Annotated in this window: 75 protein-coding genes, 3 tRNA genes and 1 riboswitch (1 of these 79 cut by a window edge); of the genes, 40 read left to right on the forward strand and 38 right to left on the reverse strand. The window is 70.4% G+C overall.

Translation table 11 applies throughout. The annotated features are described in order from the left end of the window. Together NFT33_RS07505 and NFT33_RS07510 are read right to left on the reverse strand one after the other, a co-directional pair. A protein-coding gene (locus NFT33_RS07505; protein WP_251674270.1) for an ATP-binding protein crosses the window boundary here: on the reverse strand, positions 1-481 show its beginning. The gene continues 1,115 nt to the left of window position 1, outside the view; 481 of the gene's 1,596 nt are visible here — the first part of the coding sequence; it begins with the start codon at positions 479-481; its stop codon lies beyond the left edge, outside the window. A 9-nt stretch (positions 482-490) separates the two neighbouring features. Continuing rightward, positions 491-1,405, reverse strand: coding sequence for a LysR family transcriptional regulator (locus NFT33_RS07510; RefSeq protein ID WP_251674272.1), 915 nt, complete (start codon positions 1,403-1,405; stop codon positions 491-493). Between the two features lie 131 nt (positions 1,406-1,536). Here NFT33_RS07510 and NFT33_RS07515 point away from each other — a divergent pair, with 131 nt between their 5' ends. Beyond that, complete coding sequence (locus NFT33_RS07515) at positions 1,537-2,562, forward strand: tripartite tricarboxylate transporter substrate binding protein (RefSeq protein ID WP_251674274.1); 1,026 nt, start codon at positions 1,537-1,539, stop codon at positions 2,560-2,562. A gap of 27 nt (positions 2,563-2,589) precedes the next feature. Continuing rightward, entirely contained in the window at positions 2,590-3,783 is a 1,194-nt protein-coding gene (locus NFT33_RS07520) for a M20 aminoacylase family protein (protein WP_251674276.1), read from the forward strand. Positions 3,784-3,949: 166 nt separating this feature from the next. On the opposite strand, the gene NFT33_RS07525 is transcribed toward NFT33_RS07520, so the two are convergent. The 5 genes from NFT33_RS07525 to NFT33_RS07545 form a co-directional block, all read right to left on the reverse strand. After that, positions 3,950-4,276 carry an RNA polymerase sigma factor sigma-70 region 4 domain-containing protein gene (locus NFT33_RS07525; protein ID WP_251674278.1) on the reverse strand — a complete coding sequence of 109 codons (327 nt, stop codon included), beginning with the start codon at positions 4,274-4,276 and terminating at the stop codon, positions 3,950-3,952. Then, a complete protein-coding gene (locus tag NFT33_RS07530; RefSeq protein WP_251674298.1) occupies positions 4,234-4,827 on the reverse strand; it encodes an REP-associated tyrosine transposase in 594 nt (197 codons plus the stop codon). The genes NFT33_RS07525 and NFT33_RS07530 overlap by 43 nt, the downstream gene beginning before the upstream one ends. 84 nt (positions 4,828-4,911) lie before the next feature. Continuing rightward, positions 4,912-5,997 carry a calcium/sodium antiporter gene (locus tag NFT33_RS07535; protein WP_251674301.1) on the reverse strand — a complete coding sequence of 362 codons (1,086 nt, stop codon included), beginning with the start codon at positions 5,995-5,997 and terminating at the stop codon, positions 4,912-4,914. A gap of 156 nt (positions 5,998-6,153) precedes the next feature. Beyond that, positions 6,154-7,056 (reverse strand): intradiol ring-cleavage dioxygenase, encoded by a 903-nt coding sequence (locus tag NFT33_RS07540; RefSeq protein ID WP_251674303.1) that lies wholly within the window; start codon positions 7,054-7,056, stop codon positions 6,154-6,156. A 132-nt stretch (positions 7,057-7,188) separates the two neighbouring features. Then, positions 7,189-8,562, reverse strand: a complete 1,374-nt coding sequence (locus NFT33_RS07545) for an MATE family efflux transporter (protein ID WP_251674305.1) — start codon at positions 8,560-8,562, stop codon at positions 7,189-7,191. 254 nt (positions 8,563-8,816) lie between these two features. Between NFT33_RS07545 and NFT33_RS07550 the strand changes: the two genes are divergently transcribed. From NFT33_RS07550 to NFT33_RS07575, 6 genes are all read left to right on the forward strand, one after another. Beyond that, the gene (locus tag NFT33_RS07550; protein WP_251674307.1) at positions 8,817-9,374 is read left to right on the forward strand and encodes a ferritin-like domain-containing protein; all 558 of its coding nucleotides are present in this window, start codon (positions 8,817-8,819) and stop codon (positions 9,372-9,374) included. 153 nt (positions 9,375-9,527) lie between these two features. Then, positions 9,528-9,902: a response regulator transcription factor gene (locus NFT33_RS07555; protein WP_149502109.1), complete on the forward strand. Its 375-nt coding sequence runs from the start codon at positions 9,528-9,530 to the stop codon at positions 9,900-9,902. Positions 9,903-9,917: 15 nt separating this feature from the next. Further along, the gene (locus tag NFT33_RS07560) at positions 9,918-11,309 is read left to right on the forward strand and encodes a CHASE3 domain-containing protein (RefSeq protein ID WP_251674310.1); all 1,392 of its coding nucleotides are present in this window, start codon (positions 9,918-9,920) and stop codon (positions 11,307-11,309) included. A gap of 72 nt (positions 11,310-11,381) precedes the next feature. Beyond that, positions 11,382-11,765, forward strand: a complete 384-nt coding sequence (locus NFT33_RS07565) for a hypothetical protein (RefSeq protein WP_220786831.1) — start codon at positions 11,382-11,384, stop codon at positions 11,763-11,765. Positions 11,766-11,779: 14 nt separating this feature from the next. Then, entirely contained in the window at positions 11,780-12,403 is a 624-nt protein-coding gene (locus NFT33_RS07570) for a hypothetical protein (protein WP_251674313.1), read from the forward strand. Positions 12,404-12,494: 91 nt separating this feature from the next. Continuing rightward, the gene (locus tag NFT33_RS07575; RefSeq protein WP_473964564.1) at positions 12,495-13,145 is read left to right on the forward strand and encodes a YiaD family glycine zipper/OmpA-like lipoprotein; all 651 of its coding nucleotides are present in this window, start codon (positions 12,495-12,497) and stop codon (positions 13,143-13,145) included. A gap of 137 nt (positions 13,146-13,282) precedes the next feature. On the opposite strand, the gene NFT33_RS07580 is transcribed toward NFT33_RS07575, so the two are convergent. The 3 genes from NFT33_RS07580 to NFT33_RS07590 all read right to left on the reverse strand — a co-directional run bounded on the left by NFT33_RS07580 (position 13,283) and on the right by NFT33_RS07590 (position 16,024). Then, positions 13,283-14,995 carry an IS200/IS605 family accessory protein TnpB-related protein gene (locus tag NFT33_RS07580; protein ID WP_251674316.1) on the reverse strand — a complete coding sequence of 571 codons (1,713 nt, stop codon included), beginning with the start codon at positions 14,993-14,995 and terminating at the stop codon, positions 13,283-13,285. After that, a complete protein-coding gene (locus NFT33_RS07585; protein ID WP_251674319.1) occupies positions 14,982-15,608 on the reverse strand; it encodes an IS607 family transposase in 627 nt (208 codons plus the stop codon). Before NFT33_RS07585 ends, NFT33_RS07580 begins: the two co-directional genes overlap by 14 nt. Positions 15,609-15,778: 170 nt before the next feature. After that, the gene (locus tag NFT33_RS07590; protein ID WP_251674322.1) at positions 15,779-16,024 is read right to left on the reverse strand and encodes a DUF2789 family protein; all 246 of its coding nucleotides are present in this window, start codon (positions 16,022-16,024) and stop codon (positions 15,779-15,781) included. Between the two features lie 213 nt (positions 16,025-16,237). Here NFT33_RS07590 and NFT33_RS07595 point away from each other — a divergent pair, with 213 nt between their 5' ends. After that, complete coding sequence (locus tag NFT33_RS07595) at positions 16,238-16,441, forward strand: hypothetical protein (RefSeq protein WP_149502120.1); 204 nt, start codon at positions 16,238-16,240, stop codon at positions 16,439-16,441. 127 nt (positions 16,442-16,568) lie between these two features. Here NFT33_RS07595 and NFT33_RS07600 read toward each other — a convergent pair whose 3' ends face one another. Further along, a complete protein-coding gene (locus NFT33_RS07600) occupies positions 16,569-17,852 on the reverse strand; it encodes a DUF4397 domain-containing protein (RefSeq protein WP_251674325.1) in 1,284 nt (427 codons plus the stop codon). 112 nt (positions 17,853-17,964) lie between these two features. Further along, complete coding sequence (locus tag NFT33_RS07605) at positions 17,965-20,022, reverse strand: methyl-accepting chemotaxis protein (protein WP_309296130.1); 2,058 nt, start codon at positions 20,020-20,022, stop codon at positions 17,965-17,967. On the opposite strand from NFT33_RS07605, the gene NFT33_RS07610 reads away from it, so the two are divergent. Next, positions 19,912-21,645 carry an FMN-binding glutamate synthase family protein gene (locus NFT33_RS07610; RefSeq protein WP_251674331.1) on the forward strand — a complete coding sequence of 578 codons (1,734 nt, stop codon included), beginning with the start codon at positions 19,912-19,914 and terminating at the stop codon, positions 21,643-21,645. The genes NFT33_RS07605 and NFT33_RS07610 overlap by 111 nt on opposite strands. Positions 21,646-21,664: 19 nt before the next feature. Here NFT33_RS07610 and yfiB read toward each other — a convergent pair whose 3' ends face one another. The 3 genes from yfiB to yfiR are packed head-to-tail and all read right to left on the reverse strand — an operon-like array spanning position 21,665 to position 23,993. After that, positions 21,665-22,195, reverse strand: a complete 531-nt coding sequence (yfiB, locus tag NFT33_RS07615; protein WP_251674333.1) for an outer membrane lipoprotein YfiB — start codon at positions 22,193-22,195, stop codon at positions 21,665-21,667. A 23-nt stretch (positions 22,196-22,218) separates the two neighbouring features. Beyond that, the gene (gene dgcN / locus NFT33_RS07620) at positions 22,219-23,463 is read right to left on the reverse strand and encodes a diguanylate cyclase DgcN/YfiN (protein WP_251674335.1); all 1,245 of its coding nucleotides are present in this window, start codon (positions 23,461-23,463) and stop codon (positions 22,219-22,221) included. Beyond that, a complete protein-coding gene (gene yfiR, locus NFT33_RS07625; RefSeq protein ID WP_220786841.1) occupies positions 23,460-23,993 on the reverse strand; it encodes a regulatory sequestration protein YfiR in 534 nt (177 codons plus the stop codon). Before yfiR ends, dgcN begins: the two co-directional genes overlap by 4 nt. A gap of 264 nt (positions 23,994-24,257) precedes the next feature. Here yfiR and NFT33_RS07630 point away from each other — a divergent pair, with 264 nt between their 5' ends. Then, positions 24,258-24,539: a SlyX family protein gene (locus tag NFT33_RS07630; RefSeq protein WP_251674337.1), complete on the forward strand. Its 282-nt coding sequence runs from the start codon at positions 24,258-24,260 to the stop codon at positions 24,537-24,539. Positions 24,540-24,574: 35 nt separating this feature from the next. Here NFT33_RS07630 and queE read toward each other — a convergent pair whose 3' ends face one another. Next, positions 24,575-25,219: a 7-carboxy-7-deazaguanine synthase gene (queE, locus tag NFT33_RS07635; RefSeq protein WP_251674339.1), complete on the reverse strand. Its 645-nt coding sequence runs from the start codon at positions 25,217-25,219 to the stop codon at positions 24,575-24,577. Continuing rightward, entirely contained in the window at positions 25,219-26,334 is a 1,116-nt protein-coding gene (locus NFT33_RS07640; RefSeq protein ID WP_251674342.1) for a 6-carboxytetrahydropterin synthase, read from the reverse strand. The genes queE and NFT33_RS07640 overlap by 1 nt, the downstream gene beginning before the upstream one ends. 152 nt (positions 26,335-26,486) lie before the next feature. Further along, positions 26,487-26,664: riboswitch (FMN riboswitch) on the forward strand. 95 nt (positions 26,665-26,759) lie between these two features. Between NFT33_RS07640 and NFT33_RS07645 the strand changes: the two genes are divergently transcribed. Further along, positions 26,760-27,263 carry a 6,7-dimethyl-8-ribityllumazine synthase gene (locus tag NFT33_RS07645; RefSeq protein WP_251674344.1) on the forward strand — a complete coding sequence of 168 codons (504 nt, stop codon included), beginning with the start codon at positions 26,760-26,762 and terminating at the stop codon, positions 27,261-27,263. Between the two features lie 4 nt (positions 27,264-27,267). Here NFT33_RS07645 and NFT33_RS07650 read toward each other — a convergent pair whose 3' ends face one another. Then, on the reverse strand, positions 27,268-30,807 hold the full coding sequence (locus tag NFT33_RS07650; protein WP_251674346.1) for an indolepyruvate ferredoxin oxidoreductase family protein: 3,540 nt from the start codon (positions 30,805-30,807) through the stop codon (positions 27,268-27,270). Positions 30,808-30,958: 151 nt separating this feature from the next. Between NFT33_RS07650 and NFT33_RS07655 the strand changes: the two genes are divergently transcribed. Next, a complete protein-coding gene (locus NFT33_RS07655; protein ID WP_220786847.1) occupies positions 30,959-31,516 on the forward strand; it encodes an Lrp/AsnC family transcriptional regulator in 558 nt (185 codons plus the stop codon). 65 nt (positions 31,517-31,581) lie between these two features. Continuing rightward, entirely contained in the window at positions 31,582-32,709 is a 1,128-nt protein-coding gene (locus NFT33_RS07660) for a GGDEF domain-containing protein (protein WP_251674348.1), read from the forward strand. 1 nt (position 32,710) lies between these two features. On the opposite strand, the gene mltA is transcribed toward NFT33_RS07660, so the two are convergent. Beyond that, positions 32,711-34,033 (reverse strand): murein transglycosylase A, encoded by a 1,323-nt coding sequence (gene mltA, locus NFT33_RS07665; RefSeq protein WP_251674350.1) that lies wholly within the window; start codon positions 34,031-34,033, stop codon positions 32,711-32,713. Between mltA and NFT33_RS19160 the strand changes: the two genes are divergently transcribed. Then, on the forward strand, positions 34,032-34,157 hold the full coding sequence (locus NFT33_RS19160) for a hypothetical protein (protein ID WP_259373325.1): 126 nt from the start codon (positions 34,032-34,034) through the stop codon (positions 34,155-34,157). The two genes, mltA and NFT33_RS19160, sit on opposite strands and share 2 nt — an antisense overlap. Positions 34,158-34,237: 80 nt before the next feature. Here NFT33_RS19160 and NFT33_RS07670 read toward each other — a convergent pair whose 3' ends face one another. Both NFT33_RS07670 and apaG read right to left on the reverse strand, forming a co-directional pair. Then, positions 34,238-36,307, reverse strand: a complete 2,070-nt coding sequence (locus NFT33_RS07670) for a site-specific recombinase (protein ID WP_251674352.1) — start codon at positions 36,305-36,307, stop codon at positions 34,238-34,240. Continuing rightward, positions 36,304-36,678, reverse strand: coding sequence for a Co2+/Mg2+ efflux protein ApaG (gene apaG, locus NFT33_RS07675; RefSeq protein WP_149502153.1), 375 nt, complete (start codon positions 36,676-36,678; stop codon positions 36,304-36,306). The genes NFT33_RS07670 and apaG overlap by 4 nt, the downstream gene beginning before the upstream one ends. A 141-nt stretch (positions 36,679-36,819) precedes the next feature. Here apaG and NFT33_RS07680 point away from each other — a divergent pair, with 141 nt between their 5' ends. From NFT33_RS07680 to rpe, 4 genes are all read left to right on the forward strand, one after another. Beyond that, positions 36,820-37,038: a heavy-metal-associated domain-containing protein gene (locus tag NFT33_RS07680; protein WP_149502154.1), complete on the forward strand. Its 219-nt coding sequence runs from the start codon at positions 36,820-36,822 to the stop codon at positions 37,036-37,038. A 59-nt stretch (positions 37,039-37,097) separates the two neighbouring features. After that, positions 37,098-37,520: a dihydroneopterin aldolase gene (locus NFT33_RS07685; RefSeq protein ID WP_251674354.1), complete on the forward strand. Its 423-nt coding sequence runs from the start codon at positions 37,098-37,100 to the stop codon at positions 37,518-37,520. Beyond that, entirely contained in the window at positions 37,517-38,272 is a 756-nt protein-coding gene (locus tag NFT33_RS07690; RefSeq protein WP_251674356.1) for an SDR family oxidoreductase, read from the forward strand. Before NFT33_RS07685 ends, NFT33_RS07690 begins: the two co-directional genes overlap by 4 nt. A 67-nt stretch (positions 38,273-38,339) precedes the next feature. Further along, positions 38,340-39,032 carry a ribulose-phosphate 3-epimerase gene (rpe, locus tag NFT33_RS07695; protein WP_149502160.1) on the forward strand — a complete coding sequence of 231 codons (693 nt, stop codon included), beginning with the start codon at positions 38,340-38,342 and terminating at the stop codon, positions 39,030-39,032. Between the two features lie 15 nt (positions 39,033-39,047). On the opposite strand, the gene NFT33_RS07700 is transcribed toward rpe, so the two are convergent. Next, complete coding sequence (locus NFT33_RS07700; RefSeq protein ID WP_220786851.1) at positions 39,048-39,314, reverse strand: hypothetical protein; 267 nt, start codon at positions 39,312-39,314, stop codon at positions 39,048-39,050. A 263-nt stretch (positions 39,315-39,577) separates the two neighbouring features. On the opposite strand from NFT33_RS07700, the gene NFT33_RS07705 reads away from it, so the two are divergent. Next, positions 39,578-40,666 carry a CaiB/BaiF CoA transferase family protein gene (locus tag NFT33_RS07705; RefSeq protein ID WP_251674358.1) on the forward strand — a complete coding sequence of 363 codons (1,089 nt, stop codon included), beginning with the start codon at positions 39,578-39,580 and terminating at the stop codon, positions 40,664-40,666. 24 nt (positions 40,667-40,690) lie between these two features. On the opposite strand, the gene NFT33_RS07710 is transcribed toward NFT33_RS07705, so the two are convergent. Further along, complete coding sequence (locus tag NFT33_RS07710; RefSeq protein ID WP_220786853.1) at positions 40,691-41,098, reverse strand: type II toxin-antitoxin system VapC family toxin; 408 nt, start codon at positions 41,096-41,098, stop codon at positions 40,691-40,693. A gap of 9 nt (positions 41,099-41,107) precedes the next feature. Then, on the reverse strand, positions 41,108-41,338 hold the full coding sequence (locus NFT33_RS07715) for a ribbon-helix-helix domain-containing protein (protein WP_220786854.1): 231 nt from the start codon (positions 41,336-41,338) through the stop codon (positions 41,108-41,110). A gap of 30 nt (positions 41,339-41,368) precedes the next feature. Between NFT33_RS07715 and NFT33_RS07720 the strand changes: the two genes are divergently transcribed. Then, positions 41,369-41,701: a CoA transferase gene (locus NFT33_RS07720; protein WP_251674360.1), complete on the forward strand. Its 333-nt coding sequence runs from the start codon at positions 41,369-41,371 to the stop codon at positions 41,699-41,701. A gap of 53 nt (positions 41,702-41,754) precedes the next feature. Here NFT33_RS07720 and NFT33_RS07725 read toward each other — a convergent pair whose 3' ends face one another. Next, complete coding sequence (locus tag NFT33_RS07725; protein ID WP_251674362.1) at positions 41,755-42,546, reverse strand: hypothetical protein; 792 nt, start codon at positions 42,544-42,546, stop codon at positions 41,755-41,757. Positions 42,547-42,945: 399 nt separating this feature from the next. On the opposite strand from NFT33_RS07725, the gene NFT33_RS07730 reads away from it, so the two are divergent. The 5 genes from NFT33_RS07730 to NFT33_RS07750 all read left to right on the forward strand — a co-directional run bounded on the left by NFT33_RS07730 (position 42,946) and on the right by NFT33_RS07750 (position 50,733). Continuing rightward, positions 42,946-44,325 (forward strand): SWIM zinc finger family protein, encoded by a 1,380-nt coding sequence (locus tag NFT33_RS07730; protein ID WP_251674364.1) that lies wholly within the window; start codon positions 42,946-42,948, stop codon positions 44,323-44,325. Continuing rightward, positions 44,322-46,010: a DUF5691 domain-containing protein gene (locus NFT33_RS07735; protein ID WP_251674365.1), complete on the forward strand. Its 1,689-nt coding sequence runs from the start codon at positions 44,322-44,324 to the stop codon at positions 46,008-46,010. The genes NFT33_RS07730 and NFT33_RS07735 overlap by 4 nt, the downstream gene beginning before the upstream one ends. Before the next feature lie 64 nt (positions 46,011-46,074). Next, complete coding sequence (locus NFT33_RS07740; RefSeq protein ID WP_251674367.1) at positions 46,075-47,199, forward strand: ATP-binding protein; 1,125 nt, start codon at positions 46,075-46,077, stop codon at positions 47,197-47,199. Between the two features lie 2 nt (positions 47,200-47,201). Next, positions 47,202-49,541, forward strand: coding sequence for a DUF5682 family protein (locus tag NFT33_RS07745; protein ID WP_251674369.1), 2,340 nt, complete (start codon positions 47,202-47,204; stop codon positions 49,539-49,541). After that, complete coding sequence (locus NFT33_RS07750) at positions 49,531-50,733, forward strand: VWA domain-containing protein (protein WP_251674371.1); 1,203 nt, start codon at positions 49,531-49,533, stop codon at positions 50,731-50,733. The genes NFT33_RS07745 and NFT33_RS07750 overlap by 11 nt, the downstream gene beginning before the upstream one ends. 25 nt (positions 50,734-50,758) lie before the next feature. Here the strand turns inward: NFT33_RS07750 and NFT33_RS07755 are convergent, their stop codons facing one another. Next, entirely contained in the window at positions 50,759-51,469 is a 711-nt protein-coding gene (locus NFT33_RS07755) for an NUDIX hydrolase (RefSeq protein ID WP_251674373.1), read from the reverse strand. A gap of 65 nt (positions 51,470-51,534) precedes the next feature. Between NFT33_RS07755 and NFT33_RS07760 the strand changes: the two genes are divergently transcribed. Beyond that, the gene (locus tag NFT33_RS07760; protein ID WP_251674375.1) at positions 51,535-52,386 is read left to right on the forward strand and encodes a cysteine hydrolase family protein; all 852 of its coding nucleotides are present in this window, start codon (positions 51,535-51,537) and stop codon (positions 52,384-52,386) included. Further along, a complete protein-coding gene (pncB, locus tag NFT33_RS07765) occupies positions 52,383-53,594 on the forward strand; it encodes a nicotinate phosphoribosyltransferase (protein WP_251674377.1) in 1,212 nt (403 codons plus the stop codon). Before NFT33_RS07760 ends, pncB begins: the two co-directional genes overlap by 4 nt. Here the strand turns inward: pncB and NFT33_RS07770 are convergent. The 11 genes from NFT33_RS07770 to NFT33_RS07820 form a co-directional block, all read right to left on the reverse strand. After that, the gene (locus NFT33_RS07770; RefSeq protein ID WP_251674381.1) at positions 53,578-54,408 is read right to left on the reverse strand and encodes a DUF481 domain-containing protein; all 831 of its coding nucleotides are present in this window, start codon (positions 54,406-54,408) and stop codon (positions 53,578-53,580) included. The two genes, pncB and NFT33_RS07770, sit on opposite strands and share 17 nt — an antisense overlap. 124 nt (positions 54,409-54,532) lie before the next feature. Next, entirely contained in the window at positions 54,533-55,879 is a 1,347-nt protein-coding gene (locus NFT33_RS07775; RefSeq protein WP_251674382.1) for a type I glutamate--ammonia ligase, read from the reverse strand. Further along, entirely contained in the window at positions 55,876-57,564 is a 1,689-nt protein-coding gene (locus tag NFT33_RS07780; RefSeq protein WP_251674384.1) for an NAD(P)/FAD-dependent oxidoreductase, read from the reverse strand. Before NFT33_RS07780 ends, NFT33_RS07775 begins: the two co-directional genes overlap by 4 nt. A 45-nt stretch (positions 57,565-57,609) precedes the next feature. Next, positions 57,610-58,437: a hypothetical protein gene (locus NFT33_RS07785; protein ID WP_251674386.1), complete on the reverse strand. Its 828-nt coding sequence runs from the start codon at positions 58,435-58,437 to the stop codon at positions 57,610-57,612. Between the two features lie 395 nt (positions 58,438-58,832). Next, entirely contained in the window at positions 58,833-60,794 is a 1,962-nt protein-coding gene (locus tag NFT33_RS07790; protein ID WP_251674388.1) for a class I SAM-dependent DNA methyltransferase, read from the reverse strand. 36 nt (positions 60,795-60,830) lie between these two features. Beyond that, positions 60,831-61,112 carry a nucleotidyltransferase family protein gene (locus tag NFT33_RS07795; protein ID WP_251674390.1) on the reverse strand — a complete coding sequence of 94 codons (282 nt, stop codon included), beginning with the start codon at positions 61,110-61,112 and terminating at the stop codon, positions 60,831-60,833. Between the two features lie 5 nt (positions 61,113-61,117). Continuing rightward, complete coding sequence (locus NFT33_RS07800; protein WP_251674392.1) at positions 61,118-61,456, reverse strand: addiction module antidote protein; 339 nt, start codon at positions 61,454-61,456, stop codon at positions 61,118-61,120. Beyond that, positions 61,453-61,785: a type II toxin-antitoxin system RelE/ParE family toxin gene (locus NFT33_RS07805; protein ID WP_251674394.1), complete on the reverse strand. Its 333-nt coding sequence runs from the start codon at positions 61,783-61,785 to the stop codon at positions 61,453-61,455. Before NFT33_RS07805 ends, NFT33_RS07800 begins: the two co-directional genes overlap by 4 nt. Before the next feature lie 107 nt (positions 61,786-61,892). Beyond that, entirely contained in the window at positions 61,893-62,816 is a 924-nt protein-coding gene (locus NFT33_RS07810; protein WP_251674396.1) for a hypothetical protein, read from the reverse strand. Next, positions 62,791-63,390, reverse strand: a complete 600-nt coding sequence (locus tag NFT33_RS07815) for a restriction endonuclease subunit S (protein ID WP_251674399.1) — start codon at positions 63,388-63,390, stop codon at positions 62,791-62,793. The genes NFT33_RS07810 and NFT33_RS07815 overlap by 26 nt, the downstream gene beginning before the upstream one ends. Then, positions 63,387-65,909, reverse strand: coding sequence for a DEAD/DEAH box helicase family protein (locus NFT33_RS07820; RefSeq protein WP_251674402.1), 2,523 nt, complete (start codon positions 65,907-65,909; stop codon positions 63,387-63,389). The genes NFT33_RS07815 and NFT33_RS07820 overlap by 4 nt, the downstream gene beginning before the upstream one ends. Positions 65,910-66,145: 236 nt before the next feature. Here NFT33_RS07820 and gph point away from each other — a divergent pair, with 236 nt between their 5' ends. Continuing rightward, entirely contained in the window at positions 66,146-66,826 is a 681-nt protein-coding gene (gene gph, locus NFT33_RS07825; RefSeq protein ID WP_251674404.1) for a phosphoglycolate phosphatase, read from the forward strand. Positions 66,827-66,837: 11 nt separating this feature from the next. Here gph and aptA read toward each other — a convergent pair whose 3' ends face one another. After that, the gene (gene aptA / locus NFT33_RS07830) at positions 66,838-68,181 is read right to left on the reverse strand and encodes an omega-aminotransferase AptA (RefSeq protein ID WP_149502206.1); all 1,344 of its coding nucleotides are present in this window, start codon (positions 68,179-68,181) and stop codon (positions 66,838-66,840) included. Positions 68,182-68,316: 135 nt separating this feature from the next. Here aptA and NFT33_RS07835 point away from each other — a divergent pair, with 135 nt between their 5' ends. The 11 genes from NFT33_RS07835 to NFT33_RS07885 form a co-directional block, all read left to right on the forward strand. Further along, on the forward strand, positions 68,317-69,228 hold the full coding sequence (locus NFT33_RS07835) for a LysR family transcriptional regulator (protein WP_149502207.1): 912 nt from the start codon (positions 68,317-68,319) through the stop codon (positions 69,226-69,228). A 318-nt stretch (positions 69,229-69,546) separates the two neighbouring features. Then, complete coding sequence (gene trpE, locus NFT33_RS07840; RefSeq protein ID WP_251674407.1) at positions 69,547-71,034, forward strand: anthranilate synthase component I; 1,488 nt, start codon at positions 69,547-69,549, stop codon at positions 71,032-71,034. A gap of 152 nt (positions 71,035-71,186) precedes the next feature. Continuing rightward, positions 71,187-77,777 (forward strand): DUF3320 domain-containing protein, encoded by a 6,591-nt coding sequence (locus NFT33_RS07845; protein WP_251674409.1) that lies wholly within the window; start codon positions 71,187-71,189, stop codon positions 77,775-77,777. Between the two features lie 185 nt (positions 77,778-77,962). Continuing rightward, positions 77,963-78,535: an anthranilate synthase component II gene (locus tag NFT33_RS07850; RefSeq protein WP_149502211.1), complete on the forward strand. Its 573-nt coding sequence runs from the start codon at positions 77,963-77,965 to the stop codon at positions 78,533-78,535. 24 nt (positions 78,536-78,559) lie between these two features. Continuing rightward, the gene (gene trpD, locus NFT33_RS07855; protein WP_251674411.1) at positions 78,560-79,591 is read left to right on the forward strand and encodes an anthranilate phosphoribosyltransferase; all 1,032 of its coding nucleotides are present in this window, start codon (positions 78,560-78,562) and stop codon (positions 79,589-79,591) included. A 3-nt stretch (positions 79,592-79,594) separates the two neighbouring features. Next, positions 79,595-80,407, forward strand: a complete 813-nt coding sequence (gene trpC, locus NFT33_RS07860) for an indole-3-glycerol phosphate synthase TrpC (RefSeq protein ID WP_251674413.1) — start codon at positions 79,595-79,597, stop codon at positions 80,405-80,407. Further along, positions 80,404-81,186: a uracil-DNA glycosylase gene (locus NFT33_RS07865; RefSeq protein WP_251674415.1), complete on the forward strand. Its 783-nt coding sequence runs from the start codon at positions 80,404-80,406 to the stop codon at positions 81,184-81,186. Before trpC ends, NFT33_RS07865 begins: the two co-directional genes overlap by 4 nt. A 17-nt stretch (positions 81,187-81,203) precedes the next feature. Then, positions 81,204-81,289, forward strand: a tRNA-Tyr gene (locus NFT33_RS07870). A 50-nt stretch (positions 81,290-81,339) separates the two neighbouring features. Further along, positions 81,340-81,413 (forward strand) — tRNA-Gly (locus NFT33_RS07875). Between the two features lie 60 nt (positions 81,414-81,473). Then, positions 81,474-81,548: transfer RNA gene (locus NFT33_RS07880), tRNA-Thr, on the forward strand. 54 nt (positions 81,549-81,602) lie between these two features. Next, the coding region (locus tag NFT33_RS07885; RefSeq protein WP_251674180.1) for a GTP-binding protein at positions 81,603-81,820 on the forward strand (218 nt) is incomplete at its 3' end.

The following is an 81,820-nucleotide window of genomic DNA, read 5'->3' on the forward strand; positions in this document are numbered from 1 at the left end:
CGACCCGCTCGCCGAACTTCGCGTGCGCCTGCTCGATCAGGTCGGCCAGATCACCTGCCAGATCCTCCGGCGGCAGATCGGCTGGCGGTGGCAGGCCCAGCGCCACGCGGTTGACGCGCAGGTTGCGCCGGATGCGGTGATCCAACCCCATGGCGGCCTGCGCCACGCCGTCCGCAAAACTGATGCGGATCACTGGATGCCGCCGTGTCCAGTCCCAGCGCGTCTCGGCCGCCAGCCCCTCGAACAGCGCCCGCTCGCCCTCGAACAGCGCCTTGAGCGTGTCCAGCAGCAGGCTCTTGCCGAAACGGCGCGGGCGGCTCAGGAAGTAGTGCTTGCCCGCCTCGATCAGGTCGACGGCCATGCCCGACTTGTCCACGTAGTAGTGGTTGTTCTCGCGGATCTCGCGGAAGGTCTGGATGCCGATCGGCAGCTTGCGCCGAGTCGGGCGGGTGTCGGTGCCGGTGGCGAGGGGCGTGTCCATCCGGCGAGTTTAGGACGGGGCACGGGATGACGCCGCGTCCCCATCCCGCAGCGCCTCGCGCATCAGCGCGCGCACCGCCTCCAGCCCCGGCACCGGCTCGCGCCCGGCCAGCGTCACCAGGCCGAAGCGCGCGGTGGCGTCCAGCGGCGGCTCCATCGGCAGCTCGACCAGCGTCGGGCCGGCGGCGTGGATCGCGATCAGCACCGCGTCGCTGCGCGCGGTGACCTCGACCAGGCTCGGGATCTCCTCGCAGCGCAGCGTGACGCAGCGCTGCGGGTGCGCCTCGGGGCCGTAGCGCGCCATCAGCACGCGCGCGACCTCGTCGCTGAGCGGGATCGAGGCGATGGGAAAGCGCTGCACCTCGTCGAAGCGCACGCCGGTGCCCGCCGCCAGCAGCGGGTGGCCGGGGCGCACCATGAAGGCGCCGCGCATCTCGCACGGCGTGTCGACGCACAGATCGGCCGAGGGCGCCAGCGAGCGCACATCCACCACCAGCGCGTCGAGCGCGCGCGCCTGCAGCGCCTGCACCAGCCGCGCGGTGGTGGCGCGCGACACCTCGATGCGCCAGCCGGGATGGCGCGCTGCCGCGCTCATCAGCAGCGGCGTCATCAGCATCGCGCCCGGCCCCGAGCCCAGGCCCAGGCGCAGCTCGGCCGCCTCGCCGCGCGCCAGCCGCCGGCCGTGGTCGCGCAGCGCATCGGCGTCGTCCAGCACCTGGCGCGCGCGCACGGCCATCGCGCGGCCGAAGGGCGTCAGCTCGCTGTGCCGGCCCAGGCGGTCGAACAGCGGCTGGCCCAGCTCGTCCTCGAGCGTCTGGATGCTGCGGCTGAGCGCGGGCTGGGTCAGATGCACCGCCTCGGCGGCGCGGCTGAACGAACCGCTGTCGGCCAGCGCAAGCAGGTGGCGGAGCTGGACCAGGGTCATGACAGAACCTCCATGCATTCATCCGACTCATCAAACCCGAGAGAACAATGCATTGGACGTCGATTCTGGCGCTGCCTAGCATGGGCTTCATCAGGATCACCCCGCAATCTCGCTGGCCGGAGGACATGACGATGAACCGCAAGACCTTTTCCGTTCGTGCGCTTGCCCTGCTGGGCGCGTTCGGCCTGTCGGCGCTGACGCTGGGCAGTGCGCCGGCGCAGGCACAGGCGCAGGCCTTTCCGACGAAGCCGGTCAGCCTGATGGTGCCGTACCCGGCCGGCGGCCTGTCGGACGCGATCGCGCGGGTGGTGGAGAAGCCGCTGAGCAAGGCGCTCGGGCAGATGGTGATGGTGGAGAACCTGGGCGGCGTCAGCGGTGCGCTGGGTGCGCAGAAGGTGCTGGGCGCGCCGGCCGACGGGCATTTTCTCTACCAGGGCTCGCCCAACGAGCTGATCCTGGCGCCGATGGCGCTGCAGGCGGTCAAGTACCGGTCCGAAGACTTCCGCATGGTGCAGATCATCGGCGTCTTCCCGATGGCGGTGCTGGCGCGCAAGGACCTGCCGGCGAGCAACCTCGACGAGCTGGCCGCGCTGGCGAAGAAGGCGGCTGCCGAGGGCAAGCCGCTGACCTACGGCAGCGTCGGCATCGGCTCCTTCTACCATGTGCTGGGCGAGCATTTCTCGCACCTGGCCGGCGCGGCGATGACCCATGTGCCCTACAAGGGCATGGCGCCGCTGTCGACCGACCTGGCCGGCGGGCAGGTGGATGTGTCCTTCATCGTCGTCGGCGCCAAGGACGTGGCGCTGGTCGACCAGGGGCGGATGAAGATCCTGGGCACGCTGGCGCCGGCCGGCAAGGTCGAGGTGCCGCTGCTCAAGGCCTATCCGAGCGTCAACGACGGCAAGTTCGTCAAGGACTTCGCCTACAACGCCTGGACCGGCTACTTCGCCCGCAAGGACACGCCCGAGCCGGTGGTGCAGGCGCTGAACAAGGCGCTGGCGACGACGATGGCCGACCCGGAGGTGCGTGCGCAGCTGGAAAAGATCGGCGGCATGATCCCGGCACCGATGAGCCCGGCCGAGGCGACGAAGGAATACGAGGCGCAGACGGCGCGCTTTCGCACCATCGCCCGCGCGATCAGGCTGCAGGCGCAGTGAGCGCGACGACCCGCCCGGGCTGACACCATGAGCTACCTGCTCGACGCGCTGCAGGCGTGCATCGGCGAGTTCGTCTCGCTGCGCCGCGACATCCACCGGCATCCCGAGCTGGCCTTCGAGGAGCACCGCACCGCCGCGCTGGTGGCCGACAAGCTCGAGGGCTGGGGCTACGAGGTCACGCGTGGCCTGGGCGGCACCGGCGTGGTCGGGCGGCTGAGGCGCGGCACGGGGCCGCGCCGGCTCGGCCTGCGCGCCGACATGGACGCGCTGCCGATCGAGGAGCGCTCCGGCGCGGCCTGGGCCAGCGCCCACCCCGGGCGGATGCACGCCTGCGGTCACGACGGCCACACCGCGATGCTGCTGGCCGCGGCGCGCCATCTGGCCGACAGCGGCCGCTTCGACGGCACGCTGCAGCTGATCTTCCAGCCGGCCGAGGAGGGCGGGGGCGGCGCGCTGCGCATGATGGCCGACGGCCTGTTCGAGCGCTTTCCCTGCGATGCGGTCTTCGCAATGCACAACATGCCCGGCATCGCCCAGGGCCACCTGGTGCTGCGCGAGGGCGCGGCGATGGCCTCGTCGGACTACGCGACGATCACGATCGAGGGCACCGGCGGCCACGGCGCGATGCCGCAGCACGCGGCCGACCCGGTGGTCGCGGCCGCCAGCCTGGTGATGGCGCTGCAGACGGTGGTCTCGCGCAATGTCGACCCGCTGCAGGCGGCGGTGGTGACGGTCGGTGCGCTGCAGGCCGGCCAGGCCAACAACGTCATCCCGGCCAGCGCGCGGCTGGAGCTGAGCGTGCGCGCGCTCGACCGCGAGGTGCGCGCGCTGCTGGAGCGGCGCATCCGCGCGCTGGCCGTCGCGCAGGCCGAGGGCTTCGGCTGCCGTGCGCAGATCGACTGGCGCCCCGGCTACGCGGTGCTGGTCAACACGCCGGCCGAGACCGCCTTCGCCCGCGAGGTGGCGCTGGAGCTGCTCGGCCCGGAGCGGGTCACGCCGCAGGGGCCGCCGCTGACCGGCAGCGAGGACTTCGCCTTCATGCTCGAGCGCGTGCCCGGCAGCTATCTGCTGATCGGCAACGGCCAGGGCGCGGACGACGGCAGCCCGGCCTCGGCCGCCTGCATGGTCCACCACCCCGGCTACGACTTCAACGATGCCAACCTGCCGGTCGGTGCCGCCTACTGGGTGCGGCTGGCCGAGCGCTTCCTGGTGGCGGCATGACCTTCTCGTCCGCCCCCGCCGCCGGCGCGGCTGCTCAGCGGGCTGGCGCCGGAGCTGGACTTCGCGTTCACACGCCCACCGTCAGCGTCGCGGCAAAGCCGTTCGTCGCATCGCCCGTCACCGTCGCCATCTGCGTCGAGCGAACCATGGGGTCAGGTCTCAATTATCAAGCCTCAGTCCCCAAACGCTGTTCCGCACGCGCGATCAACTGGCTGACCCGCGCCAAGGTCAGGCCGACCTCGGCGGCCAGCGCCGTCATGGTCTGCCCGCTTTCGGTGTAGGCCCGATACAGCGCCTCTTCGCGGGTGCTGCACAAGCCCAGCCAGTCGCTCAAGCTCCGAGTGGAGCTGCGCTGAAGTTTCGGCACGCTGACGCTGTGGAGCGCCTGGGGTGAGGCCTGGTCGAGCATGCGGGCGACGAAGTTGTCGTCGCCCAGGTAGATCTGGCGGTTCAGTGCACCGGCCCACAGCGAGACGCCTTGACCTGCGGCCACCAGCTCGGCCCAGGCGCGTTGCGCCCGTGTCTGCTGTGCGCGGGTGTGGGCATCTCTCCCGAGCAGTGGCTCCAGATTTCGGCGCTGCCGAGCCAGTCTGGCGCCGTGCACCGCCCTGTGTGGGCCAGGTAGCTCGACCAGGGCCAGTCACCAGGCTCGATCACCATTCCGGCTCGCACAGGGTTGAGCTCGACATAACGACAGACCGCCAGCAGGTAGGCCTCGCGGTCCACCAGGATGGCCTTGAAGCGTCCCTGAAAGAGGTGCCCCACCTTGCCATGCCGACGGTTGCAGGCCTGGGTGTAGACGCCGTTGATGTGTCGCATCAACGCCGACAGGTTGCCCTGCCGGGTGTGCAGCACGAAGTGGTAATGATTGCTCATCAGGCAGTAGGCCAGCATCTGCGCATCAAAGCGAGCCATGCCCTGCGCCACGATGGCCAGCAGCCGCGCCCGGTCCATGTCGTCCAGGAAAATGTCCTCGCGCCGGTCACCTCGGGAGGTGACGTGGTACAGCGCGCCTGGGAACTCGATGCGCAGAGGGCGGGACATGGCGGCAATCCAGCGGTTGTGGAGGGCGACCGGATACTTTCTTGATTGGAGACCTGACCCGGGTTGTCGGGTTCTTGGTTCTGCTCAGAACGACGGGGGCGTCTCCGATCGGCGGATCGTCATGACCACCAGCGTGATGACGGTCAGCGGCACGACGAAGCTCATCATCACGCCCGAGAAGGTCGGCAGCGCGTCGTGCTGCTGCGCCGCCAGGATCAGGTAGGTGACATAGGCGACGTAGTAGCCGAGGAAGACCGCGCCCTCCCAGCGGGCGATCTCGCGGCCGGTCAGGAAGACCGGCAGGCAGGCCAGCGACACGGCCAGCATGACCCAGATGTCGAAGGCCAGCACCGACGGCGGGACCATCAGGCCGAGGTCGCCCGACACCAGCCCCGACAGGCCGACGCAGCCCAGCAGGTTGAAGGTGTTGCTGCCGACCACGTTGCCCACCGCGATGTCGCGCTCACCCTTCAGCGCAGCCGCCAGGCTTGTGGCCACCTCGGGCATGCTGGTGCCGGCGGCGACGATGGTCAGGCCGATGACGAGGTCGCTCACGCCGAGCGCCTTGGCGAAGTTCACCGAGGCCTGCACCAGGAAGTCCGAGCCGAACACCAGCGCGGCCAGGCCGGCGCCGATCAGCGCGAGCTGCACGACGAGCCGGTCGTCCCAGGCGCCGGCCTCGGCGGGCCTGACCTCCGCGGCGTACTCGTCCTGCGCGGCCTGCGTCTCGCGCCGCGACTGGACGACCAGGAACACGGTGTAGCCCAGCAGCAGGGTGAACAGCAGGCCGCCGTCGAGCATCGACAGCTTGCCGTCCAGCCCGAGCGCCAGCAGCAGCAGGCTGGCGCCCACCATGATGGGCACCTCCTGGCGGATGAGCTGGATGTTCACCACCAGCGGCGCGATCAGCGCGCTCAGGCCCAGGATGAACAGCACGTTGAAGATGTTGCTGCCCACCACGTTGCCGATGGCGATGTCGGTGCGGCCGTCCATGACGGCGCCGGCGCTCACCGCCATCTCGGGCGCGCTGGTGCCGAAGGCGACGATGGTCAGGCCCACCACCAGCGGGCTGATGCCGAATGACAGGGCCAGCTTGGAGGCGCCGCGCACCAGGGTGTTGGCCCCGAAGATCAGCAGCGCCAGGCCGGCGACGAACAGGAGGGCGTTCATGGGGGATTCGCCTCTTGCAGGCTGTGAAGGCAATGGGGCTGCAAGGTTAAGGGGCCAGGTCTCAACTATCAAGTCCTAGGAGGAGTGTGGGTAGCAAAGGGCTGTGGGCCCGTGTGGAGTGGAGGGCGGCATGAATCTGCATCGTCGGGTCCGGCGTCAGACCCCTATCGTCAGCGTCGCGGCAAAGCCGTTCGTCGCATCGCCCGTCACCGTCGCCATCTGCGTCGAGTAGCCGTCGCTGAAGATGTTGTCGCTGGCCAGCGTGATCGCGTTCAGGTTGGTCAGGCTGCCGGTGTAGCCGCTGGCGCTGCCGTAGACGCTGCGGCAGACCGACTCGGGCAGCGCCAGCTGCGAGGTGCGCACGTCGCTGTTGCCGCTGGTGGCGGTGGCCAGGCTCGAGAAGACCTCGAAGTGGATGTGCGGCCAGCGCCCGCTGTAGCAGCCGGGAAAGATCGTGGTGAAGGTGAGCTCGCCGCTGGCGTTGCTGACCTGCACGCCGCGCAGGTAGTTCTGCGCCGTCACGCCCGAGGAATACAGCGAGTAGCCGCCGTCGCGGGTGCAGTGCCACAGGTAGACCGCGTAGCCCTCGAGGTTGGCGCAGGCGGCCGAGACGCTGACCAGCTTCAGCGTGACGGTCAGCGGCACGCCGGCGGCGGTGCCGCTCATCGTGCCGAAGCTCGAGCGGATGTCGCTGCGCACGATGCCGCTCTGCGTCAGCACGTTGACCACGCCGCTGCTGTTGGAGTTGGTGCCGTCGCCCGGATAGGGGCCGGCCGTCTCGGACGGAATGCTCGAGCACGAACTCACCGTGCTGCCCGAGCCGGAGGAGGTCGATGCCGAGGAGGATGACGAGGAGAACGAGGACGAGCCGCTGCTGCTGCCCGAGGTGCCGGCGTCCTCGCTGGCACCGCCGCAGCCCGCGAGGCCCAGCAGCGGCAGCGATCCGGCCGCCAGACCGCCGAACAGGCGCAGCGCGCGGCGTCGGTCCGGGGCCTGCAGCCGAGCCAGATGTTCCAGGTCATGGCGCAGGCCGTGCGCGTGGGGCGGGTGATCGTTCATGGCGGTGGCTCGAGGGTCAGGACGAGTGTGGATTGTTCGCGAGCGGTGTTGCTGCTCCGTCAAGCCCGGGTGAGGCTTGATCTCTGTCCATTTCCGTCGGAAACAGCCGCAGCGCCGGCTTCAAGGGCCGCCTCAGAATCGGGTCTCGGCGCCGGGGGTGCGCATGCGCACCAGGATCTCGCGGGCATGGCGCACCCAGCCGTGCGTTTCCCAGCGGTGCAGCATGATCAGGCTGCGGATGCATTCGTCGGCGGCATAGGCGGCGAAGATGCCCGGCAGGCCGAACATCCGTCCCAGCACCACCGAGCCGACGCCCAGCACCAGCACCAGCGAGGCCATGCTGGCCAGCGTCGGATAGATCGCGTCGCCGGTGGCGCGCAGCGCGCCCAGCACCACCATGTTGGCGACCCGGCCGGTCTCCAGCGCGCAGGCGATCCACAGCAGCGTCTGCGCCGAGGCGATCACCGCCGGATCGCGGGTGAAGGCGCGCATCAGCCACGGCGCGGTCGCTGCGGCCAGCAGCGCCAGCGAGCCCGAGGCGAGCACGCCGTTGCGCAGCCCCTTGCGCACCAGCTGGTGCGCGGTGCGGAACTCGCCCGCGCCGACGAGGTGGCCGACCATGATCTCGCAGGCCCAGCCGATCGACATGCTGATCAGCAGCACGTACTTCAGCACCTGCAGCACATAGGCCTGGGTGGCCAGCTCGGCCACGCCCAGCCGCGCGGCGGCGGCCAGCGACATCATGAAGGCCAGGCGGTAGACCATCTCCAGCGAGGCGCCGGGCCCGCCGATGCGCAGCACCGGCCACAGCGCCCGTGGCGGGCAGACCCACCAGTCGCGCTGGCGCGGCACCAGCTGCAGGCGCTGGCGCCAGAAGTGCAGGTGCATCGCCAGCCCGACCGCGCGGCTGACGGTCAGGCCGATCGCGTAGCCGGTCAGGCCCAGGCCGTCCCAGCTTCCGACGCCGCGCATCAGCACGAAGGCCAGCAGCAGATGCACGCCGTGCATCACCAGCATGACGACCAGCGTCTCGCGGGCATGCAGGTGCGCGCGCAGCGTCGCGGCCATCGTCAGGTTGAAGGCCTCGAGCAGCAGCGCCAGCGCCAGCAGCTGCAGATAGGGCCCGGCGAGCTGCGCCACCGCCGCCGGCGCGTTGAGCAGGTCCAGCACCGCGTCGCTGCCGAACAGCACCACGCCGGCAGCGATCAGTCCGGCCCAGGTGCTCGCGCCCAGGCCGACCAGCGCGGTGCTGCCGGCCGCCTGCGGCCGCTGCGCGCCCAGCGCCTGCGTGACCCCGGCGCCCACGCCGATCGCCAGCACCCGGAACAGCACGAACAGCGTCTCGAGCACCTGCTGCGACAGCCCGAAGGCGCCGGCGGCCGCATCCGACTCGTTCGAGGCCAGCCACAGGCCGGCCATCGCCACCGTCATGCCGATCAGGAACTCGCCCAGGATCGGGCCGGCGATGCGGTTGAGCCGCGGGCGGGAGGAGGAGAGCGACGACATCGGGAGGCAGCTCGTGGACGTGCAGGATGGGAACGATTTCGGAATCGGTTCCAGATTCTGGACTTCCGGGGCCCGGATCGGCCAGCCCGGGCATTCCCGCGACGGGCCTTTCCGGGCTTTCCGACCGTTCCGTCGACCGGCCTGTCGTCCTACAGCGGCCACCGGCCGAGGCCGATGCCGCCCCCGGTGTCGCCGACCTACAGTGAGCCCATCCCGGACCGTGTCCGACCGCCCGAACCCCGAAGGAAGCCGCCATGCCTGCCAAGACCTCGTCCGCCCCCGCCCCCGCCGCCGACACCCTGCGCCTCGACGAGGGCGCGATCGACCGGGCCCGCTCGTCGCTCGACGACGGTGCGGTCACGCCCAGCCTGGGACCGTGGAGCGAGCAGATCGTCGCGCTGCTGAACGACGCGCTGGCCACCGAACTGGTCTGCGTGCTGCGCTACAAGCGCCACCACTTCACCGCCCACGGCCTGGCCTCGCCGAAGATCGCCGAGGAGTTCATGGTGCATGCGCAGGAAGAGGCCGGCCACGCCGACCGCCTGGCCGAGCGCATCGTGCAGCTCGGCGGCAAGCCGGACTTCCATCCTGCCCACCTGCTCGAGCGCAGCCACGCCGACTATGACGAGTCCGACGACCTGAAGGCGATGGTGCGCGCCAACCTGGTGGCCGAGCGGGTCGCGGTCGAGAGCTACCGCCAGATGATCGCGCTGGTCGCCGACAAGGATCCGACGACGCGCCGCCTGCTCGAGGACATTCTCGGCGACGAGGAGGAGCATGCCGACGAGCTGGCCGACATGCTCGAGGGCTGATCCCGGAATGGCACACACGGTTTTCGCAGCCGCTGTAGGTGTGCTCCTACAGCCAGCGCCAGGGGCAGGCGCTATGCTGTGGCGAACCGTGACAGTGCGCAGCCGCTGGAGCGGACCATGATTGCATCTTCGACATCACCAAGACACTTCGACATGAGGACCCTGTCCTGCTTCATCGTCGAGGACAGCCCCGTGATCCGCGACAACCTGATCGAGACTCTCGAGGAGATGGTGCCGGTTCGTGTGTGCGGCACGGCCGAGAGCGAAAGCGATGCGCTCGACGCCCTGCGCCGGCAGTCCCCGCAGCCCGATCTGGTCATCATCGACATCTTCCTGAAGGCCGGCTCCGGCCTGGGCGTGCTGCAGCAGGCGCGCCAGCACCGCTACGGCCGTCATCTGGTCGTGCTGAGCAACTACGCCACGCCCGAGATGCGCCGGCGCTGTGCCGAGCTCGGGGCCGACCGCGTCTTCGACAAGTCCAGCGAACTCGAGGAGCTGATCGGCTACTGCGAGACGCTCGGGGCCTGATCGGCGGGTTCGTCCATGCGTCTGCGCGATCGGCCTGTTGCGGTGCTGACCTGGCTGCGGGACCGCGGCCTGGTGATGCCGCTGGCGGTGCTGGTCGCGGCGCTGATGCTGTTCGTCAGCGAGGGCGGCTACCAGCGCACCCGTGGCTCGCTCGATGCCGCCATCGAGGCGGCGCAGGCGCGGCTGACCCTGCACCGGCTGCTCGGCCTGGTGACGCAGGCGGAGTCGGCCAAGCGCGGCTATCTGCTGTCGAGCCGGCGCGAGTATCTGCAGCCCTACGTCGAGGCGGTGCGCGACATCGAGAGCCAGATCGCCGTGCTGCAGCAGCGCATGGGCTCGTCCGGCATGCATGGCGATCCCGCGCTGTCGGCCATCGAGCAGGAGCTGATCGAGCGCCTGCGCATGAAGATGGACGAGATGAGCGAGGTGCTGCTGCGCTTCGACCGCCAGGACGTGCGCGGTGCGATGGACCTGGTGCTGACCGACATCGGCCTGCGCAACATGGAGCAGATCCGCGCGCTGGCCGATCAGCTGATCGAGCACAGCAACCAGCGCATCGCAGCCCGGACCGCCGAGATGTACGACGCGATGCTGTTCCTGCGCCTGGGCATCCTGGCGCTGGTGATTGCCAGCCTGCTGGCGCTGGGCCTGTATGTGCGCCAGAGCCGCGCGATGGCGGCGCAGCGCGCCGAGCAGCAGCGCATGGTGCAGGCCGAGCGCGATCTGCTCGAGATCGAGGTGCGTCGGCGCACCGCAGACCTGCTCGATCTGTCCTGGCATCTGCAGCATGCGCGCGAGGACGAGCGCAGCCGGCTCGCGCGCGAGCTGCATGACGAGCTCGGCGCGCTGCTGACCGCCGCCAAGCTGGATGCCGCCCGCATCCGCCCGAAGCTGGCCGACGCGCCGCCGGAGGTGCACGAGCGCCTGAAGCATCTGACGCAGACGCTCAACAGCGGCATCGCGCTCAAGCGCCGCATCATCGAGGACCTGCGGCCGTCCTCGCTGTCCAATCTCGGGCTGCTGCCGGCGCTGGAGATTCTCGGCAGCGAGTTCGCCGAACGCTCGGGTCTGGCGGTGCACATGAAGCTGACGCCGGGCATCGGCCTGGATGCCGGCGCGCAGCTCACCGCCTACCGCATGGTGCAGGAGGCGCTGACCAACATCGCCAAGTACGCGCAGGCCGGCACGGTCGAGATCAGCCTGGTGCTGGACGGACCGATGGCGCTGCTGACCGTGCAGGATGACGGCATCGGCTTCGATGCGGCCCAGGCCAGCGGTCGCAGCGCCCACGGCCTGACCGGCATGCGCTACCGCGTCGAGAGCGAGGGCGGCATGTTCGAGATCGACGCGGCGCCCGGGCGCGGCACCCGCCTGTCGGCCTGGCTGCCGCGGCGCGATCCGGCGTAGTTCCCGTCCTACAGCGGCGCGGCGGCTGTGCCGCTGGCGGCACCTGCGGGCGCGTCCTACGCTGGACGCACCATGTTCCATCCCCTGCTCAAGCTGCTGGCGCGGCGGCCCGACCTGCTCGCCGATCACCTCGACGCCTACGCGGACCTGGCCTCCGCACAGGTGCGTGCGACCCGACGTGCGCTGGCCACCCGCGCGCTGCTGGTGGCGCTGGCCGGCCTGGGTGCGCTGCTGGCGCTGCTGCTGGCCGGCATGGCGCTGCTGCTGTGGGCGGCGCTGTCGCCCGAGCTGCTGGCGCGACCCTGGATGCTGCTGCTGATTCCGGCGCTGCCGGCGCTGCTGGCGCTGGGCGCGGCCTGGGCGCTGCGCTCGAGCGCACCGCTGGCCGGCTTCGGCCCGCTGCGCGAGCAGTTCTCGCGTGACGCGCAGATGCTGCACGACGCCTCGCGACCCTGAAAGGACACCGCAAGATGCTGGATCCGGACCTGAGCCGAGCGCGCGAGCGCCTGGAGGCTTCCCGCGAGCGCCTGCTTGCGCACATGCGTGGCGAGGCCGATCCCGCCGATGCCGAGGCCCGGCCGGCGGTGGCCACGGGCGAGCGGCGGGCGCCCGCGGCGCCGGTCGACGCCGCGGGCCAGCTCAGCCTGCTGGCGGCGCTGCGCCAGCGCGTCGAGGCTCATCCGGTCGGCGCGGTGCTGCTCGACACCGGGCAGCTGTGGTGGGAGCGCCATCCGGCGCGTGCGGTGCTGCTGCGGGCCCAGGGCCGCCTCGATCGCACGACCGCACCCTTCGTGCGCCGCCATCCCGTCGTCGCGGTGGCGCTGGCGGCAGCCGCCGGCGGCGCGCTGGCGGCGCTGCGGCCGTGGCAGGACGCCCGGGTGCTCAGGCTCTGGCGGCCGGTGCAGAGCCACCTGGGCGGCTGGCTGCGCGCGCAGTTCCCGATGCAGACGCTGATCCACGCCGCGGTCACCGCGCTGGCCACGCGGGCGATGAGCCCGTCGGCGCAGGACACGGCCGAGGCCGCTGTCGGCGTCGTCCGACAGGAACAGTCGGCGCAGGCCGATGCCGTGCAGGAATCCTTCGCGCGACCATGAGGCCATGAAAAACCTTCTCCTGCCTTCCTCGCCGTCGTCGCCGGCCGTGCTGTCCGGTGCCTGTCCTGTCTTGTCTCGCCCGCTGTCGCGCCTGCGTGCCGGCTCCGGCCTGGTGGCGCTGTCGCTGGCCATGCTGGCTGCCGGCTGCTCCACGCCGATGAGCGAGCGCCAGCGCGGCACCGCGGTCGGCGCCGGGGTCGGTGCGGGCGTCGGCGCGGTGATCGGCTCGGTCACCGGCGGCAAGGCCGGGCAGAGTGCGGTCATCGGCGGCGTGGTCGGCGCGGTGGCCGGCAATCTGTGGTCCAAGCGCATGGAAGAGCGCCAGAAGGCGCTCGAGCAGGCCACGCAGGGCACCGCGGTGCAGGTCGCGCGCACGGCGGACAACCGCATCCGCGTCAACATTCCCAGCGATTTCTCCTTCGACGTCGGCCGCTCGGCGGTCAAGCCGCAGATGCGCCCGGTGCTCGACGAGCTGGCGCGCAACACCGATGCCGCGCTGCGCATGAACGTCATCGGCTACACCGACTCGACCGGCAGCGACGCGGTGAACCGCCCGCTGTCGCTGGACCGGGCCGAATCGGTGCGCGACTACCTGGTCGGCCGCGGCGTCACCGCCTCGCGCATCGTCGTCGACGGACGCGGCGCCAGCGATCCGGTCGCCAGCAACGACAGCGAGTCCGGCCGCGCGATGAACCGCCGCGTCGAGATCTATCTCTCCGAACCCGCCCAGGCCGGCGGCTGATCGCGCCGCGACGCATCGTCTTTCGCCTTCTCCTGCCCGCTGGCCCGCCTCGTGCGGGCCTTCCGTCGTTTGCCGTCGTTCGTCATTCACTGTTCCTATAAACCTATCCAGACGTACCCAAGCCTGAGCAAAGCTGCTCAGAACGGCACATCGTCGAAGACAGGCACGCCAGCCGAACAGTGCTGCTGACGATTCGCGCCAAGGGATCGCACCTTGGTCTTCCGGGTTGCGCTCACTGCCTGAATTGCTTGAGACAGAGGCGCCGGGGCCGCTTTCGCAGCACCAGACCGGAAGTGCCCTGCATGGGCCGCTGACTGGCTTGAACGAACGGCCGCCCATTGCGTCCACACATGCTTCGCGCGATTCCTTGCAGGTAGCGCGAAGGTGACGTGGCCGCCGTTGCGGGCCGGCACTGCCACGATGCCGTGCTGGCAGTCGGGGGCAGTGCTGCGGTAGGCCGCGAACGGGCGTTCTTTCAAGCCAAGTCCACGACGCGCGATGGCGAAGGCCGCTGCGGCGTGGACGCTGATGCCGAGTCGGGCCGCGTGGTTCACGGCGCCGATGACGGAGGTGTACGCGGGATTCACCGCGATCACGTCGATGCCGGCGCGGAAGGCCGCCGCACGCAACATCGAGTCGAAGTCTCTGTAGGCCAGCGCACTGAGCATGCGCGCACGCCACGGGTCCGCGCCTTCCAGTCGGGCCTTTTTCTCGCGGAAGTCCAGCCGCTCGATAACGATGGGCTTGGAGGATGCGCGGGCGCGCTCGACCACCTGCTTCACGGCGTCACCCATGGCGGCACGGCGCTGGTCGGAGTTCATCCCGCGGGGGTCGAGGTCGATGCGCTGGTGGGCGATGAGGTTGCCGTGCCGGTCGGTTTCGGCCACGGCGAGGTGGTCGGCGTTGAAGTCCGCACCCACCGCGCCGGCCTGCGCCGTGCTGATCGTGGGCACCGGATCGACCGACACGGACACGAACACGCGCCAGCCCTTGCCGTCGCGCACAAAACGATAGGTCAGCGCCTTGCCGTGGCGGGTCTTGGTCGGTTTGCCGGTGGCGCTCACGCGCTCGACCACCCGGCCGCACTCAAGGGCGGCGCGGATCTGGTCCATGCCGTAGGCAAAGCGGATGCCGTGAAGTTCGACGTACTTGCTGGCCTTGACCAGCGAATCGGGCACGCGCAGCCGCAGCGACACCGTGCCATCGTCGGCCAGCGTTGCTACACAGCCTTGACACCCGCCCGTCTCGTCCTTGCTGCCCAGCACAGAGAACTGCTCGGACCGGGCGCGGTACCACGCATCCCGCCATGCCGCGTGATCTGCGAAGCCGTTGGCCGACAGGTCGAACTGCGCACGGAACAACCGGCGCGACCCGAAGGCGATGCGGACCCTGCCCGCCTTGTGGTCGGCCTGCATGCTTTCCAGCCGGGCCGCCATGGTGATCGCGCTGCGCGTCTTCTGGTGCAGCTTGCCCAGCCGCTTCACGCGGGCCTCGGGCGTCTCGGACTTGGGCGCCGTGCCCAGCTTCTTCAGCGTGGCCTGCGCCTTCTTCAGCCGTGTCTTCGCCTCGTCGATCAGGCCGGTGCGGCGCTCCTTCACCGAGTCGGTCTTTCCGTCCAGACTGACTCGGATGGCGTTGAACTGCCGGCCCGTGATCCCGAACCGCTTCAGGTACTCGTTCTTCAGCTTCTCGGGCTTCACGCCCTGCGCCGTGGACTGCGCGAACAGCGTGCGCTCGACCCGGCCGAAGAGTTCGGCGTAGGCATCCAGCGCCGCCGCTGCGCCCGCATCGACCGGCACTCGGGCTTGGTAGGTGAAGGTCTTGCCTTCCGGCTCGTCAGCCTTGCGCATCCTCGGCCGCCTTCTTCACCGCGTCGATGAGCTTCTGATTCTTGCGGGACCGTGACCCGTACAGGCGAGCCGAGAACACCGTGATGATCTCAAGCACGTCCTTCGCCAGATCCTCCTCAAAGCTGGTGTCATCGCCACGGTTGAGGATGACCACCTCGACGCCCTTGGCCTCGCAGATGGCGAACACCAGTTCAGCGCCGAACCGCAGCAGCCGATCCTTGTGCGTCAGGACAAGGCGCCCCACCTTGCCTTCGATGATCTGGTTCAGCAGACGCCGAAGCCCCTTCTTCTGGTAATTCATGCCGGAACCAAGGTCGGCGATCACCTCGAATGTCCATCCCTGCGCGGCGCAGTACAGCTCAAGCACCTGCTTCTGGCGCTCCAGATCGGCTTTCTGGTCATGGCTTGAGACTCTGGCGTAAGCCACGGTCAGCAGGCTCGCCACCGGGCGCGACGCGGCGGCGGCCGGGTCGATCTGCGACAGCAGGTAGCGACGCTGGCCGCCCTCAGTCCGGGTCGGCACAAGACTGCCGTCAGCCTCCCAGCGCCGAAGCGTCGTGATGCTCACGCCTTTCAGTTTTGCGGCCTCGCCGATTGAAAGATACCTATCCATTCCGCATAGGTTAGCACAGGTATGACCAGGTATCAATCACACTGATTTCAACCTTCATGGCAGGCGGCGAGCGGCAAAAAAAGAGCCACCGCGAAGGTGGCTCGAAGAGGCTGTGACAGCACCCGTGACAGACAGGAACAGACCGGAGAGAGCAAACAGGAGAGCGGAACTCAGTGCATCGGCAGATCCGGCGCATCGCGCAGCCGCGCGTCGAGGCGGTCGATCAGGATCGCCCAGTCGGCGTCACGCGCCAGCTCGGTGGCGAGAAAGGACTTCTGGGCATCGTTCCAGAACGGCGCCTCCTCGAGCGCGACGTCCGGGGCCAGTGGCGCATGGCGGCGCACGAACTCTTCGGGCGTCTCGTCCAGACCGAGCTGGGCAAACAGCTCGGGCAGCGTGCGGAGATGGTTCTGCATCATGGGCGGGAACTCCTGGGCGTCGGGTTGGACTGGAGGGACGAATCCAGTGTGCGCCTTGCTCCGGGGGGGCTGAATCGGCGCGCGCCGCGCCGCGCCGTCAGGGCAGTCCTACGCTGTCGGATCTGTCCTACATCCGTCCGGCATGCGCGCCGATGGGGCCGGCCGGGGCGGCTCGACACAATGGCCCCAGGACAGAAAGGAGCCCCAGCGATGAATGCCCATGCCGAAGCCCGTACCGAATTTCTGCTGAAGGCGGATGCCGCGCACCAGGCTCCTTCGTTCTCGGACATGCGCCGCGCCCCGAGCAGCGAGCTCGGCTACGAGGCTGCGCTGCCTTTCTTGCCGTTCCTGTCCTGTGGCGATGCGCCTGGGCTGCCCTCGGCGCCGCTGCTCGACGGCTGGTTCACGGCCTGAGTCCGAAGCCTGTCCTCCGGGGAGACTGTTCTCCCGACCGATTTCCGTTGACCTCCTCGAATCCCATTCACCCAGGGAGTCGGCCGGCATGACCCCCCTCATGCCGGCCTTTTTTCGCCTGACGGGCTCAGCGCTCCTTGCGCAGCGCGCCGGTCACGCTGCTGCCGCTGCCGAGCATGAAGACGGTGTAGACGCCCCGGGCCGACAGCGTCACGTCGCTGACGCTGTACAGCGCGGTCGACAGCGTGGTGTCGCTCACCTCGATCGTGGTGCTGGATCCGGCGGTCACGCTGGTCGGGGGCGAGGCGGCGCCCAAGGCGATGTTCTCGGCCACCGCCGAGTAGTTGGCGGTCAGCGTCAGCGGGTTGCTGTTGATCGAGGCGCCGTGGATCAGGCGGATCTTCGCGCTGGTGCTGCTGGCGGGCAGGCGGTTGTCGTCGCCGATGACGCTCAGGCTGGCGCTGGCGGCCGGGCCCCAGACCAGCAGCGTCGAGTCGCTGCCGGCGGCCAGCGTGATCGCCGCGGTCGACAGGCTGGCGCCGTTGACGCTGATCGTCGGGGTGGCGCTGCCGGCCTTGACCAGCGCGTAGCTGCCGATGGCGGGCGAGGCGACCGAGGTGGCCAGCGTGCTGCCGTTGAAGGCCGCGCCGACCGTGCCGCTGCTGGCGACCGCCGAGACCAGGCGCACCCGCGCCAGATCGGTGTCGAGCTGGGTGATCGCGCCGCCCTGGCGCACCAGCAGGCTGTTGACCAGCACGCCGCCGCTGGTCGGCGTGACCACCAGCGCGTAGACGCCCTGGCTGTCGAGCGTCATGCTGGCGGCGTCCAGCCTCAGGTCGGTGGTGCTGCCGGCCGCGGCGATGCGCAGCCGGTAGGTGCCGCTGCCGACGGTGGTGTAGCTGCCGCTGCTGCTGCCGGCGCTGACCGAGGAGGCCACCAGCGTGGCGTTGTCCAGCGTGTCGCTGCTGCCGCTGAGGTAGACATCGACGCTGCCGGCATCCGGCGAGGCGTTGAACACCAGCAGCTTGGCGCGGCCGGACGACGGCGCGCTCTCGCTGTCGCTGAGCTGCGCGGTCTTCAGGCTGCCGTCGGCCTGGTAGGCGATGACGGTGGTGCCGTGGTCGCTGCTGAGCGTGCGCGACACGCTGCTGAGCGCGGTGGTCGAGCCGGTGCGCGTCAGCGTGGTGGTGTGGCTGCCTGCCTCGAAGCCGATGTAGCCGCTGGTCTGCCCATAGGCGATGGCCGAGCTGCGCAGCGTGTCGTCCACATGCAGGTCGAGTGCGCCGTAGTTCGTGCTGGCGTTGATCACCCGCACGGTGGCGTCGTCGTCATCGGAGGCGCCGCCGCAGCCGCCGATCAGGGCGACAGTGGCGGACAGCAGCAGGGCAGGGAGCCAGCGCAGGGGATTCATGAAGCGGTGTGTCGGTCAGCCGGTAGGAAGGACCGAGTGGACCCGCACCGCTTCAAGCGCTGATTGCCGAGCATGTCGGCCAGGTAAATCGGCGGGGGTGCCCCCCGCGCCATCAGAAGCTTTCCCAGTTCTCCACTGCGTTGCCACTGGTGGCGGCCACCGGCGCCGGGGCCGGTGCAGGCGTGGGGGCCGTGGCACGCGGGGCGGGTGCCGGCCGGGGCGCCGCCGAACGGGTACTGGCCGGGCGCGGCGCGCTGGCCGGCGCCGGGCTGCTCGGGCGGGCGGCGGCGACCGGTGCTGCCGTCTGGCTCATGTCGATGCGGAAGCGCTGCACCGCGGCATCCAGCCGGGCCGCTTCCTCGCGCAGGCCGTCGGCAGCGGCCGCGCTCTCCTCGACCAGCGCCGCGTTGCGCTGCGTCATCTCGTCGAGATGGCTGATCGCGTGGTTGACATGCTGGATGCCGCTGTTCTGCTCGGCCGCCGAGGTGGTGATGCGGCCGATCATCTCGGAGACGCGCTGCACCGAGCCGACCAGCTCGTCCATCGCCTGGCCGGCCTCCTCGACCAGACGCGCGCCCTGGTCGACGGTGCCGGTCGAGGCCTGGATCAGCGTCTTGATCTCGCGTGCGGCCGCGGCCGAACGCTGCGCCAGGTTGCGCACCTCGCTGGCGACGACCGCGAAGCCGCGGCCCTGCTCGCCGGCGCGTGCGGCCTCCACCGCGGCGTTCAGCGCCAGGATGTTGGTCTGGAAGGCGATGCCGTCGATCACGCCGATGATGTCGCCGATGCGCCGGCTCGACGAGGAGATCTCCTGCATGTTGCTGACCACCTGGCTGACCACCTGACCGCCGCGCTCGGCGGCCGCCGCGGCCGAGCTGGCCAGGCGGTTGGCCTCCTCGGCGGCTTCGGCGCTCTGGTGCACCGTCTGCGTCAGCTCGCCCATCGATCCGGCGGTGTCCTGCAGGTTGCTGGCGGTCTGCTCGGTGCGCTGCGACAGGTCGAGGTTGCCGGCGGCGATCTCGGTGCTGGCGGTCTTCAGGGTGCCGGCACTGCCGCGCACCTCGCCGACGAGCTGGCGCAGCGAGGCGGTCATGCGCTCGAGGCCGCGCATCAGGTCGCCGAGCTCGTCGCTGCGGCGGGTATCGATCTGTGCGGTCAGGTCTCCGCCGGCGATGCGCTCGGTGGTGTCGATGGCCTCGCGGATCGGCTGCAGGATCGAGCGCGACATGCGCCAGGTCGACACCAGCAGCAGCGCGACCAGGCCGAGCATCATGCCGGCGACGATCTGCACCGTGGTCATGCGCGAGCGGGCGATCTCGCCCGAGAACTGCTCGACCTGGGCCTTCTGCGTCTGCACGAAGGCCTGCTGCGCGTTCATGTAGTCCTGGAGCCGGTCGCGCAGGCCGCGCATGCGGGTCTCGTCGATCGCCTCGCCGCCGGCCTGGGCCGCGGCGAGCTGCTTGCGCAGGTCGACATAGACCTTGCGGGTCTCGGCCACCTTGTCCAGCGCGGCCTTCTCGTCCGGGCGCTGCGCGCTCTCCTCGATGCCCTTCTGGATCTCGGTGATGCGCGCCGAGGTGGCCTCCATCTCGGCCTTGATCCTGCCGCCCAGCGCGGTGTCGGTGCTGGCCAGCACCGTCAGCGCGCGTGCGGCGTTGGCCTCGGTCAGCGCGGCCCATTGCGCGGCGCGGTCGAGGTGCGAGGCCATCTGCTGCTCGACCTGCCGGCCCCGCTCGATCTGGTCCCGGGTGCGCACGCTGGCCGAGACGGCGACGATGCCGATGACCACGGCGGCCAGGACGGTGGGCAGCCACAGGCGCCGGTTCAGGGAGTTCTTCTTTTCAGGTGGATAGAGCCGCAGTGGGGGCGCGATCGCGGCCGTGTCCGGGCCGTTCGCTGTTTTTCGCCTACGGAGCAGGTCGGCCGAAGTGGGCTCCGACTGGAGGGGGCGAAGGAGCACAACAGCCGGGTCGCTGCGGCGCAATTCCGCCTTTCCTCCCTTCGGGGGGAGGTCGAGCATCGCCAGTCTGTGCAAGACCCGGAACAAGGAGTCGCTGCCATGCTGTCCTGGCTGATGAAGATCGATCGTCTGGTCCCCGTGCGCTATCTGACGCTGGTGGGACTCATGTTCGCGGCCCTGCTGGGCGCGCTGGGCTGGTGGCAGGGGCATGGCGCCGGACCGTGGCTGCTGCTGGTCGGCAGCGCCGGCACGCTGCTGGGGGTGCGCGACCTGCGCCAGACCCAGCGCTCGGTGCTGCGCAACTACCCGGTGCTGGGCCACATGCGCTACTGGCTCGAGTTCATCCGGCCCGAGATCCGCCAGTACTTCATCGAGAGCGACAACGAGGCCGCGCCCTTCTCGCGCCAGCAGCGCTCGCTGGTCTACCAGCGCGCCAAGGGCGATCCGGACAAGCGCCCCTTCGGCACGCAGGTCGACGTGCATGCCGAGGGCCACGAGTGGATCAACCACTCGCTGGCGCCGACGACGCTGGACTCGCACGACTTCCGGGTGCTGATCGGCGGCCCGAACTGCCTGCAGCCCTACAGCGCCAGCGTCTTCAACATCTCGGCGATGAGCTTCGGCGCGCTCAGCGCCAACGCCATCCTCGCGCTCAACGGTGGCGCGAGGAAGGGCGGCTTCATGCACGACACCGGCGAGGGCTCGATCAGCGCCTACCACCGCAGCCACGGCGGCGACCTGGTCTGGGAGATCGGCTCGGGCTATTTCGGCTGCCGCGACGCGCAGGGCCGCTTCAGCGAGGAGAAGTTCGTCGCCAACGCCACCTCCCCACAGGTCAGGCTCATCGAGATCAAGCTGTCGCAGGGCGCCAAGCCGGGCCACGGCGGCGTGCTGCCCGGCCCGAAGGTCACGCCGGAGATCGCCGAGGCCCGCGGCGTGGCGGTGGGTGAGGACTGCGTGTCGCCGGCGGCGCACACCGAGTTCGGCACGCCGGTCGAGCTGCTGCTCTTCCTGTCGCGGCTGCGCCGGCTCTCGGGCGGCAAGCCGGTCGGCTTCAAGCTCTGCATCGGCCATCCCTGGGAATGGTTCGCGATCTGCAAGGCGATGCTGGAGACGGGCCTGACGCCCGACTTCATCGTCGTCGACGGCGCCGAGGGCGGCACCGGCGCGGCACCGCTGGAGTTTTCCGACCATGTCGGCGCGCCGCTGCAGGAGGGGCTGCTGCTGGTGCACAACACGCTGGTCGGCCTGAACCTGCGCGACCGCATCCGGCTGGGCGCCTCGGGCAAGATCGTCAGCGCCTTCGACATCGCCCGCGCGATGGCGCTGGGCGCGGACTGGTGCAACTCGGCGCGCGGCTTCATGTTCGCGCTGGGCTGCATCCAGGCCCAGCACTGCCACACCGGCGCCTGCCCGACCGGCGTGGCGACCCAGGATCCGCAGCGCCAGCAGGCGCTGGTGGTGCCCGACAAGATCGAGCGGGTGGCGCGCTACCACCGCAACACGCTGCACGCGCTGCAGGAGCTGGTGCAGGCGGCGGGCCTGCATCATCCGGGCGAGATCACGGCCGCGCACATCGTGCGCCGCGTCGCCAACGACCAGGTGCGGCTGCTGCGCAACCAGCTCTGCTTCCTCGAGCCGGGCGAGCTGCTGGCCGCCGCCCGCGGCGAGGGCGACTGGCCGCACAACGTCTACCGGGTCTACTGGCCGATCGCGCGCGCCGACAGCTTCCAGCCGGCCGAGACCGGAGAGGTGGTGTCGCACCGGCCGGTCGGCGCGCTGCCGCGCCGGGTCGTGCCGCTGCACCCGGTCGCGGAGAGTGCCGGCCGCTGAGCCGCGCTGCGGCCGGCCTTCAGTCGCTCAGCACGATCACCGCGACGCGGCGGTTCTGCGTCCGGCCGGCCTCGGTGGCGTTGTCGGCGATCGGGCGGGTCGCGCCCAGGCCGCGCGCCTGCAGGCCGGCGGCCGGGAAGCCGCGGGTCTCCATCTCGCGCGCCACCACCTCGGCGCGGCGCAGCGACAGGCGCTGGTTGACCGCGGCGTCGCCGATGCTGTCGGTGTGCCCCTCGACCCTCACCCGCGTCAGGCCGACCTTGATCAGCGAGTCGGTCAGCCGGGCCACCGTCTCGACCTCGTCCGGACCGAGCCGGTCGGCGCCGAAGCCGAACAGCACCCGGCTGCCCATGCTCAGCGTCCAGCCTTCGTCGGTCTCGACGAAGCCGAGGTCGCGCATCGTGCGCACCTGCTCAAGGGTGAACTTCGGCGCGGGCGCAGGCGGCGGGGGCGGCGGCGTCGCGCAGCCGCTGGCCAGCGCAGCCAGCGTCAGGCCCAGGGCCATCATCCGCCGTCGCGAGGTCCGGGCGGGCAGGGGGAGCGAGGACATCTTCTTTTCTCCTGGAGAGCAGGTCAGGTCGCGGCGCCTTCGGGGCGGCCGCTCAGGGGCCGGCGATGCTGCCGTCCGGCCTGCTTGGCGCGATACATCGCGCGGTCGGCGGTGTCGAGCAACGCCGGAATCGTGTCGCCGTCCTGCGGGAAGGTCGCGATGCCCGCGCTCAGTCCGCAGCGGAAGCAGCCCGACGCGCCGAGGTCGAAGGGCTGCTGCATGGCCCGGCCGATCTCGCGCGCGATGCGGCGTGCATCGTCGACCTGGCGCAGCGGCTGCAGCAGCACCGCGAACTCGTCGCCGCCGAGCCGGGCGACCAGATCGCCCTCGCGCACCACCGCGCGCAGCCGCTCGCCCATCTGCACCAGCAGCCGGTCGCCGGCGGCATGGCCGGCGGTGTCGTTGACCGCCTTGAAGCCGTCGGCATCCAGATAGAGCACGCCGAAGGTCTGGCCCTGCTGCAGCGACACCTGAAGCGCCTGCTCCAGGCGCTGCTCGAAGTGCGCCCGGTTGGCCAGGCCGGTCAGCGGGTCGTGCCAGGCGCGCTGCGACAGGCTGTCGCGGTCCTGCTGCAGATGGCGATGGTGGGCGTCGATCTCGGCCAGCATCGCGTTGAAGTCCTCGCCCAAGGCGTTCAGCTCGGCGATCGGTGCGGCCGGTGCGCGCCGGTCGAAGGCGCGCTCGCAGCGGATCGAGCGGGTCAGCGCCGCCAGCCGGTCGATCGGCTCGACGATCGTGCGTTCGAGCCGGCGTGTCATCAGCGAGGCCACGCCCAGCGTCAGCAGCACGCACAGCAGGCCGGCGCCGCTGCCCCACAGCAGCAGCTGGATGAAGTCGCTGCCCTCGCTGTCGAGCTCGACCCGGGCGATGACGCGGCCGCTGCCGTCGAGCACCGGCGCCTCGGCCCGGCCGGGCATCAGCCAGCGGCCGATCCGGGCCTGCAGCGCGGCCAGTCCGGCCGGCTCCGGTCGCTGCAGCTCGGTCAGCAGCTGGCCGTCGGGCAGCCGCACCTGCAGCCGGCCGAGCCGCTCGCGCTGCACGATCGGCCGCAGCACCTCATGAATGGTGTCGAGGTCGCGGAAGACCACCGCCGCCTCGATCGAGTAGCCGGTGGTGCGCGCCAGCAGCTCCAGATGGCGCGCCTGCATCGAGCCCAGCACCGCATGGCCGATCACGCCCAGCAGCAGCCCGAACAGCAGCAGCGTGACCGAGGCCACCTGCCAGTGGCCGCGTCGCAGCATGCCCGCCAGCGTCGGACGCGCTGTCATGAGCCGCTCCCCTCTGCACGGGGCTGGCCCAGGCGCAGCACCTGCGGATGCACCTTCAGGCCGCTGCGCGCGACGATGTCCAGATTGAGCTCGAGCCGCACGCCGGGCGTGCTGCCGCGTGGCACCAGACAGAACATGCCGCCGCGCGAGCAGAAGGCCGCACCCTCGCCGATGGTCACCACCGGCAGCCCGGCCAGCCGGGGCAGCGCCGCCTCGGCACCGGGACCGCTGCCCAGATAGATCGCGTCGCAGCCCCCGGGCAGCTCGGCCCCGGCGGGCAGCGTGCGCACCGGCAGCAGCCGGCCCGGCGGTACCTCCTCATGCAGCCGGCCCAGATCGGCCGCATGCAGGCTGGTGTTGCTGACGCACAGCTGCACCGCCCGCGCACCGCCCGGCCAGCGCACATGGCCGACGATGCCCGCCACCGCGTCGGCCACGCCGAGCACCGGCTGGCCCGGCGCGTGCAGCGGCCAGACCACGCCGATCAGCGCGGCAAGCAGGGAGATCGGCGGGGTCGTCAGGCGACGCAAGACAAGTTCCTCGAGACGTTTCCCGGTCAGGGCGGGCGCGGCGGATTCTCGATCTGCAAGAACGCCGGCACATCCGCCGCAAGCCGGTAGCGGAGCCGAAAGCGCGATTTGTTCCGTGAATTATTCACGCGGTACCGTTTTGATCCTAGTGGCTTCGGATGAGCGGTGGAAATCGAAAAGTTGTGTCAAGCGGTTCTGACGCTGACCTTCGCGAGTGCGCTGCGGTCGTGCAGAAGGTTGTGGCGAATCGGGTCCAATCGCGGGATGACGATCGATTCCTCCCGCGCCGAATCCGCCTCCGCCGCCCAGGCCTGCGGCCTGTCCGTCCCGGACACCGACACCCGCCTGACCGAGCTGGAGATCAAGGCCAGCTATGCCGACGACCTGCTCGACCACCTCAACGAGGTGGTGGCGCGCCAGCAGCAGCAGATCGACCTGCTGGTGCGCGAGGTGGCGCGGCTGAACCGCCAGCTGGGCGAGAATGCCGCCGCCTCGGGCGGAGCCGGCGCGCGTGACCCGCGCGACGAGATCCCGCCGCACTGGTGAGGGTGAGCCGCGGCCCGCGCCTCACGCCCCGCGCTTCATTCGATGCCGACGATCTTGTGCATCTGCACGCCCAGGCGCCACTGCGGGTGGGCCATGCAGTAGTCGGTCGCGGCACGGGTGTGGGCCAGCCGCTCGGGGCCGTCCATCGGCTGCAGGAAGAAATGGTCGAAGGCCAGGCCGGCGAAGCGCTCGGGTCGGGCCAGCGGCTGCGGGTAGACGAGCTTGAGCTCGTCGCCGGCGGTCAGCAGCAGCGGCGCGTCGGCCTTGGGGCTGACGCAGATCCAGTCCAGGCCGGCGGGCGCGGGCTGCGTGCCGTTGGTCTCGACCGCGACCTCGAAGCCGCGCGCGTGAAAGGCCTCGACCAGCGCGTCGTCGAGCTGCAGCAGCGGCTCGCCGCCGGTGCACACCACATAGGGTCGCCCGGCCGCGCCCGCGACCCCGCCCGGCCAGCGCGCCGCCACCGCGTCGGCCAGCGCGTCGGCGCTGGCGAACTTGCCGCCGTTCTGGCCGTCGGTGCCGACGAAGTCGGTGTCGCAGAAGGTGCAGACCGCCGTGGCGCGGTCGCTCTCGCGTCCGCTCCAGAGGTTGCAGCCGGCGAAGCGGCAGAACACCGCCGCGCGGCCGGCCTGCGCGCCCTCGCCCTGCAGCGTGTAGAAGATTTCCTTGACCGCGTAGCTCATCAGACGGGCACCAGTTCGTCGGCGCGCGCGCTGGCCAGCACGATGGCGCCATTGCCGCGGGTCTCGTAGACATCGATGCGGTCGAGCTGCGGCAGCACCGCGCGCCCCTCGGCCAGCACCCAGCGCGCCAGCGAGAGCGCGTCGCCGTCGTCGATCGCGTCGTTCTCGAACAGCGGGCGGTGGTCGATGGCCTTGAAGACCGGATCAAAGAGCGCCTTGACGTCGCCGAAGTCGACCGTCCAGCCCATCACCGCGTCCAGCGGCGCGTTCAGGTGCAGCCGCAGCGCCCAGGTGTGGCCGTGAATGCCGCGCAGCGGGCTGCCCTCGGGCGCGTTCTTCAGCCGGATCGCGCTGTCGAAGGTCATCTCCTTCCAGATGCGGTAGTTCTGGCCGTCGAAGTTGGCGCCGCACGATCCCGTCTCGTAGACGGTGACCCAGGACAGCTCGGGCAGCAGGGGCTTGAGCCGGTGCCACAGCCAGGCCGAGATCACCTCGCTGGTCGGGTTCTCCAGGCCCTCGATCTCGTTGAGGCACTGGTAGTTCAGCTCGAAGTGCAGCGGCGCCCAGATGTCGTCGATGCGGTCGTAGTCGAGGCCGTAGTCGCTCTCGCCGATGTCCTGGTCGGCATGCAGGATCACCTCGAAGCCGTGGCCGTGCATGCGGCCGCACTTGTGGCCGGCCGGCACGTTGGGCAGGCGGTGCGCGGCCTGGAAGCGGTAGCGCCGCCACAGGTGGGCGTGGCCGGCGCGGTCGAGGTCGACGCCGGTGTGCGCGGTGCTCTGCACGCCGACCTGCTCGATGCCGGGCACGCCGAACTCGCCCTCGAGGCGGCGGCGGATCCAGCGCGCGATGTTCTCGTCGGTCGGCGCGCCCAGGCCCTCGACCTGGTTGAGCAGCGCGTAGTCGAGCGGCGCGCAGCAGGCCTCCATGCGGCGCTGCAGTTCGGCGACCTCGCCGCCGGCGAAGGGCGCCCAGCCCGCGGGCAGCTCGGCGCGCACCGCGGCGAAGAAGCTGTGGCCGTGCAGCCGGCGCGAGCGGTGGTCCTCGGGCAGCAGATCGACATGCAGCGCGGCCTCGAAGCCGGCCGAGGCGGAATGGAATGAGCGTGGGGACATGGGGCGGGACGGCAATGCAGGACGTGATTGTCGCCGTCCGCGCCGACCTTGGCGACAGCCGGGACGCCTGGGCGCGGCTACACTCGCCTCCCGGTGCCGTTCCGTGATCTGAATCTGCAAGAAGCCTGCAGAAGCCGACACGAGTGCGGCACCTGCGTTCTCAGGGCGGGGTGGAAGTCCCCACCGGCGGTCAGCCGGCAGGCGCGGTCCTTCGGGGTCGGGCCGGCCGTCAAGCCCGCGAGCGCCCGGCAGCCGTCCTGGTTGCCGGGGTCAGCAGATCCGGTGCGACTCCGGAGCCGACGGTCACAGTCCGGATGAAAGAGAACCGCGCTCGGCGCCGCTGCCTTGACCGCAGCGGCGCCGGCGCGTTCCTGCGCCCTGATTCTGGCCTCCGTGTCCCGGGCCCCGAGCCCGTTTCGCTCACCATGAATCAGTCCACTGCTTCCCTTGCTTCTTCCTCCTCTGCCGCCGGCGTGCGCCGCGTCGCGGCCATCAGCGCCTCCTGGCACACCGACATCGTCCATCAGGCGCGTGACGCCTTCGTCGCCGAGCTGGGCCGCAGCGGCGTCGCCGCCGAGGCGGTCGAGCATTTCGACGTGCCCGGTGCCTTCGAGATCCCGCTGCTGGCGCGCCGCCTGGCCGAGTCCGGTCATTACGACGCCATCGTCGCCTTCGGCCTGGTGGTCGACGGCGGCGTCTACCGCCATGACTTCGTCGCCACCGCGGTGATCGACGGCCTGATGCGCGTGCAGCTCGACAGCGGCGTGCCGGTGCTCTCGGCGGTGCTGACCCCGCACCAGTTCCACGAGCACGCCACCCACCGCGAGTGGTTCACCGCGCATTTCGTCATCAAGGGCCAGGAGGCCGCGCGCGCCGCGCTGCAGACCGTCGCGCTGCACCAGCGCGTGTCGACGCTGACGGCGCGCTGAGGCTTCAGTCGCGCCAGGCGCCCATCAGCGCCAGCCACTTCGCCCGCACCTTCTCCAGATTCGCCGCCTTCACATGCCCGAAGCCGCGGATCTCCAGCGGCAGCCGGGCGATCTCGACCGCGGTGTCCAGCCGCTCCTTCGAGAGCCGCGCCAGCAGCGCCTCGACGCTGGCACGGTACTGCTGGATCAGCGCGCGCTCGGTGCGGCGTTCCTCTGTGCGGCCGAACGGATCGAACGCCGTGCCGCGCAGGAACTTCAGCTTCGCCAGCCACGGCAGCGCCTTGTGCATCCACGGCCCGAAGGCCTGCTTGACCGGCCGGCCTTGTGCGTCGGTTTTGCCCAGGATCGGCGGCGCGAAGTGGTGCACCAGCTTCACCTCGCCCTCGAACATCTCGCCGATCTTCGCGGCGAAGGCGGCATCGGCGTGCAGCCGCGCGACCTCGTACTCGTCCTTGTAGGCCATCAGCTTGAAGAGGCCCTGCGCGACGGCCTCGGTCAGCCGGGTGCTGGAGAGCGGCGCCTCGGCCTCGCGCACCCGGGCGACGAAGGCGCGGTACTGCTCGGCATAGGCGGCGTCCTGGTAGGCCGAGAGGAACTCGGCGCGGCGGGCGATCGTCTCGTCGAGCGAGGGACGGCGCACGATCTGGATCACCTTCTGCGCCGCGAACAGGCTGCGCACGCCCGACGGATCATGGGCACAGCGCCGGCCCCATTCGAAGGCGGCCTGGTTGGCGGCGACCTGCACGCCGTTGAGTTCCATCGCGCGCAGGATCGCGGCGCGGCCCAGCGGGATGCGGCCGTGCTGCCAGGCGTAGCCGAGCAGCAGCGGGTTGGCGTAGATCGAGTCGCCGAGCAGCTCGGTGGCGGCCTGCTCGGCGTCGAAGGCGCCCAGGCCTTGTGCGCCGACCGCCCGCTCCAGCGCGCCGTCGCAGCCGGCCTCGGGGAACTGCCAGTCGGGATTGCGCACCAGGCTGGCGGTCGGCGCGCCGTGGCGGTTCAGCGCCACCCAGGTGCGCCCGGGCTGCATCGTCGCCAGCGTCGGGCGCTGCGCCGCCACCAGCGGATCGCAGGCGATGACCAGATCGGCCTGCGCGGTGTCGACCTTGGTGGTGAAGATGGCCTCGGGTCGGTTGGCGATCTGGATGTGGCTCCAGGTCGCGCCGCCCTTCTGCGCCAGGCCGGCGGCGTCCTGCGTCACCACGCCCTTGCCCTCCAGGTGCGCGGCCATGCCCAGGATCTGGCCGATGGTGATGACGCCGGTGCCGCCGACGCCGGCCACGACGATGCCCCAGGCGCTCTCGGCCACCGGCAGCGCCGGCTCGGGCAGCGGCGGCAGCGCGGCCAGGTCGCCCTTCTTCTGGCGCTGCGGCTTCCTGAGCTGCCCGCCCTCGACGGTGACGAAGCTCGGGCAGAAGCCCTTCACGCAGGAAAAGTCCTTGTTGCAGGAGTTCTGGTTGATGCGCCGCTTGCGGCCGAACTCGGTCTCGACCGGCTCGACGCTCAGGCAGTTGCTCTGCACCGAGCAGTCGCCGCAGCCCTCGCAGACCGCCTCGTTGATGACGACGCGCTTGGCGGGGTCGGCCATCAGGCCGCGCTTGCGGCGCCGGCGCTTCTCGGTCGCGCAGGTCTGGTCGTAGATGATCGCGGTCGTGCCTTTCAGCGCGCGGAACTGGCGCTGGATCGCGTCGAGCTCGTCGCGGTGGTGGACCGTCACGCCGGGCGCCAGTGCCACGCCGGCGTATTTGGCCGGATCGTCCGTGACGATGACCAGCTTCGCGACGCCCTCGGCCACCAGCGTCTGCATGATCTGCGGCACCGAGTGGCCTTCCGGGCGCTCGCCGACGCGCTGGCCGCCGGTCATCGCCACCGCGTCGTTGTAGAGGATCTTGTAGGTGATGTTCACGCCCGCGGCGATCGACTGGCGGATCGCCAGCAGGCCGCTGTGGAAGTAGGTGCCGTCGCCGAGGTTGGCGAAGACATGCGCGTCGGTGGTGAAGGGCGCCTGGCCGACCCAGGCCACGCCCTCGCCGCCCATCTGGCTGAAGGTGACGGTGTCGCGGTCCATCCAGGTCGCCATGTAGTGGCAGCCGATGCCCGCCAGCGCGCGCGAGCCCTCCGGCACCCGGGTGCTGGTGTTGTGCGGGCAGCCCGAGCAGAACCACGGCGTGCGCTCGCCCACCGGCGTCTTCGCCTGGGCGGCCAGCGCCTGCTCGCGGGCGTCGATGACGCGCAGCCGCTCGTCCATGCGCGCGGCCACGTCGGCCGGCACGCCCAGGCGCTTCAGGCGCCGGGCCACCGCGCGCGCGATGATCGACGGCGTCAGGTCGGCCTTGGCGCGCAGCAGCCAGTTCTGGCTCGGGTTGGGCATCGACCACTCGCCGCCGCTCTGGTCGCCGTCGGGCTCGTCGAACTTGCCCAGCACGTTCGGGCGCACGTCGGCGCGCCAGTTGTACAGCTCTTCCTTCAGCTGGTACTCGATCATCTGGCGCTTTTCCTCGACGACCAGGATCTCCTGCAGGCCCTGGGCGAACCGGCGGGTGATGCTCGCCTCCAGCGGCCAGACCACGCCGACCTTGTGCACCCGCACGCCCAGCGCGCGGCAGGTGTCGTCGTCCAGGCCCAGGTCGTGCAGCGCCTGGCGCAGGTCGTTGTAGGCCTTGCCGCTGGCGATCAGGCCGAAGCGGTCGTTCGGGCCCTCGACGACATTGTGGTTGAGCCGGTTGGCGCGGATGTAGGCCAGCGCGGCATACCACTTGTGGTCCATCAGCCGCGCCTCCTGCTCCAGCGGCGCATCCGGCCAGCGGATGTGCAGGCCGCCGGGCGGCATCTGGAAGTCCTCGGGCAGCAGGATGTCCACCCGGTCCGGATCGACGCTGACCGACGACGACGACTCCACCACCTCCTGGATCGTCTTCATGCCCGACCAGACGCCGGCGTAGCGGCTCAGCGCGATCGCGTGCAGGCCGTGGTCGAGGATCTCCTGCACCGTGCTCGGGAAGAACACCGGCATGCCGCAGGCCTTGAACACATGGTCGCTCTGGTGCGCGGCGGTGCTGCTCTTGGCGATGTGGTCGTCGCCGGCGATGGCCAGCACGCCGCCGTGGCGCGCGGTGCCGGCCATGTTGGCGTGCTTGAAGACATCGATGCAGCGGTCCACGCCCGGGCCCTTGCCGTACCAGATGCCGAAGACGCCATCGTGCCTTTTCGTCTGCGGGAACAGGTCGAGCTGCTGCGTGCCCCAGACGGCGGTGGCGGCCAGCTCCTCGTTGACGCCGGGCTGGAAGACGATCCGGTGCTCGGCCAGATGCTTCTTTGCCGCCCACAGCGACTGGTCGTAGGTGCCCAGCGGGCTGCCGCGGTAGCCGCTGATGAAGCCGGCGGTGTCCAGGCCGGCGGCGCGGTCGCGCTGCCGCTGCAGCATCGGTAGCCGCACCAGCGCCTGCACGCCGCTCATGAAGGCGCGGCCACGGTCCAGGGTGTACTTGTCGTCGAGCGTGATGTGCTCGAGGGCGCGGCGCACGGCGTCGGGCAGCGGGGCGTTCATCAGGCGGTCTCCATCTCGTGAATGGGGGCGCGCGCGGCAGGGTGGCCGGTCGGCGCCGATGCCGCCAGTCTAGGAGGGGCGTGCCGAGAGGTGTTTTCTTTCGATGGCGTCCATCCGCTAATCTGGGCAACAGTCATTCCCGGAAAAGATCATGAGCGAAAGAGAATTTCAGGAAAACGCGATTTCAGGGATAACCCGCACACCGGCGGGCATCGATCTGGACCGCTACGACATCGCGATCCTGGGCGAACTGCAGCGCGACGGCCGGCTCTCGAACGCCGAGCTGGCCACCCGCATCGGCCTGTCGGCCGCACCCACCTGGCGGCGGGTGAAGCGGCTCGAGGAGGAGGGCTACATCACCGGCTACCGTGCGGAAATCGACAGAAGGCGAATCGGCCTGGGCGTCTTTGCATTCGTTCGCATCGACGCAGAACGAAACAACGCCGCAGCAACACAGGCCCTGGAGGATGGCATCCGCGCGCTGCCCGAGGTGGTGGCGTGCCACTACATCAGCGGCACCGGCACCTTCGAGCTGCAGGTGGTCACCACCGATCTGGATGCGTACTCGCGATGGGCCCGGGACACACTCTTCAAGCTGCCGAACGTCAAGGACATGCACACCAGCTTCTCGCTCGGCGAGGTCAAGTCGGCCGGCTCGGTCTGGCCGCTCACGCATCTGCCACTCACGCACTTGCGTGGCCGGACCTGAGGGATGGGCAGCCGGGCAGGAATCGTTCAATATTCACGCTGGTAACACAATGTTTCCATTTTTTCGTGAATTCCTTTTCCTCCCGCGCTGTCGCCGTGCTGCTGGGCCCGCCAGGCCAGCAGCGCTGGCGCATCACCCAGAGCCTGATCGGCCTGGGTGGCTATCTGGCGCTGGTGCTGCTGCTGTGGCTGGGCAGCCAGGGTGAGGCCGCGCTGCTGGATCGGGCCCGGGTGCTGCCGCCGATGCTGGCGATGGGCCTGGTCGGCCTGCTGGGCTACGGGCTGATGCGCAGCGGCCTCAACCGCCGGCTGGCGCTGCGCTGTGGCTGCGAGCCCTCGCTGACGCTGCCGCAGACGCTGCTGGGCGTGCTGCTGACCACCTGGGTCTACACGGTGACCGGCCAGGCGCGCGGGGCGGTGCTGGCGCTGCTGGCGGTGGTGGTGATGTTCTCGATGTTCGCGCTGCAGCGCCGTCAGGCGCTGGTGCTGGCCGGCGTCGCGCTGCTGATGCTGGCCACGGTGATGCGGGCGATGACGCTGGCCGACCCGTTCCGCTACCGCGTCGAGGTCGAGGCGGTCCACCTGGGCGTGACCGCGCTGGTGCTGATCGGCGTGACGCTGCTGTCGCTGCGCATGGCACGGCTGCGCCAGCGCCTGCGCGATCAGCGCACCGCGCTGGCGCGTGCGCTCGAGAAGCTCAGCGAGATCGCCACCCGCGACGAGCTGACCGGCCTGCCCAACCGCCGCGCGATGGGCGAGCTGCTGCTGACCGAGACCGCGCGCCATGCGCGGCTGAAGGCGCCGCTGTCGCTGGCGCTGCTCGACATCGACCATTTCAAGCAGATCAACGACCGCCTCGGCCATGCGGCCGGCGACGAGGTGCTGCGCGGCTTTGCGCAGCGCATCGAGGCCGAACTGCGCGGCGCCGACGTGATGGCGCGCTGGGGCGGCGAGGAGTTCCTGCTGCTGCTGCCCGGCACCGCGGCCGAACCGGCGCTGCAGGCGGTCGAGCGCCTGCGCGAGAGCCTGCGCCAGCAGCCCTTCGACCAGGTCGAGCCGGGCCTGCGCATCACCTTCTCGGCCGGGGTCGGCAGCTGCCTGGGCCAGGGCGACATCGACAGCGCGATCGAGCGCGCCGACCGGGCGCTCTACCGCGCCAAGGCCGCCGGGCGCGACCGCTCCGAGCAGGCCTGATTCATTTCGGCCACAGCGCCCACAGGCGCAGCGGCTGCTTGGTGCGGCCGGCGCGGTCCTCGGCGCCGTCACCCCAGCCCCAGAAGTAGTCGGCCCGCACCGCGCCGATGATGGCGCTGCCGGTGTCCTGCGCGACCACCAGGCGCTGCAGCGGGCGCGGCGCCGGCGGCGTGGCGCTCCAGGGCTGCGGCTCGGTGCTGGCCAGCCAGACCGGGGTGCCGTAGGGAATGCTGTCCTTGTCGACCGCGATCGAGCGGCCCGGCGTCAGCGGCACGCCCTGCGCGCCGACCGCGCCGACCGACGGATCGGGCAGCGGCTCCTCGCGGAAGAAGACATAGCGGGTGTTGACCGCCAGCATCTCCTTGACGCGCTGCGGGTTCTGGCGCGCCCACTGGCGGATCGCCGGCCAGCTGGCCTGCTCCAGCGTGAAGGCGCCCTGTTCGACCAGCCAGCGGCCGACCGACTGGTAGGGCTGGTCGTTGTGACCGGCGAAGGCCAGGCGGGTGATGCTGCGCTGTCCGTCCGGCGCGGTGAAGGCCAGCCGGCCCGAGCCCTGGATCTGCACCAGCAGCAGATCCATCGGATCGGCCAGCCAGGCGATCTCGCGCCCCTTGAGCGCGGCCTGCGCCGCCGGCAGGCTGTCGATCTCGCCGCGGGTGTACCAGGGCTTGCGGCTGGCCAGATCGGCCGGCATCGCATGGATCGGCACGGTGTGGCGGGCGGTGCGGGTGCGGCTGGCCTCGAGCAGCGGCTCGAAGTAGCCGGTCAGCAGGCCGTCGGTCCGGCCCTCGGCGCTCTCGATGCGCCAGGGCTGCAGGCGCTGCTGCAGCAGCTGGCGCACCTGGGCCTCGGTGGGCGTCGGGCCCAGGCGGCGCACCTCGCGGCAGGTGGCATTCCAGGCCGAGGCGACCGCAAACGGGCTCAGGCCGACGGTGCCGGTGGCCACCGCGGCGGCGGCCAGGCCGCGGCCGCTGGTGTTGCCGCCGTTGGCGGCGGTCAGCGCCTTGTCGCAGCTCTTCGTCAGCGCCGGCCAGGCCAGGGTCAGCGTGTCCTGATCCCAGCCGGGCAGATCGCGCCATTCGGCCTTCACCCAGCGCCCGCGCGGGGTGGTGCGCACCTCGGCGTCGCTGGCCAGCGGCGGCGGCGTCTGCACCGAGGGCGGAATCTCCAGCGGCGGCGGCGCGCTGTCGGTCGGGCGCGGCGGGGTGCCGCAGCCGGCCAGCGTGCCTAGAATCAGCGCGGCGGCCAGGGACAGCCCGCTGCGGGGCCGGAGGGTCGCGCGGCACAGGCCGACGGAACGGGATCGGAAGGACGAGGACGACATGACGCTGCTGATTCTCGAAGCACTGGGGGCCGGGCTGCTGCTGGTCGGCATCGTCTGGTGGACGATGTTCTCGGGCCGCCGCGGCGGCGAGCGTCGCCGCGACGAGCCGCCGTCGCAGGACTGAGCCTCGAGCCCGCCCGCCCGGCAGCGCGCCGCGACTGTAGCGCGATCGCCCGGTCCGGGGCGGCCGGAAATGCGCCGGGCTCAGCGGTCTGACGCGCGCCCGGCCGCGGCCTGCTCGACCTGCGCGGTCGGCCACAGGAAGCTGGCCGGCGCCTGGCGCAGCCGCCGGCGCAGCGCCGCATGAATGCGGCTGCGATCGCGCACCTTCAGCCCGCGCGAGCGCAGCGCCAGCCGGAAGGCCAGCAGGAAGCTCACCAGCACATTGAGCATGCCGGTCAGCGGGATCGCCGCCACGCACCACCAGAAGCCCGGCTCCTGCAGCACCTGCACGCCCAGCGTGCCCAGCGCCGCGGCGATCTGTCCGGCCGACAGCGTCACATGGCGCACCTCGATCGGCAGGCCGAAGAAGGCCGCCAGCACCGGCACGATGCCCAGCATCAGCCCGAGCGAGACATTCGCGGCGATGCCGGAAATGTTCGCGCGCCACCAGCGCGACCAGCGCTGCGCCCGCTCGGGCCCCAGCCAGCGCACGAAGCCGGGGTTCCAGGCGATCGCGCTGTCGATGCGGTGAAAGACGAAGGCGTTCTCCACCCAGCCGGCGATCAGGCTGGAGGCGAACAGCAGCACGCCGGTGAAGGCGGCGAAGCCCAGCGTCGGCCCCAGCAGCGTCAGGTTGTGCAGCGCGTAGTGCGCCGTCCTGTCGGCGATCAGCGGCGCATCCTGCACCAGCCAGGCCAGCGCCTGCAGCAGCACCACCACCGGCATGACCGTCATCACGTTGCCGATGATGCCGGCGATCTGGCTGCGCAGCAGGTGCGCGACCTCGTCGACGAAGTCCTCGATCGCCGCGTCGCTGTCGCCGACATGCTCGAGCCGCGCGGCCATCGCCGGCGCGGTCATCGCCGGCTGCTTGGTCGCCACCGTCCAGTGCAGCAGCTGCACCATCACGAAGCTGACCGCGTAGTTCATGCCGGCCCAGAAGCCGCCCCAGAAGGCCGACAGCCCGAGCGCGCCGATGGCGAACTTCATCAGCGTGGTGCCGGCGATCACCAGGCCGCCGCCGCAGGCGCGCAGCAGCATGTCCAGCCATTCGGCGCGATTGCGGGTGATGTAGTGCTCGCCGGTGGCGGCGCTGCGCTCGGCCACCTTGCGCGCCAGCATCGAGTAGTGGTGCGAGAACAGCCGGCCCAGGCTGCGCCGGCCCTGCACGCCGCGGGCGAGCTGCGCCAGCAGCCACTGCCAGTCGCGCGCCGGCGCCGGCGAGGCCAGGCAGCCCAGCAGCGCCTCGATGCGGTCGATGCGCTCGTGGACCTGCTCGACCTGGAAGACGATGTCGACCGAGACGCCGTGTTCCTCGAGATGCTCGCGCACGCTGTCGATCGCGTGCCGGCAGGTCGACAGCAGCGCGCGCAGGTAGCGGATCTGCTGCAGCTGCGCGCCGCCGTCGCCGGCCGCTTCGGCCTCGGCGAGCTGCGCGGCGCTCTGCGCCAGCTGGAAGAAGGGGCGGTCGGCCAGCAGCGCCGGATCCAGCCGCGGCCGGATCGCCGCCGACAGCGCCACCGCGCGGATCTGGCTGGCGAGCATCTGCACCGAATCGATGAGCGCGCCGCGCCAGTGCCGCGTCTGCGGCTCGTCGAGCAGCAGCGCGCCCAGGCGCTGCAGCGTGGCCTCGTCGATCGCCTCGAGCCAGGCGGCGTCGCCGGCGTCATGCAGCACCATCTGGAAGAGCTGGCCGAGGTCGCCGGTGTCGGGCGTGGCCGGCAGCAGCCGCGTGCGCAGCCGCTCCACGAGTTCGCTGCTGAAGCCCGAGCGCGGCGAGAAGCCGAAGTCGGCCAGCAGCGTGGTGGCGTCCAGCGTGCCGAAGATCGACTGCAGCAGCGTGCGCACCCGGCGCGCATGCTCGGGATGCGCCTCGAGCACATCGAGCATCAGCCGGAGCCGGCGCAGCGGCGCCGGGGCGGGTGCGCTGTCGGCGGGCATGTCCTGGCGGCCGAGCGGCCGGCGCAGCCATTCGGCCAGACGGATCAGCCACAGATGCCGCTCCGGCCGGGGCGCCCGGGCGTCGGCCGCCTCCAGCAGGGTGCCGAGATCCCCGTCGGTCGACGGGCTCGGGCTGCGCCAGTCGCGCAGGGTCTGCAGCAGCCCCTTCAATGCAGCGCGTGAGCCTGCGACAGCTCGAATTCGGGAATCTCGGCCTCGAAGGGGCGGGCTTCGTCGGTCATGCAGAAATAGGTGCCGCGCATGCGCCCGCGCGGCGTGGCCAGCCGGGTCCAGCTGGTGTACTCGAAGCGCTCGCCGGGCTGCAGCATCGGCTGGTGGCCGACGACGCCCAGGCCGCGGACCTGCTCGACATGGCCCGCGCCATCGACGATGACCCAGTGCCGGCCGATCAGCTGGCCGGCGACATCGCCGGTGTTGACCACCGAGACGGTGTACGAGAACGCATAGACGCCCTGGGCGGCATCGGACTGCTCGGCCAGATACGCGGGCGTGACGGTGCAGGTGAACTGGGGCTTGGGCATGCAGGGCATCATAGACGCCAGGGGAATGTCCCGATGTTTCAGGACATTCCTCACGGTCCGTCCCTTGTCAGCGCAGGGCACGGAACCGGTTCTTATACTTGGGCGGGTACCAGATTTTTCATCCTGACGAAAGGAATCGCGATGTCCACCGAACTGACCCTGAAGATTGCCGGCATGAGCTGCGGCGGCTGCGTGCGCAGCGTGAGCGGCGTGCTGTCGGCGCTGCCCGGCGTCGAGCGCGCCGAGGTCTCGCTGGAGCGCGGCGAGGCGAACGTGCGCTTCGACGCCGCGCAGGTCACGCCGCAGCAGCTGCTGGCCGCGATCGACGACGCCGGCTTCGAGGCGGCCCTGCCGGCCTGAGGCTGTCGCCGAACGCTGCGGCGTCGCGCGGGGAGTTGCCGGGCATGATAGAAAACCGCATGCCCAGCCCCACCCAGAATCCGCATTTCGAGATCAACGGCTATCGCGCGCGCGCCCAGATCGGCTGCGCGCCCGACGAGCATGGCGTCACCCAGGAGACGATCGTCGACCTGCGGGTGAACCTGTTCTTCGATCCGGCCCTGTATCTCGACCGCTACGAGATGCCCTACGACTACCTGCAGGCGCTCGACGCGATCACCGCCACGGTCGCCGAGGGCCATCACATCCTGCAGGAGTCGATGGCGCTGAAGATCGCGCGCCGGGTGCTCGAGAGCGAGCATGTCGAGAGCGTCGACGTGCGCATCCGCAAGACCGAGCGCTACGAGGGCGTCGAGAGCATCGGCTTCTTCACCCATGTCGACCGCGACCTGCTGATGAAGGTCGACGCGGTGGCGCGGGCCCGGGCCCAGGCCGGCGCATGAGCGCGCCGCAGCGGCTGGCGCTGGTCACCGGCGGCCATGCGCGAGTCGGCGAGGTGATCTCGCGCACGCTGGCCGCGCGTGGCTGGACGGTGCTGGTGCATGCGCGCCAGGGCGCCGCACGCGCCGAGGCGCTGGCGCGCGAGCTGCACGGCGCCGCCTCGCCCGGCATCTGGGTGGCCGATCTGGCCGAGCCGGAGACGGCGCTGGCCTCCTTCGAGGCGCTGCTGGCGCGGCTGCGCGAGACGGTGGGCGAGGGCGCCGAGATCGCGCTGGTCCACAACGCCAGCGCCTTCGAGAACGACGACCGCAGCAGCGTGACCGGCGCGCGCTGGCAGATGCACCATGCGGTCCACTACGAGACGCCGGTGAGGATGATGCTGGCGCTGGCGCAGGCCTTCCCGCGCGGCCAGGCGGTGCTGCTGCTGGACCAGAACGTCGAGAACCTGCACGAGCAGTTCCTGAGCTACTGCCTGTCCAAGGGCGCGATGCATGCGGCGATGAAGCGCCTGGCGCTGGCGCTGGCGCCGTTCCGGGTCAATGCGGTCGCGCCGGGGCCGACGCTGCCGCTGCCCGAGGCCGACCGGGCCGCCTTCGAGGCTGCCGCGCAGGCCACGCCGCTGCAGGGCGCGGTCGATCCGGCCGATGTGGCCGACGCGGTGGCCTGGCTGCTGGACGCCCGCCGGGTGACGGCGCAGACGATCTTCGTCGACGCCGGCCAGCATCTGCGCCAGTGGAAGGAGCCGGCGGCCTGAGGGCATGAAGGCCTGCCGTCGATTTCCCTGAAACCGCGCTGTTACTCGGCCCCTAGAATTCCGGGCCATGAGCTCCACCCTCCCCACCTACCGCATCGCCCCGTCGATCCTGTCGGCCGACTTCGCCCGCCTGGGCGAGGAAGTCAAGAACGTGCTGGCCGCCGGCGCCGACTGGATCCACTTCGACGTGATGGACAACCATTACGTCCCCAACCTGACCTTCGGCCCGATGGTCTGCCAGGCGCTGAAGAAGCACGCCGTGAAACCGGACGGAACCCCGGCGCCGATCGACGTGCATCTGATGGTGCAGCCGGTCGACGCGCTGGCCCAGGCCTTCTGCAAGGCCGGTGCCGACATCGTCACCTTCCACCCGGACGCCTCGACGCATGTCGACCGCACGCTGCAGCTGATCAAGGCCGAGGGCTGCCAGGCCGGTCTGGTCTTCAATCCGCACATGCCGGTCGATGTGCTGGAGTGGGTGATCGACAAGGTCGACGTGGTGCTGCTGATGAGCGTCAACCCCGGCTTCGGCGGCCAGAGCTTCATCGACAGCACGCTGAAGAAGGCCGAGAAGGTGCGCCGCATCATCGACGCCTCGGGCCGCGACATCCGCCTGGAGATCGACGGCGGCGTCAAGACCGACAACATCCGCCGCATCGCCGATGCCGGTGCCGACACCTTCGTGGCCGGCAGCGCGATCTTCAACGCGCCCGACTACAAGGCGGTCATCGACGCGATGCGCGCCGAGCTGGCGCGCTGAGCCGCCCCCTGCCGTTCAGAGCCGGCCCGGACGACGGCGCCGGCTGATGAAGGCCAGCGCGAGCAGGCCGCCCGCTGCCAGCGCGACCTGCTCGAGCAGCGAGGCATCGACCCGGTCGGTCTGCTCGAACAGCGGGCCGATGACCGGCAGGTCGATCGCGCCGTTCATCGCGGCGGCGGTGCTGGCCACCAGCGTCGAGCCGATCAGCAGACCCGCCAGCCGCCACGGATGGCGCTGGCGTGCGGGCGGTGCTGCGCCCGGCTTGTGCGTGGTCTTGTCCATATGGGGAACCTCTCTGTGTTGTGTCGATGCCGTGCGGTGACGATCCGGCTTGGTGTCCACTGTAGAAACCCCAGGTCCGCGAGGCGATCCCTCATCTGAATGCCGAAGGCTCGCGCGCCGAGCCTGGCGTTCACAGTTGGCGTTGCTGTTGCGCGGTGCTTATCGGCAGATGCCGGCGAAAGTCCCAGTCCATGCAGCCCACCTCCTTCTGGCAGACACAATGGAACGATTCAGTTCCGATTCGGGCCCATGCGGGGCCGTCGATGCAGGAAGGCGATGGCCGCCCGCCGGTGCTGGCGCCGCTGCGGGTGCTGGACCTGTCGCGGCTGCTGCCCGGGCCGATGGCCTGCCGGCATCTGGCCGATCTGGGCGCGCAGGTGCTCAAGGTCGAGCCGCCGCTGCCCGGGCGCCCGGGCCTGCCGGGCGATGACGCGGCGTACATGGGGCCGGGCGAGGACGGCGTCTCGCACTTCTACCGCGTCGTCAACCACGGCAAGCGCCGGCTGGTGCTCGACCTGAAGCAGCCCGAGCAGCTCGACCGCCTGCGCGCGCTGGTGCGCGAGGCGCACGCGGTCGTCGAGGGTTTCCGGCCCGGCGTGATGGATCGGCTCGGGCTGGGCTACGAGGCGCTGCGGGCGATCAATCCGGCCATCGTGCTGACCAGCATCAGCGGCTACGGGCAGCAGGCGCCGCTGCGGCTGGCGGCCGGGCACGACCTGAACTACCTGGCGCTGGCCGGCGTGGTCGACCAGACGCGCACGCCCGATGACGGCCGCCCGGTCTTCAGCCACCTGCAGATCGCCGACCAGCTCGGCGGCGCGCAGACCGCGGCGATCGGCACGCTGGCCGCCGTGCTGGGCGCGCAGTGGACGGGGCAGGGGCGCTGGGTCGACGTGTCGATGACCGACGCGGTGCGCCAGCACCAGGTGATCCTCGGCACCGAAGCGCTGGCCGACGGCCGTTCGCCGCAGGCCGGCGCCTCGCTGCTCAACGGCGGCGTGCCCTGCTACAACCTCTACCGCTGCGCCGACGGCGGCTGGCTGGCGGTGGGCGCGCTGGAGCTGAAGTTCTGGCAGGGCGTGTGCGCGGTGCTCGGGCGCGACGACTGGGCGGCGCGGCACTGGAGCCTGGGCGAAGAAGCGCCGGGCAGCGAGGCGGCGCGGGCGCTGATCGACGAACTGGCGGCGCTGATCGCCCGCCAGCCGCTGGCGGTGTGGGTCGAGCGGTTCGCGGACACGGATTGCTGTGTCACGCCGGTGCTCGGCGCGCACGAGGCGCTCTTCGGGCGGGCGCCGGTGACGCTGGCCGAGGGCATGCAGCGCCTGACGGCACCGGCGCTGACGCTGCGCTGAGGCGGGCCGGGGCGTTCCTCGGCGTCATGCGGTGTCGTGCCAGTTGATCCACTGCAAGCCCGGCACGCGGGAAAACTCGCGCACATTGCGCGTGACCAGCGTGGACTGGTGGCGCAGGGCGGTGGCTGCGATCAGGATGTCGTGGGGGCCGATGGGCGTGCCTCTCGCTTCGAGTTCGGCACGAATGCGGGCTGCTTGGGCGGCGCATTCGCTGTCGAAGGCCAGGCGCTGCATGGGTTGCAGCAGCTGCGCCAGCGCGGCCAGCCGTGGCGTGGCCGCCTCCTGGGGCAATCGCAGGAGCCCGTACCGCAACTCGTATTCGACGATGGCCGGCACGCCCACGTCGGCGGGGCGCAGGGCTTGCAGACGCGGCACCACCTGCGGGTCGCCCCGAAAGTAGTAGCTGATGGTGTTGCTGTCCAGAATCAGCATGAACGGCCTTCAGAACCCCAGGCGTGGTGCATCGGCGGGCAGAGGCGCTGCGTTGTCTTCGCGCAAGGGGAAGTCGGCGAAACGCCCAGCCAGTCCGATGCAGTCCTGGGGCCATTCGTGGGCGGCGTGCTTGCGGATGATCTCCGCCACCCAGCGGCTTTTCGACATCCCGTGAGCCTTGGCCGCCTGTTCCACCAGTGCTTGGGTGGCAGCGTCCAGATACAGCGTGATTTGGGACATGGCAGGACTCCCGGCTTCCGTTGCGTATATGTGGAATTATATGTAATTGGGCCTGCGCTGGGCGCGCTGGAGCTGAAGTTCTGGCAGGGCGTGTGCGCGGTGCTCGGGCGCGACGACTGGGCGGCGCGGCACTGGAGCCTGGGCGAAGAGGCGCCGGGCAGCGAGGGCGCGCGGGCGCTGATCGACGAGCTGGCGGCGCTGATCGCCCGCCAGCCGCTGGCGGTGTGGGTCGAGCGGTTCGCGGGCGCGGATTGCTGCGTCACGCCGGTGCTCGGCGCGCACGAGGCGCTGTTCGGGCGGGCGCCGGTGACGCTGGCCGAGGGCATGCAGCGCCTGACGGCACCGGCGCTGACGCTGCGCTGAGGCGGGCCGGGGCGTTCCTCGGTGTCATGCCACTTGAGTCACTGGGTCTCATATTAATTATTTTTTGCTGCCGCAGCACGCTGGGCTTGTGCGGCAGCAATATCCTCAGGGCTACGCTTCATGCAATCTTGAGTGATACCTGCCTTTTGGCATTCATCAAATCTTTTTGCCACAGCAAAAACATAGCTTGCGCAGGCGCGGCGGAAAGCACCATCAGGCTTAAAAGATGATGTGCGCTCACCTGTCCATGAAATGTCTTTTAGCTCGCCACTCGGCATAATCATGCCATGATAAACAATCTCATAATTTTTGTATTTGCCATCCTCGGCGGGCATGCCAACTGGCATTTCCACACATACAGCCACAGGCTCTTGCATTGCCTGCGCTACGGGAATGACAAAATTATACATCGGCACATCAGGCGCACTGTTAGGAGAAACGGCTAACTGAGCAACAGTAGCGCGAGTTAAACGTTCCGCATATATTTTTGGATTCGCCTGGGAATCAGGATTAATAATTTCTCGCAACGCATATGCTGCCGCTGCAGTAGTGGGGCCGCTGCTTTCTACGATAAATTTAGCAATCTCGGGCTTTGTTTTACCTTGGGCTTGCAAACGTTGCTTCACCACCTCTACCATTTTCATCTGTAATTCAGGTGAATATTGAATTCCGGGTAGACCCAGCAACGGATGTTTGGAGAGGTCAACAGGCGCCGCCGCAGCTGTTTGGTTTTGCGCTTGCGCAGCCAGATTGGGTGTTAACGCTATAGCAGCAGAAGCGGTGAGTGCCCAAGCTTTGCGAAGTAGTGGCATGATTTTCCCTTGATTCGGTGATAAATCCATCATGTCAATATCCAGGCTTGCTGGATGCTGAAATACAAGGCGGTTGAGTTCATCAGTGGAGCGAGCGATTGAATCCGTGAGCCCAGTTCCGGTGCCGACGAGCGTGGCCGGTGCGCGGCGTGGTGCGGGCCTGCGGATGGATCTGGTTCATGTGGTCGCTTCCGGCTGCGGACAGGGGCATGATTACATGGTATCTGACCGCGTCGAGGTCGGGCGGGATTGTTACCACTCAACCGGTTACCTGGCGAATGCAATCGCCTTGCGCCGTTGGCGTACTCAAGCTGAAGCCGTCCGGCACGGCCCCGAATCCGCCCCTTTCCCGCGCCATCCTTCACGCGCAGCGCGGCAGTTCGTTGCGTAGACTGCCCGGCACTTCAGCAACCCTGGGTGCCGGGAGTCCGATTGACCGAACCATCGACTGCGCTGACCCGCGAGGCCGTGCTGGCCCTCGCGCCCGACGAGGCCTCCGCCAAGGCGGCGCGCGGGCTGATTTCCCCGGCGAAGTGGCCGCTGCTGGGCCATGACGCGCAGGCCGCCTGGGGCGAATGCCAGGGCAGCGGCTCGAAGCCCTATCAGACCCAGGTCGACCTGAGCGGCCCGGTCTTCAAGTGCAGTTGCCCGAGCCGCAAGTTCCCGTGCAAGCACGGGCTGGCACTGCTGCTGATGCGCGCGCAGGAGCCGCAGCGCTTCAGCACCACCGGCGCGCCGCCCGCGTGGGTCAGCGCCTGGCTGGACGGCCGGCGCGAGCGCGCCGAGAAGCAGGCGCAGAAGGGCGTCCAGAAGCAGGAGCAGCGCCAGGCCGCCGCGGCCGCGGGCGAGGACGCCGCGCCGCCGGCCGCGAGCGCCGACGCCACCGCCCGGCAGGCGAAACGCTGGCAGCGCATCGAGGCCGGCCTGCAGGAGCTGTCGCGCTGGCTGGCCGAGCGGGTGAGCCAGGGCCTGGCGACGCCGCTGGCGTGCGGCGCGGCCGAGTGGCGCACGATGGGCGCGCGGCTGGTCGATGCGCAGGCCGGTGCGCTGGCCGGCTGGCTGCAGGCCGCCGGCGCCGAGGTCGATGCCCCGGCCCGGCTGCTGGCGCGGCTGGGGCGGCTGCAACTGCTGATCGACGCGGTGGCGCGGCGCGACGCGCTGAGTGAGGCCGAGCGCGCCGACGTGCGCGCCACGCTCGGCTGGCCGCTGGAGCGCGACGAGGTGCTGGCGCGCGGCGAGGCGGTCGACGACCGCTGGGCGGTGCTCTGCCAGATCGTCGAGGAGCGCGAGGGCCGGCTGGTCGAGCGCCGCGTCTGGCTGCAGGGCCTGGACAGCGGCCGGCGCGCGCTGCTGCTCGACTTCAGCCACGGCACCGCCGGCTTCGACATGCCGTGGGTCAGCGGGCAGGTGCGCGCGGGCCGGCTGGTGTTCTTTCCGTCGGCGGCGCCGCTGCGGGCGCTGGTCGAGCAGCGCGGCCCGGCCGAGGCCGCGCCGCCGCCCGACGCGGGCGACTGGACCGCCGAGCTGGACCGCGCGGCCGCCGCGATGGCCGCGCATCCGTGGCTGCCGCTGTGGCCGCTGGCGCTGCAGGGCGTGCTGCGGCTGCACGGTGAGCAGCTCTGCCTGCTCGGGCCGCAGGGCCGGGCGCTGCCGCTGCGGGTGCCGGCCGATCAGGTGCTGACGCTGCTGGCGGTCGGCGGCGGCGCACCGGTGCAGTCGAGCGGCGAATGGAATGGCGAGACGCTGCGGCTGCTGACGCTGCGGGGCGATGACGCCTGGCAGCTCGGGCGCGGCGAAGGAGCGGGGCGATGAGCACGACGGGTGTGATGCCGGATGCGGCGGTGTCGGCCGCGCTGGAGCGGCTGCTGCCGGCGGCGCTGGTCGGCACCGAGCGCACGCCGGGCTGGCGGGCCGCGCTGTCTGCCGCACCGGCGCCGCTGAACGGACTGATGGCGGCGCTGGCCGCCACGCCGGACGAGGACGCGGCGGTGCTGCTGCGCGCGGCCGGCGTGCTGGCGCTGGCGGCCCGGATCGGCGCGGACGGGCTGGCGCTGCCGGCCGAGGCGGACGCGCTGCCCGCCCGTCCGGAGCGCCGCCCCGCGCTGGCGGACCCGAGCAGCCGCGCGGTGGTCGAGACGCTGCTGCAGGACGACTGGCCGACCGGCCTGCGCCACGCGATGCTGCGCCGGCTGGCCGAGCGCGGCTGGCGGCTGCCGGCGGCGCTGCTGCCGCAGGCGCTGGAGCTGGCGCAGCGCGAGCCGGCGCTGCGCGCGGCGGTCGGCGCGGTGATCGGCGAGCGCGGCGCCTGGCTGATCCGCCAGCAGCCGCGCTGGCGCCAGCTCGGCGAGGCGCCAGCGCAGCCGACCGAGGCCGACTGGACCGACGGCACGCTGACCGCCCGGCTCGCCTTCCTGCGCCACGCGCGGGCGCAGGATCCGGCGGCGGCGCGCGCGCGGCTGGAGGCCGAGCTGGGCCAGCTCGCCGCGGCCGAGCGCGCCCAGCTGGCCGAGGCGCTGGCGGTCGGCCTGTCGATGGCGGATGAGCCGCTGCTGATGCGCCTGCTGCAGCGCGACCGCGGCGGCGAGGTGCGCGCGGTGGCCGCGCGGCTGCTGCAGCGCCTGCCGGACAGCGCGCAGGCCGGCTGGCTGGCGGCGCAGTGGGATGCGCTGCTGAAGAGCGAATCGGCCTGGCTGGGCCTGAAGCGGCGCTGGACGATCGAGCCGCCGGCCGCCGATGGCGCCGACTGGAAGGCGCACGGCCTGGACCTGCAGCGCCCGCGCCATGACGGGCTCGGCGAGCGCGGCTGGTGGCTCTATCAGCTGGTGCGGCTGACGCCGCTGAGCTTCTGGACCACGCGCACCGGCCTGACGCCGGCCGATCTGATGGCCTGGGCCAAGGGCACCGACTGGAAGGACGCGCTGCGGCGCGGCTGGTTCGAGGCGGCGCAGGCGCTGCCAGACGACCCGGCGGCGCTGGCGCCGGTCGAGGTCGAATGGCTGCTGGCGCTGCTGGGCCGCGACGCGCGCGGCGCGTCGGTCAGCGAACAGGCGGCCTTGCGCCGGCGCCTGCCGCCCGCGCAGCGCACCGCGCTGTGGCGCACGCGCCTGGCCGGCGATCCGGTCGAGGTGGCCGGCGAGATCGTCCTGGTCTGCGAGCAGGCGGCGCTGGCCGGGGTGCCGGATCCGGCCGGGTCGGTGCTCGACGCCGCGTTCCTGGCCGAGCTGGGCGCGGTGCTGGAGGCGCAGTGGTCGGCGCTGTGCGCCGGCCAGCTCGACGACCGGCGCTGCAACGACTGGCTCGGCCGCGCGCCGGCGCTGCTGGCCTGGCTGCCGGCCGGCGTGCCGGGCCGGGTCGAGGCGCTGCCCGAGCCGGTGAACCCGACCGACGCCGCAGTCAGCTGGGCGCAGCAGCAGCGCACCACGCTGCACGCCCGGCTGCAGCGCATCGCCGCGCTGCGCCGCGCCCTGGAGGCGCTGCCCGCGGCCCCCGCTGGCTGATCTTCTCCGTACCGCTCTTCCCGTACCGCTTCCCGCCTTGCTTCCCGCACTGGATCGCCCTGACATGACCGACACCGCCGCCCCTGCCCCTGCTCCTGCCGCTCTCTCCGCCTCGACCGTGCTGCGCCGCCATGCCGAGCAGCAGTACGCCGAGGAACTCGACGCGCTGGCCCGCGCCGACCGCCGTCCGCGCCCCGAGAACTGGCGCCTGTCGCCGCAGGCGGTCGTGACCTACCTGCTGGGCGGCACGCTGGACGACGGCTTCGTCGTCACGCCCAAGTACATCGGCGCGCGCCGGCTGATCGAGATCGCGGTGGCGACGCTGGCGACCGACCGGGGCCTGCTGCTCTACGGCGTGCCGGGCACCGCGAAGTCGTGGGTGTCGGAGCATCTGGCCGCGGCGGTCAGCGGCGACTCGACGCTGCTGATCCAGGGCACCGCCGGCACCGGCGAGGAACAGCTGCGCTACGGCTGGAACTATGCCGAGCTGCTGGCGCACGGCCCGTCGGAGAAGGCGCTGGTGCCCAGCCCGCTGATGAACGCGATGCGCACCGGCCGCATCGCCCGCATCGAGGAGCTGACCCGCATTCCCGCCGACGTGCAGGACACGCTGATCACCGTGCTGTCGGAGAAGACGCTGCCGGTGCCGGAACTGGGCGTCGAGGTGCAGGCGGTGCGGGGCTTCAGCGTCATCGCCACCGCCAACAACCGCGACAAGGGCGTCAACGAGCTGTCGAGCGCGCTCAAGCGCCGCTTCAACACCGTGATCCTGCCGGTGCCGGCCAGCGAGGAGGAGGAGCTGGCGATCGTCGTCAAGCGGGTCACCGAGATGGGCCGCGCGCTCGACCTGCCGGCCGAGCCGCCGGCGCTGCGCGAGGTGCGCCGCGTGGTGCAGATCTTCCGCGAGCTGCGCAACGGCCAGACCGAGGACGGCAAGACGCGCCTGAAGAGCCCGAGCGGCACGCTCTCGACCGCTGAGGCGATCTCGGTGGTCGGCAACGGCATGGCGCTGGCCGGGCATTTCGGCGACGGCGTGGTCGGCGCGGCCGATCTGGCCTCGGGGCTGCTGGGCGCGGTCATCAAGGATCCGGTGCAGGATGCGGTGGTCTGGCAGGAATACCTGGAGACGGTCGTCAAGGAGCGCGACGGCTGGAAGGACCTCTACCGCGCCTGCCGCGCGCACGGCTGAACATGGCCGAGGTCCGCTTCTTCGGCATTCGCCACCACGGCCCGGGCTGCGCACGCAGCCTGGTGCGTGCCTTCGCGGCCTGGCAGCCCGACGCGGTGCTGGTCGAGGGGCCGCCGGAGGCCGATGGGCTGCTGCCGCACCTGAACGATGCCGCGCTGGTGCCGCCGGTGGCGCTGCTGGTCCATGCGGTGGAGACGCCGCAGCAGGCGGTGTTCTACCCCTTCGCGCGCTTCTCGCCGGAGTGGCAGGGGCTGCGCTGGGCGGCCGGCGCGGGCGTGGCGGCACGCTTCATCGACCTGCCGCGTGCGCATGCGCTGGCGCTGGATGCGGGCCCCCTCCCCGACCCTCCCCCGCTGGGGGAGGGAGAAAGACAGGATGGCGCTGCGTCCGATCTCCTCCCCCCAGCGGGGGGAGGCCGGGAGGGGGGCCTTCGAGGTCGCGGCGACCCCTTCGACGACTTCGCCCGCGCCGACGGCCATCCGGACGGCGAGAGCTGGTGGAACCGCTGGATCGAGGAGCGCGGCGAGGACGCCGACATCTTCGCCGCCATCGCCGAGGTGATGAGCGAGCTGCGCCGCCACGCCGACGCCGAGACGCCGCTGCCCGCGCGCGAGGCGCAGCGCGAGGCCCACATGCGCCAGAGCCTGCGCGCGGCGCGCAAGGAGGGCTTCGCGCGCATCGCGGTGGTCTGCGGCGCCTGGCATGTGCCGGCGCTGCAGGATGGCGTCTCCTCGGTCAAGGCCGATACGGCGCTGCTCAAGGGCCTGCCGAAGCTCAAGGTGCAGGCGACCTGGGTGCCGTGGTCGCACCGCCACCTGACGCGCCGCGGCTACGGCGCCGGCGTGGTCTCGCCCGGCTGGTACGACTTTCTCTGGCAGCACGACGCCGCCCGCCACCCGCGCGCCGCCGGCTGGCTGGCCCGGGTGGCCGCGCTGCTGCGCGCGCACGAGATCGACTGCTCCAGCGCGCATGTGATCGAGGCGATCCGGCTGGCCGAGACGCTGGCGGCGCTGCGCGGCCACGGCGCGCCGGGGCTGGCCGAGCTGGACGAGGCGGTGCGCAGCGTCATCGGCCAGGGCGACGATGCGGTGCTGGGGCTGATCGCGCCGGCGCTGCATGTCGGCGATGCGCTCGGCACGGTGCCGGCCGATGTGCCGGTGGTGCCGCTGCAGCGCGATGTCGAGCAGCAGCAGAAGCGCCTGCGCCTGAAGGCCGAGGTGGCCGAGCGCCGGCTCGAACTCGACCTGCGCGAGCCGAACGATCTGGCGCGCAGCCGGCTGCTGCACCGGCTGCGGCTGCTCGGCCTCGACTGGGGCGTGCCCGAGCGCGGCAACCGCGGCGCACGCGGCAGCTTCCACGAGGACTGGCGGCTGCGCTGGGAGCCCGAATGCGCCATCACGCTGATCGAGGCCAGCCGCTGGGGCACGACGGTGGAGGCCGCCGCCAGCGCGCGGGTGGCCGAGCAGGTGCGCGACGAGACGCGGCTGGCGGCGCTGGCGGCGCAGGTCGACGACGTGCTGCGCGCCGACCTGCCCGGCGCGGTCGCGGCGGTGACGCAGGCGCTCGACCGGCTCGCGGCGGTCAGCGGCGATGTCGGCGAGCTGCTGCGCACGCTGCCGCCGCTGGCGCAGGTCTACCGCTACGGCGACGTGCGCCAGACCGACACGGGCCAGGTCGGCCGGGTGCTCGACCGGCTGATCGAGCGCGCCGCGATCGGCCTGCCGCTGGGCTGCGCGGCGCTTGACGACGAGGCGGCGCAGGCGCTGCGCGAGCCGCTGCTGGCCGCGCATGCGGCGGTGGCGCGTCGCGACGGCGAGGCGCAGACGCAGGACTGGCGCCGCGCGCTGGCAGCGCTGGCCGGCGCGCAGAGCGCCGCGCCGCTGCTGCGCGGCGTGGCGACGCGGCTGCTGCTCGACGACGGTGTGCTCGATGCCGAGGCGGCCGGCACCGCGCTGGCGCTGCAGCTCTCGCGCGCCACCGATCCGGGCGCGGCGGCGGCCTGGCTCGAAGGCTTCCTGAACCGCAATGCGCTGGTGCTGCTGCACGACGCGCGGCTGTGGGCGCTGGTCGACGGCTGGCTGAGCGGCCTGGGCGACGACCATTTCCAGCAGGTGCTGCCGCTGGTGCGCCGCACCTTCGCCGATTTCAGCCGCAGCGAGCGCCGCTCGATCGCCGAGCGCGCCGCACGTCCGCCCGAGGCGCCGGCCGACACCGCGCCAGCCGACGCCGCGCCGCCGTGGCAGGTCGGGCGGGTCGCGCAGGCGCTGCCGCTGCTGCACCGGCTGCTCGGCCTGCCGCCCGAGGCCGTTTCCTCGATGGAGAACCCCCCCGATGTCCGCTGACGCCGAGACCTCCCTGTCCGCCCCCCCGCCGAGCCTGGACCGGCAGCAGCGCTGGCGCCTGGTGCTGGGCGACGAGGCCGACGCCAGCTGCGGCAAGCCCAGCGGCACCGCGCTGGAGATGGACCGCGCGCTGGCCGCGCTCTACGACGCCGACGGGCCCGGCCGCGGTGGCAGCGCCCGCGTCGGCGGCTCGGGGCGCGGTGCGCCGACGGTGGTGCGCTGGCTGGGCGACATCCGCCAGTACTTTCCGGCCTCGGTGGTGCAGGTGATGCAGAAGGATGCGCTGCAGCGCCTGCACCTGAACGAGATGCTGCTGCAGCCCGAGATGCTCGAGGCGGTGCAGCCCGACGTGCATCTGGTCGCCAGCCTGGTGTCGCTGTCGCGCGCGATTCCGGCCGGCACCAAGGAGACCGCGCACCGCGTGGTGCGCCAGGTGGTGGACGCGCTGATGAAGCGGCTGGAGGAGCCGCTGCGCTCGGCGGTGGCCGGCGCGCTCGACCGCAGCACCCGCAACCGCCGCCCGCGCCACAGCGAGATCGACTGGCACCGCACCCTCCGCGCCAACCTGCGCCACTGGCAGCCCGAGCTGCGCACCGTCATTCCGGAGCGGCTGCACGGCCACGGCCGCAAGTCGCGCCGGCCGCAGCGCGAGGTCATCCTGTGCATCGACCAGAGCGGCTCGATGGCCGCCAGCGTGGTCTATTCGAGCATCTTCGGCGCGGTGCTGGCCTCGCTGCCGGCGGTGTCGACGAAGCTGGTGGTGTTCGACACCGAGGTGGTCGACCTCAGCGACCAGCTCGACGATCCGGTCGAGCTGCTGTTCGGCGTGCAGCTCGGCGGCGGCACCGACATCGGTCAGGCGGTGGCCTACTGCCAGGGCCTGATCCGCGACCCGCGCAACACCATCTTCGTGCTGATCTCCGACCTGATCGAGGGCGGCGTCGAGCAGCGCCTGCTGCAGCGCGCCGCCGAGCTGGTCGGCTCGGGCGTGCAGTGCGTGGCGCTGCTGGCGCTCAGCGACGAGGGCGCGCCGAGCTACGACCGCCAGATCGCCGCGAAGCTCGCCGGCCTGGGCGTGCCGTCGTTCGCGTGCACGCCGGACGCGTTTCCGGGCCTGATGGCCGCGGCGATCCGGCGCGAGGATGTGGCGGGCTGGGCGGCGCAGCAGGGGCTGGTGACGAGCCGGGCCTGACACGCCCGCGGCACGCGCCCCGGCTTCATGGCGCGAGCACGGCGGGGCCGAGCAGCCGGTCGGTCAGCGTCAGCGCGCCGCGGCGGCGGTCCTTCAGGCGCCAGAGCTGCGCCGGGCGGTGCGCGCCGCCGGTGCGCTCGCCCTCGATGGGCTCGAGCAGGTCCATCTCGTCGATGCGCCGCCGGAAGCTCACCTTGTTCAGCGGCTCGCCCAGCAGCGCCTCGTAGACCGCCTGCAGCTGCGGCAGCGTGAAGCGCTCGCCGCACAGATGCACCGGCAGCGACGAGTACTGGCTCTTCGAGCGCACCCGCGCCACCGCCTGCGCGACGATCTGCGCATGGTCGAAGGCCAGCGCCGGCAGCGCATCGACCGGATGCCAGCGCAGGCCGGCCGCGCCGCGCGCGAGCAGGTCGGCCGGCACCAGCGCCACATGCGCCACCGAGATCGACCAGCCGCGCGGATCGCGCTCCGGCCCGCCGAAGGTGGCGAGCTGCTCGAGATAGGGGCAGTCCAGCCTGGTCTTGGCGCGCAGCATGCGGGCGGCCGCGGCGAGCGGGTCGGCATCCTCGTCGGCATGGATGAAGCCGCCGGGCAGCGCCAGCATTCCGGCCAGCGGTGCGCGGTCGCGCGGCAGCAGCGCGACCTGCAGCTGCGGATTGAGCGTCAGCAGCACCACGTCGACGGTGCACAGGATGGGCGTGGCGGCGGCTTCGGGCGGAGGGGCGGGCGGATTCATGAAGGCGTGCAGGGATGGAATCGACTTAGTTGCAATGTTGTACTAAGTGGCTTATCGTGTCCACCATGACGACGAACCTGCCTGCCTTGCACCTCCTGCTGATCGATGCGCAGAACGACTTCTGCGACCTGCCCGCCAGTGCGCAGGGCACGCCCGCCCTGCCGGTGCCGGGCGCGGACGCCGACCTGCGCCGGGTGGCCGAGCTGCTGCGCCGCGCGGCCGACCGCATCGATGCGCTCACGCTGACGCTCGACACCCACCACCGCCGCGACATCGCGCATCCCGGCTTCTGGTGGGCGCACGCGCCGGGGCAGGAGGTCGCGCCGTTCACGCCGATCACCGCCGCACAGGTGCGCGCCGGCCAGTTCCAGCCGCGCGACCCGGCGGCGCTGCCGCGGGTGCTGGCCTATCTCGACGCGCTGGAAGCCCAGGGCCGCTACACGCTGATGGTCTGGCCGGTGCACTGCGAGCTGGGCACCTGGGGCCATCAGCTGCATGCGGCCGTGCGCGAGGCCTGCGCCGAGTGGGAGCTGCGCCGCCAGCGCAGCAGCCACGTCGTCTTCAAGGGCCTGAACCCGTGGACCGAGCACTACAGCGCGCTGCAGGCCGAGGTGCCCGACGCGGACGATCCCGATACCGGCCTGAACCGCGCGCTGATCGCCCGGCTGGACGGCCCGGGCCGGCTGCTGATCGCCGGCGAGGCCGGCAGCCACTGCGTGCGCGCCACCGTCGAGCATCTGGTGGAGCATCTGCCCGACGCCACGCCCGAGCGGCTGGCGCGCATCACGCTGCTGACCGACGCGATCAGCCCGGTCGCCGGCTTCGAGGCGCATCAGGCCGATTTCTTCGCCGACATGGCGCGCCGCGGCCTGCGGCTGGCCACCTGCGCCGAGGTGCTGAGCGAGGTGCTGCCATGAAGCGCGCCCCGGTGCTCTCCAGCCTGCTGGAGACCGACCTCTACAAGCTGACGATGTGGCAGGCGCTGCTGCACCGCCATCCCGCCACGCAGGCCGAATACCGCTTCGTCTGCCGCAATCCGCAGGCGGCCGCCTTCCCGCTGGCCGAGCTGCGCGCCGAGGTCGAGGCCGAGCTGGACCACCTGTGCGCGCTGTCCTTCACCGCCGCCGAGCTGGACTGGCTGGGGCGGCTGCGCTTCATCCGGCCGGACTTCGTCGATTTCCTGCGCATCTTCCGCTTCCAGCGCGACTTCATCTCGGTGCGCACCGAGGGCGATCGGCTGTGCATCGAGGCGCGCGGGCCGCAGGTCCATGTGATGGGCTTCGAGATCCCGGTGCTGGCGATCGTCAACGAGCTGCATTTCCGCCGCCTCGACCGCCCGGCGGTGCGCGAGGAGGGCCGGCGCCGGCTGGCGGCCAAGATCGAGCGGCTGCAGCGCGCGGCGGCCGACCCGGCGGCGGCGCGGCGATTTCCCTTCGAGCTGTTCGAGTTCGGCCTGCGCCGGCGCTTCTCGGCCGACTGGCAGCGCGAGATGCTGGAGACGCTGGCCACGCGGCTGCCTGGCGTGTGCCGCGCCACCTCCAACGTGCACCTGGCGCGCACGCTGGGCCTGACGCCGATCGGCACGATGGCGCACGAGTATCTGCAGACCTACCAGGGCCTGGGCGTGCGGCTGCGCGACTTCCAGAAGGCGGCGCTGGAGGACTGGGTGCAGGAGTACCGCGGCGACCTCGGCATCGCGCTGACCGATGTCATCGGCATGGACGCCTTCCTGGCCGACTTCGATCTCTACTTCGCCAAGCTCTTCGACGGGCTGCGCCACGACTCTGGCGATCCGGTTGTCTGGGGCGAGAAGGCGCTGGCGCACTACGCCGCGCTGGGGCTGGACGCGGGCACCCGCCGGCTGGTGTTCTCCGACGGTCTGACGGTGGAGCAGGCGCTGTCGCTGCACGGCCATTTCGCCGACCGGGTGCGCACCGGCTTCGGCATCGGCACCCAGCTCAGCAACGACCTGGGCCCGACGCCGCTGAACATCGTCATGAAGCTGGTGCGGGTCAACGGCCAGCCGGTGGCCAAGATCAGCGACACGCCGGGCAAGGCGCTGTGCGACGACGCCGGCTTCCTGGCCTATCTGCGCCAGGTGTTCGGCGTCAGAACTGGCAGCTGAGGCCGGCGTCGAAGCGGGTCTCGCCGACCGGCTGCAGCGTGTCCATCGGCAGCGCCTTGCGGTAGCTCAGCTCGTACTTCAGCCAGACATGGCGGCTGACGCGGTTGCGCAGCGTGGCCACCGCGGTCTGGTAGTGCTCGCGGCTGGAGCGCTCGCTCATCAGCGCCAGGCGCAGCTGGGTGCTGTCGCTGACGCGGTAGTCGAGCTGCGAGCTGGCGGTCAGCACCCCCTCGCGGATGTTCTCGCCGCTGCGGGCGCGGCCCAGGCGCAGGCCGGGGCCGAATTCCAGGCTCAGGCTCAGGTCGTCCAGCGGCGCGAAGCGTCGGCCCGCCCCCGCGCGCACCGCTTGCGACGACGAGAAATAGCCGAAGCGGTTGCGCCGCAGCCGCGGCGACAGGTAGGTGTAGTAGGTCGAGGCGCCCTCGCGCGGCGGGTCGTCCAGCGCGGCCAGGTCGCGGCGCCACTTCACGAAGGTGTCGATCTCGTCGACCTTCAGCGTCGAATCGCTGCCGTTCAGCGCGATGGCCTCGCGCTGGGTGCGGAACTCGCCGCTCCATTCGTCCTGCGGCGCGCGGTGCAGCCAGCTGCCCTGCAGCCCCCAGCGCCGGCCGGCGAAGTTCGTCGTGCGGGTGGTGGTGTAGTGCAGCGAGAGGTTGAACTTCGAGTCGGGCTCGGCCGCCGGTGCGGGCGGTGGCGGCGCTGCGGCGGGCGGCGTTGCGGCGGCGGTGACGGGCAGCGTGCACAGGACGGCCGCGGCCGTCAGCACCGGCAGCCAGCGTGGCGAGGCGGGGAGAGCGGCAGGCGGCGTCTTCATGGGCGCGGATGCTGCGCCGTGCCCGCGCCGGACTGAAGTGCAAAAGTGGTTCGAATCCGCAACGCGATGGCATTTTCCGGATCTGGCGCGAAGGATTGCCGGCTCCGGCCGCGGACCTCAGGCTTCAGGCCTGCTCGGTCAGATGGCGCAGGTCCCAGTCCCGGTGCGGGTCGGCCAGCGCGGCGCGCTCGTCCAGCTCGTGGCGACGCTGCGCGACGAAGAGATCGACCAGCACCTCGCCGAGCAGCTCGCGCAGCGCGGCGCTGGCGTGCAGCGCGTCGAGCGCGTCCTGGGGCGTGCGCGGCAGCGCCGGACCGCGGTCCTGGCGCGGCAGTTCGCCCTGCAGGCCCAGCAGCCCGGTGCCGAGCATCGAGGCCAGCGTCAGGTAGGGGCTGGCGTCGCCGCCGGGCAGGCGGTGCTCGATGCGGCGGTTGGCCGGGCTGGAGGCCGGCAGCCGGAAGGCGACCGCGCGGTCGTCGTCGCCCCAGCGGGCGTCGGTCGGCGAGGCGTCGCTGCGGCGCAGCCGCTCGAAGGAATGCGCCCACGGCGCCAGCAGCGCCATCGCCGCCGGCGCATGCGCCTGCAGCCCGCCGATGAAATGCGCCAGCTGCGGCCGGTCGCGGCCCTGCGCGTCGACGAAGGCGTTCAGGCCGGCGTGCGGGCCGTGCGCATGCTGCAGGCTGGCATGCCAGTGCATGCCGGTGCCGGGCTGGTCGGCGAAGGGCTTGGCGATGAAGCTGGCCAGGAAGCCGTGGCGCACCGCCGTCTCGCGCGCCAGGCGCTTGAAGCGCCAGACCGCGTCGGCCATCGCCAGCGGCTCGCCCGGCGCGAAGTTCACCTCGTACTGGCCCGGCGCCGACTCGTGGCCGTGGCCGGTGACCGGGATGCGCTGCGCCGCGCAGGCGTCGAACAGCGCGTCGAAGTAGGGCGCGAACATCGCGGTGCGCTCCAGCGAGGCGATCTCCAGCGCATGTTCGCGTGCGCCCGCGCCCCCGGGCACGCCGGCCGGGCGCAGGCCGCCGTCGGCGCTGCGCTCGACCAGGAAGAACTCCAGCTCCGGCGCCACGGTGGCGCGCAGCCCGGCCGCCGCCAGCCGCGCCAGCACCCGACGCAGCGCGGCGCGCGGCGACAGCGCGCCGGCATCCAGCGCCGCGCGTCCGGGCCGTGGCAGCGCGCCGGCCGGCTCGCAGATCACGCTGACGCGGTCGCTGCGGCCGGGCACCGGCACGGCGCTGGCCAGGTCGGGCACGAGCTGCAGGTCGCGGTAGTCCTCGGGCAGGATCGGTCCGAAGACCGCGTCCGGCTCGCCGCCGGTCAGCGTCACGCCCAGCACGACCGAGGGCAGCCGGCAGCCGCCCATCGCCTCGAAGTCGGCGCGCGCGACGATCTTGCCGCGCGCGACCGAGGTGAAGTCGGCCACCGCGCACTCGACGCTGCGCGCGCTGTCGGGCAGGGCGTGCGCGCGGGTCACGACCGTGCCACGCCCAGCAGGTCGGCGCCCAGCGCCTCGGCCACCTCGATGCCGTCGACGCCCGCCGACATGATGCCGCCGGCATAGCCCGCGCCTTCGCCGGCCGGATAGAGGCCGCGCACGTTCAGGCTCTGGTAGTCGCGGCCGCGGGTGATGCGCAGCGGCGAGGAGGTGCGCGTCTCCACGCCGGTCAGCACCGCGTCGGGCATCGAGAAGCCCTTGATCTGGCGTTCGAAGGCCGGCAGCGCCTCGCGGATCGCGTCCAGCGCGTAGACCGGCAGCGAGCCGCAGTCCTTCTGCGCCAGATCCGTCAGATGCACGCCCGGCTTGTAGGACGGCTCGACGTTGCCCAGCGTGCGGCTGCGCTGGCGCTTGATGAAGTCGCCGACCAGCTGGCCCGGCGCGCGGTAGTCGCCCTCGCCCAGCTCGAAGGCGCGGCTTTCCCAGAAGCGCTGGAAGGCAATGCCGTCGAGCGGATTGACCGGGCCGGTGGCGCCGCGGTCCTGGCGGTAGTCCTCAGGGGTCAGGCCGACGACGATGCCGGCGTTGGCGTTGCGCTCGTTGCGCGAGTACTGGCTCATGCCGTTGGTCACCACCCGGTTCGGCTCCGAGGTGGCCGCCACCACCGTGCCGCCCGGGCACATGCAGAAGCTGTAGACCGAGCGGCCGTTTCGAGCGTGGTGGACCAGCTTGTAGTCGGCCGCGCCCAGGATCGGGTTACCGGCGTTCGGGCCGAAGCGGGCGCGGTCGATCACGCCCTGCGGATGCTCGATGCGGTAGCCGATCGAGAAGGGCTTGGCCTCCATGTAGACGCCACGCTCGTGCAGCATCGCGAAGGTGTCGCGCGCGCTGTGGCCCAGCGCCAGCACGACATGGTCGGCGCGGATCTGCTCGCCCGAGGCCAGCGTCACGCCGCGCACATGGCGCACGCCGTCGGCGTCCGGCTCCAGCAGCAGGTCGCTCACCTTCTGCTCGAAGCGGATCTCGCCGCCGAGCGCGACGATGTCGGCGCGCATCTTCTCGATCATGCTCACCAGCCGGAAGGTGCCGATGTGCGGCTTGCTGACGAACAGGATCTCCTCCGGGGCGCCGGCCTTGACGAACTCGGTCAGCACCTTGCGGGTGAGGTGGCGCGGGTCGCTGATCTGGCTGTAGAGCTTGCCGTCGGAGAAGGTGCCGGCACCGCCCTCGCCGAACTGCACGTTCGACTCGGGGTTGAGTTCGCTGCGCCGCCACAGGCCCCAGGTGTCCTTGGTGCGCTGGCGCACGTCCTTGCCGCGCTCCAGCACGATGGGCCTGAGGCCCATCTGCGCCAGGATCAGCGCGGCGAACAGCCCGCAGGGCCCGAAGCCGACCACCAGCGGGCGGCGATGCCGCTCGCCGCCGCCGTCGGCGTGGAAGTCGGCCGGCGCGTGGCCGACGAAGCGGTAGCCGGTGTCCGGCGTCGGGCGGATCTGGTGGTCCTTCGGGAACCGTGCGAAGACCGCCGCCTCGTCGCGCAGCGTGCAGTCGATCGTGTAGGTCAGGACGATGGCGGTCTTCTTGCGGGCGTCGTAGCCGCGGCGGAAGACATGGAAGTCGAGCAGCTCGGCCGCGTCGGCGAGCTGCAGCCGCGCCACGATGGCCGGACGCAGCGCGTCCTCGGCGTGGTTCAGCGGCAGGCGGAGTTCGGTGATTCGGAGCATGGCGGAATTGTCGCGCGCCCTGCTGACACCGGGTTCAGTCATCCCTCATTTCAGGAACCAGCCCCACAGGCTGTAGACCGCGCCGTTGACGCCGCCGGGCATGTCCGCGGTCGGCAGCGAGGCCAGCGTGCCGCTGGTGACCAGGGCGCCGACACCGCTGCTCGAGACCATCAGCGTCGCATGGCCGAGATCGGATCCGAACAGCCGGCTGCGGGTCAGCGCCGAGATCGGGAAGCCGAACAGCGTGTCGACGGCCAGCGCGACCTGCTGGGGGCCGCTGTCGCTGCCCGGCACGCCACCCGATGGGCGCGACGAATCGGCGATCCGCGCGGGCGCGCCCCAGTGGCTGCCGTCGAAGGCGGCGCCGTAGAGATCGCTGCAGGTCGCAGCGGGCCTGGCGGTGGAGGGGGGGGCGGCGCAGGCGCGGCGCACGAGCCAGGTCGCGTGGGCCCGCCCGTCCGGCGTGACCGACAGTCCGAGATTCCAGCCCCCCTTGCCCGGATCGGTCGCCGGATCGGCCGTGCCGCTGATGACGGCTGGCGCGCTCCACGCGGGTGGGGTGCCGACGCTGCCCGGCGTGCCGCGCACCGCCTGGAGCTGGTGGCGCGTGCCGATCTTCTGCACGAAGACCGCGATCACCGCGCCGCTGGCGTCGGCCATGCCCGCCCTGTAGGCCTGCACCTCGGTGCCCGCGCTCTCGAGCAGCTGCCCGGCGCGCCAGCTGCGCCCGGCCGGCGTGCCGGAGTTCGCCAGCGCCACGGCCTGCGGGCCCTCGTCGCCGCCGCCCTCGTCGCCGCTGCCGCCGCAGCCCGACAGCGCCGTCATCGCCAATGCCAGCAGCATCGGCGCCAGCCGCATGGCGGGCCGGCGCATTCCGTCCCGAGGTCCGCGAGCGCACAGAGGCGTCGTTCTGGATGACATGGACATGCCTTTTCTCCCTGCCGGACGCCTGCCTGCAACCGGCGCCGCCTGATCTTGTCGTGATGCCTCCAAGATGCCGCAGCGCCCGGGCCGCCGCAAGGCACGAGGCGTATGAAACCGTGGCGGACCGAAAGAGGTGTTGCGGGGCTGTGTCCGCTGTTCCTCTGGAGGCGGGGCACGCTCCTCCCGTCATGCCCGCGTAGGCGGGCGGCCATGAGCGGGCAGGGTGCTGGTGCGTGGCGTGGGCCCTCGCCTGCGCGAGGGTGACGGAAGGGGGTGGGAGGGTGACGGCAGAGTGGGGCCGGGGCTGGGGCGATGTTGAACCGGGTGGCTCGGCGTGGCTCAGCTCAGCCCGCCATGCTGCTGGCATCCATCAGTCCGCGCAGCCGGGCCAGGGCTTCGCCGACCGCTTGCCCGTGGCGCTCGATGGTGTCGAGGATCTCGGCCGGGGTGCGGATGTCCTGGGGGGTGCGCGCGTTCGGGTTGACGGCCTTGAGGTCGAAGGCGGCCGCGTCGATCGCCGTCGCGCGGGCGTCGGCCTCGCGGGCGGCCTTGTCTGCCGCCTGGATGGCCTGCTGGCAGGCTTCGATGTCGGCCTGCGGCACCGGCCGCGTCTTCTTCAGCGCGGCGAGCTGGGTCTTCAGCGTCACCGCCTGCTCGCGCCAGCAGGCGGCCTCGGCGTCATGGGGCGCCTTGTCGGCCTGGGCCTGGGCGCGGCGGGCGGCGATGTCCACCGTCCACGAGTAGTCGCTGTCTGCCTCGGGCTGGCCGCGCCGGCCCAGCAGGCGGGCGAAGCTCGGGAAGGGCTGGCCGGCGTGGCGCTCGTGCCAGTCCTCGACCAGCGTGGCGGGCAGGGCCGCGTCGTCCAGCAGCGTGAAGTCGTCGGCCCAGCCGAAGTGGGCCAGCGTCATCGGGGTCTTCTTGCCGACCTTGACATGCGAGAGGTCGTAGTACCAGGTGCGCTCGGTCGGGCGGCCCTTGGTGAAGAACAGCAGGTTGGTCTTCACGCCCGCGCCGGCCGTCGAGAACACGCCGCCCGGCAGGCTGACGATGCACCACAGCTCGCATTCGTCCAGCAGCCGTCGCTTGGTCTCGACGAAGGCGCTTTCGTTGGTGCGGAACAGCAGGCCCTCGTCGAACACCACGCCGCAGCGGCCGCCGGCAAAGCCCTCCTCGGGCGCGGGGGCCGACAGCTCGTCGAGGATCTGCTGCAGGAACAGCACCTGCGTGGCGCTGCTCGGGATGTCGTAGCGGCCCTGGGTCGAGGCGCTTTCCTTGCCGCCGAAGGGCGGGTTGGTCAGGATCACGTCGAAGGTCGCCGGCGCCTGCTCGAACAGGCCGGCGTAGGTCGGCAGGTCGGCCAGGGTGTTGCCGTGCCAGAGGTTGGGCTGGTCGATGCCGTGCAGCACCAGATTGGCCAGCGCGATCGGGAAGACGAGGTTTTCCTTCTCGCGCCCGAAGAAGGTCTCGTGGCGCAGGCGCTCCAGGTCGGTGCTCAGGGCCTCGTCGCCCATGCGTGCCTTCATCCACTCGAAGGACTGGGCCAGGAGGCCGCCGGTGCCGCAGCACGGGTCGTAGACCGTCTCGCCGAAGGTCGGGTTCAGCGTCGCCACGACGGCGCGCACCACCTCGCGCGGGGTGAAGAACTGGCCGCCGTCGGAGTTCTTCTCGCCCATCTTCAGCAGCAGATCCTCGTAGACCTGCGACAGCGTGAAGGTGTGGGTGGCGTCGAGCTGCTCGACGTCGATGGCGTCCAGCCGGTCGAGGATGTCGGTGAAATCGCCTTCCGTGTCGACGCGCACGCGCTCCACGGCCGTCATCAGCCGGCCGATGACGCGCTGCTTGGGTGTGGCGGCCGGGTTGGGGCGGCCGTCGGGCAGGGTGGCCAGGCGGTGCAGGTGGGGCAGCAGCTCCTTGTTGACGAACTCCAGCAGCGCGCCGATGCGCTGCTCGCCCAGGGCCTTGCGCTTCCAGCCGACGGGCTGGCCTTCGGGCGTCTGCCCGACGGATTCGGCGTTGGGCGGCGTGGGCGCGGCCCAGTCCTGCCAGCGGAACGGGGCGTGCAGCGAGGGCGTGAAGTCGCCGCCGCTGGCCTCGGCCTCCGCGCGGGCGAGGGTTTCCTGGGCGTCGAGGATGCGCAGGAACAGGATCCAGGTCAGCTCGGGCACGTACTGCAGCGCGCTGGTGCAGTTGGAGCGGCGCAGGATGTCGCAGACCGTGCGGATGGTGCTGGACAGGTTGGGCGTGGCGATGGCGCTGGGGGTCGGCTTGGCGTCGGCGGGCGTGGCGGTCTTCTTGGGGCGGGGCATGGGCGCAGGTTTTTTGGGGGGACGCGACGGCGGCAATCAATCCGTGCAGAGCGGGTAGACGACCCGTGCCTGCCGGAGCACGTCGTCGCGAAAATACGGACTCAGTTCAGCAGCGGTGCGCAGATCCACCTGAATGCCGAAGGCTCTGGACAACTCGATTTCGATGGCGCTCAGACCGATCAGGCCGGGCAGTCGATCCGGCTCGAACTCGACCAGCAGATCCATATCGCTGTCGGGTCGGGCCGTGCCTTTCAGTCGTGAGCCGAACAGGGCCAGACGCCGTATGCCATGGCGTTGGCAGATCGGGGCCAGGAGCATGCTGATCAGCCTGCGTCCGCTACCCGCGAGCCCCCATGCGCAAGAGTCAGATGCAGCCCCAGTGCGCTGAAGATCGCCCATAGCGTCTTGGCGGTCGGATTGCCTCGGGGAGACAGCGCACGGTAGAGGCTCTCACGGGGAATGCCGGCGCGGTCGGCGACGGTGCTCATGCCTTGCGCCTCGGCGACATGCCGCAGTGCCGCCAGCAGGGCCGCGTGTCCACCCGGCTCACTGGCCTCGTCCAGCGCAGCGGCGAGGTATTCCTGGGTGAACGCCGGATCGGCGCGCAGCAACTCCACGATGACATCGTCATGCGAGCGGCTGGCGGGTGATGCTGCTTTCATGTCGGTTTCCTTCTGCGTTGCTGCCAGTCGTTCCAGTAGGTCAGCGCGGTGTTGATGTCGGCCTGCTGCTTGCGCTTGTCGCCGCCGATCAGCAGCAGCACAAGTCGCTTGCCGGCCATCGCGTAGTACACGCGGTAGCCCGGCCCCCAGTCGATGCGAAGCTCCCAGACGCCTTCGGCCACCGGCTTGCAGTCGCCAAAGTTGCCGGCCCCCATGCGGGAGACACGCACTGCAACGCGGGCGCGGGCCTGACGGTCGGCAAGCGCCGTGAGCCACTGAGCGTAGGGATCGTGCCCATCGTCGGTCAGGTAGGTCTGGATGTCGTACATGGGGTCTGTGAATTATGCGTTACAGATGAGTCTGGTGTCGCGGCGATCGTTCCGCCTGTGATGCCTTCATTGCACCTGTCAACGCCAGTCATGTCACTGACATCAACTCAGGGCGCATTCGTGTCAGCGGTCAACGGATCCAGCGAAGCCAGCGCGCTTTGGATGTCGAGCATGCGCTGACGATTTCCTTCAAGAGCTGCACGAGATCGTGGCGACCACCCAAATACATCAATGGATCGAATAATAAATTCCCCAAGCATGGCGTAGGCAGTCAGCGCATGTTCATGTGCCTCAATTTGGTAGCTAATTTTCTCCTTGGAGGTACCAGTTTTTTGTTGCTCCAGAGAATTACACCTATCCAAATGCAATTGCCTAGTAATTTCGTAAATGCTTCTGGCGCGATTTTCAATGTTGCGCGCATGCTCTTCGAGCATTTCATCTGCCATACGCAATATTTCACGGGCCACAGCAACTGTAATCCAGTCGCCATCGGGCATTCTGAATATTTTTTCGTCGTCGCGCGGAACACGGTAAAACAACAGGCGGCCATCCCGATCATGAACTTCCATGCAGCAAGTTTCGAGATACAGGCGACGCAAGCCGTCTGCCAAACGAATGTTTTCGAAGCGCTTCTCCTCTGCCCCCAGAACCATCTCTTCCCAGAATCGATGCTTTTTTATGTATCGCATCACGTTGCGTTCGCCGCCGCAGCATATGTCGCACGCGATGGCAATGGCTTTCTTGTGCCCCGCCCCGGATTGAAGGCTTTTTATATATTCTCTGGCTGCTTGGCGCTGCGTGTCCAGCGACGTTCCTTTTCCAGCAGGTCTGCCACTCTTCTTTCGCGGCAGGGCATTATGCTCAAAAACTGCGACAGATATATCGATGTATGCTTTCTGCAAGCGTTCTGGAATTATCCGACCATGCTTGTGCAGCAGCAGAAATTCATCGATCACCAAGCGATCGTCTTCTAGATTGCCGGCCTCCCATTCTGCGGCAAGGTAATCAGCCTTGGTCTTGAATATTGTCATGCTGGGAAAATGCCTGCGCCAGCAGCCGCGCCGGCAGTTGCCGAATCTCGTCCAGTTGCGCCTGTGCTGCCTGTCGCGCCTCCTCGACAACGGCCAGCCGCTCCTTCAGCGCCAGCGCAATGCGGTGTTGTTCGTCGAGCGGTGGCAGTGGGAACTCGTATGCGAAGAGTTGCTCTCGATTGAGCTTGGGCATCCGCGACCGCGCAGATGCTTCATCGGCAAATCGAGTGAAGTCGGGTGACACCAAAAGCAGGCGTGCATATGCCGGGCTCAGCCTGCGGCCATCGGTACTGATGGGATAGATGTCGGCGCTGCACAGCCCGGAAAAGTCCACCAAGCTGGCTTTTCGCAGATACGGTCGCAGCTTGGAATACAGGACGTGGCCGGCGGAAAACAGGTACTTGCCGCTTTCCATGCCGTCTTCCGCTGCGGACCTGAGTTCCCGCAGTTCCCCGGTCACAGGAACGATGTTCTCGCCGCTCACATGCGGCAAGGACGAGTACGCACTCAAACGTGGATCAACCAGCTTGGCGTCAATCCACGCGACTTCACCCAGCGCTACCAAGTTACTCATGCTCCAAACAACCTCATCTTCACGTCCTTCACCACCTCCACCCCCTTGCCCAACCCCGCCAGCGCCTTGAGCCCGCCCGCGCGGGCGATCTCGGGCACGCGCCAGAACTCGGGCGACTCCAGCGCCTCGGTGCCGCCGGCGGCGAACTGGTGCGCGAAGCCGCGCAGGACGATGGCGGTCTTGTCCGGCTGCGCCGCCAGCCACGGCGACTGCTGCGCCAGGAAGGCGTCGGCGCGCTCGCGTCGGCGCAGCGCCGGGGCCGCGTAGCCGTAGCGGGCGAACAGGTCGAAGGTGTCGAAGTCGTCCATCTGCACCAGCTCGCGCACCGCCTCGGGCGAGTAGTGTGCCCCGAGCAGATGCTCCACCAGCGCCCGGCGCCGCTTCGCCTCCACCCACAGCCCACGGAAATCCGCCAGCGTCGCGGCCTCCGCCAGCACCCGCGCCACCATGCCGCGCCGGTACTCCTCCAGCGGCACCGCCACGTCGCGCCGCACGCCGTCCACCTCGCGCGACTGCAGGATGAAGCGCCCGACCAGCTCGACCCCCACCGCCTCGCCCGTCACCAGCTCCGGCACCACCGGCGGCGGCCGGTGCTCGCCATCACCCGTGCCCGCATCGCCCGCGCCATCACCCGCCGGGCCACCGCCGCCTTCGCCGCCACCTTCCCCGCCCAGCGCCTTGCGCCCCTTGCGATCCACCGTCAGGAACTCGGTCCCGAACAGATCCGTGACCCCGGTGTAGTCGTAGAGCCAGAACTTGAACTTGCGCGTCGGCTCGTCCAGCCGCGTGCCGCGCCCGACCATCTGATAGAACAGGATGCCCGAGGCCAGCGAGCGGAAGAACACCACCGCGTTGAGCCGCTCGATGTCCACGCCGGTCGCCAGCAGATCGACCGTGCAGGCGATGAAGCAGCGCTCCCCCGAGCTGCGCATCGGCCCGAGCAGCTCCGCCCCGCCGCTGGCGGTGCATTTGAAGGCGTAGCCGTCCTTGGGCCGGCGCCCCTGCTGCGCGCACCAGTCGACGTACAGCCGCTGCATCTGCAGGGCCACCCGGTCCGCGTGCAGGTCGCGGGTGCAGAAGACGATGACCTTCTGCTCCGGCCCGCCGCTGGCGCACAGCCGCGCGAACAGGTCGGCGCACATCGCCTCGATGCGCTCCGGCAGGATCAGGTCGTCGTCGAACTGGCGCGCGCCGTATGCGGGCTTCAGCTCCTCGGCTGGAATCGCCGCGCCGGTGCGTGCGTCGATGGCGCCGAGCGTCTCGATGTCCTCGCGGGTGAAGGTGCGCCCGTCGATCGAGGGTTTCAGCCGCACGATCTCGCAGGCGGCCAGATAACCGTCCTCCTGCGCCTGGATCAGCGTGTAGGCATAGACCGGCTCGCCGAAGTAGGCGATGTTGTTGGCGCTGATGCGCTCGTCCTCGGCGGCTGCCGCCTCGATGTCCGGCGCCAGCGGCCCGTGGCGACGTGGCGCGCGCAGCCGGCGCGGCGTGGCGGTCAGGCCGATCTGGATCGCCTGCGGATTGCGCTGAAGCACCGCCGACCAGCGCCCCCAGGCCGAGCGGTGGCACTCGTCGATGACGATCACCGAAAAGGCGTTCTCGCCGTAGTGCCGGCTCAGGAAGCTGTCGGCCCCCGGCGCGCCGTCCTCGCCCGGCTCGCCGTCGATGCCCAGCGTCTGGTAGGTGGCGATGTGGACGCGGGCGTTGCGCGCCGCGTTGAGGCCGCCCGCCTCGGGGCGCACCGCCCGCACGCTGCCGCCCGGAAACGCCCGGCCGATCTTGTCCAGCGCCTGCTCGCGCAGCTCGTCGCGGTCGCACAGGAACAGCGCCGGCTTGCCCAGCAGTCCCGCCTCGTGCAGCCGCCACAGCAGGTTCGCGGCAATCACCGTCTTGCCCGCGCCAGTCGCCAGGCTCAGCAAGGCGCGCGGCGGCTGCCCCTCCTGCTGGCAGCGCAAGACCTTCTCGAAGACCGCCCGGATCGCGGCGCTCTGGTAGTAGCGCGGCCGGTCATAGGCGCGGCTGTCGGCCTGGAACAGCATCGCCGCCGCCGGCCGGCTCAGGTCCACGCCGCTGTCGCGCAGGTAGCGCGCCGTCAGCTCGGCATGGGTCGGAAACTCGCTCAGCGGCCGTACCGCGTCGCCCGGCTGCTGCGTCACCCGGTCGAACTCGGCATAGCGGTGCCCGTTGGTCGAGAACAGGTAGCGCACCGCGTGGCGCTGCAACGCGCCAGCGTAGTAGCCCTTGGCCTGCTGCATGCCCTTGAGCGGGTCGGCGTGCTCGTCCTTGGCCTCGATCACGCCCACCGGCAGCGGCTCGGGCAGGCCGGGCGGGTGGATGCACAGCAGGTAGTCGGTGCGGCCCTTGCCGGAGCGGCGCCGGCCCTTCAGATCGTCGGTCGTCGGCTCGACCGGAGCGGGTGTCTCCAGGCGCATCTTCCAGCGCTCGTCATAGCCCTTGCTGCGCAGAACCGGATCAATCAGCCACAGGCGTGTTTCCGCCTCGTTCGATCGCGTTGTCATCGTCGAGTCTTCCCTTCCCCCTGATGCACGGATTTTCCACTCTGCCCGCGAGCCCTGCGTGGGCCCTCGCCTGCGCGAGGGTGACGGAGGCGGGGCGCCGAGCCTGATGTCACTGATCATCTGCATGCACCTTCTCGTCATGCCCGCGCAGGCGGGCGGCCACGAGCGGGCAGGGCGCCAGGCCCGACAATCCGGGGCTGACCGTTCAACCCTTTGCCGCATCCGCCCGCTCCGCCATGCCCCTGCCGCTGCTCTCCGATCTCCAGGCCGCCATCGTCGATCTCGACGGCACGATGGTCGACACCCAGGGCGACTTCGTCGTCGCGCTGAACCTGACGCTGGCGGAGCTGGCGCTGCCCGGCGTGGACCGCGCCTTCGTCGAGCGCACCGTCGGCAAGGGCAGCGAGCACCTGCTGCGCTCGACGCTGGCGCAGGTCGGCGGCGACGCGGCGCTCTACGACGCCGCCTGGGCGGCCTACCAGCGCCATTACCTGGCGATCAACGGCCAGCACTCCGAGGTCTATCCGGGCGTGGTCGAGGGCCTGACGCGGCTGCGCGCCGCTGGCCTGCGCCTGGCCTGTCTGACGAACAAGCCGCTCGGCTTCGCCCGGCCGCTGCTGGCGGCCAAGGGGCTGGACGGCTTCTTCGAGCTGACGTTCGGGGGCGACAGCTTTGCCCGCAAGAAGCCCGATCCGATGCCGCTCGTCGAGACCTGCCGGGCGCTGGGCACCGACCCGGCGCGCACGCTGATGATCGGCGACTCGCGCAACGATGCCGAGGCCGCACGTGGCGCCGGCTGCCCGGTCGTGCTGCTGAGCTACGGCTACAACCACGGCGAGCCGGTGCGCGAGGTGCCGGCCGATGGCTGGTTCGACCGGATCGACGATCTGGCGCAGCCGCTCGGCCTGCCCGGCTGAGGCGAGGCGTCTCAGGCCAGTCCGGCCAGGGTCTCGCCCACCGCGTTGAACAGGCGGTCCAGCTCGTCGCGGGTGGTCTCGAAGGGCGGGCCGAACTGCAGGGTGTCGCCGCCGAAGCGCACATAGAAGCCCTGGCGCCACAGCGCCAGACCGGCCTCGAAGGGGCGGATGGCCGGGTCGCCGCCGCGCGGGGCGAGCTGGATGGCGCCGGCCAGGCCGCAGTTGCGGATGTCGACGACATGGGCGCTGCTGCCGCGCAGGCCGTGCAGCAGCTCCTCGAAGTCGGGCGCGCGTGCGGCGGCCTGGGCGACGAGCTGCTCGCGCTCGAGCAGGTCCAGCGTGGCCAGGCCGGCGGCGCAGGCCACCGGATGCGCCGAGTAGGTGTAGCCGTGGGTGAACTCGGTCACATGGCGCGCCAGCGGCTGGCTCATGAAGGTCTCGTAGATCTCGGTCGAGGCGATGACCGCGCCCATCGGCACCGCGCCGTTGGTGACCTGCTTGGCGATGTTGGCGATGTCGGGCGTGACGCCGAAGAACTCCGCGCCGCTGTGGCGGCCCAGGCGGCCGAAGCCGGAGATGACCTCGTCGAAGATCAGCAGGATGCCGTGCTGGGTGCAGATCTCGCGCAGGCGCTGCAGATAGCCCTGCGGCGGCACGATGACGCCGGCCGAGCCGGACATCGGCTCGACGATGACGGCGGCGATGTTGGAGGCGTCATGCAGCTCGATGAGCTTGAGCAGCTCGTCGGCCAGCGCCACGCCGCCGGTCTCGGCCTGGCCGCGGGTGAAGGCGCAGCCCGGCTGCAGCGTGTGCGGCAGGTGGTCGACGTCCATCAGCGGGCCGAAGGTCTTGCGGTTGCCGCCGATGCCGCCCAGCGCGGTGCCGGCGATGTTGACGCCGTGGTAGCCGCGGGCGCGGCCGATCAGCTTGGTCTTGCCGGCCTGGCCACGGATGCGCCAGTAGGCGCGTGCCATCTTGACCGCGGTGTCGGCGCTCTCCGAGCCGGAGTCGGTGAAGAAGACATGGTTGAGCGGATCGGGGAAGTGCGCGGCGATGCGCTCGGCCAGCTCGAAGGACAGCGGGTGCGCGAACTGGAAGGCGGGCGAGTAGTCCAGCGTGGAGAGCTGGCGGGCGACGGCCTGGGCGATCTCGGGGCGGCAGTGGCCGGCGCCGCAGGTCCACAGGCCGGAGAGGCTGTCGAAGACGCGCCGGCCCTGGGCGTCGATCAGCCAGCGGCCTTCGGCGCCGGCGATGAAGCGCGGATCGGCGTGGAAGTCGCGGTTCGAGCTGAAGGGCATCCAGTGCGCCTTCAGGCGCTCGGGGGACGGAGGAACGAAGGGCGAGGTCTGGGGCATGAGGCGTTCCCGTGCGCGGGCGTGAAGGGCGAGCTGAAGGGCAATGCGCCGGATTGTGGTGAGTCATTCACGTCAGTACGATTCGATATTTCATGCCATCAGTTGTCGATTCGCTCACCTGACCTTCCCCTGACCATGCGCGCGCTCGTGTCCCCCCTGGCCCAGGTGTCCGACTTCGACCTGCGGCTGCTGCGTGTCTTCAAGGCGGTGGCCGAGGCCGGCAGCTTTGCCGGCGCCGAGAGCGCGCTGGGCATCACCCGCTCGGCCATCAGCCTGCACATGGCCGACCTGGAGCAGCGCCTCGGGATGCGGCTGTGCCAGCGCGGCCGGGCCGGCTTCGCGCTGACCGACCAGGGCCGCGAGGTGCTGCGCTCGGCCGAATCGCTGCTGGCGGCGGTCGAGGACTTCCGCACCGGCGTCAACCAGCTGCACCAGACGCTGCGCGGCGATCTCAACATCGGGCTGATGAACAATCTGGTGACGCTGCCGCGCATGCGCATCACCGCCGCGCTGCAGGCGATCCGCCAGCGCAGCGACGCGGTGCGCATCCACCTGAGCATGAGCCCGCCCGGCGAGGTCGAGCGCGGCGTGCTCGATGGGCGGCTGCATGCCGGCGCGGTGCCGCTGATCACGCCGCTGTCGGGCCTGGCCTATCTGCCGCTCTACGACGAGACCTCGCAGCTCTACTGCAGCCACGGCCATCCGCTGTTCGCGCGGGCGGCGGAGGTCGACGCGGCGGCGCTGCGCGAGGCGGCCGCGGTGGTGCCGACCTACCGGATGAGCCCCGAGGCGATCGTGATGCACCAGGGCCTGAACTGCGTGGCCAGCGCCTCCGACCGCGAGGCGATCGCCTTCCTGATCCTGACCGGGCAGTTCATCGGCTTCCTGCCGGACCACTATGCCGCGGCCTGGGTCGCGCAGGGGCAGATGGCCGCGCTGGCGCCGGGCCGTCAGCGCTTCTCGGTGCCGCTGGCGCTGGTCACCCGCAAGGGCCGCCGCCAGAGCCTGATCGTCGAGCAGTTCATCGAGGCCCTGATGCAGACCTGATGCCAGCGCCGGTGCGCGCTGCTACACTGCGCCCCACCATGTTCACCACGCGCAAACACAGCATCGGCCGTGCCGCCGGGTCGCAAGACCGGGGAGCCTGGCCCTGGCGTCGCTGACCGCGATGCCTGGAGGCGGCCGCCTCTCCCACGCCCGGTGACGGGTCGGCCGCAGCAGATCCGCTGACACCTTGCTGCCGCGCCCCCATGCGGCTTGCGCCCCGACCAGCGAATCGACATCAACCAGGCCCGCGGCACGCACGCGCGTCCTGCACTGGTTCCTGACACGCGAGCATGCCGGCGGGCCCCGCCGGAGCCACACGTGATCACCGAACTCGAATTCAAGAGCCTGGCCGAACAGGGCTACAACCGCATCCCGCTGGTCGCCGAGGCCTTTGCGGACCTCGAGACGCCGCTGTCTCTCTATCTGAAGCTGGCCGGCGGCAAGCCGTTCAGCTTCCTGCTGGAGTCCGTCGTCGGCGGCGAGCGCTTCGGGCGCTATTCCTTCATCGGCCTGCCGGCGCGCACGCTGCTGCGGGCCTCGAACGGCATCACCGAGGTGGTGACCGACGGCCAGGTGGTCGAGCGCCACGAGGGCAATCCGCTCGACTTCGTCGAGGCCTACCAGCAGCGCTTCAAGGTGGCGCTGCGCCCGGGGCTGCCGCGCTTCTGCGGCGGATTGGCCGGCTACTTCGGCTACGACACGGTGCGCTACATCGAGAAGAAACTGGCCGATACCCGCCTGCCCGGCGGCATCGGCACGCCCGAGATCCAGCTGCTGCAGACCGAGGAGCTGGCGGTGATCGACAACCTCTCCGGCCGCCTCTACCTGATCGTCTACGCCGACCCGCGCACGCCCGAGGCCTACTTCAGCGCGCAGAAGCGCCTGTCGCAGCTCGCCGACCAGCTGCGCTACAGCGTGAGCGCCCCGCAGGTGAAGCGCGGCGCCTCGCACCCGGTCGAGCGCGAGTACGCCAAGGCCGACTTCGAGGCGGCGGTGCTCAAGGCCAAGGACTACATCGCCGCCGGCGACTGCATGCAGATCGTCATCGGCCAGCGCCTGAAGAAGCGCTACACCGAGAACCCGCTGTCGCTCTACCGCGCGCTGCGCTCGCTGAACCCGTCGCCCTACATGTACTACTACGACATGGGCGACTTCCACATCGTCGGCGCCTCGCCCGAGATCCTGGTGCGCCAGGAGGCGCGCACGGTGGATGGCAAGGCGGAGAAGATCGTCACCATCCGCCCGATCGCCGGCACCAAGCCGCGCGGCGCCACCCCTGAGCAGGACCAGCAGAACGAACGCGACCTGCTCGCCGACGCCAAGGAGCGCGCCGAGCACCTGATGCTGATCGACCTGGCGCGCAACGACATCGGCCGCATCGCCAAGACCGGCACCGTCAAGGTGACCGAGGCCTTCGGCATCGAGCGCTACTCGCATGTGATGCACATCGTCAGCAACGTCGAGGGCGTGCTGAAGGACGGCATGAGCAGCCTGGACGTGCTGCGCGCGAGCTTTCCCGCCGGCACGCTCTCGGGCGCGCCGAAGATCCACGCGATGGAGATCATCGACCAGCTCGAGATCAGCGAGCGCGGCATCTACGGCGGCGCGGTCGGGTATCTCAGCTTCGCCGGCGACATGGACGTGGCCATCGCCATCCGCACCGGCGTCATCAAGGACCAGACGCTCTATGTGCAGGCCGGCGCCGGCGTGGTCGCCGACTCGGTGCCCGAGATGGAGTGGAAGGAGACCGAGGTGAAGATGCGCGCGGTGATCCGCGCCGCCGAGCTGGTCGAGGAAGGTTTCTGAGGGACGGGCGTTGCACAGGACACCGCACGTGGTGTCCGTCGAGGTGCGCTTGAATGCCTGTCCGGAGTGGACGATTTCACGAAAAACCCTGTGACAAGATCGGTGAATTGCTGAGCAAATTTGCTGATCTGCATAGTCAAAGGGAGATTGACATGACCGGTCTGGCGAAGCCTGACGAATCTGTTTCTGCGTCCGTTGTGCATTCGGCGGAAGAACAACCCGCCCGGATAGCGCAAACCCCGCGCATCGAGGTGTCTGCGGCGGAGACCCTGAACCTGGCGGATTTCCAGAACTCGGTTCCGCTGATCCATGAGCTGAAGGTCGTCAATGAGACCGAATGCCACTGGTCGGCGTTGGTGGTGACCATCAGCTCGACTCCGCCGTTTTTGCAGCCCCGCGAGTGGCGTCTGGACCGGGTCGAAGCGGGTGAATGGTGCGTCATTCCACGGACCGATGTCGCCCTGGATGGCGCGATGCTGGCGCGGTTGACGGAGGCGGAAGGTGCGGTGCTGCATCTGGCGCTGCGTCAGGATTCCGAACTGCAGGTGCCGTCACAGGCGCAGGAGCTGGACCAGAAAAACCTGAATATCGAGCTGCTGCCGCGCAACCAGTGGGGCGGCCTGCGGCAGATGCCGAGCATGGTGGCAGCCTTCGTGCAGCCCAACGAGCCGGCGGTCGAGCATCTGCTCAAGCAGGCTGCTGGCGTGCTGCGTGACAACCATTGCGATGCGGCGCTGAACGGCTACGAGGGCGGGGCGCGCCATGCCTGGGAAATCGCTTCAGCCCTCTGGGCGGCGGTGTCGCGGATGGGGCTGGACTACGCGCTGCCCCCCGCCAGTTTCGAGCAGCGTGGGCAGAAGATCCGTGGCCCGCAGCAGGTGGCCGAGACGGGATTGGCCACCTGCCTGGATTCGACGCTGCTGCTGTGTGCCGCGCTCGAACAGGCGGGGCTGCATCCGCTGGTGGTGTTCACCCGTGGGCACGCCTTCGCGGGAGTCTGGCTCAAGCGCGAGGAGTTTTCGGACGCGGTGGTCGATGATGTGTCGGCGCTGCGCAAGCGCATGGCCTTGAACGAGTTGGTGGTGTTCGAGACCACTTTGCTGTCACACCGGCCAGCCCCCTCGTTCCAGATGGCGGTGGAACACGGCGCGCGCCATCTCCAGGAGGCGGCACTGGCCGAGGCGCCATTCGAGCTGACCGTGGACGTGCGGCGCGCGCGCCTGCAACGCATCCGTCCGCTGGCCAGTCCCCATGCCGTGGCTGTGCCCGCCACGCCGTCCGGCGTCCCCGGCGACGCATCTGCTCCGGCCGCCGATGCCTTCTCGATGGCCCCGGCGAGCCTGCCCATGCAGGACGAGATGCCCGAGGATCGCAAGCCGCAGACACCCGAGGACCGGCTCCAGCATTGGCAGCGCAAGCTGCTGGACCTGTCGCTGCGCAACAACCTGCTGAATTTCCGGATGGGCACGCGGGCCGTGAAGGTGGAGGCTCCCCAGCCCGCTGTCCTGGAAGATCTGCTGTCCCGTGGCACCACGATCCGCCTGCTGCCGCGCCCCGACCTGATGACGGGCGCCGATGGTCGCAGCCAGTCCGTGCATGAGGGGCGCACGCTGGAGGATCTGCGCCGTCGCCATGCCGAGGAGGTGCTGGAGCGGGGCGAGGTGTTCATCGACCTGTCCAAGGAGGAGATGGAGACCCGGCTGGTCGAGCTGTATCGGTCGGCGCGGTCGGCGTTGCAGGAGGGCGGTGCCAACACGCTGTTCCTGGCGCTGGGTTTCCTCCACTGGCATCCGGACGACAAGTCGGCCACGCGCTACAAGGCGCCACTGCTGCTGCTGCCGGTGAAGCTGGAGCGGCAGAGCGTGCGGTCGCACTTCTCGCTGAGCCTGCTCGACGACGAGCCGCGCTTCAACGCGACGCTCGCCCAGATGCTGCACCAGGACTTCCGCCTGTCCCTGAAGATCGACGAGAACGACCTTCCTCGTGATGAATCGGGTCTGGATGTCAAGGCGGTGTGGGATCGCGTGTCCACCGCGGTCAAGGACATCCGGGGCTGGGAGGTCGGCACCGAGGTGGTGCTGGCGCAGTTCTCGTTCGCCAAGTACCTGATGTGGAAGGATCTGGCCGAGCGATCCGAGCAATTGCGCACCAACGCCGTGGTCCGCCATCTGCTCGACACGCCACGCGATCCGTTCGTGTCGGATATCGCGTTCCCGGACCCCCGGCGGCTGGATCAGGAGCACAGTCCGGCGGAGATCTTCTGTCCGCTGCCGGCCGATTCCTCGCAGTTGTCGGCGGTCATGGCCGCCAGCAAGGGCAAGGACTTCGTGCTGATCGGCCCGCCGGGCACGGGCAAGAGCCAGACGATTGCCAATCTCATCGCGCAGAGCCTGGCCGAGGGACGCCGGGTGCTGTTCGTGTCGGAGAAGACGGCGGCGCTGGACGTGGTGCATCGCCGCCTGCGCGAGGTCGGCCTGGGTGAGTTCTGCCTGGAGCTGCATTCCAGCAAGGCCCGCAAGACCGATGTGCTCCAGCAGCTCCAGCGCGCCTGGGACTCGCGAGGCGAGGTCGATCAGGCTGTCTGGGAACGCGAAGCGCAGCGGCTGCAGGCGCTCAAGACGCACCTCAACGAACACGTCGAGCGGCTGCACCGCGTGCATCGCAATGGCCTGACGCTGTTCGATGCCATCGGGCGGGTGGTGGCCTCCGAGGAGCGGCAGGTTCACCGGGTGACGCTGTCCTGGCCAACGCCCGAGCAGCACGATGTGGTCGAGCTGGCTGCACTGCGGGAATTGGCGGCTCGGCTGACGGTTCACCACGGTGCCATTGGTGATCTGCAGTCGCCCGAGGTCCGCGATGCGCTGGCGCTGGTCGGGAACGGGGAGTGGTCGCCTGGTTGGCAAAGGAGCCTGACCGAGGCGATCAGCCGGACCAGCGCGGTCGTCCAGCGGGTGACCGACGCGGCACGAGGGTGGATGCAGGGGCTTGGATGGCCTGAAGTGCGCACGGGCCGTTCCGCGCGCATGGCGTTGGCCACGGTGGCGCGGGTGTCACTCCAGGCGGTGGGGCGTGACTGGCGCTTTCTGTCGCGCACGGATGCGGCACAGGTGATGCAGCGGCTGGATAGCGGCATGCTGCAACTGGCACGCCACGCCGAGCTGTCATCTCAGTGGCCGTCGCGGTGGGGGGATGAGGCGTTGGACGAGTGTCGGCGCGTGATTCCCCTGCTGCGGCGCTGGCAGACGCTGAAGGCGCAACTGTCCACGCCCTGGCCGCGTGCGATCGGTGAAACGGTGGGCAAGGGGGTGGCCTTGCTGCTGGACTGGCAGCAGACGGCCAGCCGGCTCTCTACCCGCTATGACGCTGCGATCGAGCAACTGAACGTGGCCCAGCTCGTCCGGGAATGGGACAAGGCCGAGGCGGCGGTCTGGCCGCTGTCGGCCTTGGGCAAACGCAAGATCAGCCGGCAAGTTCAGGCTCTTGCCATCGGGGCGCAGGCGCCTGCGGTGGAGGCTGATCTTCGGCTGCTGGCGCAGCTGCGCGAGTTGAGGACTGAACTGGCGGAACTGCCGGTGGATCCCATGGTCGGGGTTGCCTGGCAGGGAGCACGATCCGACCCGGAGCGGCTGGCGGCTCTGCTGCGATTCCAGGGGGTGCTGCGTACGGCGCGCCAAGGCGATGTACCTGTGGGGCTGTCAGTGCAGGGGCTCGAAGCCATCGTCGATGGACTCTGCGGTGAGGCACTGGCTCAGGATGTCCCGCGCCTGCAGGAGATGGCCCGGCTGGGCGGCGAGATCGCAAGCCTGTCGCGACTGTCTACCCTGCCCGCCGAGGTGTGGGGTGGCATCCTGTCCAGCGATCCGGATCGACTGGGCGCGGCGGTGTCGTTCCAGTCGGAACTGGTCACGCTGACGCGCCGAGGGATTCCTTCCCATGCGCATGAGGTGATCGCGCGAGGTGATTGCGGCGCTGCCATGCGTGCCGATCTGGACAAACTGCTGGCGCGGGCGCAGGTGGAGCGCCGTCTTTTGGAGGACTGGGCTGAACTGACAAGTCTCACGGGTGGGCTCTGGAAGGGGCTGGACACGGTTGAGTCGGAGGTCGAGGCGACCAGGCGGGCGCTGCAGAGTCTTGCAACCGTCATCGATCCGCTGGTGTCGGCGGGCGTGTCGGAGCAGGCGGTTCGCACGGGGCTTGCCTTGATACTGGACGGGCACCACCCAAGCATGGGAAGCGGTGAAATGGCTCGTTCGTATCTGGAGGCGCTGGAGGCCCTGGCGCCTGCCGTGGAGGATCTGCTGCGATGGGGGGACTGCTCAGACGAAGTGCGATCCGCCTGGCCGGAGCAGCCGCTGAACGTGATGGCGGCGCAGTGCGACGTGCTGCACCAGAAATCGACACGGCTGAACGCCTGGTGCGCCTGGCGGAGGGTGAACGCGGAGGCGCGGGCGGTGGGTCTGGCGCCATTGGCCTCGGCGGTCGAGGCGGGGAGGCTGCCGTCTGCCGAGATCGTGCCGGCATTCGATGCGGCCTATGCCCGGTGGTGGCTGCACGAGAAGGTCGATCGCGACCCGGCACTCAAGACCTTCGTGTCCGCTGACCACGAGCGGCGCATCGCGGATTTCCGGGCGCTGGATGAGCGATTCACCCACCTGACCCGAGACCTGATCCGGGCGCGGCTGTGCAGTCGGTTGCCCTCGCCCCAGGGTCAGCGGATCGGCTCCGAGTGGGGCATCCTGCGCCGCGAAGTGCTCAAGAAGAGTCGGCACCTTCCGCTGCGCACGCTGATCGAGCAGATTCCCTCGGCGATGACCAGCCTGGCCCCGTGTCTGCTGATGAGTCCGTTGTCGGTGGCGCAATACCTTGCCACAGGCGCCAACCTGTTCGATCTGGTGGTCTTCGACGAGGCTTCGCAGATCCCGGTATGGGATGCGATCGGCGCGATCGCGCGGGCGCGGCAGGTGGTGATGGTCGGCGATCCTCGGCAACTGCCGCCGACCAGCTTCTTCGGTCGATCATCCGGCGCGGCAGCGGACGAAGACGATGCACAGGCGGACGACAACGTCATTCCCGAGGACATGGAAAGCATCCTGGACGAGTGTCTTGGGGCCAATCTGCCGCGCATCAATCTGTCCTGGCACTATCGCAGCCGCCATGAAAGCCTGATCGCCTTCTCGAATCACCACTACTACGGCGGTGAGCTGGTGACGTTCCCGTCGCCCGTCACGGAGGACCAGGCGGTCAGCTTCCATCCGGTACCGGGTGTCTATGCCCGCAGCGGGGCACGGACCAATCTGATCGAGGCGCGAGCCCTGGTAGCTGATCTGGTCGGCCGCTTGCAGGCGCCGGGTTTCGCGGCGTCCCGGCAGACCATCGGGGTTGTCACGTTCAACGCCCAGCAGCAGCGCCTGATCGAGGATCTGCTCGACGAGGCACGACGGCAGGATCCCTCGCTGGAGCCGCACTTTGCCGAGGCCGCGCTGGAGCCCGTGTTCGTCAAGAACCTGGAGAGCGTGCAGGGTGACGAGCGCGACATCATGTACTTCTCGACTACCTACGGTCCGGACGCGACGGGTACCTTGTCGATGAATTTTGGTCCGATGAACAAGACAGGTGGTGAGCGACGCCTGAACGTGGCGGTGACCCGTGCGCGGCAGGGGCTGCGGGTGTTCTCCTCGCTGCAGCCCGAACAGATCGACCTCGGGCGTACGCAGGCGCGTGGTGTGCGCGACCTGAAGCACTTTCTGGCATTCGCCCAGCGGGGTGCAGCCACGCTCGGTCGAGGTGACCAGGGCAGCCTGGGTGGCCATGACAGTCCGTTCGAGGCGGCGGTCGCCCAGGCCCTGGAGCGTCGAGGATGGACGCTGCGTACCCAAGTCGGCGTGTCGTCGTTCCGGATTGATCTGGCGGTGGTCCATCCGGATGTGGCCGGGCTGTACCTCACTGGCATCGAGTGCGACGGTGCGACCTACCACCGCAGCGCGACAGCCAGGGACCGCGACAGGCTGCGCGAGCAGGTGCTGCGCGGGCTGGGCTGGGAGATCGTGCGCATCTGGTCCACGGACTGGTGGATTGACTGGCAGGGCACGCTCGACCGTGTCGATCTACGGTTGCAGGAATTGCTGGTGCGCAGTCGGGAGAAACGCGCGGCCCAAGCGGTGCTGCAGCAAACCTCCCCGGTGCCTGTTGAAGTACATGACCCTGTGGCCGAGCCGGGGGCCTATGCCGGGTTTGCTCCGGCCGTGCCTTCGCCACCGGAAGAGGGGGCGGATGAAGAACTGGCAGACGAGGCTCGCGCCCCTGATGACTCCAGCGACATCCAGCGCGAGGTGGCGCGCATCGTGGCGGCCGAAGGGCCGATCCGCAGCGAACTGCTGGCGCGCCGTGTCGTTCAGGCGCTTGGCGGCCAGCGTGTACGTGCCGCCTTTGGGCAGCGTGTCCATGACTGTGCTGCCGCAGCTTTCGAACAGACGAAGGAGTCGGTCGGGGTGTTCTTCTGGCCGACGAATCGATCGGTGGGTACCTTGATCGAGTTCCGGGGCGAGATGGTGTGGGCGGCAGACCGTGGCGTGGAAGAAATTTGCCTGCATGAATTGGCTGGGCTGGCGCGCGATGTCGCTGCACTGACCCGAGATGCCGAGCAGCAATTGCGTCTCATGAGCCAGCGGCTGGGGTCGCAGCGCCTGACCAGTGGTTTGCGAGCGCGGCTGATGGAGGCGAGGGCGCTGGCGGCGTGTCTGTAAGCCCATAATCTGACCATGTCCGCCAAGACTTTCCTTGACGCTCCAGCAGCAGCGATCACCGCAGTGTGGATCGGATGGCCTTGGCGTAAGCCATGTCTCTGAACTGATCCACTTCCCCGCTCCATTTTGCTCTGCGCCTGTACCTCCACAGGCATCTACGGACCCCCTGACGACAGGACCGAGCCATGCTGCTGATGATCGACAACTACGACTCGTTCACCTTCAACCTCGTGCAGTACTTCGCCGAGCTGGGCGAAGACGTGCGGGTGCACCGCAACGACGAGATTTCCCTGGCCGACATCGAGGCGATGAAGCCCGATCGGCTGGTGCTGTCGCCGGGGCCGTGCTCGCCGGCGGAGGCCGGCATCTGCATCGAGAGCATCCGCCACTTCAAGGGCCGGCTGCCGATCCTGGGCGTGTGCCTGGGGCACCAGAGCATCGGCGCCGCGCTGGGCGGCAACATCGTGCGCGCCAAGGTGCAGATGCACGGCAAGGCCGACACCATCACCACCGACCAGCAGGGCGTGTTCGCCGGGCTGCCGCAGCAGTTCAGCATCATCCGCTACCACTCGCTGGCGATCGAGCGCGCCACGCTGCCGCCCGAGCTGGTCGTCACCGCCACCAGCGGCGACGGCGAGATCATGGGCGTGCGCCACCGCGAGGTCGCGCTGGAGGGCGTGCAGTTCCACCCCGAGTCCATCCTGAGCGAGCACGGCCACGCGATGCTGCGCAACTTCCTGAACACGCCCAACCGCTGAACCGTTGCTGACGAGGAGCGCGCCATGACCATCACCAACACCGAAGCCCTGACCCGCGTCATCGAGCACCGCGAGATCTTCCACGACGAGATGCTCACGCTGATGCGGCGCATCATGGCCGGCGAGATGTCGCCGACGATGACCGCCGCGCTGCTGACCGGCCTGCGGGTCAAGAAGGAGACCATCGGCGAGATCACGGCCGCCGCGCAGGTCATGCGCGAGTGCTCGGTCAAGGTCAACGTCGCCGACCGCACCCATCTGGTCGACATCGTCGGCACCGGCGGCGACGGCTCGCACACCTTCAACATCTCGACCTGCACGATGTTCGTGGCCGCGGCCGCCGGCGCGCGGGTGAGCAAGCACGGCGGGCGCAGCGTCTCGAGCAAGTCCGGCAGCGCCGACGTGCTCGAGGCGCTGGGCGTGCCGATGACGCTCACGCCGCAGGCGGTGGCGCAGTGCATCCAGGACACCGGCATCGGCTTCATGTTCGCGCCCAACCACCATCCGGCGATGAAGAACGTCGCGCCGGTGCGCCGCGAGCTGGGCGTGCGCACGATCTTCAACATCCTCGGGCCGCTGACCAACCCGGCCGACGCGCCCAACATCCTGATGGGCGTGTTCCACCCCGATCTGGTCGGCATCCAGGTGCGCGCGCTGCAGCGCCTGGGCGCCGAGCACGCGCTGGTGGTCTACGGCCGCGACGGCATGGACGAGGTCTCGCTGGGCGCAGGCACGCTGGTCGGCGAGCTGCGCGACGGCGAGATCCGCGAGTACGAGATCCACCCCGAGGACTTCGGCCTGACGATGGCGAGCCACCGCGCGCTGAAGGTCGACACGCCCGAGCAGTCGCGTGCGCTGCTGCAGGCGGTACTGGACAACCAGCCCGGCCCGGCGCGCGACATCGTCATGCTCAACGCCGGCGTGGCGCTCTACGCCGCGAACGTCGCCGCGACGATGGCCGAGGGCATCGAGCGCGCCCGCGAGGCGCTGGCCAGCGGCCGCGCCGCCGAGCGCCTGACGCAGTTCGTCGCCCGCGCCCAGCAACTGGCAGCCTGAACCATGAACCCGAACACCCCCGACATCCTCGCCCGCATCGTCGTCACCAAGCATGAGGAGGTGGCCGCGGCCCGCGCCGCGAAGCCGCTCGCCGCCGTGCGCGCCGAGGCCGAGGCCCGTGCCGCCGACCTGCGCGGCTTCGAGGCCGCGCTGCGCGCCAAGGTCGCCGCCGGCCGGCCCGCGGTGATCGCCGAGATCAAGAAGGCCAGCCCGAGCAAGGGCGTGATCCGCGCCGACTTCCGCCCGGCCGAGATCGCCGCGAGCTACGCGCGCCACGGCGCGGCCTGCCTAAGCGTGCTGACCGACCTGCAGTACTTCCAGGGCTGCACCGAGTATCTGCAGCAGGCGCGCGCCGCCTGTGCGCTGCCGGTGCTGCGCAAGGACTTCATGGTCGACGAGTACCAGGTCCTTGAGGCGCGCGCGATGGGCGCGGACTGCATCCTGCTGATCGCCGCCTGCCTGGACGACGTGCAGATGGCCGACCTGGAGGCGGTGGCGCTCGCGCACGGCATGAGCGTGCTGGTCGAGGTGCACGACCGCGCCGAGCTGCACCGCGCGCTGAAGCTGAAGACGCCGCTGCTTGGCATCAACAACCGCGACCTGCGCAGCTTCTCGGTGACGCTGGACACCACGCTGGGCCTGCTCGACGAGGTGCCGGCGGACCGGCTGCTGGTGACCGAGTCCGGCATCCTGGTCGCTGAGGATGTGGCACGCATGCGTGGCGCTGATGTGCATGCCTTCCTGGTCGGCGAGGCCTTCATGCGCGCCGACGACCCCGGCGCGGCGCTGGCGGCGCTGTTCGCGGTCGCGGCATGACGCTGCCCGACAACCGCCTGCGCGCCCCGCTGGCCGAGGCGCTGCGCGAGGGCCTGCCCGAGGGCTGGCGGGATCAGGTCGAGGCGTTTCTGGCCGGCGCGGCCGGGCGGGCGCTGTGCTCGGCGGTCGACGCGCGTGTCGCGGTCGGCGCCGAGGTCTATCCGGCGCGGCCGCTGCGGGCGCTGCAGGGGCTAGCGCCCGAGCGGGTGAAGGTCGTCATCCTCGGCCAGGATCCGTACCACGGCCCGGGCGAGGCCGAGGGTCTGGCCTTCTCGGTCGCCGAGGGCGTGAAGATCCCGCCCAGCCTGCGCAACATCCGCCAGGAGCTGCAGGCCGACCTGGGGCTGGCGGCGCCGGTCTCGGGCAGCCTGGCAGCCTGGGTCGATGCGGGCGTGCTGCTGCTCAATGCCAGCCTGACCGTCGAGCGCGACCGTCCGGCCAGCCATGCGAAGCTGGGCTGGCAGGCGCTGACGGATGCGATCGTCGCGCGGGTGGCTGCAGCCCCGCAGCCCAAGGTCTTCCTGCTGTGGGGCGCGCATGCGCAGGCCCGCCTGCCGGTGATCGAGGCTGCCGGTGCCCACAACCACGTCATCGCCTCGAACCATCCGTCACCGTTGTCGGCCCGGCGTCCGCCGGTGCCCTTCGTCGGCAGCCGGCCGTTCTCGGCAGCGAATGCCTGGCGGCAAGGGCAGGGCGTCGAGGCGGTGGACTGGGCGCTCGAAGCGACTTCAACAAAAAAATTGCCCAAAACGCTTGCGTCGCAGATGAGCCTTTGCTAAAGTTTATGTCTCGCCCAGGAGGGGTGCCCGAGTGGCTAAAGGGGGCAGACTGTAAATCTGTTGGCTTACGCCTACGCTGGTTCGAATCCAGCCTCCTCCACCAAGCGAAATGTCCAGCGGTTGCTTCTGTCGGAAGCAGATCTGCAAGGCAAGGCGGGAGTAGTTCAATGGTAGAACCTCAGCCTTCCAAGCTGATGACACGGGTTCGATTCCCGTTTCCCGCTCCAAGTGGTTTGAAATAAGTCGACACTGGTCTGCGCGTTCTCTGCGCCCAGTCCTGTGTCGATGCCCATGTGGCTCAGTGGTAGAGCACTCCCTTGGTAAGGGAGAGGTCGCGCGTTCGATCCGCGCCATGGGCACCACCCGATACCGCCTGTCTTACTCGTCGTATTGAACGCACTCAGGAGCGCGAAATCATGGCTAAGGAAAAGTTCGAACGGACCAAGCCGCACGTCAACGTCGGCACCATCGGTCACGTCGACCATGGCAAGACCACCCTGACGGCAGCCATCACGACCGTTCTGTCGAAGAAGTTCGGCGGTCAGGCCAAAGCCTATGACCAGATCGACGCCGCTCCGGAAGAGAAGGCTCGCGGCATCACGATCAACACCGCCCACGTCGAGTACGAGACGGC

The sequence above is a fragment of the Sphaerotilus sp. FB-3 genome (assembly GCF_023706025.1).
In the GTDB taxonomy this organism is placed as follows: domain Bacteria; phylum Pseudomonadota; class Gammaproteobacteria; order Burkholderiales; family Burkholderiaceae_C; genus Sphaerotilus; species Sphaerotilus sulfidivorans.

What these genes read in the sequence shown, in the direction of transcription:
- NFT33_RS07510 (WP_251674272.1), bottom strand. Translation starts at nt 1,405, where the DNA reads ATGACCCTGGTCCAGCTCCGCCACCTGCTTGCGCTGGCCGACAGCGGT.
- NFT33_RS07515 (WP_251674274.1), top strand. Translation starts at nt 1,537, where the DNA reads ATGAACCGCAAGACCTTTTCCGTTCGTGCGCTTGCCCTGCTGGGCGCG.
- NFT33_RS07520 (WP_251674276.1), top strand. Translation starts at nt 2,590, where the DNA reads ATGAGCTACCTGCTCGACGCGCTGCAGGCGTGCATCGGCGAGTTCGTC.
- NFT33_RS07530 (WP_251674298.1), bottom strand. Translation starts at nt 4,827, where the DNA reads ATGTCCCGCCCTCTGCGCATCGAGTTCCCAGGCGCGCTGTACCACGTC.
- NFT33_RS07535 (WP_251674301.1), bottom strand. Translation starts at nt 5,997, where the DNA reads ATGAACGCCCTCCTGTTCGTCGCCGGCCTGGCGCTGCTGATCTTCGGG.
- NFT33_RS07540 (WP_251674303.1), bottom strand. Translation starts at nt 7,056, where the DNA reads ATGAACGATCACCCGCCCCACGCGCACGGCCTGCGCCATGACCTGGAA.
- NFT33_RS07545 (WP_251674305.1), bottom strand. Translation starts at nt 8,562, where the DNA reads ATGTCGTCGCTCTCCTCCTCCCGCCCGCGGCTCAACCGCATCGCCGGC.
- NFT33_RS07550 (WP_251674307.1), top strand. Translation starts at nt 8,817, where the DNA reads ATGCCTGCCAAGACCTCGTCCGCCCCCGCCCCCGCCGCCGACACCCTG.
- NFT33_RS07555 (WP_149502109.1), top strand. Translation starts at nt 9,528, where the DNA reads ATGAGGACCCTGTCCTGCTTCATCGTCGAGGACAGCCCCGTGATCCGC.
- NFT33_RS07560 (WP_251674310.1), top strand. Translation starts at nt 9,918, where the DNA reads ATGCGTCTGCGCGATCGGCCTGTTGCGGTGCTGACCTGGCTGCGGGAC.
- NFT33_RS07565 (WP_220786831.1), top strand. Translation starts at nt 11,382, where the DNA reads ATGTTCCATCCCCTGCTCAAGCTGCTGGCGCGGCGGCCCGACCTGCTC.
- NFT33_RS07570 (WP_251674313.1), top strand. Translation starts at nt 11,780, where the DNA reads ATGCTGGATCCGGACCTGAGCCGAGCGCGCGAGCGCCTGGAGGCTTCC.
- NFT33_RS07580 (WP_251674316.1), bottom strand. Translation starts at nt 14,995, where the DNA reads ATGCGCAAGGCTGACGAGCCGGAAGGCAAGACCTTCACCTACCAAGCC.
- NFT33_RS07585 (WP_251674319.1), bottom strand. Translation starts at nt 15,608, where the DNA reads ATGGATAGGTATCTTTCAATCGGCGAGGCCGCAAAACTGAAAGGCGTG.
- NFT33_RS07590 (WP_251674322.1), bottom strand. Translation starts at nt 16,024, where the DNA reads ATGCAGAACCATCTCCGCACGCTGCCCGAGCTGTTTGCCCAGCTCGGT.
- NFT33_RS07595 (WP_149502120.1), top strand. Translation starts at nt 16,238, where the DNA reads ATGAATGCCCATGCCGAAGCCCGTACCGAATTTCTGCTGAAGGCGGAT.
- NFT33_RS07600 (WP_251674325.1), bottom strand. Translation starts at nt 17,852, where the DNA reads ATGAATCCCCTGCGCTGGCTCCCTGCCCTGCTGCTGTCCGCCACTGTC.
- NFT33_RS07610 (WP_251674331.1), top strand. Translation starts at nt 19,912, where the DNA reads ATGCTGTCCTGGCTGATGAAGATCGATCGTCTGGTCCCCGTGCGCTAT.
- NFT33_RS07605 (WP_309296130.1), bottom strand. Translation starts at nt 20,022, where the DNA reads ATGCCCCTGCCACCAGCCCAGCGCGCCCAGCAGGGCCGCGAACATGAG.
- yfiB (WP_251674333.1), bottom strand. Translation starts at nt 22,195, where the DNA reads ATGTCCTCGCTCCCCCTGCCCGCCCGGACCTCGCGACGGCGGATGATG.
- dgcN (WP_251674335.1), bottom strand. Translation starts at nt 23,463, where the DNA reads ATGACAGCGCGTCCGACGCTGGCGGGCATGCTGCGACGCGGCCACTGG.
- NFT33_RS07630 (WP_251674337.1), top strand. Translation starts at nt 24,258, where the DNA reads ATGACGATCGATTCCTCCCGCGCCGAATCCGCCTCCGCCGCCCAGGCC.
- queE (WP_251674339.1), bottom strand. Translation starts at nt 25,219, where the DNA reads ATGAGCTACGCGGTCAAGGAAATCTTCTACACGCTGCAGGGCGAGGGC.
- NFT33_RS07640 (WP_251674342.1), bottom strand. Translation starts at nt 26,334, where the DNA reads ATGTCCCCACGCTCATTCCATTCCGCCTCGGCCGGCTTCGAGGCCGCG.
- NFT33_RS07645 (WP_251674344.1), top strand. Translation starts at nt 26,760, where the DNA reads ATGAATCAGTCCACTGCTTCCCTTGCTTCTTCCTCCTCTGCCGCCGGC.
- NFT33_RS07650 (WP_251674346.1), bottom strand. Translation starts at nt 30,807, where the DNA reads ATGAACGCCCCGCTGCCCGACGCCGTGCGCCGCGCCCTCGAGCACATC.
- NFT33_RS07655 (WP_220786847.1), top strand. Translation starts at nt 30,959, where the DNA reads ATGAGCGAAAGAGAATTTCAGGAAAACGCGATTTCAGGGATAACCCGC.
- NFT33_RS19160 (WP_259373325.1), top strand. Translation starts at nt 34,032, where the DNA reads ATGACGCTGCTGATTCTCGAAGCACTGGGGGCCGGGCTGCTGCTGGTC.
- mltA (WP_251674350.1), bottom strand. Translation starts at nt 34,033, where the DNA reads ATGTCGTCCTCGTCCTTCCGATCCCGTTCCGTCGGCCTGTGCCGCGCG.
- apaG (WP_149502153.1), bottom strand. Translation starts at nt 36,678, where the DNA reads ATGCCCAAGCCCCAGTTCACCTGCACCGTCACGCCCGCGTATCTGGCC.
- NFT33_RS07680 (WP_149502154.1), top strand. Translation starts at nt 36,820, where the DNA reads ATGTCCACCGAACTGACCCTGAAGATTGCCGGCATGAGCTGCGGCGGC.
- NFT33_RS07685 (WP_251674354.1), top strand. Translation starts at nt 37,098, where the DNA reads ATGCCCAGCCCCACCCAGAATCCGCATTTCGAGATCAACGGCTATCGC.
- NFT33_RS07690 (WP_251674356.1), top strand. Translation starts at nt 37,517, where the DNA reads ATGAGCGCGCCGCAGCGGCTGGCGCTGGTCACCGGCGGCCATGCGCGA.
- rpe (WP_149502160.1), top strand. Translation starts at nt 38,340, where the DNA reads ATGAGCTCCACCCTCCCCACCTACCGCATCGCCCCGTCGATCCTGTCG.
- NFT33_RS07700 (WP_220786851.1), bottom strand. Translation starts at nt 39,314, where the DNA reads ATGGACAAGACCACGCACAAGCCGGGCGCAGCACCGCCCGCACGCCAG.
- NFT33_RS07705 (WP_251674358.1), top strand. Translation starts at nt 39,578, where the DNA reads ATGCAGGAAGGCGATGGCCGCCCGCCGGTGCTGGCGCCGCTGCGGGTG.
- NFT33_RS07710 (WP_220786853.1), bottom strand. Translation starts at nt 41,098, where the DNA reads ATGCTGATTCTGGACAGCAACACCATCAGCTACTACTTTCGGGGCGAC.
- NFT33_RS07715 (WP_220786854.1), bottom strand. Translation starts at nt 41,338, where the DNA reads ATGTCCCAAATCACGCTGTATCTGGACGCTGCCACCCAAGCACTGGTG.
- NFT33_RS07725 (WP_251674362.1), bottom strand. Translation starts at nt 42,546, where the DNA reads ATGATGGATTTATCACCGAATCAAGGGAAAATCATGCCACTACTTCGC.
- NFT33_RS07735 (WP_251674365.1), top strand. Translation starts at nt 44,322, where the DNA reads ATGAGCACGACGGGTGTGATGCCGGATGCGGCGGTGTCGGCCGCGCTG.
- NFT33_RS07740 (WP_251674367.1), top strand. Translation starts at nt 46,075, where the DNA reads ATGACCGACACCGCCGCCCCTGCCCCTGCTCCTGCCGCTCTCTCCGCC.
- NFT33_RS07745 (WP_251674369.1), top strand. Translation starts at nt 47,202, where the DNA reads ATGGCCGAGGTCCGCTTCTTCGGCATTCGCCACCACGGCCCGGGCTGC.
- NFT33_RS07750 (WP_251674371.1), top strand. Translation starts at nt 49,531, where the DNA reads ATGTCCGCTGACGCCGAGACCTCCCTGTCCGCCCCCCCGCCGAGCCTG.
- NFT33_RS07755 (WP_251674373.1), bottom strand. Translation starts at nt 51,469, where the DNA reads ATGAATCCGCCCGCCCCTCCGCCCGAAGCCGCCGCCACGCCCATCCTG.
- NFT33_RS07760 (WP_251674375.1), top strand. Translation starts at nt 51,535, where the DNA reads ATGACGACGAACCTGCCTGCCTTGCACCTCCTGCTGATCGATGCGCAG.
- pncB (WP_251674377.1), top strand. Translation starts at nt 52,383, where the DNA reads ATGAAGCGCGCCCCGGTGCTCTCCAGCCTGCTGGAGACCGACCTCTAC.
- NFT33_RS07770 (WP_251674381.1), bottom strand. Translation starts at nt 54,408, where the DNA reads ATGAAGACGCCGCCTGCCGCTCTCCCCGCCTCGCCACGCTGGCTGCCG.
- NFT33_RS07780 (WP_251674384.1), bottom strand. Translation starts at nt 57,564, where the DNA reads ATGCTCCGAATCACCGAACTCCGCCTGCCGCTGAACCACGCCGAGGAC.
- NFT33_RS07785 (WP_251674386.1), bottom strand. Translation starts at nt 58,437, where the DNA reads ATGCGCCGGCCCGCCATGCGGCTGGCGCCGATGCTGCTGGCATTGGCG.
- NFT33_RS07790 (WP_251674388.1), bottom strand. Translation starts at nt 60,794, where the DNA reads ATGCCCCGCCCCAAGAAGACCGCCACGCCCGCCGACGCCAAGCCGACC.
- NFT33_RS07795 (WP_251674390.1), bottom strand. Translation starts at nt 61,112, where the DNA reads ATGCTCCTGGCCCCGATCTGCCAACGCCATGGCATACGGCGTCTGGCC.
- NFT33_RS07800 (WP_251674392.1), bottom strand. Translation starts at nt 61,456, where the DNA reads ATGAAAGCAGCATCACCCGCCAGCCGCTCGCATGACGATGTCATCGTG.
- NFT33_RS07805 (WP_251674394.1), bottom strand. Translation starts at nt 61,785, where the DNA reads ATGTACGACATCCAGACCTACCTGACCGACGATGGGCACGATCCCTAC.
- NFT33_RS07810 (WP_251674396.1), bottom strand. Translation starts at nt 62,816, where the DNA reads ATGACAATATTCAAGACCAAGGCTGATTACCTTGCCGCAGAATGGGAG.
- NFT33_RS07815 (WP_251674399.1), bottom strand. Translation starts at nt 63,390, where the DNA reads ATGAGTAACTTGGTAGCGCTGGGTGAAGTCGCGTGGATTGACGCCAAG.
- NFT33_RS07820 (WP_251674402.1), bottom strand. Translation starts at nt 65,909, where the DNA reads ATGACAACGCGATCGAACGAGGCGGAAACACGCCTGTGGCTGATTGAT.
- gph (WP_251674404.1), top strand. Translation starts at nt 66,146, where the DNA reads ATGCCCCTGCCGCTGCTCTCCGATCTCCAGGCCGCCATCGTCGATCTC.
- aptA (WP_149502206.1), bottom strand. Translation starts at nt 68,181, where the DNA reads ATGCCCCAGACCTCGCCCTTCGTTCCTCCGTCCCCCGAGCGCCTGAAG.
- NFT33_RS07835 (WP_149502207.1), top strand. Translation starts at nt 68,317, where the DNA reads ATGCGCGCGCTCGTGTCCCCCCTGGCCCAGGTGTCCGACTTCGACCTG.
- NFT33_RS07845 (WP_251674409.1), top strand. Translation starts at nt 71,187, where the DNA reads ATGACCGGTCTGGCGAAGCCTGACGAATCTGTTTCTGCGTCCGTTGTG.
- NFT33_RS07850 (WP_149502211.1), top strand. Translation starts at nt 77,963, where the DNA reads ATGCTGCTGATGATCGACAACTACGACTCGTTCACCTTCAACCTCGTG.
- trpD (WP_251674411.1), top strand. Translation starts at nt 78,560, where the DNA reads ATGACCATCACCAACACCGAAGCCCTGACCCGCGTCATCGAGCACCGC.
- trpC (WP_251674413.1), top strand. Translation starts at nt 79,595, where the DNA reads ATGAACCCGAACACCCCCGACATCCTCGCCCGCATCGTCGTCACCAAG.
- NFT33_RS07865 (WP_251674415.1), top strand. Translation starts at nt 80,404, where the DNA reads ATGACGCTGCCCGACAACCGCCTGCGCGCCCCGCTGGCCGAGGCGCTG.